General features: G+C 71.4%; 93 protein-coding genes and 1 pseudogene (2 of these 94 cut by a window edge). 50 read left to right on the top strand and 44 right to left on the bottom strand.

From position 1 onward, the window contains the following. On the bottom strand, nucleotides 1–9 hold the beginning of the coding sequence (locus ACIGA3_RS08650; RefSeq protein WP_030802793.1) for a DUF4236 domain-containing protein. 189 nt of this gene lie to the left of the window's left edge; the window shows 9 of its 198 coding nt (coding positions 1–9); it begins with the start codon at nucleotides 7–9; the stop codon falls past the left edge of the window. Between the two features lie 137 nt (nucleotides 10–146). On the opposite strand from ACIGA3_RS08650, the pseudogene ACIGA3_RS08645 reads away from it, so the two are divergent. Together ACIGA3_RS08645 and ACIGA3_RS08640 are read left to right on the top strand one after the other, a co-directional pair. After that, nucleotides 147–1,358: pseudogene (locus ACIGA3_RS08645) on the top strand (RHS repeat-associated core domain-containing protein); the annotation flags it as partial. A 1-nt stretch (nucleotide 1,359) separates the two neighbouring features. Continuing rightward, complete coding sequence (locus ACIGA3_RS08640; protein WP_399711857.1) at nucleotides 1,360–1,761, top strand: hypothetical protein; 402 nt, start codon at nucleotides 1,360–1,362, stop codon at nucleotides 1,759–1,761. Nucleotides 1,762–1,828: 67 nt separating this feature from the next. On the opposite strand, the gene ACIGA3_RS08635 is transcribed toward ACIGA3_RS08640, so the two are convergent. From ACIGA3_RS08635 to ACIGA3_RS08625, 3 genes are all read right to left on the bottom strand, one after another. Beyond that, entirely contained in the window at nucleotides 1,829–2,311 is a 483-nt protein-coding gene (locus tag ACIGA3_RS08635) for a hypothetical protein (RefSeq protein WP_399711855.1), read from the bottom strand. A 125-nt stretch (nucleotides 2,312–2,436) separates the two neighbouring features. After that, nucleotides 2,437–3,381, bottom strand: coding sequence for a GNAT family N-acetyltransferase (locus ACIGA3_RS08630; RefSeq protein ID WP_399711853.1), 945 nt, complete (start codon nucleotides 3,379–3,381; stop codon nucleotides 2,437–2,439). A 210-nt stretch (nucleotides 3,382–3,591) separates the two neighbouring features. Beyond that, nucleotides 3,592–4,347 carry a class I SAM-dependent methyltransferase gene (locus ACIGA3_RS08625; protein ID WP_399711851.1) on the bottom strand — a complete coding sequence of 252 codons (756 nt, stop codon included), beginning with the start codon at nucleotides 4,345–4,347 and terminating at the stop codon, nucleotides 3,592–3,594. A gap of 772 nt (nucleotides 4,348–5,119) precedes the next feature. Between ACIGA3_RS08625 and acnA the strand changes: the two genes are divergently transcribed. The 3 genes from acnA (at nucleotide 5,120) to ACIGA3_RS08610 (ending at nucleotide 11,971) form a co-directional block, all read left to right on the top strand. Next, nucleotides 5,120–7,837, top strand: coding sequence for an aconitate hydratase AcnA (gene acnA / locus ACIGA3_RS08620; RefSeq protein ID WP_399711849.1), 2,718 nt, complete (start codon nucleotides 5,120–5,122; stop codon nucleotides 7,835–7,837). Between the two features lie 351 nt (nucleotides 7,838–8,188). Next, nucleotides 8,189–11,455: a GH92 family glycosyl hydrolase gene (locus ACIGA3_RS08615; protein ID WP_399712525.1), complete on the top strand. Its 3,267-nt coding sequence runs from the start codon at nucleotides 8,189–8,191 to the stop codon at nucleotides 11,453–11,455. Nucleotides 11,456–11,545: 90 nt separating this feature from the next. After that, nucleotides 11,546–11,971, top strand: coding sequence for a DUF6003 family protein (locus tag ACIGA3_RS08610; RefSeq protein ID WP_399711847.1), 426 nt, complete (start codon nucleotides 11,546–11,548; stop codon nucleotides 11,969–11,971). A gap of 6 nt (nucleotides 11,972–11,977) precedes the next feature. On the opposite strand, the gene ACIGA3_RS08605 is transcribed toward ACIGA3_RS08610, so the two are convergent. From ACIGA3_RS08605 to ACIGA3_RS08590, 4 genes are all read right to left on the bottom strand, one after another. Then, the gene (locus tag ACIGA3_RS08605) at nucleotides 11,978–12,760 is read right to left on the bottom strand and encodes a phosphatase PAP2 family protein (RefSeq protein ID WP_399711845.1); all 783 of its coding nucleotides are present in this window, start codon (nucleotides 12,758–12,760) and stop codon (nucleotides 11,978–11,980) included. Continuing rightward, entirely contained in the window at nucleotides 12,760–13,713 is a 954-nt protein-coding gene (locus tag ACIGA3_RS08600; protein ID WP_399711843.1) for a YihY/virulence factor BrkB family protein, read from the bottom strand. The genes ACIGA3_RS08605 and ACIGA3_RS08600 overlap by 1 nt, the downstream gene beginning before the upstream one ends. Nucleotide 13,714: 1 nt before the next feature. Beyond that, on the bottom strand, nucleotides 13,715–15,427 hold the full coding sequence (locus ACIGA3_RS08595; protein WP_399711841.1) for a diacylglycerol kinase family protein: 1,713 nt from the start codon (nucleotides 15,425–15,427) through the stop codon (nucleotides 13,715–13,717). A 173-nt stretch (nucleotides 15,428–15,600) separates the two neighbouring features. Further along, nucleotides 15,601–19,404, bottom strand: a complete 3,804-nt coding sequence (locus ACIGA3_RS08590; RefSeq protein ID WP_399711840.1) for a GH92 family glycosyl hydrolase — start codon at nucleotides 19,402–19,404, stop codon at nucleotides 15,601–15,603. Between the two features lie 342 nt (nucleotides 19,405–19,746). Here ACIGA3_RS08590 and ngcE point away from each other — a divergent pair, with 342 nt between their 5' ends. The 9 genes from ngcE (at nucleotide 19,747) to ACIGA3_RS08545 (ending at nucleotide 31,959) form a co-directional block, all read left to right on the top strand. Next, nucleotides 19,747–21,192 carry an N-acetylglucosamine/diacetylchitobiose ABC transporter substrate-binding protein gene (ngcE, locus tag ACIGA3_RS08585; protein WP_399711838.1) on the top strand — a complete coding sequence of 482 codons (1,446 nt, stop codon included), beginning with the start codon at nucleotides 19,747–19,749 and terminating at the stop codon, nucleotides 21,190–21,192. 61 nt (nucleotides 21,193–21,253) lie between these two features. Next, nucleotides 21,254–22,180, top strand: coding sequence for a carbohydrate ABC transporter permease (locus ACIGA3_RS08580; RefSeq protein WP_399711836.1), 927 nt, complete (start codon nucleotides 21,254–21,256; stop codon nucleotides 22,178–22,180). A 5-nt stretch (nucleotides 22,181–22,185) separates the two neighbouring features. Next, on the top strand, nucleotides 22,186–23,100 hold the full coding sequence (locus ACIGA3_RS08575) for a carbohydrate ABC transporter permease (protein WP_399711834.1): 915 nt from the start codon (nucleotides 22,186–22,188) through the stop codon (nucleotides 23,098–23,100). A 350-nt stretch (nucleotides 23,101–23,450) separates the two neighbouring features. Next, the gene (locus tag ACIGA3_RS08570) at nucleotides 23,451–24,662 is read left to right on the top strand and encodes an ROK family transcriptional regulator (RefSeq protein WP_399711832.1); all 1,212 of its coding nucleotides are present in this window, start codon (nucleotides 23,451–23,453) and stop codon (nucleotides 24,660–24,662) included. A 133-nt stretch (nucleotides 24,663–24,795) separates the two neighbouring features. Further along, on the top strand, nucleotides 24,796–25,899 hold the full coding sequence (locus tag ACIGA3_RS08565) for a sugar ABC transporter substrate-binding protein (protein WP_399712522.1): 1,104 nt from the start codon (nucleotides 24,796–24,798) through the stop codon (nucleotides 25,897–25,899). Between the two features lie 182 nt (nucleotides 25,900–26,081). Continuing rightward, nucleotides 26,082–26,873, top strand: coding sequence for an ATP-binding cassette domain-containing protein (locus ACIGA3_RS08560; protein ID WP_399711830.1), 792 nt, complete (start codon nucleotides 26,082–26,084; stop codon nucleotides 26,871–26,873). Then, nucleotides 26,870–28,186, top strand: a complete 1,317-nt coding sequence (locus tag ACIGA3_RS08555; RefSeq protein WP_399711828.1) for a sugar ABC transporter permease — start codon at nucleotides 26,870–26,872, stop codon at nucleotides 28,184–28,186. Before ACIGA3_RS08560 ends, ACIGA3_RS08555 begins: the two co-directional genes overlap by 4 nt. 197 nt (nucleotides 28,187–28,383) lie before the next feature. Next, the gene (dxs, locus tag ACIGA3_RS08550) at nucleotides 28,384–30,312 is read left to right on the top strand and encodes a 1-deoxy-D-xylulose-5-phosphate synthase (RefSeq protein ID WP_399711826.1); all 1,929 of its coding nucleotides are present in this window, start codon (nucleotides 28,384–28,386) and stop codon (nucleotides 30,310–30,312) included. Nucleotides 30,313–30,459: 147 nt separating this feature from the next. Then, on the top strand, nucleotides 30,460–31,959 hold the full coding sequence (locus tag ACIGA3_RS08545; RefSeq protein WP_399711824.1) for an amino acid permease: 1,500 nt from the start codon (nucleotides 30,460–30,462) through the stop codon (nucleotides 31,957–31,959). 44 nt (nucleotides 31,960–32,003) lie between these two features. Here ACIGA3_RS08545 and ACIGA3_RS08540 read toward each other — a convergent pair whose 3' ends face one another. Then, nucleotides 32,004–32,396 carry an NTP pyrophosphohydrolase gene (locus ACIGA3_RS08540; protein ID WP_399711822.1) on the bottom strand — a complete coding sequence of 131 codons (393 nt, stop codon included), beginning with the start codon at nucleotides 32,394–32,396 and terminating at the stop codon, nucleotides 32,004–32,006. Between the two features lie 72 nt (nucleotides 32,397–32,468). Between ACIGA3_RS08540 and ACIGA3_RS08535 the strand changes: the two genes are divergently transcribed. Next, nucleotides 32,469–33,488 carry a hypothetical protein gene (locus ACIGA3_RS08535; protein ID WP_399711820.1) on the top strand — a complete coding sequence of 340 codons (1,020 nt, stop codon included), beginning with the start codon at nucleotides 32,469–32,471 and terminating at the stop codon, nucleotides 33,486–33,488. Nucleotides 33,489–33,516: 28 nt separating this feature from the next. Here the strand turns inward: ACIGA3_RS08535 and ACIGA3_RS08530 are convergent, their stop codons facing one another. Beyond that, a complete protein-coding gene (locus ACIGA3_RS08530) occupies nucleotides 33,517–34,608 on the bottom strand; it encodes an LCP family protein (RefSeq protein ID WP_399711818.1) in 1,092 nt (363 codons plus the stop codon). A gap of 417 nt (nucleotides 34,609–35,025) precedes the next feature. On the opposite strand from ACIGA3_RS08530, the gene ACIGA3_RS08525 reads away from it, so the two are divergent. Genes ACIGA3_RS08525 through ACIGA3_RS08505 form a run of 5 tightly spaced genes read left to right on the top strand, consistent with a single transcriptional unit; the run spans nucleotide 35,026 to nucleotide 44,180 of the window. Beyond that, nucleotides 35,026–36,657 (top strand): stealth family protein, encoded by a 1,632-nt coding sequence (locus ACIGA3_RS08525; protein WP_399712519.1) that lies wholly within the window; start codon nucleotides 35,026–35,028, stop codon nucleotides 36,655–36,657. A 15-nt stretch (nucleotides 36,658–36,672) separates the two neighbouring features. After that, nucleotides 36,673–38,313, top strand: a complete 1,641-nt coding sequence (locus ACIGA3_RS08520) for a sugar phosphotransferase (RefSeq protein ID WP_399711816.1) — start codon at nucleotides 36,673–36,675, stop codon at nucleotides 38,311–38,313. Then, complete coding sequence (locus ACIGA3_RS08515; protein ID WP_399711815.1) at nucleotides 38,310–40,073, top strand: stealth family protein; 1,764 nt, start codon at nucleotides 38,310–38,312, stop codon at nucleotides 40,071–40,073. The genes ACIGA3_RS08520 and ACIGA3_RS08515 overlap by 4 nt, the downstream gene beginning before the upstream one ends. Continuing rightward, entirely contained in the window at nucleotides 40,070–42,163 is a 2,094-nt protein-coding gene (locus ACIGA3_RS08510; protein ID WP_399711813.1) for a glycosyltransferase family 4 protein, read from the top strand. Before ACIGA3_RS08515 ends, ACIGA3_RS08510 begins: the two co-directional genes overlap by 4 nt. A gap of 49 nt (nucleotides 42,164–42,212) precedes the next feature. Then, on the top strand, nucleotides 42,213–44,180 hold the full coding sequence (locus ACIGA3_RS08505) for a PIG-L family deacetylase (protein WP_399711811.1): 1,968 nt from the start codon (nucleotides 42,213–42,215) through the stop codon (nucleotides 44,178–44,180). Nucleotides 44,181–44,248: 68 nt separating this feature from the next. Here the strand turns inward: ACIGA3_RS08505 and ACIGA3_RS08500 are convergent, their stop codons facing one another. The 5 genes from ACIGA3_RS08500 to ACIGA3_RS08480 all read right to left on the bottom strand — a co-directional run bounded on the left by ACIGA3_RS08500 (nucleotide 44,249) and on the right by ACIGA3_RS08480 (nucleotide 50,910). Further along, complete coding sequence (locus tag ACIGA3_RS08500) at nucleotides 44,249–46,378, bottom strand: 3-hydroxyacyl-CoA dehydrogenase NAD-binding domain-containing protein (protein WP_399711809.1); 2,130 nt, start codon at nucleotides 46,376–46,378, stop codon at nucleotides 44,249–44,251. Continuing rightward, entirely contained in the window at nucleotides 46,375–47,592 is a 1,218-nt protein-coding gene (locus tag ACIGA3_RS08495) for a thiolase family protein (protein WP_399711807.1), read from the bottom strand. Before ACIGA3_RS08495 ends, ACIGA3_RS08500 begins: the two co-directional genes overlap by 4 nt. Before the next feature lie 149 nt (nucleotides 47,593–47,741). Then, the gene (locus tag ACIGA3_RS08490) at nucleotides 47,742–49,028 is read right to left on the bottom strand and encodes an HRDC domain-containing protein (protein WP_399711805.1); all 1,287 of its coding nucleotides are present in this window, start codon (nucleotides 49,026–49,028) and stop codon (nucleotides 47,742–47,744) included. Between the two features lie 226 nt (nucleotides 49,029–49,254). Next, the gene (locus ACIGA3_RS08485; protein WP_381093589.1) at nucleotides 49,255–49,920 is read right to left on the bottom strand and encodes a LuxR C-terminal-related transcriptional regulator; all 666 of its coding nucleotides are present in this window, start codon (nucleotides 49,918–49,920) and stop codon (nucleotides 49,255–49,257) included. Nucleotides 49,921–50,226: 306 nt separating this feature from the next. Further along, nucleotides 50,227–50,910 carry a DUF3000 domain-containing protein gene (locus tag ACIGA3_RS08480; protein WP_399711803.1) on the bottom strand — a complete coding sequence of 228 codons (684 nt, stop codon included), beginning with the start codon at nucleotides 50,908–50,910 and terminating at the stop codon, nucleotides 50,227–50,229. A gap of 98 nt (nucleotides 50,911–51,008) precedes the next feature. Here ACIGA3_RS08480 and hemE point away from each other — a divergent pair, with 98 nt between their 5' ends. After that, a complete protein-coding gene (gene hemE / locus ACIGA3_RS08475) occupies nucleotides 51,009–52,076 on the top strand; it encodes a uroporphyrinogen decarboxylase (protein WP_399711801.1) in 1,068 nt (355 codons plus the stop codon). Between the two features lie 10 nt (nucleotides 52,077–52,086). Here the strand turns inward: hemE and ACIGA3_RS08470 are convergent, their stop codons facing one another. The 3 genes from ACIGA3_RS08470 to ACIGA3_RS08460 are packed head-to-tail and all read right to left on the bottom strand — an operon-like array spanning nucleotide 52,087 to nucleotide 55,341. Beyond that, nucleotides 52,087–52,911 (bottom strand): rhomboid family intramembrane serine protease, encoded by an 825-nt coding sequence (locus ACIGA3_RS08470; RefSeq protein ID WP_399711800.1) that lies wholly within the window; start codon nucleotides 52,909–52,911, stop codon nucleotides 52,087–52,089. A 50-nt stretch (nucleotides 52,912–52,961) separates the two neighbouring features. Then, the gene (locus tag ACIGA3_RS08465; protein WP_399711798.1) at nucleotides 52,962–54,359 is read right to left on the bottom strand and encodes an FAD-dependent oxidoreductase; all 1,398 of its coding nucleotides are present in this window, start codon (nucleotides 54,357–54,359) and stop codon (nucleotides 52,962–52,964) included. Nucleotides 54,360–54,396: 37 nt separating this feature from the next. Next, a complete protein-coding gene (locus tag ACIGA3_RS08460) occupies nucleotides 54,397–55,341 on the bottom strand; it encodes a DUF4349 domain-containing protein (RefSeq protein ID WP_399711796.1) in 945 nt (314 codons plus the stop codon). A 163-nt stretch (nucleotides 55,342–55,504) separates the two neighbouring features. On the opposite strand from ACIGA3_RS08460, the gene hemG reads away from it, so the two are divergent. Together hemG and hemQ are read left to right on the top strand one after the other, a co-directional pair. Continuing rightward, a complete protein-coding gene (hemG, locus tag ACIGA3_RS08455; RefSeq protein ID WP_399711794.1) occupies nucleotides 55,505–56,956 on the top strand; it encodes a protoporphyrinogen oxidase in 1,452 nt (483 codons plus the stop codon). Between the two features lie 5 nt (nucleotides 56,957–56,961). Continuing rightward, nucleotides 56,962–57,693 carry a hydrogen peroxide-dependent heme synthase gene (gene hemQ / locus ACIGA3_RS08450; RefSeq protein WP_393601430.1) on the top strand — a complete coding sequence of 244 codons (732 nt, stop codon included), beginning with the start codon at nucleotides 56,962–56,964 and terminating at the stop codon, nucleotides 57,691–57,693. A gap of 22 nt (nucleotides 57,694–57,715) precedes the next feature. Here the strand turns inward: hemQ and ACIGA3_RS08445 are convergent, their stop codons facing one another. The 10 genes from ACIGA3_RS08445 to zapE form a co-directional block, all read right to left on the bottom strand. Beyond that, on the bottom strand, nucleotides 57,716–59,347 hold the full coding sequence (locus ACIGA3_RS08445; RefSeq protein WP_399711791.1) for an alpha/beta hydrolase: 1,632 nt from the start codon (nucleotides 59,345–59,347) through the stop codon (nucleotides 57,716–57,718). Between the two features lie 117 nt (nucleotides 59,348–59,464). Beyond that, nucleotides 59,465–60,259: a TIGR04222 domain-containing membrane protein gene (locus ACIGA3_RS08440; RefSeq protein WP_399711789.1), complete on the bottom strand. Its 795-nt coding sequence runs from the start codon at nucleotides 60,257–60,259 to the stop codon at nucleotides 59,465–59,467. Between the two features lie 109 nt (nucleotides 60,260–60,368). Then, nucleotides 60,369–61,655, bottom strand: coding sequence for a DUF692 domain-containing protein (locus tag ACIGA3_RS08435; protein ID WP_399711787.1), 1,287 nt, complete (start codon nucleotides 61,653–61,655; stop codon nucleotides 60,369–60,371). Between the two features lie 97 nt (nucleotides 61,656–61,752). Continuing rightward, nucleotides 61,753–62,469 carry a peptidyl-tRNA hydrolase gene (locus ACIGA3_RS08430; RefSeq protein WP_399711785.1) on the bottom strand — a complete coding sequence of 239 codons (717 nt, stop codon included), beginning with the start codon at nucleotides 62,467–62,469 and terminating at the stop codon, nucleotides 61,753–61,755. Between the two features lie 44 nt (nucleotides 62,470–62,513). After that, nucleotides 62,514–63,368, bottom strand: a complete 855-nt coding sequence (locus ACIGA3_RS08425; protein ID WP_399711783.1) for a polysaccharide deacetylase family protein — start codon at nucleotides 63,366–63,368, stop codon at nucleotides 62,514–62,516. Between the two features lie 107 nt (nucleotides 63,369–63,475). Next, nucleotides 63,476–64,462 (bottom strand): slipin family protein, encoded by a 987-nt coding sequence (locus tag ACIGA3_RS08420; RefSeq protein ID WP_399711781.1) that lies wholly within the window; start codon nucleotides 64,460–64,462, stop codon nucleotides 63,476–63,478. Nucleotides 64,463–64,611: 149 nt separating this feature from the next. Further along, a complete protein-coding gene (locus ACIGA3_RS08415) occupies nucleotides 64,612–66,120 on the bottom strand; it encodes a SulP family inorganic anion transporter (RefSeq protein ID WP_399711779.1) in 1,509 nt (502 codons plus the stop codon). A gap of 8 nt (nucleotides 66,121–66,128) precedes the next feature. Further along, nucleotides 66,129–66,707 carry a carbonic anhydrase gene (locus ACIGA3_RS08410; protein ID WP_399711777.1) on the bottom strand — a complete coding sequence of 193 codons (579 nt, stop codon included), beginning with the start codon at nucleotides 66,705–66,707 and terminating at the stop codon, nucleotides 66,129–66,131. A 78-nt stretch (nucleotides 66,708–66,785) separates the two neighbouring features. Then, complete coding sequence (locus ACIGA3_RS08405; RefSeq protein ID WP_399711775.1) at nucleotides 66,786–67,184, bottom strand: hypothetical protein; 399 nt, start codon at nucleotides 67,182–67,184, stop codon at nucleotides 66,786–66,788. Between the two features lie 246 nt (nucleotides 67,185–67,430). After that, entirely contained in the window at nucleotides 67,431–68,525 is a 1,095-nt protein-coding gene (zapE, locus tag ACIGA3_RS08400) for a cell division protein ZapE (RefSeq protein WP_399712516.1), read from the bottom strand. A gap of 33 nt (nucleotides 68,526–68,558) precedes the next feature. On the opposite strand from zapE, the gene ACIGA3_RS08395 reads away from it, so the two are divergent. The 10 genes from ACIGA3_RS08395 (at nucleotide 68,559) to mgtA (ending at nucleotide 78,821) form a co-directional block, all read left to right on the top strand. Next, nucleotides 68,559–69,365, top strand: a complete 807-nt coding sequence (locus tag ACIGA3_RS08395) for a pyrimidine reductase family protein (RefSeq protein ID WP_399711773.1) — start codon at nucleotides 68,559–68,561, stop codon at nucleotides 69,363–69,365. Nucleotides 69,366–69,537: 172 nt separating this feature from the next. After that, nucleotides 69,538–69,993, top strand: coding sequence for an indole-3-glycerol phosphate synthase (locus ACIGA3_RS08390; protein ID WP_399711771.1), 456 nt, complete (start codon nucleotides 69,538–69,540; stop codon nucleotides 69,991–69,993). 180 nt (nucleotides 69,994–70,173) lie between these two features. Next, nucleotides 70,174–71,565 carry a UDP-N-acetylmuramate--L-alanine ligase gene (gene murC, locus ACIGA3_RS08385; RefSeq protein ID WP_399711770.1) on the top strand — a complete coding sequence of 464 codons (1,392 nt, stop codon included), beginning with the start codon at nucleotides 70,174–70,176 and terminating at the stop codon, nucleotides 71,563–71,565. Between the two features lie 15 nt (nucleotides 71,566–71,580). Next, nucleotides 71,581–71,988 carry a peptide-methionine (R)-S-oxide reductase MsrB gene (msrB, locus tag ACIGA3_RS08380; protein WP_399711768.1) on the top strand — a complete coding sequence of 136 codons (408 nt, stop codon included), beginning with the start codon at nucleotides 71,581–71,583 and terminating at the stop codon, nucleotides 71,986–71,988. 266 nt (nucleotides 71,989–72,254) lie between these two features. Continuing rightward, nucleotides 72,255–73,379, top strand: coding sequence for an ABC transporter ATP-binding protein (locus tag ACIGA3_RS08375; protein ID WP_399711766.1), 1,125 nt, complete (start codon nucleotides 72,255–72,257; stop codon nucleotides 73,377–73,379). Next, nucleotides 73,376–74,029, top strand: coding sequence for an ABC transporter permease (locus ACIGA3_RS08370; protein WP_399711764.1), 654 nt, complete (start codon nucleotides 73,376–73,378; stop codon nucleotides 74,027–74,029). The genes ACIGA3_RS08375 and ACIGA3_RS08370 overlap by 4 nt, the downstream gene beginning before the upstream one ends. Further along, the gene (locus ACIGA3_RS08365; protein ID WP_399711762.1) at nucleotides 74,026–74,694 is read left to right on the top strand and encodes an ABC transporter permease; all 669 of its coding nucleotides are present in this window, start codon (nucleotides 74,026–74,028) and stop codon (nucleotides 74,692–74,694) included. The genes ACIGA3_RS08370 and ACIGA3_RS08365 overlap by 4 nt, the downstream gene beginning before the upstream one ends. Before the next feature lie 109 nt (nucleotides 74,695–74,803). Then, nucleotides 74,804–75,763: an ABC transporter substrate-binding protein gene (locus ACIGA3_RS08360; RefSeq protein WP_399711760.1), complete on the top strand. Its 960-nt coding sequence runs from the start codon at nucleotides 74,804–74,806 to the stop codon at nucleotides 75,761–75,763. A 194-nt stretch (nucleotides 75,764–75,957) separates the two neighbouring features. Then, nucleotides 75,958–76,323: an ArsR/SmtB family transcription factor gene (locus ACIGA3_RS08355; protein WP_399711758.1), complete on the top strand. Its 366-nt coding sequence runs from the start codon at nucleotides 75,958–75,960 to the stop codon at nucleotides 76,321–76,323. A gap of 5 nt (nucleotides 76,324–76,328) precedes the next feature. Further along, nucleotides 76,329–78,821 (top strand): magnesium-translocating P-type ATPase, encoded by a 2,493-nt coding sequence (gene mgtA / locus ACIGA3_RS08350; RefSeq protein ID WP_399712514.1) that lies wholly within the window; start codon nucleotides 76,329–76,331, stop codon nucleotides 78,819–78,821. Here the strand turns inward: mgtA and ACIGA3_RS08345 are convergent. After that, the gene (locus tag ACIGA3_RS08345; RefSeq protein ID WP_399711756.1) at nucleotides 78,812–80,386 is read right to left on the bottom strand and encodes an LCP family protein; all 1,575 of its coding nucleotides are present in this window, start codon (nucleotides 80,384–80,386) and stop codon (nucleotides 78,812–78,814) included. The genes mgtA and ACIGA3_RS08345 overlap by 10 nt on opposite strands. A 123-nt stretch (nucleotides 80,387–80,509) precedes the next feature. Between ACIGA3_RS08345 and tatA the strand changes: the two genes are divergently transcribed. Continuing rightward, the gene (tatA, locus tag ACIGA3_RS08340) at nucleotides 80,510–80,713 is read left to right on the top strand and encodes a Sec-independent protein translocase subunit TatA (protein WP_399711754.1); all 204 of its coding nucleotides are present in this window, start codon (nucleotides 80,510–80,512) and stop codon (nucleotides 80,711–80,713) included. A gap of 168 nt (nucleotides 80,714–80,881) precedes the next feature. On the opposite strand, the gene ACIGA3_RS08335 is transcribed toward tatA, so the two are convergent. After that, nucleotides 80,882–81,295 (bottom strand): DUF6114 domain-containing protein, encoded by a 414-nt coding sequence (locus ACIGA3_RS08335; protein WP_399711752.1) that lies wholly within the window; start codon nucleotides 81,293–81,295, stop codon nucleotides 80,882–80,884. Between the two features lie 4 nt (nucleotides 81,296–81,299). Then, a complete protein-coding gene (locus ACIGA3_RS08330) occupies nucleotides 81,300–81,956 on the bottom strand; it encodes a DUF6230 family protein (RefSeq protein ID WP_399712512.1) in 657 nt (218 codons plus the stop codon). A 436-nt stretch (nucleotides 81,957–82,392) separates the two neighbouring features. On the opposite strand from ACIGA3_RS08330, the gene ACIGA3_RS08325 reads away from it, so the two are divergent. Beyond that, a complete protein-coding gene (locus ACIGA3_RS08325; protein WP_399711750.1) occupies nucleotides 82,393–83,040 on the top strand; it encodes a Tat pathway signal sequence domain protein in 648 nt (215 codons plus the stop codon). Between the two features lie 19 nt (nucleotides 83,041–83,059). On the opposite strand, the gene ACIGA3_RS08320 is transcribed toward ACIGA3_RS08325, so the two are convergent. Beyond that, nucleotides 83,060–84,013, bottom strand: a complete 954-nt coding sequence (locus ACIGA3_RS08320; protein WP_399711748.1) for a lytic polysaccharide monooxygenase — start codon at nucleotides 84,011–84,013, stop codon at nucleotides 83,060–83,062. Nucleotides 84,014–84,373: 360 nt separating this feature from the next. On the opposite strand from ACIGA3_RS08320, the gene ACIGA3_RS08315 reads away from it, so the two are divergent. After that, nucleotides 84,374–85,021 carry a ScbR family autoregulator-binding transcription factor gene (locus tag ACIGA3_RS08315; RefSeq protein WP_399711746.1) on the top strand — a complete coding sequence of 216 codons (648 nt, stop codon included), beginning with the start codon at nucleotides 84,374–84,376 and terminating at the stop codon, nucleotides 85,019–85,021. A gap of 21 nt (nucleotides 85,022–85,042) precedes the next feature. Next, complete coding sequence (locus ACIGA3_RS08310) at nucleotides 85,043–86,245, top strand: damage-control phosphatase ARMT1 family protein (protein ID WP_399711744.1); 1,203 nt, start codon at nucleotides 85,043–85,045, stop codon at nucleotides 86,243–86,245. Here ACIGA3_RS08310 and ACIGA3_RS08305 read toward each other — a convergent pair. Beyond that, a complete protein-coding gene (locus ACIGA3_RS08305; RefSeq protein WP_399711742.1) occupies nucleotides 86,222–87,325 on the bottom strand; it encodes a cytochrome P450 in 1,104 nt (367 codons plus the stop codon). The two genes, ACIGA3_RS08310 and ACIGA3_RS08305, sit on opposite strands and share 24 nt — an antisense overlap. 236 nt (nucleotides 87,326–87,561) lie before the next feature. Between ACIGA3_RS08305 and cyc2 the strand changes: the two genes are divergently transcribed. From cyc2 to ACIGA3_RS08290, 3 genes are all read left to right on the top strand, one after another. Beyond that, entirely contained in the window at nucleotides 87,562–89,721 is a 2,160-nt protein-coding gene (cyc2, locus tag ACIGA3_RS08300; RefSeq protein WP_399711740.1) for a germacradienol/geosmin synthase Cyc2, read from the top strand. A 175-nt stretch (nucleotides 89,722–89,896) separates the two neighbouring features. Continuing rightward, nucleotides 89,897–91,024, top strand: a complete 1,128-nt coding sequence (locus ACIGA3_RS08295; protein WP_399711738.1) for an aminopeptidase P family protein — start codon at nucleotides 89,897–89,899, stop codon at nucleotides 91,022–91,024. Nucleotides 91,025–91,079: 55 nt separating this feature from the next. Continuing rightward, nucleotides 91,080–91,991, top strand: a complete 912-nt coding sequence (locus ACIGA3_RS08290) for a phosphotransferase family protein (RefSeq protein WP_399711736.1) — start codon at nucleotides 91,080–91,082, stop codon at nucleotides 91,989–91,991. 21 nt (nucleotides 91,992–92,012) lie between these two features. Here ACIGA3_RS08290 and treZ read toward each other — a convergent pair whose 3' ends face one another. Next, nucleotides 92,013–93,761 (bottom strand): malto-oligosyltrehalose trehalohydrolase, encoded by a 1,749-nt coding sequence (gene treZ / locus ACIGA3_RS08285; protein ID WP_399711734.1) that lies wholly within the window; start codon nucleotides 93,759–93,761, stop codon nucleotides 92,013–92,015. A 173-nt stretch (nucleotides 93,762–93,934) separates the two neighbouring features. On the opposite strand from treZ, the gene ACIGA3_RS08280 reads away from it, so the two are divergent. Continuing rightward, on the top strand, nucleotides 93,935–94,486 hold the full coding sequence (locus ACIGA3_RS08280) for an FHA domain-containing protein (RefSeq protein WP_399711732.1): 552 nt from the start codon (nucleotides 93,935–93,937) through the stop codon (nucleotides 94,484–94,486). Nucleotides 94,487–94,584: 98 nt separating this feature from the next. Continuing rightward, on the top strand, nucleotides 94,585–94,998 hold the full coding sequence (locus ACIGA3_RS08275) for an SSI family serine proteinase inhibitor (protein ID WP_399711730.1): 414 nt from the start codon (nucleotides 94,585–94,587) through the stop codon (nucleotides 94,996–94,998). A gap of 57 nt (nucleotides 94,999–95,055) precedes the next feature. Here ACIGA3_RS08275 and treY read toward each other — a convergent pair whose 3' ends face one another. Together treY and glgX are read right to left on the bottom strand one after the other, a co-directional pair. Continuing rightward, a complete protein-coding gene (treY, locus tag ACIGA3_RS08270) occupies nucleotides 95,056–97,425 on the bottom strand; it encodes a malto-oligosyltrehalose synthase (protein WP_399711729.1) in 2,370 nt (789 codons plus the stop codon). 127 nt (nucleotides 97,426–97,552) lie between these two features. Beyond that, nucleotides 97,553–99,691, bottom strand: coding sequence for a glycogen debranching protein GlgX (gene glgX / locus ACIGA3_RS08265; RefSeq protein ID WP_399711727.1), 2,139 nt, complete (start codon nucleotides 99,689–99,691; stop codon nucleotides 97,553–97,555). 432 nt (nucleotides 99,692–100,123) lie between these two features. On the opposite strand from glgX, the gene ACIGA3_RS08260 reads away from it, so the two are divergent. Continuing rightward, the gene (locus ACIGA3_RS08260; protein WP_399711725.1) at nucleotides 100,124–101,365 is read left to right on the top strand and encodes an SAV2148 family HEPN domain-containing protein; all 1,242 of its coding nucleotides are present in this window, start codon (nucleotides 100,124–100,126) and stop codon (nucleotides 101,363–101,365) included. A gap of 95 nt (nucleotides 101,366–101,460) precedes the next feature. Beyond that, nucleotides 101,461–102,201, top strand: a complete 741-nt coding sequence (locus tag ACIGA3_RS08255; protein ID WP_399711723.1) for a 3'-5' exonuclease — start codon at nucleotides 101,461–101,463, stop codon at nucleotides 102,199–102,201. 16 nt (nucleotides 102,202–102,217) lie between these two features. Here ACIGA3_RS08255 and ACIGA3_RS08250 read toward each other — a convergent pair whose 3' ends face one another. Continuing rightward, a complete protein-coding gene (locus ACIGA3_RS08250; protein WP_399711721.1) occupies nucleotides 102,218–103,078 on the bottom strand; it encodes a phosphotransferase enzyme family protein in 861 nt (286 codons plus the stop codon). A 167-nt stretch (nucleotides 103,079–103,245) separates the two neighbouring features. Between ACIGA3_RS08250 and ACIGA3_RS08245 the strand changes: the two genes are divergently transcribed. The 6 genes from ACIGA3_RS08245 (at nucleotide 103,246) to ACIGA3_RS08220 (ending at nucleotide 108,758) form a co-directional block, all read left to right on the top strand. Further along, nucleotides 103,246–104,160, top strand: a complete 915-nt coding sequence (locus ACIGA3_RS08245) for a carbohydrate ABC transporter permease (RefSeq protein ID WP_399711719.1) — start codon at nucleotides 103,246–103,248, stop codon at nucleotides 104,158–104,160. Continuing rightward, complete coding sequence (locus ACIGA3_RS08240; RefSeq protein ID WP_399711717.1) at nucleotides 104,157–104,990, top strand: carbohydrate ABC transporter permease; 834 nt, start codon at nucleotides 104,157–104,159, stop codon at nucleotides 104,988–104,990. The genes ACIGA3_RS08245 and ACIGA3_RS08240 overlap by 4 nt, the downstream gene beginning before the upstream one ends. Continuing rightward, nucleotides 104,990–106,270 (top strand): ABC transporter substrate-binding protein, encoded by a 1,281-nt coding sequence (locus ACIGA3_RS08235; RefSeq protein WP_399711715.1) that lies wholly within the window; start codon nucleotides 104,990–104,992, stop codon nucleotides 106,268–106,270. The genes ACIGA3_RS08240 and ACIGA3_RS08235 overlap by 1 nt, the downstream gene beginning before the upstream one ends. 56 nt (nucleotides 106,271–106,326) lie before the next feature. After that, nucleotides 106,327–107,529: a macrolide-inactivating glycosyltransferase gene (gene mgt / locus ACIGA3_RS08230; RefSeq protein WP_399711713.1), complete on the top strand. Its 1,203-nt coding sequence runs from the start codon at nucleotides 106,327–106,329 to the stop codon at nucleotides 107,527–107,529. 204 nt (nucleotides 107,530–107,733) lie between these two features. Continuing rightward, on the top strand, nucleotides 107,734–108,279 hold the full coding sequence (locus tag ACIGA3_RS08225) for a DUF1697 domain-containing protein (RefSeq protein WP_399711711.1): 546 nt from the start codon (nucleotides 107,734–107,736) through the stop codon (nucleotides 108,277–108,279). A 176-nt stretch (nucleotides 108,280–108,455) separates the two neighbouring features. After that, nucleotides 108,456–108,758 carry a hypothetical protein gene (locus tag ACIGA3_RS08220; RefSeq protein ID WP_399711709.1) on the top strand — a complete coding sequence of 101 codons (303 nt, stop codon included), beginning with the start codon at nucleotides 108,456–108,458 and terminating at the stop codon, nucleotides 108,756–108,758. A gap of 7 nt (nucleotides 108,759–108,765) precedes the next feature. Here the strand turns inward: ACIGA3_RS08220 and ACIGA3_RS08215 are convergent, their stop codons facing one another. The 7 genes from ACIGA3_RS08215 to cysC form a co-directional block, all read right to left on the bottom strand. Then, nucleotides 108,766–109,506, bottom strand: coding sequence for a sirohydrochlorin chelatase (locus tag ACIGA3_RS08215; RefSeq protein ID WP_399711707.1), 741 nt, complete (start codon nucleotides 109,504–109,506; stop codon nucleotides 108,766–108,768). 6 nt (nucleotides 109,507–109,512) lie between these two features. Beyond that, nucleotides 109,513–110,397, bottom strand: a complete 885-nt coding sequence (locus tag ACIGA3_RS08210; RefSeq protein ID WP_399711705.1) for an ABC transporter permease — start codon at nucleotides 110,395–110,397, stop codon at nucleotides 109,513–109,515. Beyond that, nucleotides 110,384–111,163, bottom strand: coding sequence for an ABC transporter ATP-binding protein (locus tag ACIGA3_RS08205; protein WP_399711703.1), 780 nt, complete (start codon nucleotides 111,161–111,163; stop codon nucleotides 110,384–110,386). Before ACIGA3_RS08205 ends, ACIGA3_RS08210 begins: the two co-directional genes overlap by 14 nt. Nucleotides 111,164–111,200: 37 nt before the next feature. Then, the gene (locus ACIGA3_RS08200; RefSeq protein WP_399711701.1) at nucleotides 111,201–112,313 is read right to left on the bottom strand and encodes an aliphatic sulfonate ABC transporter substrate-binding protein; all 1,113 of its coding nucleotides are present in this window, start codon (nucleotides 112,311–112,313) and stop codon (nucleotides 111,201–111,203) included. A 256-nt stretch (nucleotides 112,314–112,569) separates the two neighbouring features. Further along, nucleotides 112,570–113,901 (bottom strand): sulfate adenylyltransferase subunit 1, encoded by a 1,332-nt coding sequence (locus ACIGA3_RS08195; protein WP_399711699.1) that lies wholly within the window; start codon nucleotides 113,899–113,901, stop codon nucleotides 112,570–112,572. A gap of 2 nt (nucleotides 113,902–113,903) precedes the next feature. Continuing rightward, the gene (gene cysD / locus ACIGA3_RS08190) at nucleotides 113,904–114,851 is read right to left on the bottom strand and encodes a sulfate adenylyltransferase subunit CysD (protein ID WP_399711697.1); all 948 of its coding nucleotides are present in this window, start codon (nucleotides 114,849–114,851) and stop codon (nucleotides 113,904–113,906) included. After that, nucleotides 114,848–115,343, bottom strand: partial view of an adenylyl-sulfate kinase gene (cysC, locus tag ACIGA3_RS08185; protein ID WP_399711695.1) — the 3' portion only. The gene runs 89 nt beyond the window's last position; the window shows 496 of its 585 coding nt (coding positions 90–585); its start codon lies beyond the right edge, outside the window; the stop codon is at nucleotides 114,848–114,850. The genes cysD and cysC overlap by 4 nt, the downstream gene beginning before the upstream one ends.

Genomic DNA, 115,343 nt, shown 5'->3' with positions numbered 1-115,343 from the left:
CAGGCCCATGGCTGTCTCCTCCGATTGTCGGCGCCTCTGAGGGGCGCTCAACTCGGATACCCCCGTTCGGGGAACTGATGGCCGACGGCCTGCGCGGGGCCGGCCGGGATCGCAGCCGCCGTGCACTGGTCGCGACCTGTGGCACGGCCCACCCGGGCGGCGAGGCGACGGGACCGCGCGCCTACACGGGCACCCGCATCACCCGGGCGGGCGCCATCCGCTACGAACGCGACGCCCTGGGCCGCACGGTCCTCCGCCAGAAGACCCGCCTCTCCCGTCGCCCGGACACCTGGCGCTACGAGTGGGACACCGAGGACCGCCTGACAGCGGTGACCACCCCGGACGGCACCCGCTGGCAGTACACCTACGACCCCCTGGGCCGCCGCACGGCGAAGCTCCGCATGGCGGGCGACAGGGTTGTGGAGCGCGTCGACTTCACCTGGGACGGCACGACCCTCTGCGAACAGACCACGACGTCCACCGAGTTGCCCCACCCGGTCACCCTCACCTGGGACCACCAGGGCCTCCACCCCGTCACCCAGACGGAACGCATCACCTCCGCCTCCGACACGGAAATCGACTCCCGCTTCTACGCCATCGTCACCGACCTGATCGGCACCCCGACAGAACTGGTCGACGAGCAGGGAGAAACGGCTTGGCGTACCCGCAGCACGCTGTGGGGAACGACGGCTTGGGCGGCGAACAGCACGGCGTACACGCCGTTGCGCTTCCCCGGCCAGTACTACGACCCCGAGACGGGTCTGCACTACAACTACTTCCGGGTTTATGACCCGGAGACGGCGCGGTATCTGAGCTCCGACCCTCTCGGCTTGCAGCCGGCGCCCAATCCGGACACCTACGTCGGGAACCCGCTCACGTGGAGCGATCCGCTCGGCCTCACGCCCTGTCCGGCGCGAGGCGGCATGGACTACATGAGCGACAACCGTATTCCGGCAGGCTCCCCGGTGACGCACGGCGAAACAGCTACGCTGGTCGGTGAGGACGGACCGAGCGTCAGGAATTTCAGGAATGTCCTTAACGAGGGTGAGCACGACGTGGTTGCTCATGGATCACGAGACGGGTTCTTGGAGACCCCCCACGGTCCGGTGAACGGTGGTCAGCTCGTGGATGCCATCCGTAATAACCCGAATTACAATGGCGGTCCACTCCGTCTCATGGCGTGCCACTCCGGAGCGGAAAGTTCGGGTATCGCGCAGCAGATGGCCCACGAAATGGCGGTCACCGTGAGGGCTTCCACGGACCGGGTCGGCACGAACCCGCTACTCGGTCCAGGACAGGTCGCACAGATCGACAACGGTGGGCATTGGCGGATATTCCACCCCGCCACCGGAGGATGAGATGAGACTGATCGGTTTTTACCAGGAAATGGACTCGGCGTATGCTGCGGGCTGGGGCGGCCCCATACCGCCGGCCGAGTCGGGTGCGGGAAAGTATCCCTCGGCGGATGTCGTCCGTTATCTCAAGGCCGGATACCCGATATTCGACGTCATGGAGTTGACCGTCGATGTGATCGGTGGCGCTTTCCGGGTTCCGGGTGGATCTTCCCTGCTTTCCGATGGAGAGTTCGTCTGGCGCGAGGACCTGGCGGCGTATGTGGAGAACTACCACATCGATCTGCCCCATGACTTCCTGGAGAAGGCCGGACGCCACCACTTCCAGATCCCCGCCGTGGAGGTGGATTCCCTGCTGCGGCTGTCCGTCGAGGCGAGCCGGGCGCTGGGGTTCGAGCCACGGTCGTGAGAACACCCCGCGATTTCCGGGACGGCTCGCCTGCGGAGAACAGCCGGCGGCCTTCCCCGGCCGCCGGTCACCCCTCCCGCCTGCGCTCTCTCCGGCGCTGCTTCCCGGGGAGGGTGTGCGCCAGTCCGCCCACTTCGCACAGCTCGTGGCCCTCGCCGGCCCGGCACCACCACACCGCCCGCTCGTCCGCCCCGACGCCCGAGTGCACCCCGGTGCGGTGCTCCGGGCACACCGGCCATACCTGCCACAGCACCGCTTGGACCGTCTCCTGGGCCGCCTCGGCGATGTCCGCGATGGGGTAGGGGTAGGTCGTGTATCCGTGCCAGCGGCCGTCGGGCAGGGCCGCGTGGTACTGGTCCGGGATGTCCTCGTCGTGAGCCGGGGTGCACAGCAGCCGCATCGGTCCGGCCTCCGGCAGGGTGGCCGCCAGGTCGCGGTTGACCGCCTCCAGTGCGGCCTCCAGGTCGGGGCGGCTGCCGGGCTCGAGCGGGCGGGTCGCCGACTCGGGGTCCTGACCCGGGTCGGCGAGGCGGTACGAGAAGTGGCTCATCCGGTGATCGTCCCAGCCGCCCGCCCCTGTGCGCCTCCCCATTCCGGGTGTGCTGTCTCCATCGATCTGAGGCAGCCCGGGCGTTTGCGGGAGCGCCGTCTCTGGAGCACCTGCCCGGTGGTCGATCAGCTCCAGGTCATATTGATCTCCCGCCCGAAATTGACGTAGCCGGCGCGTTGGAAGGCGTTCGCCATCGGGACGTTGCCCAGGTCTGTGGACGCGCGGATGCGGGGAACGTCCTGCTCGGCAAGGACGCGGGTGCCCTCGGCGAGGAGGTCGTCGATGTAGCCATTGCCGCGGTGTGTGGGCAGGACCGCGATGTAGGCGATGATCGCGTTGTAGCCGTTGTGGGCCGGGAGGACGAACCCCACTGGCTCTCCGTCGGGCAGCGTTGCGATCCGCCACCAGTCTCGCGGGCTTGTGTAGCGCGCGAGCTCGTCCTCGTGGTGCTTGAGGGCCGCTTCCTGGGCGGACATCCGGGTCAGGTCGTCACGGCCGTGTGCGTCCAGTGTCCCTTCCATGGCCGAGGCCATCAGCGCCACGAGTTCATCGGCACCGCGGATCGGCCGGAACGCGAGGCGCTCGGTGCGCTTCGGGACTGGCGATTCCGGATGCCACTCCAGGCGCAGCCGTTCGACGAAGAGCCGGGCACCGGTCCGTTCCAGTATCGTCATGCGGTTCTCGACGGTTTGTCTGGTCAGTGTGTTCTCACGCCAGTCCGGCGGGACGAGACGGCTGTACTCGGGGGGACACGATCCGTCCGGGAGGGTGGCGGCCATCGCGGTGTGCAGAAGCCGCACCCCGATGTCGCTGTGATCGGGATTCAGGGCGTTGTCGTCGACGTCGAGGATGTCCAGGATGAGGGGTGTGTCGTTGCCGGGCCGGCTCCACCAGGCAGCTCTGGCCAGTAGGCGGTCACCGCGCAGGGCGACCCACATCCATTCCGGGCGTCGGCGGCCAAGGGCAAGGTCGTCTGCCAGTTCCTCGTTGAGGACGTAGGGCATTTGGGAGAAGAGATCGAGTTCTTCGGGTCCGTTGATCGGACGTATGGTCAGGTCGTTCTGTTTCACGGTTCAGGCACGCTCCGGTGAAGGCGCCCGTCCGCTCCGGGGGCAGGCGCGGTTGAGTGATTCTCATCGAAGCTGGATCGTTCACGCCGCTGATCGACGAGAACTCCTCGTCCGAGGCGTTGCGTTGACCACTTGAGCCCGCACCGATGAGAGGGCGCATGCGTCCTGCGAGCAACCGCGCGGTCCGGCCGGGGACTGAGGGTCCGGTGTCTATACCTTGCTCGCGACCACCATGTAGTTCTCGGCCTCAAGATCGAACGTGCTCAGTTCCGTCTGGAGTCCGACCCGGTGCAGCTCGACTTCGAGTTCCTCGTACCGGTAGGGCCAACTGGATAGCAGTTCCGAGCGGACAAGAATCAACCCGGTCGCATCAACTTGCGCGATCGCAATCTCGATATGGTGCTCTTCCTCCCAGTGCGGCGCAATCTCCCAGCGGTAGACCACGACGGCATCGCGACCGTTCCGGCGGACGAGTTGGTCACTGATCTCCAGCCGGGAACCTCTGGCCCTCACGAGTTCCCAAGTGCGGGATTTGAGTACCAAGCGCCCGCCGGGGCGCAGAAGCCGTGACATCGACTCCAGAGCAGCGCGCCTGCCTGTCGCGCCCGTGGCATGGTGAAGCGAGTTGCCAACGCAGAACACCATGTCGAACGTGTTGTCCTGGAAATGGTCGGGCAACTCTTCCCAGTTCGCCCGTACGGCCCGGACTGATGCCCCGAACTCCTCAGACAACTCTGCAGTCCGACGAACCATCGCCTCGCTGGCGTCAGTTGCGACAACCTGCATGCCACGACCGGCGAGGCCGACCGCCAACTGTCCGGTTCCGCACGAACAGTCGAGGACGTGAGCGTTCGACGGCAGGAGATTGAGGACGTCGTCGTACGACGCGGCGAACTCGGCTGGAGGCAACTTCGCGTCCGAGATGAGCCATTCGTACACCTCGGCAAGCACGTCATAACCTGTCACAACCACTACCCCCGTCACGCGGCAGACTCACGGTAGGACGTCAGTCCATCAGCGGAGCAAGCCGGGCACCAATGGTTTTCGCAAGGATGGCTCTGACGGTGTTTGTGGGTTGTCAGTTGTCCGTCCGAGTGGATGTCACCGGCTGGTCAGCTGGGAAGTTGTTCGTGAGAAGTAGTGTCACTCGCGGGGTTGCGGTGGCAGGGTGAATGTGCTCAGTGGGTGGTCCGAAGTCTGGTCCGGCAGGTGTGCATGACCTGGTTGGCGGGGACCAAGCCGTCGCCTGCTCACCGAGCAGCGCGGCGAGATCAGGCGCGTGCCGCCGCTTCCCTTCCTCCTCGCGCCAGTGCAGCCAAAACGGCTGCGACGCAATCCTTTGTTCCACCGGAACCCGCGTACGGGCGGTACGTCCTCGAACCGGACACTCCAGTCGGAACCCAACGCGGTGCGACGACGCCGGCCGCTGTCGAAGAAGTCCAGGTCAAGGGCGCCCAGCACGGAATCGCCGTGCGCGCGTAACGGTTCCCCCACCGTCTCCCCGGACAGTCAGCCTTAAATGATCACTCAACCTTCGCTGCGAGGGATCACCGCCATCCGGGCATGACCATCCAGCCCCCATGTACTAGAGTTATCTCGACATCGAGATATCTGCCGAGGCGCACCGCGGCAGCCACCCCGGTAAGGGTTACCTAACTTAGCCTTACCTTAGCGGATCGGCCGGACCGGCGTGGCGGCAGGATGCGGTGGAACGCGCACATCAATGAAGGAGACTGTCGTGTCGGCGAACAGCTTCGACGCCCGCAGCACGCTGCAGGTGGGCGACGAGTCGTACGAGATCTTCCGGCTGGACAAGGTCGAGGGCTCGGCCCGCCTGCCGTACAGCCTGAAGGTCCTGCTGGAGAACCTGCTCCGCACGGAGGACGGCGCGAACATCACCGCCGACCACATCCGCGCCCTCAGCGGCTGGGACTCGCAGGCCCAGCCCAGCCAGGAGATCCAGTTCACGCCGGCCCGCGTGATCATGCAGGACTTCACCGGCGTCCCCTGTGTCGTGGACCTCGCCACGATGCGTGAGGCCGTGAAGGAGCTGGGCGGCGACCCGGCGAAGATCAACCCCCTCGCCCCCGCCGAGCTGGTCATCGACCACTCCGTGATCGCCGACAAGTTCGGCACCAACGACGCCTTCAAGCAGAACGTCGAGCTGGAGTACGGCCGCAACAAGGAGCGCTACCAGTTCCTGCGCTGGGGCCAGACCGCGTTCGACGAGTTCAAGGTCGTCCCCCCGGGCACCGGCATCGTCCACCAGGTGAACATCGAGCACCTGGCCCGTACCGTCATGGTCCGGGGTGGCCAGGCGTACCCCGACACCCTGGTCGGCACCGACTCCCACACCACCATGGTCAACGGCCTCGGTGTGCTGGGCTGGGGCGTCGGCGGCATCGAGGCCGAGGCCGCGATGCTCGGCCAGCCCGTCTCCATGCTGATCCCGCGCGTCGTCGGCTTCAAGCTCACCGGTGAGCTCAAGCCCGGCACCACCGCCACCGACCTCGTGCTCACCATCACCGAGATGCTGCGCAAGCACGGCGTCGTCGGCAAGTTCGTCGAGTTCTACGGCGAGGGTGTGGCGGCCACGAGCCTCGCCAACCGCGCCACCATCGGCAACATGTCGCCGGAGTTCGGCTCCACCGCCGCGATCTTCCCGATCGACGACGAGACCCTGAAGTACCTGCGCCTGACGGGCCGCGACGAGCAGCAGGTCGCGCTCGTCGAGGCGTACGCCAAGGAGCAGGGCCTCTGGCTCGACCCGGCCGCCGAGCCCGACTTCTCCGAGAAGCTGGAGCTCGACCTCTCCACCGTCGTCCCGTCGATCGCCGGCCCGAAGCGTCCGCAGGACCGCATCGTCCTCGCGAACGCCGCCGAGCAGTTCAAGTCGGACGTCCTCAACTACGTCGACGTCGTGGACGAGGCGGGCAAGGAGTCCTTCCCGGCCTCCGACTCCCCGGCCGTCGCCCCCAACGGCACCCCGTCGAACCCGGTCACCGTGACCGCCCCCGACGGCACGACCTACGAGCTGGACCACGGTGCGGTGACGGTCGCGGCCATCACCTCCTGCACCAACACGTCGAACCCGTACGTCATGGTCGCCGCCGCGCTCGTCGCGAAGAAGGCCGTGGAGAAGGGCCTGACCCGCAAGCCGTGGGTCAAGACCACCCTCGCCCCGGGCTCGAAGGTCGTCACCGACTACTTCGACAAGGCGGGCCTGACCCCGTACCTGGACAAGGTCGGCTTCAACCTCGTCGGCTACGGCTGCACCACCTGCATCGGCAACTCCGGCCCGCTGCCGGACGAGGTCTCCAAGGCGGTCAACGACCACGACCTCGCGGTCACCTCGGTGCTCTCCGGCAACCGCAACTTCGAGGGCCGGATCAACCCCGACGTCAAGATGAACTACCTGGCCTCCCCGCCGCTGGTCGTCGCGTACGCCCTCGCGGGTTCCATGAAGGTGGACATCACCAAGGACGCCCTCGGCATCGACCAGGACGGCAAGCCGGTCTTCCTGGCCGACATCTGGCCGACCGAGGCCGAGGTCAACGACGTCGTGGCGAACGCCATCGGCGAGGACATGTTCAACAAGTCCTACCAGGACGTCTTCGCGGGCGACGCCCAGTGGCAGGCGCTGCCGATCCCGACCGGCAACACCTTCGAGTGGGACGCCGAGTCCACCTACGTCCGCAAGCCCCCGTACTTCGAGGGCATGGGCATGGAGCCCGCCCCGGTCACCGACATCTCCGGTGCCCGTGTGCTGGCCAAGCTGGGCGACTCGGTCACCACCGACCACATCTCCCCGGCCGGTGCCATCAAGGCCGACACCCCGGCCGGCAAGTACCTCACCGAGCACGGTGTGGAGCGTCGTGACTTCAACTCCTACGGCTCGCGCCGTGGCAACCACGAGGTCATGATCCGCGGCACCTTCGCCAACATCCGCCTGCGCAACCAGATCGCGCCGGGCACCGAGGGCGGCTACACCCGCGACTTCACCGTCGAGGGCGCGCCGGTCTCCTTCATCTACGACGCCTCGCGCAACTACATCGACCAGGGCATCCCGCTGGTCGTGCTGGCGGGCAAGGAGTACGGCTCCGGCTCGTCCCGCGACTGGGCCGCCAAGGGCACCGCGCTGCTCGGCGTCAAGGCCGTCATCGCCGAGTCCTACGAGCGCATCCACCGCTCGAACCTCATCGGCATGGGCGTGCTGCCGCTCCAGTTCCCCGAGGGTGCCACCGCGGCCTCCCTCGGCCTGACCGGCGAGGAGACCTTCTCCTTCACCGGCGTCGAGGAGCTGAACAACGGCACCACCCCGCGCACGGTCAAGGTCACCACCGACACCGGCGTGGAGTTCGACGCGGTCGTCCGCATCGACACCCCCGGCGAGGCCGACTACTACCGCAACGGCGGCATCATGCAGTACGTGCTGCGCAACCTGATCCGTAAGTAAGTTCTGGCGCGACGCGGTTGAGGGCCGCACTCCCGGTGACGGGGGTGCGGCCCTTCGCCGTGCTCGGGGAGGTGAGCGCGGGGGTGCTCCGGGCGGGGCCGGGGGGACGGGGTGCCCGCCCGGAGCGGACAGGGGTCGTGCTCGGTGCTGAGCGGCTTGGCCTGCGGTGGGGCGCGACAACGTTGTCTAGTGGGTCCGTTCCTGACTCTACCGGTCCAACGGACAACGATGTCAAGGTACTTGGGCCATTGAGGTGGCCCTCTTCCCTGGGGCCGGGGGCGCGCGTTACTGTCCCTGCGGCTTGTGCGACCAGTGGTGCGCGACCCGTCCGCAAGGAGGAAGGGCCGCGTGATGCGTTTCCGTCCCATGTCCCTGCTGCTGGCCGCCGCGCTCGCGGTCGGCGGCGCCACCCCCGCCCTCGCGGCGGGCACCGCACCACCCGGCCTGGTCGACGACCCGACCCCGTACGTCGATCCGCTGATCGGCAGCAGCAACGGCGGCGACACCTACCCCGGTGCCGTGGTGCCCTTCGGCATGCTCTCCTGGAGCCCGGAGACCACCAGAGGCGACGCCACCCGCACCGCAGCTCCCGGCGGCTACCACCACGACGCCACCCGCGTCCGGGGCTTCAGCCTGACCCACATGTCCGGCACCGGCTGCGCGGGCGGCAGCGGGGACATCCCCTTCTTCCCCTACGCCGGTGCGGTCACCTCCTCCCCGGCGAGCGACACCAAGGACGCCGTCTACGCCTCCGACTTCAAGCACACGGACGAAACCGCCGAGCCCGGCCACTACAAGCTCGGCCTCGCCTCCGGAGTCACCGCCGACCTGACCGCGACCGCCCGCACCGGCTCGGCCCGCTTCTCCTACCCCGCCGACAAGCCCGCCTCGCTGCTGGTGCGCACGGCCAACTCCGAGGTGGGCTCGGAGGATTCGAAGGTCAGCATCGACCCCGGCACCCGTACCGTCTCCGGCTCCGTCACCTCCGGAAACTTCTGCGGCTACCTCGACCCGGAGGGCCAACGCTCGTACTACACCCTGTACTTCACCGCCCACTTCGACCGCGCCTTCAAGGCCACCGGCACCTGGCAGGACGACAAGCTGACCCCCGGCTCCACCAGCGCCTCCGGCGGAACCGGCGGCTTCTCCCACGGCGGCCGGCCCGTCGCGGGCAAGGGAGCCGGAGGATACGTCGAGTTCGCGCCCGGCGAGGGCCCGGTGAACGTCAAGGTCGGTATCTCCTACGTGAGTCAGGAGGCCGCCGAGGCCAACCTCCGTACGGAGAACGGCCCGCGCCGCTCCTTCGACGCCGTACGGGACGCCGCCCGCGCCGCCTGGCGGGAGCGGCTCGGCGCCGTCCGGGTCGGCGGCGGCACCGACGCCGAGCGCACCACCTTCTACACCGCGCTCTACCACGCCCTGTTCCACCCCAACGTGATCAGCGACGCCGACGGCCGCTACCGGGGCAGCGACGGCGAGGTGCACCGGGTGGGACGCGGCCACCGCGCCCAGTACGGCACCTTCTCCGGCTGGGACGTCTACCGCGACCAGGTCCAGCTGCTCACCCTGCTCGACCCGCGCACCGGCTCGGACATCGCCCAGTCGCTCTACGAACTCAGCCGGCAGAACGGCGGGGTCTGGGACCGCTGGCTGCACAACGCGGGCGGCACCCACGTCATGAACGGCGACCCCTCACCCAGTGCGCTCGCCGGTATCCACGCCTTCGGCGGCACCGGGTTCGACCTCAAGGGCGCCCTGAAGTCCCTGGTCGAGGCGGCCACCGTGCCCACGGACAAGGATCTGTCCCCGGCCGGCAAGCCGGTGCTGTCCGTCGGCCAGCGCCCCTCGCTCGACAAGTATGTGAAGCTGCACTACATGCCCAGCGTCTCCAACGCCTGGGGCGGTGCCGCCGAGACGCTGGAGATGTCCACCGCCGACTTCTCCCTCTCGCAACTCGCCCAGGCAGCGGGTGAGAAGAAGACCGAGAAGCAGTTCGCCGAGCGCGCCCAGTGGTGGCAGAACAACTTCAACATCGCGGCCGACTCCACCGGCGGCTACATCGCCAACCGCAAGGCGGACGGCAGTTGGGTCACCGGCTTCACCCCGGACACCGGCAACGGGTTCGTGGAGGGCAGCGCCGCCCAGTACACCTGGATGGTCCAGCACAACCCGGCCGGGCTGTTCGCCGCGCTGGGCGGCACCGACAAGGCGCTGGCCCGGCTGGACTCCTTCTTCCACACCGCCGACGGCAAGTGGGCGTTCACCGGCCAGGGTGGCGCCAAGTCCGAGATGGACAACGAGCCCTCGATCAACGTGCCTTACCTCTACGCGTACGCGGGCGCCCCGTACAGGACGCAGGACACCGTGCGCGCGGCGATGCGGCAGCTCTGGTCCACCGGGCCGGGCGGCATCCCCGGCAACGACGACCTGGGCGCGATGTCGGCCTGGTACGTCTTCTCGGCCATGGGCATGTACCCGCAGGTGCCCTCGCGGTCCGAACTGGTCCTGGCCTCACCGCTGTTCGAGCGGGTCGAGATCGACCGGCCGCAGGGCAACGACATCTCGATCCGGGCCGAGGGCGCGGCCGCCGACGCGCCGTACGTCCAGTCCCTGAAAGTCAACGGCCGTTCCAGTGACCGGGCTTGGCTGCCCGCCTCCTTCGTGCGGGACGGCGGCCGGCTCGACTACCGGCTGGGTACCACCCCGAACCGCGCCTGGGGCGCCCAGAACCCGCCGCCCTCCTTCCGGCAGGGCGAGCAGCCGTACCAGATCGGCGTCGGCCCGACCACGGCCACCCTCGCCCCCGGCGACAGCACCACGATCGACGTACGGGCCCTGTCGCTGAACGGCGGCACCGGACCCGAGGTCCGCTTCAAGGTGGAGACCCCCGCCGGAGTCACGGCCACGCCCGCCGAGGGCACGGTCACCGGCGGCGCCCAGCGGATCACCCTCACCGCGGCCGAGGACGCCACCCAGGGCTTCTACACCGCCAAGGTCACGGTGAACTCGGGCGACACCTCCTACGAGCAGCCCGTCTCCCTGACCGTCGCCGCCCCCGGCACCCTGCTGGCCGCCTACGACAACACCGGTGTCTCCGACGACACCGGCGACCACGACGAGGCGGACTACGACGGCGGCGGCTGGAGCTACTCCAAGCAGGCCCTCGCCGACGCCGGGCTCACTCCGGGCAAGCGGGCCACCACCGGCGACCTCGCCTTCACCTGGCCCGACTCACCCGCCGGCCGCCCGGACAACGCCTCCGCCCACGGCCAGAGCATCGAACTCGAGGAAGCGACAGCCGGGCTGGCCTTCATCGGCAGCGCCGTCAACGGCAATCAGTCGGCCAAGGCGACCATCACCTACACCGACGGCAGCACCGGCACGGCCGACCTCTCCTTCACCGACTGGACCGTCGGCGGCGGAGGCGGCACCGTGCAGTACGGCAACGAGGTCGTCGCCAAGGCCGCGTACCGCAATGTCGCGGGCGCCGACAAGGACCCGGTCGCCACCTACGTGTTCGCCACCAAGCCGTTCAGCGCGCCGGACGGCAAGAAGATCAAGAGCGTCAGGCTGCCGGACGACGGCGACCTGCACGTCTTCGGGCTCGCCACGGACTGACCCGGGCCGGTTCCGCCTCCTCGGCGTGGTGCGGCGGCAGTAGCATCGGCCTCCGCACCCAAACCGACACCGACAAGGCGGAACCGCCCGATGGCCGACGAGGCTTACCTCTTCCTGCTCCCCGACCGTCACCCGAGCCTCGGCGCGGCCATGGCCGCCGTCGCCCCGCTGGAATGCGACCAGACCCCGGCCGTGCGGGGCTGGCTCTCCGCCCACGATGTCGCCCCGTCCGCCGAGCAGTTGAGGATTCTGCCCGCCGGATCGGAGATCCTCATCCCCGAGGAGGCCGAGCGGCTGCCGATCCCGCTGACCGCCGAGGAGGAGGTCCGGGTCCAGCAGGAGTGCGCGCCCCAGTCGGTCACCGACATGGAGCGGGAGCTGCTGGACTTCCGGGACGCCACCCAGGGCTGGGAGACCCTGGTGCACCGGGCGCTGACCGCCGGAGTCCCGGCCCCGCGCATCGCCCGGCTGACCGGGCTCGACCCCCAGGAGATCGGCCGGCTGACCGGCGTGTGATGCGGCTCAGCGGGGGGCGGTGTCCGGCTCGGGGCTCGGGCCGGTGAGTTCGGGCTCCAGCCCCTCGACGACATGCGTGGGCCGTTGGCCCGTGTCGGACCGCCATGCCTCGAAGGCCCGGCTGGTCAGGACGACGACGGCCAGCCCGAGCAGCCATCCGCCGAGCACATCGCTGAACCAGTGCACGCCGAGCGCGACCCTGGTGAAGCCGACCCCGAGCACCGACAGCACCGCCACGGCCCAGCACACGACACGGGCGCGGCGCGGCACCAGGGGCAGCAGGACCAGCAGGAACACCGCGAACGAGGTGGTGGCGGTCATCGCGTGCCCGGACGGGAAGGAGTAGCCCGGCGCGTGCGCCACGGGGTCCTCCAGCGCGGGCCTCGCCCGCTCGACCACCGTCTTGACCCCGAGCCCGACCAGCCCCCCGGTCACCGCGGTCGCCGCCGCCCACGCGGCCAGCCGCCGGGCACCGCGCCACAGAAGCCAGCCGGTCAGCAGCGCCACGGCCACGCGCAGGGTGAGCGGGTCCCAGACGTAGTCGGAGAGCACGCGCAGGGTGCCCGTCCAGGCCGGGTGGTCCAGCGCGATCCGGTGCAGACCGTTCGCGGCGTCGTGGTCGAGGTCACGCAGCGGCCGCCAGCGGCCCTCCACCAGGACCAGCAGCAGCGCGAACGGCACCGCCGCGGCCGCGGCGACGGCGGCAGCGGCCAGCAGCCGGATGCCGAACCGGCGGTCGGCTCCGCGACGGCGGCCAGGGGCGCGCGAGGTCTTGGGTTTCGTAGGCATCAGACCCCCGGATCGGGTTGGATCGGTTCGGGCCGCCGCCCGCGCGCCGCCTCCAGCTGGGCGGCGAAGGAGAGCCCGAGGAACAGGGCGAGCGAGGTCAGGTAGGCCCACAGCAACAGGGACATGAAGGCGCTGAGCGGGCCGTAGACGGTGTCGAAGGAGCCGCTCAGGTCCAGGTACAGCGTGAGCACCCAGGTCAGGGTCATCCAGAGCACCAGGTAGACCGCCGCGCCGAAGGCCAGCCAGGTGTAGCCCGGCTGTTTGCGGCGCGGTGAGCGCCGGAAGATGGCGCTCGCGGAGATCAGGGCGAGCAGCAGACCGAAGGGCCAGCGCACGATGTTCCACGTCATCTGGGCGGTCGAGCCGAGCCCGTACACCGCACCCGCGGCCGAGGCCAGGTCGTCGCCCGCGACCATGACGACGAAGCCCAGGCCGAGCGGGAACCCCGCGCACAGCGCCATGACCAGCCCGCGCGAGTACTTGAGGTGGAAGGGCCGGTCGCGTTCGTTGCCGTAGATGCGGTTGGCGCCGCGCTCTATCTGGCACATCGCCGTGGTGACGTTGACGATCGAGAAGACCGCGCCGAACCAGAGGGCGACCTGGGCGCCGTCGCCCGCCTTGCGGCGGCTGCGGTCGAGCGCGTCGTCGACCACCTCCGCGCTGGGCCCCTCGGCGACCCGGTGGATCGTCAGTTCGGCCAGCCTGCCGATGTCCTCGGTGTGCAGGCTGGTGGAGAGGCCGACGAAGGCCAGGGCCAGCGGGATCACCGACAGCACCGTCTGGAGGGCGAGCGCGCGGGAGTGGCTGAACCCGTCGGCGTACCGGAAGCGGAGGAACGCATCGCGCAGCAGCGACCAGCCGCCGTAACGGCGCAGGGTCGACCACGCCTCGTCGGCGGAGAGTTCGTCCCCGCTCATGTCCCGGGTCTCCGGGACCTTGGTGGCGCTGCCCATGTCAGTGCTCCCGGTTCGGGACCAGCACGGTCAGCGCGCCCGGCACGACCTCCACGGAGAGCCTGCGTCCGGAGCCGACCGGGTCGCCGTCGATCTCGCGGGGCTCCGGGGCGTCGAAGGTGAACTCGGCCCGCCGGAAGGTGCGGAACTCCGGCTGCCCGTCGCCCTCTTGCACGTCCCGCTTCCGGCGCAGCAGCGCGCTCACGGTGCGCAGCCAGCCGCCGGCGCCCTGCGGGTCGAGGATCAGCAGGTCCAGCACACCGTCGTCGGGACGGGCGTCCGGGATCAGGCGCAGACCGCCCTGGAGGGCGCCGGTGTTGCCGACGAGCACCATGCGGGCCATACGGCGCAGGGGCTGCGCGCCGTCCAGGCGGACGCTCAGCCGCATCCGGGGGCCGCGCATGGCCTTCGGGGCGGCGAGGACGTACGCGGGCCAGCCCAGCATCGCCTTGGCGCGGTCGTGCTCCTCGGCGTACTTCATCATCGCGGCGTCCAGGCCGACGCCGGACATGACGGCGAAGTGGGTGGCGGGCAGGCCGTCGCCCTCGACCCGGGCGAGGTCGAGGACGCGGGGCGCGCCGCCGAGGGCCGCGTCGAGCGCCTCGGCCGGGGTGAGCGGGAGGCCGAGGTTGCGGGCGAGGAGGTTGCCGGTGCCGAAGGGCACGACGGCGAGCGGGACTCCGCTGCCGGCCAGGCGGTCGGCGGCCGCGCGGACGGTGCCGTCGCCGCCGCACACCACGACCAGCGCGGCGCCCTCGCCGAGGGCCCGGGCGGTCTGCCCGCCGCCGGGGTCGGCGGCCGTCGTCTCGATGAACACCGGTTCCCGGTGGCCGTGCTGGGCGAGCACTCGGCGCAGCTCGTCGCGTGCGTTCTCGTCGACCGTGGTGGGGTTGACGACCACCGCGACCCGGCCCGGCAGACGCTCCGCGCGGGCGGCCTCCGGGACGACGGGCAGCGCGGCGGGCGCCGACACACGGCCGTCGCGGAGCAGGGCGTGTCCCACGATCAACAGGGCCAGCCCGCCGTTGATCATGCCGCCCAGTACGTCGGTGGGGTGGTGCATACCGCGGTACAGGCGGGAGACGCCCACCACGACGGGCAGCAGGAGCAGCAGCGCGGCCAGTACGCGCCGCCAGGGGCCGCGTACGCGGGACAGCACGAGGACGGCGAGACCGCCGTAGATCGCGGTTGCCGCGCCGGTGTGGCCGGAGGTGTAGCTGGAGGTCGGCAGGGAGCCGTCGAGGCGGTGCACATCGGGGCGCTGGCGCTCCACCGCGATGGTCACGATCAGGAAGACCAGCGACTGGAGCGAGACCGCCAGCGCGAGGAACGACGCCTGGCGCCACAGCGGCAGCCGGGGTATCAGGATCAGCGCCAGGCAGGCCGCCAGTGTCACGCCGATGACGGTGCCCGTGTTGCCCAGCTCGGACCCGATCGAGGAGAGCGTGGTCAGGGTGGAGGTGCGCAGCCGCTCCAGGCCCCGGTTGACGCCGTCCTCGGCCGTCACCGGCCACACATGCCGGGCGGGGCCGGTGATCAGGAAGCCCAGGCCGATCATCAGGGCGGCCTGGCACACCGCCAGCGCCCCGATGGAGGCCGCCGCCCGCGTGGTACCGCGCGGCAGCTCACGGGGGCGCCCGGTGGGGGCCGTCCTGACGGGGCGGGGTCCGTCCTCGGGCAGACCCGCTGATCTCTCCGGTACGGCGGTCGGCATCGCTACTCCCTGGGTCTGAGCCTGTCGGCGGGGTCGGGCCGGACCGCGCGGGCCCGACCCACCGCACTCATGCCCCCTCATCGCCGGAGCAGACGACACGAGGACGGGGAGCAGCGGGCACGCTGAAGGGGCGGCCCACGAGGGACCGCCCCTTCACCGTCCAAGAGGAGCCGTCAGGCCAGCAGTTCCACCTCCGCCAGCGTCGACTCCCCGTCCAGCACCAGCCGGTACTTGGTGTACGAGCCCGGCGTGGCCACGCTGAACGCCCGCGTCTGGCGGTCCCAGGCGAAGGATTCACCGGAGCGCTTGTCCAGCGTCTGCCAGGTCGTGCCGTCCGTGGAGCCCTGGAGGGTCCACCCGGCCGGTGCCTTCGTACGGTCCGCCGACGAGGTCAGCGTGTACTGGACCGCCTTCGTGGCGTCACTGGTCGGCAGGTCCACCGAGGTGACCGCCGCGCTCGTCGCCGAGGTGTTGTCGAACAGCGCGCCGTCGCCCTTCAGGACGTCCGCGCGCGGGGTCGGCACCTTGTCGTCCTCGGTGACCGACACCGGAGCGGCATCCTTGCCCGAGCCCCATGACGAGGGCTTCGGCCCCATCGAGAAGTCCAGCACCCCGCCCTTGGACAGCAGGGAGTGGGGGAGCGAAGTGGAGTTCCAGGAGCGGCCGTTGAAGCGGACGCCCTGGATGTAGACATTGCGGTCGCTGTTGTCCGGGGCCTTGATGACCAGGTCCCGGCCGTTCTCCAGGTGGACGGTGGCCTTCTTGAACTGCGGTGAGCCGATGGCGTATTCACCGCTGCCCATGACCAGCGGGTAGAAGCCGAGCGAGGAGAAGAGGTACCAGGCCGACTGCTCGCCGTTGTCCTCGTCACCGTGGTAGCCCTGCCCGATCTCGCTGCCCGTGTAGAGGCGGGACAGCACCTCGCGCACGTTCTTCTGTGTCTTCCAGGGCTGGCCGGCCGCGTCGTACATGTAGTTCACATGGTGGGCGACCTGGTTGGAGTGGCCGTACTGGCCCATCCGGACGTCCCGCGCCTCGGTCATCTCGTGGATGACACCGCCGTAGGAGCCGGTGAACTCGGGGGAGGCCGTCTCCGGGGTGGCGAAGTACTCGTCCAGCTTGTCACCGAGAGCCTTGCGGCCGCCGTACAGGTTGGCCAGGCCCCGGCTGTCCTGCGGGGCGGTGAAGGCGTAGCCCCAGCCATTGGTCTCCGTGTAGTCGTAACCCCATACGCGCGGGTCGTACTTGGCGGAGTCCACGCGCCAGTTCCCCTTGGCGTCCTTGCCCTGGAAGAAGCCGGCCTTGGAGTCGAAGAGGTTGACGTAGTCGCGGGCCCGGTTGAGGAAGTACCGCGCCTCCTCCTGGTACCGCTTCTCGCCCGTCTTCTTGTACAGCGCCTCGCCCATCTTGGCGATGCCGTAGTCGTTGACGTAGCCCTCCATGGCCCAGGACAGGCCCTCGTGGGTGTCGCTGCCGGTGTAGCCGAGGAAGGGCGAGGTGGTCATGCCCTTGCGGCCGACACCCGAACTCGGCGGCACCACGGTCGCGTTCTTCACCGCCGCGTCGTACGCCGCCTTCGCGTCGAACTTCACGCCCTTGACGTAGGCGTCGGCGAACGCCACGTCCGAGGAGGTGCCGGTCATCAGGTCGGCGTAGCCGGGGGAGGACCAGCGGGAGGTCCAGCCGCCGTCCTTGTACTGCTGCACGAACCCGTCCACCATCTCGCCGGCCTGCGAGGGCGTGAAGAAGGAGTAGGCGGGCCAGGTGGTGCGGTAGGTGTCCCAGAAGCCGTTGTTGACGTACACCTTGCCGTCGACGATCTTGGCGCCGGTGTGCGTCGGGGTGTCCGGGTTCGGCATCGGGGAGAACGGCGAGGCGTACTGGTCCTTCTCCCCGACCTTCTCGAAGCCCGAGTTCGGGTACAGGTACAGCCGGTACATGCTGGAGTACAGCGTGGTCAGCTGCTCCGGGGTGGCGCCCTCCACCTCGACCTTGCCCAGGATCTTGTCCCAGGCCCGCTGGGCCCGCGCTTTCACGGTGTCGAAGGAGGTGCCGTCCGGGACCTCCTGGCGCAGATTGTCCTTCGCCTGGTCCACGCTGATCAGCGAGGTCGCCAGGCGCAGGGTGACCGTGCGGTCGGCGCCCGCGGCGAACCGCAGATAGCCCTTGACCCCGCTGGACGAGCCCTCGGTGACCGGCTTGTCGAAGGTGCCGTACACGAACAGCCGGGTCGCGCCCGTGGACAGCCCCGACTTCACGTCGGAGTAGCCGGTGACGATCCCGTGCTCCTTGTCCAGTGTCAGCCCCGCCTGCTCGGTGACGTTGTCGAACAGCACGCTCGCGTCGTCGCCGGGGTAGCTGAAGCGCAGCACGGCCGCGTGGTCGGTCGGGGTCATCTCGGCCTTCAGGCCGTTCTCGAACCTGACCCCGTAGTAGTACGGCCGGGCCGTCTCGTTCTCGTGGCGGAAGGCCAGCTCACGGGCCTCGCGGCCGGTGTCCGGGGTGCCCTTCGCGGCCGACGGCATCAGCTGGAAGGTCTGCCGGTCGCCCATCCACGGACTCGGCTCATGACTCGCGCTGAACGCCTGCACGGTCGGCAGGTTGTCGTCGTTGTTGGCCCGCGCGTACTCGTACAGCCAGCTCAGCGAGGACGCGTTCGTCACCGGGGTCCAGAAGTTGAACCCGTGCGGCATCGCGGTGGCCGGGAAGTTGTTGCCGCGCGAGAAGCTGCCGCTGGAGTTGGTGCCACGCGTGGTCAGCGCGTAGTCCGACAGATGCGCCTTGGGCCGCTCGGGGGCCACCCGCTTCAGCGCCACGTCGTCGACCCAGCCCCGGAACTTCGCCGGGCCCTTGGGGGAGTCGTACGCCACCAGGACGCGGTCGACGGTCTTGCCCGCCGCCACCGCACCGATCCGGGACGCCACGTCGTTCCACTGGTTGACGTACAGCCCCTTGGCCGCGCCCTGGCCCTGCGGGGTCAGCGGGAACCCGTGCTGGTCCGTCGCGCCGAGCGAGCTGAGGTAGGTGCCGTCCGTGAAGGCCAGGTCCACGCTGACGTTGGTGGCGTCGTAGTCCCGGTCGCCGTCGGCCATCGACGGGAAGAGGCGGTACGACAGCCGCGTGTCGCGGGCCACCTTCACATCGACGTCGAAGACCTTGTTGTACGAGTAGCCCCGGCCGTCCGCGGTGTGCCGCCCGGCGTAGCGCAGCGCGCGGGTGCCGGTGAAGCCCGCCCGCGCTTTCGCGGTGGGGGAGCCGCTCGGGCCCTTGTCGACGAGGGCCAGCATGTCCTGCGGCGCCGGTCCGTCACCGCCGCCGGTGGAGAACTGCACATCGGCCAGCTGGAGTGCGTCCGAGGCACCGTTGTTCTTCGTCACCTCCAGCCGGAAGTGCTGGTACTCGGCCGGCTCGTCGAGCTGGTACGACTTGGTCCCGAACCGGTCCGGGAAGGTCTCGCCGGTGCGGGTGTCGAGCGTTTTCCAGTCCTTGCCGTCGGCCGAGCCCTCCAGCCGCCAGTCCTTCGGGTCGCGCTCGGCGTGGTCGTTGGCCGAGGTGAGCGCGTAGGCGGCGAGTTTGACCGGTTGGTCCAGGTCGAACTCGACCCAGCCGGTGGGCGCGAACGTCAGCCATTTGCTACCGGGATCGACATCGGTGAGGTTCTCCTTCACCTCGCCCGCGCCCGTGTTCTCACCGCTCGCCCGCAGATCGGTGACGTGGTCGGTGACATTGCCCGGAATGCCGGTGCTGTAGCCGCCGTCCACGCCCGAGGAGCGCTTGGCGCCGCCCGGTCCGGTCTCGACGGTGTTCAGCCAGTCGGGCGCCGGATCGCCGGACTCGAACGAGGACGCGAACTCCGTGGCGGCGGCCGGGGCCCGGGCCGGCACGGCGACCGCCGCCCCCTGCGCGCCGACGCCCATGACAAAGGCGGTCGTGAGCACGACCGCCGGAGTCCATCTGTGCCGAGATCTCCGCTGCATCTACGGATTCCCCTCCCGCGCTTACTGCGGACAACGTTGTCAACTTGCTGCGCAGGAACCAGTAGGTGGTCAAGTGACCCGTGATGTCAAGGGTGTTGAGTGTGGCATTCAGGGGGTCATATCGGTGGTTCAGCCGGCAGGCCGTGCGGAGCCCGGCGATATTTCCACCAGGTCTCAACTCGGAAAAGACCGATGGCCGACCTTGCATTCGATCTTGCCCCATTGGCGGGAAGTGGACTATACCTGTCGGCGTTTCCTGCACGAGCCAGCACAACCCGACCGCGGTGCCGGGGGGAGATTCCGGTTCACCGCCTGAGTCCTGGAGAAGGCGAGGACTTGAGCATGGGGTCTACCGGACAGCGTGGCAGCGACGGCGTCGGCCGTCGCGATCTGATCAAGCGCACCGCGGTACTCGGCCTGGTGGCCGCCCCCGGAATGGGGCTGCTGTCGGCCTGCGCGAGCAGTGGCGGCGACGGACAGGACAAGGCGAAGGCGGGCAAGAAGACCGCGAAGAACCCGCTGGGCGTCAACGACAGCGCCCAGCTGGAATTCGTCCTCTTCGACGGCGGTTTCGGCAAGGAGTACGCCGAGGACGCGGTCAAGCTGTACGAGAAGGACTTCCCCAAGGCCAAGGTGAAGTTCTCCGCGACCCAGAAGATCCAGTCCACCCTGCAGCCCCGCTTCAACCAGGGCACCCCGCCGGACCTCATCGACAACTCCGGCGCCGAGCAGATGGACATGGGCGTCCTGGTCGGCAAGAAGCAGCTGGCCGACCTCACCCCGCTGCTGGACGCGCCGTCCTACGACGACCCGTCCAAGAAGGTCCGCGACACCCTGCGCCCCGGCATCGTGGAGATGGGCCAGTTCGACGGGGACCCGGTGTGGATCCTCAACTACGCGTACACCGTCTACGGCGTCTGGTACTCGCAGAAGGCGCTGGACGGGCTGGACGAGAAGTACCCCGAGACCTGGGACGAGATGCTCAAGGTCTGCGCCAAGGCCAAGAAGAAGGGCATCGCGGGCTGGACCTACGCGGGCAAGTACCCGTACTACCTGCCCTTCTCGCTCTACCCGATGATCGCCAAGGTCGGCGGCCGCGAGGTGCTGGACGCGATCGACAACCTGGAGCCGAACGCCTGGAAGCATCCGGCCGTCAAGGCGTGTTTCGAGGCGTACTACGAGCTGTTCAAGAAGGGCTACATCCTGCGCGGCACGCCCGGCCTGGACCACATCCAGTCCCAGACCGCCTGGGCCAAGGGCAAGGCGCTGTTCATCCCGAACGGCTCCTGGGTGGAGAACGAGTCGGCCAACGTCATCCCGGCCGACTTCGACCTGGCGGTCTCGGCGCCGACCGGACTCGACGGCTCCGACAAGCTGCCCTTCGGCACCATCTGGGCCTCCGGCGGTGAGCCCTTCGTGGTGCCGGCCAAGGCGGCCAACCCCGAGGGCGGCATGGAGCAGCTGCGCGTGATGCTCTCCGAGGCGTCCTCGCGGAACTTCACCTCCAAGGTGAAGTCGCTCTCCGCGCTCAACGGCGGCATCGACGGCATCGAGCTGACCCCCGGTCTGAAGGCGGGCGTCGCGGCGCTGGACAAGGCCGGGGACAACGTGGTGAACCCGCGCATCCCGGACTGGTACGTCCAGCTGGAGAAGGAGAAGATCGGCGTCGGCGGTCTCGGCGAGATGATGGCCGGCCGGCTCACCCCCGCCGAGGCGGTCAAGAAGATCCAGGGCTTCGCCGACGACGCCGCCAAGGACTCCTCCATCAAGCACTACAAGCACAAGTAACGCCCCCTCACGGGTTCGTCACCAGCGGCAGTACGTGTCCCAGGAACGGGGTCGTCCGGCAATGCAGCACGGCAAGTACGGGTTCATCACGGGGTTCCTCGCGGCCCCGCTCGGGCTCTACGCACTCTTTGTGATCTGGCCGTTCATCCAGTCCATCTACTACTCGTTCACGGACTGGACCGGCCTGAGCCCCGAATTCAGCATGGTCGGCGTCGACAACTACACCCGGATGCTGCACGACGACATCTTCTGGAAGTCGTTGACGCACAGCCTGCTCTTCGCGCTGCTGCTGCCGCTGGTGACGCTCGGCATGGCCCTGTTCTTCGCTTTCATGATCAATGTGGGCGGCCGGCACCGAAAGGGCGGACCGGTCGTCACCGGAGTGCGCGGCTCCGGTTTCTACAAGATCGTCTATTTCTTTCCGCAGGTGCTCTCGATCGCCATCGTGGCCCTGCTCTTCGCCTTCGCCTACAACCCGGACAGCGGCGCGATCAACTCGCTGCTGCGCGGCATCGGGCTCGACAGCCTCCAGCCGCTGTGGCTGGGCGATCCGGATCTCGCGCTGTGGTGCGTGATGGCGGTGCTGGTCTGGTCCACGACCGGTTTCTTCGTGGTGCTGTTCTCCGCGGGCATGGCCTCGATCCCGGCCGAACTGTACGAGGCGGCCCTGCTGGACGGGGCCGGCCGCGCCACCACCTTCTTCCGGGTCACCCTGCCGCTGCTGTGGGACACCGTGCAGTCCGGCTGGGTCTACATGGGCATCCTCGCGCTCGGCGCCGAGTCGTTCGCGGTCGTGCAGATCATGACGACCGGTCCGGGCGGCCCCGACTACTCGACCACGGTGCTGGTCCTGTACGTGTACCAGAAGGCGTTCCGGGACGGTCAGGCCGCCTACGCCACCACCATCGGCGTCGCCCTGCTGGTCGTCACGCTCGCGTTCGCCGCGATCGTGATGCGGCTGGGCCGCCGCGAGCGGCTGGAGTACTGAGCCCCATGACAACCACCGACGCTCCTGTCCCGCCGTCCGCGCCCGTCGTGAAGACCGACGCGGTCCCGCCCCGCCCCGGCCCCCGTCGCGGCACCCAGGGCACCGTCCTCAACGTCTTCTCCCACGGGGTGCTGGTCCTGTGGGCGTTCATGGTCGTGCTGCCGCTGCTATGGGCGGTGATGACCTCGTTCAAGGACGACAGCTCCATCTTCGGCTCGCCCTGGGCGCTGCCGGACAAGCTGCACTTCGACAACTGGTCCCGCGCCTGGACCCAGGCCAACATGAGCGACTACTTCCTCAACACCGTGCTGGTGGTGGGGGGTTCGCTGATCGGCACGCTGGTGCTCGGCTCGATGGCGGCCTATGTACTGGCCCGCTTCGACTTCCCGGGCAACCGCTTCATCTACTACCTGTTCGTCGGCGGCATGAGCTTCCCGATCATGCTCGCGCTGGTCCCGTTGTTCTATGTCGTGAACAACATGGGGCTGCTGAACACGATCCACGGACTGATCCTGGTCTACATCGCCTACTCGCTGCCGTTCACGGTCTTTTTCCTGACCGCTTTCTTCCGTACCCTGCCCACTTCGGTGGCGGAAGCGGCCTTCGTGGACGGCGCCTCGCACAGCCGGACCTTCTTCCAGATCATGCTGCCGATGGCCAAGCCCGGTCTGATCAGCGTGGGCATCTTCAACTTCCTCGGCCAGTGGAACCAGTACATGCTGCCGACGGTGCTGAACACCGACCCGGACAAGAAGGTGCTCACCCAGGGACTCGTCCAACTCGCCGTCAGTCAGGGCTACAAGGGCGACTGGTCCGGCCTCTTCGCGGGGCTGGTGATGGCGATGCTGCCGGTGCTGGCGGCGTACGTCGTCTTCCAGCGGCAGGTGGTGGCGGGGCTGACGGCGGGGGCGCTGAAGTAGCGCGGCCCACGCGTCCCGATTCTCCGACCGGCCCCGGTGTCTCCCACCGGGGTCGGCGCACGTCCGGACATCGGCGGTCACTTTGCGATCGTTACCGATCACCCCGCGCGAACCCCGTCGTCAGCCAGTGAAGCCACTCCTGGTCACGGCTCCGTCACGCGATGAAACCCACTCGGGGGAGGGATGGCGGAACGCGGCGAGTGACAGCGATTTCCGTCAAGGACTTGACTGCGGTTACCCCTTCAGCAGAGCTTGGAGTTCATAACTTGTAAGTGGCCCGGTTCCGCAGATGTGACCTGGGCCACGGGTGGCGATGGGGCCGCCCGCCGATGTCGGGAGTGGATGGGTCGATGGAGACTCCGGGGTCGCAGTCGTCGCTGCACCGAGCCAACCTGGAAAGAGTCGTACGGGCGGTGCGGCTGGCCGGGTCGCTCACACAGGCGGAGATCGCCCGCACGACCGGCCTGTCCGCCGCGACGGTCTCCAATATCGTGCGGGAGCTGAAGGATGGCGGAACCGTCGAGGTCACCCCCACCTCGGCCGGTGGCCGCAGGGCCCGCAGCGTGTCGCTGAGCGGGGACGCCGGGATAGTGATCGGCATCGACTTCGGCCACACCCACCTGCGCGTGGCGATCGGCAACCTGGCCCATCAGGTGCTCGCCGAGGAGTCCGAGCCGCTGGACGTGGACGCCTCCTCGACTCAAGGGTTCGACCGCGCCGAGGAGCTGATCGACCGGCTGATCGCCGCGACCGGCGTGGACCGGGGCAAGGTCGCGGGCGTCGGGCTCGGCGTACCGGGGCCCATCGACGTGGAGTCGGGCACCCTGGGGTCCACCTCGATCCTGCCCGGCTGGGGCGGCACCCGGCCCGCCGAGGAGCTGCGCGAACGGCTCGGCGTGCCCGTGCACGTGGACAACGACGCCAATCTGGGCGCCCTCGGCGAGCTGGTCTGGGGCAGCGGCAAGGGCGTCCGTGACCTGGCCTACATCAAGGTGGCCAGCGGGGTCGGGGCGGGCCTGGTGATCAACGGGCAGATCTACCGGGGGCCCGGCGGAACGGCCGGCGAGATCGGGCACATCACCATCGACGAGGCGGGCCCGGTGTGCCGCTGCGGCAACCGCGGCTGCCTGGAGACCTTCACGGCCGCGCGCTACGTCCTGCCGCTGCTCCAGCCGAGCCACGGCGGCTCCCTGACCATGGAGGGCGTCGTACGGCTCGCCAGGGACGGGGACCCCGGCTGCCGCCGGGTGATCGCCGATGTGGGCCGGCACATCGGCAGTGGCGTGGCCAACCTGTGCAACCTCCTGAACCCCAGCCGGGTCGTCCTGGGCGGTGATCTCGCCGAGGCCGGCGAGCTGGTGCTGGCCCCCATCAGGGAGTCCGTGGGACGCTATGCGATCCCCAGCGCGGGACGTCAACTGTCCGTGCTTCCAGGGGCACTTGGGGGTCGCGCCGAGGTGCTCGGGGCGCTCGCCCTGGCGCTGAGCGAAATGGGCGATTCGACCCTGCTCGACGGCTCCGCCACGGCCTCGCTGCCCGTGGTCGCTCCTGCCTTCACTTAGATAACGGATGGCACCGTTGCCATCTCGTTAAGGATTTACTTCTTGACGCCGAACGCGTGGCCGAGTTGACTTCCAGCCACCTCGGCCGCAACGACGCGGCCTCGTCAGGGAGGTTTCTGAAGTGAACACGCGTATGCGTCGTGCGGCCTTCGCCGTTGCTGCTGGTGCCATGGCCGTCTCGCTCGCCGCTTGCGGCAGTGCCAAGGAGTCCGGTGGCGGTGCCGCCAAGTCCGCGGACAGCAAGAAGAAGGGCGACGCGATCACGGTCGGCCTGCTTCTGCCGGAGAACCAGACCGCGCGTTACGAGAAGTTCGACCGTCCGCTGATCGAGAAGAAGGTCTCGGAGCTGACGAACGGCAAGGGCAAGGTCGTCTACGCCAACGCCAAGCAGGACGCGACCCAGCAGAACCAGCAGGTCGACACCATGATCACCAACAAGGTGGACGTCCTGATCATCGACGCGGTGGACGCCGCTGCGATCAAGAACTCGGTGCAGAAGGCCAAGGACGCCGGCATCCCGGTCGTGGCCTACGACCGCCTGGCGCAGGGCCCGATCGACGCCTACACCTCGTTCGACAACGAGACCGTCGGCAAGACGCAGGGCGAGGCCCTCCTGAAGGCCCTGGGCTCCAAGGCCAAGTCCGGCAAGATCGTCATGATGAACGGCTCCTCCACGGACCCGAACGCCGCGCAGTTCAAGAAGGGCGCGCACGACGTCCTCGACGGCAAGGTGAACGTCGGCAAGGAGTACGACACCAAGGAGTGGAAGCCGGAGAACGCCAACTCCAACATGGAGGGCGCCATCTCGGCCCTGGGCAAGAAGAACATCGTCGGCGTCTACTCCGCCAACGACGGCATGGCCGGCGGTATCATCACCGCCCTCAAGTCCGCGGGCATCGCCGACGTCCCGGTCACCGGCCAGGACGCCGAGCTCGCGGGTGTGCAGCGGATCGTCGCCGGTTCGCAGTTCATGAGCGTCTACAAGCCGTACGCCCCGGAGGCCGCCGCCGCCGCCGAGATGGCCGTCAACCTGGCGCAGGGCAAGTCGCTGGACTCCGTCGCCAAGGACAAGGTCGACAGCCCCACCACCAAGGCCGTCCCGTCGATCCTGGTCGCCGTCACCTCGCTGACCAAGGACAACATCAAGGACACCGTCATCAAGGACGGCGTCTACACGGTGGCCGACATCTGCACCGCCCAGTACAAGGCCGCCTGCGCCAAGGCCGGCCTGAAGTAACCGACGGACCCCTTCCCCCGCCGGCCGGACTCCCAAGGACTCCCGCCGGCCGGGCGTAAGGCCCGCTCAGGCTCCTCCGGTGCCCCGCGCATACACACAGCCCCGCAAGCTCGGCGCGGGGCGCCGGACGGAATTCCCCCAAACTTCTGCACAACCTCCCGCCGGGTCAGGCGGCGAAGGAGATGGTTCACGTGTCCGCTACGCCCGTGCTGGCGTTGCGCGGAGTCTCCAAGCGATTCGGTGCCGTCCAGGCGCTCACCGATGTCACGCTGGAGATCCACGCCGGTGAGGTGGTCGCCCTGGTGGGCGACAACGGTGCCGGAAAGTCCACGCTGGTCAAGACGATCGCCGGCGTGCACCCCATCGATGAGGGTGTCATCGAATGGGACGGCAAGACCGTGCAGGTCAACAAGCCGCACGACGCCCAGAACCTGGGCATCGCCACGGTGTACCAGGACCTCGCGCTGTGCGACAACATCGACGTCGTCGGCAACCTCTACCTGGGCCGGGAGATCCGCCGGGCGGGAATCCTGGACGAGGTCGAGATGGAGCGGCGCTCGCGTGAGCTGCTGGACCAGCTCTCGATCCGCATCCCCAGTGTCCGTATCCCGATCGCCTCGCTCTCCGGCGGTCAGCGCCAGGTCGTGGCCATCGCCCGGTCCATGCTCGGCGAGCCCAGGCTCGTGATCCTCGACGAGCCCACCGCCGCGCTCGGTGTCGAGCAGACCGCCCAGGTCCTCGACCTGGTCGAGCGGCTGCGGGAGCGCGGCCACGCCGTGATCCTCATCAGCCACAACATGGCCGACGTCAAGGCGGTCGCCGACAAGGTGGCCGTACTGCGCCTGGGCCGCAACAACGGCGTCTTCGAGGTCAAGTCGACCTCGCAGGAAGAGATCATCTCCGCCATCACCGGCGCCTCGGACAATGCCGTCACCCGTCGTGCGGCGCGCACCAATGGGGAGATCAAGAAGTGAGCATCGAAAAGACCTCCACGCCTCCGGGTGACGCCGCACCCAAGCCCTCCGCCGACGCCGCCGCGGTGAACCCGGAGGCCGCTCCCGGCGCCGGTGTCGCCGTCGACCCCCGGCTGCTCGTGCGTGAGCAGGGACTCGCGGGCTACGTGGGCGAGTTCAAGCGCAAGATGAAGGCCGGCGATCTGGGCTCGATGCCCGTCGTGATCGGACTGATCGTCATCTGGATCATCTTCCAGAGCCTGAACTCCAACTTCCTCACCGCGGGCAACCTCACCGACATCTCCGTCGCCATGGTCGGCACGGGCATGATCGCCGTCGGTATCGTGTTCGTCCTGCTGCTCGGCGAGATCGACCTCTCGGTCGGCTCCCTCTCCGGTGTCGCGGGCGCGACCTTCGCGGTCCTGAACATCACCAACGGCATGAACGAGGTGCTGGCCTTCGTGCTGGCGATCCTCACGGGCACCGTCGCCGGCGCCATCCAGGGCTTCTTCTTCGCCAAGATCGGCGTGCCGGCCTTCGCCGTCACCCTGGCGGGACTGCTGTTCTGGAACGGCCTCATGCTGAAGGTCCTGGGCGACAACGGCACGATCAACCTGAACAGCGACGGTCTGGTCGCCAACCTGACCAGCTACTACTTCTCCGACGTGGCCGCCGCCTACGGCCTGGCCGCCGTGGTGACGGTGCTGTTCTTCGTCAGCTCCTACTTCGGCAACAAGCGCCGTGACGCCGCCGGGGTGCCGTCGAAGCCGCTGAGCGAGATCGTCCTGCGCACCGTGCTGCTGGGCGTCCTCTCCTTCGCCGTGGCGATCGTCTTCAACCAGTACAAGGGTCTGCCGCTGGCGGTCGTGATCTTCGTCGCGGTCCTCTTCGTCACCGACTTCGTGCTGCGCCGCACGGCCTACGGCCGCAAGGTGTTCGCGCTCGGCGGCAGCGTCGAGGCGTCCCGCCGTGCCGGCATCAACGTGGACCTGATCCGTATCTCGGTGTTCGCCATCTCCGGCACCTTCGCGGCGCTGGGCGGTCTGTTCATCGCTTCCAAGATCGCCTCTGCCAACCAGGGCGCGGGCGCGGGTGACCTGCTGATGAACGCCATCGCGGCGGCCGTCATCGGCGGCGTGTCCCTGTTCGGCGGCCGCGGCCGCACCTGGAACGCGCTCCTCGGTGTGCTGGTCATCATCTCGATCCAGTACGGTCTGGCCCTCCAGGGCATCGACTCCCCGGTCCAGTACATGATCACCGGTGGTGTCCTGCTGGCGACCGTCGTCATCGACGCGGTCACCCGCAAGACCCAGAAGTCGGCCGGCCGCGCGTAAGCTCGGCAGGCACTGGGGGCCCGGCGCGACGGAGCGCCGGGCCCTTGCGTTTCCCCTGGCCACACCCCCGTCCCCAGGGGGTGGGGCCGTTCGCATGACCACGGGGGCGCCGCCCGGCCATCGGCCGCCGGAGCGGAACATTAGACTCATCAAGCCCGGCAACAGCTCGATCAGCTCATACTTGCAAGGAGGCACGGGTGCCGCTGCTGACCCGCATCACGGGACCGCGCGATCTGGACCGGCTCAGCCTGGAGGAGCTGAACCAGCTGGCGGAGGAGGTCCGGACCTTCCTCGTGGACGCCGTGTCCAAGACCGGCGGGCACCTCGGCCCGAACCTCGGTGTGGTGGAGCTGACCATCGCCCTGCACCGGGTCTTCCACTCGCCGGCCGACAAGGTCCTGTGGGACACCGGCCACCAGTCCTACGTGCACAAGCTCCTCACCGGGCGCCAGGACTTCTCCCGCCTGAAGATGAAGGGCGGCCTCTCCGGCTACCCGGCGCAAGGAGAGTCCGAGCACGACGTCATCGAGAACAGCCACGCCTCCACGGTGCTCGGCTGGGCCGACGGCATCGCCAAGGCCAACGAGCTGAAGAAGTCCGACGACCGCGTCGTGGCCGTCATCGGTGACGGCGCGCTGACCGGCGGCATGGCCTGGGAGGCGCTGAACAACATCGCCGAGGCCAAGGACCGCCCGCTGGTCATCGTCGTCAACGACAACGAGCGCTCCTACGCGCCCACCATCGGCGGCATGGCCAACCACCTGGCCACCCTGCGCACCAGCGACGGCTACGAGCGTTTCCTCGCCCGGACCAAGGACCTGCTGGACCGCACCCCGGTCGTCGGCCGCCCGCTCTACGACACCCTGCACGGCGCCAAGAAGGGCCTGAAGGACTTCATCGCCCCGCAGGGCATGTTCGAGGACCTCGGCCTGAAGTACGTCGGCCCGATCGACGGCCACGACATCGAGGCGCTGGAGTCGGCGCTGGTGCGCGCCAAGCGGTTCGGCGGCCCGGTCATCGTGCACTGCCTCACCGAGAAGGGCCGCGGCTACCAGCCCGCCCTCCAGGACGAGGCCGACCGCTTCCACGCCGTCGGCAAGATCCACCCCGACACCGGTCTGCCGATCGCCTCCTCCGGCGCCGACTGGACCTCCGTGTTCGGCGAGGAGATGGTGAAGCTCGGCGAGGAGCGCGAGGACATCGTCGCCATCACCGCGGCCATGCTCCAGCCGGTCGGCCTGGACAAGTTCGCCAAGCGCTTCCCCGAGCGGGTCTACGACGTCGGCATCGCCGAGCAGCACGGCGCCGTCTCCGCCGCCGGCCTCGCCCACGGCGGGGTGCACCCCGTCTTCGCGGTGTACGCCACCTTCCTCAACCGCGCCTTCGACCAGGTCCTGATGGACGTCGCCCTGCACAAGTGCGGTGTGACCTTCGTCCTCGACCGGGCCGGCATCACCGGCACCGACGGCGCCTCCCACAACGGCATGTGGGACATGTCCATCCTCCAGGTGGTGCCCGGCCTGCGCCTGGCCGCGCCGCGTGACGCCGACCAGGTCCGCGCCCAGCTCCGCGAGGCCGTCGCCGTCGAGGACGCGCCGACCGTGGTCCGCTTCTCCAAGGGCGCCGTCGGCCCCGCCGTACCGGCCGTGCGCCGGGTGGGCGGGATGGACGTGCTCCGCGAGCCGGGCACGGACACCCCCGACGTCCTGCTGGTCTCCGTGGGCGCGCTCGCCCCGATGTGCCTGGAGATCGCCACGCTGCTCGACAAGCAGGGCATCTCCACCACCGTGGTCGACCCCCGCTGGGTCAAGCCCGTCGACGAGGCGATGGCCCCGCTCGCCGAGCGGCACCGGGTCGTCGTCACCGTCGAGGACAACAGCCGCGTCGGCGGTGTCGGCTCCGCGATCGCCCAGGCGCTGCGCGACGCGGGGGTGGACGTGCCGCTGCGCGACTTCGGCATCCCGCCCCGCTTCCTCGACCACGCCTCGCGCGCCGAGGTCATGGCCGAGATCGGGCTGACCGCCCCCGACATCGCCCGCCAGGTCACCGGTCTGGTCGCCAAGATCGACGGCCGCTTCGGCCAGGGCGCCGACGCCATGGACTCGGTGGAGTCCGCGCGGGACTGACCACCCGATCGCCGTAGCCTCCGGGCCGGTTCCGCCGCCTCCTCAGGTGGCGGAACCGGCCCGCTTGCGTGAATCTGCCATTGCCGGGGCACACGCACCCCGTCCCTCTCGACCATGTCGAGGACGACAAGCGTGGGAGGTAGGCACGTGAGCACGCTCTTCCGTACGAAGAACGTCGAGCAGTCCATCCGGGACACCGAGGAACCGGAGCACTCGCTCAAGAAGTCCCTCTCCGCCCTCGACCTGACCGTGTTCGGTGTCGGTGTCGTCATCGGCACCGGCATCTTCGTGCTGACCGGCCAGGTGGCCAAGAACACCGCCGGTCCCGCGGTGGCCATCTCCTTCGCCGTCGCCGGTGTGGTCTGCGGCCTCGCCGCCCTCTGCTACGCCGAGTTCGCCTCGACGGTCCCGGTGGCCGGATCGGCGTACACCTTCTCCTACGCCTCGCTCGGTGAACTGCCCGCCTGGACCATCGGGTGGGACCTGGTGCTGGAGTTCGCGCTCGGCACGGCGGTGGTGGCGGTCGGCTGGTCCGGGTACATCCGGTCGCTGTTCGACAGTTGGGGCTGGCATCTGCCGGAGTACCTGTCCGGCCGGGACGGCACCAGCGGGTTCGGCTTCGACATCCTCGCCGCCGCGCTGGTGCTGCTGCTGACCTGCGTGCTGGTGGTCGGCATGAAGCTGTCCGCCCGGATCACGTCGGCCGTCGTCGCCATCAAGGTGGTCGTCGTCCTCATCGTGATCGTGGCGGGCGCCTTCTTCGTGACGGGCGACAACTACAAGCCGTTCATCCCGCCGGCCCAGCCACAGGAGGCGGGCGGGGACCTCGCGGCGCCGCTGATCCAGCTCATGTTCGGCTGGGCACCGGCCAACTTCGGGGTCATGGGCATCTTCACCGCCGCCTCGGTGGTGTTCTTCGCGTTCATCGGCTTCGACATCGTCGCCACCGCCGCCGAGGAGACCCGCAACCCGCAGCGGGACATGCCGCGCGGCATCCTCGGCTCGCTCCTCATCTGCACGGTGCTCTACGTGGCGGTGTCCCTCGTCGTCACCGGCATGCAGAAGTACACCGAGCTGTCGGTGGAGGCGCCGCTCGCGGACGCCTTCAAGTCGCTCGGGCACCCCTGGTACGCGGGCATCATCAGCTTCGGCGCCGCCGTCGGCCTGACCACGGTGTGCATGATCCTGCTGCTCGGCCAGACACGGGTGTTCTTCGCCATGAGCCGCGACGGACTGCTGCCCCGTTTCTTCTCCCGCGTCCACCCGCGCTTCCGCACCCCGCACCGGCCGACCATCCTGCTCGGCGTGATCATCGCCGTCATCGCGGGCTTCACCAGCCTCAGCGAGCTGGCCGAACTGGTCAACATCGGCACCCTGTTCGCCTTCATCGTGGTGGCGATCAGCGTGATCATCCTGCGCCGGAGCCGCCCCGACCTGCCCCGCGCCTTCCGTACCCCGTGGGTTCCGGTACTGCCGATCGTGTCGGTGTGCGCCTCGCTGTGGCTGATGCTCAATCTGCCCACCGAGACCTGGCTGCGGTTCGCCATCTGGATGGCGATCGGCTTCGTCGTCTACTTCCTCTACGGCCGCACGCACAGCCGCCTGGCCCGCGAGGAGCAGCCGGCGGAAACCCCGAAGGCACCCTGAGCCGGGAGCCGGTCCGCCCTACAGCCGGTCCGCCCTACGGTGCCTCAGCCGAGGGCCGTACGCGGACCGGCGACCTCGGCGCCCAGCTCGCCGACCCGGCGCCGCAGTTCGCGGTCGGCGGTCACCACCAGCCGGTCCCGCTCGGCCGACCCCGCGACCAGCTCCACGATCCAGTCGTCCCCGCTGCCCGGCGCGGACTCCACCCGCACCCCCGGCACGGACTCGACACCGCGCGCCGCGCCCTCCACCACCAGCACGATCTCCGCCGGGGCGGTCCTGCCCGGCAGACCGTCACTGGCCAGCCGGTCCCGCAGCCGCTCGGCGGCCCCCTTGCGGTCCTTCCACCAGCCATCGGGCCGGGAGCCCATCACATTGGCGCAGTCAACGATCGCCAGCAGGGGATCGTCCTGATCCGGAACACCGCGTACGTCGTCCATGCGCCCAGGGTCCCACGGGAGCCGCGCGGGGGCGCGGTCCGCGGCCTCGACCAGGCAGCTTATGGTGATCCGGTGAACGGAGACTGGCTCATACGCGGCCGCGACGGCCGGCTCGGTGTCTACCACCCCACGGACGACGGCGTCCTGTCCAGGGCGGAACACCGGCCGGGCGGCGGCTGGACCGCCCCGCGCAGGGTGGGCGGCGAACAGAAACTGCTTCCCGGCCTCGGAGTGGGCCAGGGCGCGGACGGCTATGCCCACCTCGTCTCCTGGCGCCCGGCGGCGAAGGGCGAGGCGGTCCTGACGCACTCCACCCACTACCGGCCCGACCTCGCCGCCCTGGACTGGGCCCCGATCGGCCACCCCAACCGCAAGGGCCCCCGGACCTCCGCCCCCGCGGTCGCGGTGGACGCCCAGGGCCGGGCCCATGTCTTCGTGGTCAACGGCGGCCAGGGCCTGAGCATGGCCGCCCAGCAGGAGAAGGGCGGCTGGGACCCCTGGCGGGACCTGAAGGGCTCCCGGGTCCAGGACGGCCTCGCGGCGCTGACGGGGGAGTCCGGCCTGGTCGAGGTGTACGGGGCGGTGCCCGGCGGCATCCTGCACTGGTCCCAGGAGAAGCCGGGCGCGGAGCCCGCCATCACGGAGTCGCTGGAGGCGCGGGTCAGGCCCGGCACCCTGTCCGCGCTCGCCACCTCCGCGCACAGTACGACGGTGTTCTACACCGACCCCGAGGGCCTGCTCTGCGCCTGGCGTCCCGGCTCCGCGCCCGTCGCGCTGCTGTACGCGGCCGGTCCCGGTCCGGTCAGCGCGGCGCGCTGCCGTCTCGACGGCCACGACTGCACGGTGCTCGCGCAGCGCGCGGCGAACGGCCGGGTCGCCATGGCCGCCTATCCCACGGAGGCGGAGTCGGCGGGCGCCTGGTGGGCCGAGTCGGGCCCGGTACTGTCCGAGGACGCGCGGGTCTTCCTCGTGGGCGGCGCGGACTCCGGCTGGCTGGCCGCGGCCGCGCTCTCCCCGTCGACCGGCCGGCTCGTCCTCACCCACCGCAAGGACGAGCCGGGGCTCGCGCTGGAGCCCTGGCGGGAGATCTGACCCGCACCTCCGGGCGACCGCGCCGTCCTTACGGGGTGGCGCCGCCGCGCGCGGGCGACTTCTTGGCGGAGTCGGGGACGACCCCGTCCGTGCGCAGGGCCTCCCAGAGCTGCTTGGCCTGGGGCTCGGCGGCCACGACCCGGTTGGGGTCCTGGGTGTCGTACCGCACCGGGAGCATGATCGTCTCCATGGTGGAGGTGTCGACACCGTTCATGCTGCGGCTGAACTCGGCGAGCTTGGTGAGGGAGGCGAGCCCGGAGTCGGTGGTGAGCGCGGTGGTGAGGTCGTCCGCCACGGAGTACGCCTTGGCCGGGCTGCCCATCAGGTCCTGCTGCTTGATCTCGCCGAGCAGGGCCATCAGGAACTTCTGCTGCATCCCGATCCGGCCCAGGTCGCTGCCGTCCCCTACGCCGTGCCGGGTGCGGACGAACTGGAGCGCCTGGGTGCCGTCGAGCCGGTGGGTGCCGGCGGCCAGGTCCAGCCCGCTGGAGGAGTCGTGGATGTCCCGGTCCACGGTGACCGGCACACCGCCTATCGCGTCGACGAGGCCCTTGAACCCGGCGAAGTCGATCTCCACGAAGTGGTCGAGCCGTACGCCCGACATCTTCTCGACCGTCTTGACCACACAGGCCGGACCGGCCGCCGAGTAGACCGAGTTGAACATGACGCGGTCGGCCGACGGCAGCTTCGTGCCGTCGCTCTTGGCGCACTCGGGGCGGGTGACGAGGGTGTCGCGCGGGATGCTGACGGCGACGGCCTTCTGACGCCCCTCGGGTATGTGGATCACCAGCGCGGTGTCCGAACGCGCCCCGGCCACATGCCCGGTCCCCGTCGCCGCGTTGGCGCCCGCGCGCGAGTCGGAGCCGAGGACCAGCACGTTCTGCCCGGAGGTGGGCAGCTTCGCGGGCCGGTCGTCGCCGAGGGACTGGTCGAGGTCGACGCCCTTGATGTTGCCGTCGAGCCGGCTGTACAGCGCGTAGGAGACACCGGCCGCGGCGACCGCGAGCACCAGGACACCACCGGCGATCCAGCGCAGACGCCGGCGGGGGCGTCGTCCGGTCGGCGGCGCCTGCTGCGGCCCCGTCTCGTGGTTGCCCGGACCCACCGGGGAGTGCGTCATGCTCGGTCCTCTCGCTTGTCGGCTCAGAGCCTTGTTCCATGAGTGGCCTGGGCGCGAGTGGGGGGAGAGGTTCGGGCCCGTGCGGCGCTTCGCGCCATGGTCGCCGAACTATAGACCGAATGTCAGATCGCATACGATGTGCGTCCACTGTCCAGCGTTCACCAGGACTTCACTTGGAGATCCGCTCTCCCGGCGTGTTTGTCTGACGATCCGTTCATTTGACAGTGATGTGAACATGCGGTGATGATTCGCAAAGCGCGTGAAGCTTAAAACATCATTGGCTCGGCCAGATGATTCACAGGCGCTCACCCGGCCGGGGGTCGGGAGTGAACGAGGGGGGTCGGCTGTGGTCTCGGGGGTCTCGGCCTGCAAGGAGACGGAGGCGTGACGGCGGTGTCCGAACACGCCGCCGCGCGGATGCCCGTCGATCCGCCGCGCCGTGGCGCCGTCGCACCGACGGCCCTCCTGGAGCGCGCCGCACGAGCCGCCGTCGAGGCGGCCGCGGCCACCGAGCCGGCCGCCACCGAACACGACGACGTCTATGTCATCCAGCGGATCACCCCGCTCGCGGCCCGCGAAGCCAACCGCGCGGCTCTCTCCCGGCTGCTCTCCATGGCCGGTGTCGACCACTTCGCCGTCCGGGGCAACGACGACCACGGCACCGTGCTCGCCGTCGCCGAGGACGCGCGGCCCCAGGTACTGGACGTGCTGCGGCGCGGTCTCGGGCAGTTCCCCGGCCGCTTGAGCGTGATCGACCCCGACGCGCCCCGCCCCGCCAAGCCGCTCTCCACGCGTGAGCCGGCCGCCTGGCGCGCGGTGCCCGGCGCCCGGGTCCTCCAGGTCAGCTGGACGCGCGCGGACCCCGACCGGCACCTGATACTGGGGCACGAGTACGGCTGCGCGATCGAGTTCTGGCGGCGCGAGGGCGACCGCCTGGTGGCTCCCCGCGCCAACCGCGTCGCCTGGAGCGTGCAGGCGGACGGCCCGGGCGTACGCGGTGCGGCCCGGCTGTTCAGCCGTTACATCTCGGACTGGACCCCTGCCGACGACGCGCCCCCGCTGGTCACCCGGCCCGAGTTCCTCGTCCCGTGCGCGGACGACATCGACTTCCCCGTGGACGCGGTCTACACCTGGGTGGACGGCAACGACCCGGCCTGGCAGCAGCGCAAGGCCGCGGCCAAGGGCGAGGTCTACCACGCCGAGTCGGCGAGCGACGCCCGCTTCATCAGCCGGGACGAACTGCGGTACTCGGTACGCTCGTTGCACATGTTCGCGCCCTGGGTGCGCAACATCTACGTGGTGACCGACGACCAGACCCCCGCCTGGCTGCGGGACGACCTGGCGGACGTGCCCGGACTACGGATCGCCACGCACCGCGAGATCTTCCGCGACCCGGCGGACCTGCCGGTGTTCAACTCGCATGCCATCGAGAGCCAGTTGCACCGCATCGAGGGCCTGGCCGAGCACTTTCTGTACTTCAACGACGACATGTTCATGGGCCGCCCGGTGGCGCCGCACGCCTTCTACACCCCGACCGGCGTCGCCCGCTACTTCCCCTCGCGCAACCGCATCCCGCAGGGCCCGGTCGTCCCCACGGACAGCCCGGTCGACGCGGCGTGCAAGAACAACCGCGCGCTGTTGAAGGAACGTTTCGGCAGAGTGATCACGCAGCCCATGGAACACATTCCGTACCCGATGCGCCGCTCGGCGATGGAGGAGGCGGAACGGGACTTCCCGGAAGCGTGGGCGCGTACCTCGGGGAGCAGATTCCGCGCGATGACGGACATCTCCCCGACATCGTCCTTCGTCCTCTACTACGCCGCCCTCACCGGCCGGGGACAGCCGGGATCGATGCCCTTCACCTACCTCCAGCTCTCGGTGCCCGATCTCGCCGACCGGCTCCAACGCCTGCTGGACGGCCGGGACAAGGACTCCTTCTGTCTCAACGACGCCTTCTCCACCCCCGAGGACATCGAGGCCCAGCAAGAACTGCTGGACGGATTCCTCAACGCCTACTTCCCCACCCCAAGCCCTTACGAACAACGATGAAGCGGAGTTCATGACGTGTCCGATCCGGCGTCCATGAACTCAGCGGTTCAGGTCTACAAGCGATTCGTACCCGATCCCGTCCGCGCCGCCGCGGCCACCACCCTGCCCGCCGGGGTGCGCCGCAAGATGAAGCGGAGTCTGGCCCAGACCCTGCGCCGTCGCGAGGCACGGCTGCACCAGCGCGCGCTGCGCCGGGTGCGCCGGGCCGGACTCGGCCGGTCCGAGCGCCGGACCGACGCGCCGGACGGCCGTGTCGGGCATGTGCACACGGGTCTCACCACCGACCTGGCCCGCCGGTTCGACCACGATCTGGTCACCCGCGCCCTGGACTCCGCCGGCATCTGCTGGTTCGCGGTCCCCGCGCTGGACGACCGCCGTATCTGCCTCGCCGTCGAGCAGCGCGACAAGGGAGCCGTGCGCCGCGTGCTCCGGGCCCTCCTGGAGGAGCACACCGGCTACGTCACCTCTGTCTCGCCCGCACAGCCCGACACCCCGGACGAGCCGGGCAGCCATGTGAAGGCGTGGAAGCACTACGCCAAGGCGCGGGTCATCCGGCTCGCCTGGCTGCGCACCGAGCCGACCGAGAACCTCTGGACCGGCGACGACCAGGGCATCGAGATCGAGTTCTGGACGCGCAACACCAACCTGCCCACCGAGCGGCTGATCGGCCCCCGGCCCAACCGTGTCCAGCGCGCCGTGCCCAGCGACGCCCCCGGAGTCGAGATCGGCCTCGACCGGCTGTGCGGCTACAGCGACGTCGACGGTGAACTCGAACCCACCGTCACCCTGGAGACCTTCGACGTCGTCCGGCTGGACGAGGTGGACTTCCCCGTCGACGCCGTCGTCCTCTTCGAGCACGCCACCCCCTGGGGCGAGGAACTGCTGCGCGCCGCGCTGCGCTCCCTCCACCAGTACGCGCCCTGGACCGATGTGATCCACGTCCTCGCGCAGGCGGCACCGCCCGCCTGGCTGAGCGACGCCGAAGGGCTCAACGTGGTCCGGGGCCGGCCCGGTGCCGATGCGCACCTGCACCGACTGCCGCAGCTCGCCCCGCACTTCCTGCTGCTGCGGCCCGGCGCGGTCATCGGCCGCCCGGTCCGGCCCTTCGACTACTTCATGCCCGGCGGCGCGGCCCGCCCCAGGCGCGGCCGCTGGACCGCCGAGGAGTCCACCGCGCCCTGGGCCCGAGCCGCGTTCTCGGCGACCGGCCGGGCCGTCGCGCACGGATACACGGGCGGCCCCCAGCCGCACCGCGTCGAGACCCTCTCCCGCCTCGCGGAGAAGGGCACCCTCCTTCCCGGGACGCCGGACGGACAGCGGGCGGCCACCGTGCCCGGCACCCATCCGCTGGACGGCGTCGCCCACCACTTCGGCCAGATCCACGCCCTCGCGGACCCCTCCGGCGAGGCGTCGGCCACGCTGCACGCGGCGCTGCCCGGCCTCCCCGTCCAGCTGCGGCGGCTGCTGGCCCGCCGGGACACCCAGCAGATCCAGCTGACCGGGCTCGGCACCGACGCGGCGCTGGCCGGCGGCGGCACCGAGGCCGTCGTCGACTTCCTGCACCGCTACTTCCCCGTACCCAGCCCCTTCGAACGCGGCCCCGAAGCTCCTTCGGTGCCCGCGGAGTCCTCCCGGAAGGCGGTCCGTCAGCGGTGAGCACGGCCAATCCCGAGGCGTCGGCGCCGCTCCAGGCGTACCGTGCCGTCGTCCCCGATGTGGTCAGACGCCGTGTCGCGCACAAGGTCCCGACGGGCCTGCGCGCGGCACTCAAGCGGCTGCTGCGCCGGCTGCACGCCCTGGGCTTCCTCACCCGGCGGCTCCGTGCCCTGCGTGCCCGGCGCCGCTGGCCCCAGCTCCGTACCTTCGAACGGGGGCCCGGACTCGCGGCGGTGCCCGGTAACCGGATCGCCGTGGTGCGGGCTGCCGTGTCCCCGCTCGAACTGCGCGAGGCCAACCTCGAACGCGTCGTGACCGCCCTGGAACAGGCGGACATCGACCACTTCGTGATCCGCGGCACCAGCGACCTCCGTTCCTGCGTCGCCGTGTCGGCGGCCGACCGCGAGCAGGTCGCCGGCCTCCTCGGCCGCTTCGGCGCCGAGGGGCCCGTCTACGCGCAGGCGCGCCGGGGCGAGTCCGCCGCCGGCCAGGCCGTGCTGTGCGGCTCGCGGCAGGCGGCGCGGCTGGCGCGGGAGGCGGACGTGCTGCGCGTCGGCACGGTCTGGAGCCACCCCGCCAAGACCCTCGTCCTGGGCCTGGAACACGGCTGCGACCTGGAGTTCTGGCAGCCCGGCGAAGACCGGCTCGTCGCCCCGCGCCCCAACCGGATCACCGAGGAGGTCGCGTTCGGCGAGCCCCTGGTCACCCTGCCCGCCAGCAGGCTGACCAGCTTCGCCGCGCCCCCCACCCGCCGCACCCGGTCGGTGCGCACCCTGGCGGCCGCCGCCGAACGCCTTCCCGAGGACGTGCGGTTCCCCATCGACGCCGTCTACACCTGGGTCGACGGCAGCGACCCGGCCTGGCTGCGCCGCCGAGCCGCACACGGGGACAAGGGCTACCACGCGGAGTCCGCCAACGCCGCCCGGTACATCAGCCGGGACGAGCTGCGCTACTCGCTGCGCGCGCTGGCACAGAACGCGCCCTGGATCAGGCGCGTCCACCTGGTGACGGACCAGCAGCGCCCGGCCTGGCTCGACGACACCCACCCCCGGATCACCGTGGTCGACCACTCCGAGATCTTCGACGACCCGGCCGCGCTGCCCACCTTCAACTCGCACGCGATCGAGAGCCGGCTGCACCACATCAAGGGCCTGTCCGAGCACTTCCTGTACTTCAACGACGACATGTTCCTCGGCCGCCCCGTCACCCCGCAGGACTTCTTCCTCTCCAACGGGATGAGCCGCATCTTCTTCTCCCCGTCCCAGGTCCCGCACTGGGGGAGCCCGTCCGTGGACCGCCCGGTGGACGCCGCCGGGAAGAACAACCGGCGGCTGCTGAGGGAACGATTCGGCACCGCCATCGTGCACAAGCTGCGGCACGCCCCGTACGCCCTGCGCCGCAGCGTGCTCCAGGAGATCGAGCGGGAGTACGCGACGGAGCACCGGCAGACCACGTACAGCCGGTTCCGCAGCGCGGCCGACCTCTCCATCCCGTCGTCGCTGTACCACTACCACGCGTATCTGACCGGGCGGGCCGTGCCCTCCCAGATCGCGTTCGCCTACCTCGACCTCGCCAAGCCCGAGATCCAGCGCCGGCTGGGCATCCTGCTGGCGCGCCGCGACCGGCAGGCGTTCTGCATCAACGACACCCTCTCCGACGGCCTCGACGTCGACCGTCAGACGGTCATGCTCCGGACGTTCCTGAACGCCTACTTCCCGGTGCCGAGTCCCTTCGAACGGAAGGAGGGCGAGGTCCGATGAAGATCTCCTTCCTGATCAACAACATCTACGGCATCGGCGGCACCAACCGCACCGTCATCAACCTCGCCGAGGCCCTGTCCGTCCAGCACGACGTGGAGATCGTCTCCGTCTTCCGGCGCACGACCGCCACCAAGTTCGAGATCTCGCCGCGCGTCACCGTGCGCGCCCTGGTCGACCTGCGCCCCGGCGGCCCCGACCGGGGCGCCCCCGGCAGCGACGAACCCAGCGAAGTGGTCCCGCGCCAGGAGGAGTTCTACGCCCAGTACAGCAAGTTCACCGATGCCCGCATCATCCGTGAACTGAGCCGGACCGCCGCGGACGTCGTGGTCGGCACCCGGCCCAGCCTCAACCTCTTCGTCGCCGCCCACACCCGCGACGGCGCCCTGCGCGTGGCCCAGGAGCACATGACCCACCTGGCCATCCCCCCGGCGGTCCGCGCCGAGATGGCCCGCGTCTACCCGAGGCTGGACGCGATCACCACGGTCACCGACGCCGACGCCCGCTCCTTCCAGGAGAACACCCCGATCCCCGGCATCCCGGTGACCGGCGTCCCCAACAGCGTGCCCAACCCGGCAGGCCGCCCCTCCGACTGCACCCGCAAGGTCGTCGTCAGCGCCGGACGCATGCACCACGTCAAGCGCTACGACTTGCTCATCAGCGCCTTCGCCGCGCTCGCCGACGACTTCCCCGACTGGCAGCTGCGCATCTACGGCGACGGCGGCGAGGCCGGCAAGCTGCGCGCCCAGATCACCGAACTCGGCCTCAACGGCCAGGTCCTGCTCATGGGCGGCTTCTCACCCATCGAGTCCGAGTGGGCCAAGGGCTCCATCGCCGCCGTCACCTCCAGCGCGGAGTCCTTCGGCATGACCCTGGTGGAGGCGATGCGCTGCGGGCTCCCCGTGGTCTCCACCGACTGCCCCGTGGGCCCGCGGGAGATCCTGCGCGACGGCGAGGACGGCTTCCTCGTGCCCAACGGACAGGCCCAGGGCGTCACGGCCGCGCTGCGCCGCCTCATGGCCGACCAGCAACTGCGCCGCACCATGGGTGCCACCGCCCTGCGCAACGCGGAGCGGTACGACCCCTCGGCCATCGCCGACCGCTACGTGGCGATCTTCGAGGACGCCGCCCGGCGCCGCGCCGACGCCGAGCGCGGCTACCGCCCGCCCGCCGCCCGCAAAGCCCGTACCGCGCCGCTCACCGTGCCGCCCACCACCCTCGGCGCCGCCACCGTCGACGTCACCGCCCCCGACGCCGGCTGGCTGCGCCTGCACTGCGAGGCGCCGGACGAGGGCCGCCGGCGCCACCAGTTCGTCCTGCGGCACCAGCCCTCCGACGACGACCGGCGTCCCGACCTGCCCCTGGACACCACGCGCATCGCACTGGACAACGGCGGCATCCGCTACACCGCCGTCGTCACCCCCGAGGCCATGGACGAACTCGGCGACGGACGCTGGCAGGTGACCATGCGGGCGCCCAGGGGCCCGGCCATCCGCATGAAGGCGGGCCTGCGCGACACCCGCGCCCTCATCGACGCCCGCGCCCGCCTCATGACCCGCCCGCCCGCGCGCCCCGTCATCTGGAACCTGCCCTACGCCCAGCCCAACGGACGGCTGATGCTGCGCACCGTCGTACGCGACCTGCACGCGGAGTGCACCCGGGTACGCGTCGGCGACGGACGCATCACCGTGGAGGGCGTGCTGTGCGGCGACGGACGCCTGGAGCCGGGTGCCCGGTTCGTCGTCAGCCGGCGCGGCCGGCACACGCAGAACGTCGCCGTGGCGGTCGAGGCGCGCGGCCCACGCCAGTTCCGGGCGGACGTGCCCCTGCGCGCCGTGGTGGACCACCGGCTGGACCGCTGGGAGGACTGGGACTGGTGGCTCCAGCCCGACCCCGCCGAGCGGCGCAAGGTGCGCGTCTGCCGTCTGCTGGAGGACTTCCCCGACGCAAAGGCCGCCCTCTCCTACTCGTCCCTGCCCCTGGTCGGCGACGAGCCCTCCGACTTCGCCGTCATCCACCCGGCCCGGCCGGTCTGGATACGCCCCTACTGCTCGGCCTCCGGAGCCATGGCGATGAACGTGGTGGACCGGTGAGTCCCCTCACCGCCCCGCCCGCACGACACGCGACCACCTTGGACACCACATGAGCCCGCAGCCCCGCTCCGTACTCCACGTCGTAGCCCACCAGGACGACGACCTGTACTTCATGAACCCCGACCTCCTGCGCTCGCTGGAGAACGGGGACCAGGTCACCACCGTGGTCCTCACGGCGGGCGAGGGCGACGGCGTCAACATCGACACCGGGGACGCCCGGCGGGCCGAGGCGATGCCGGACTTCACCGGCTACAGCACCGCGCGCGGCTGCGGACTGCGCTCGGCGTACGCCCTGATGGTGACGGGGGACCGGAACCGCCCCTGGCACCGCCACGCGGTGCCCCTGGCACCCGACTTCGTCGCCGAACGCTTCGTCCTGGACGGCCACGACCGGGTGTCCCTGTACTTCCTCCAGCTCCACGAAGGCGCGTCCACGGACCAGGAGACCCGCACCCGCATCGTCCACCTGTGGGACGGCCGCCTGCCCGCCCAGGCGACCCTCCCGGTGCACGGGAGCACGGCCGGCCAGGCGCAGCGGGTGACCCGGGAACAGGTGATCACCGCTCTGACCACCCTGCTCGACCACCTCCGGCCGACGACCGTGCGCACCCTGGACCCCGACCCGGAACACGACGGCGGCAACGCCGAGTTCGTCTGCTCCGACCACGAGGACCACACGGTGACCACCGAGTTCGTGCTCGCGGCCCTGGAGCGCTACCGCGAGGCGGGCCACGCCCCGGTCGTCGAGCACTACCGCGCCTACGCCAACCGGTTCTGGGGCGAGAACCTCGACTCGGCGTCGATCACCGAGAAGGGCGCCTACCTCGCCACCTACGCGGGCATCGACGCGCCCGACATCTGCCCGCAGGGCACGTGCGAGCGCTGCGGTGACCGGCAGCTGGGGCCCAACCCGTTCCGCAGCACGCACATGCGCAGCACCGCCTACCGCTACTCCCCGGCGACCAGCTGGCTGCGCCTCGGCCCCGGCGGCAGGCTCAACGCCTTCGCGGTCCTCGGCGGCAGGCTGGCGTTCTGGACCGAGACCGCCCCGGCGAGCGGGCAGTGGGCCGGGCCGTACGTCCTCGGCGAGGGCTGGGTGGCGCCCACGCTCGCGGTCGGCGGAGCGCCCGGCGGGCCGGCCGAGGTGGTGGCGCTGCGCCGGAGCCGGAGTGCGGACCGGGGAACCGTCGTGGACGCGGTACACACCGTGCAGCACGCCGACGGAAGCGGCTTCAACGGCTGGCGCAGCCTCGGCAACCCGGACGAGGCCCACCCGGACCCGCGCCGGCAGCGGGAGGCCGGGGTACCGTCGATCGCCGCGGACCAGGACGGGCGGCTGTACGTGTTCCTCCGCGACTTCGCCCAGGGCATCGGTATGCGCCGCCGCGAGACCAACGGCGAGTGGACGCCGTGGCAGTCCCTCGGCGGGCGCTTCCTCCAGGACGCGGGCACCGCGCTGACGACCGGGCGCGGGACCGTGGAACTCTACGTACCCGGCAAGCAGAAGGTCTGGCGCTGGTACCAGAGCGAGCCGGGCGGCGCTTTCCAGCTCGACGAGACCCTGCGCACCGGGCGTCCCGCGACGGGCGGGGTCACCGCGGTGGACTCCGGTGACGGACGCACCTGTCTGTACTACAGGGAGGCCGGGACCCAGCAGGTCATGGCCTACCGTCAGCACGCCGACGGCAGCTGGCCCGGTGCGGGCGCCGGGCTCGGCGGACACGGCGGCACCGGCGCCGTCGCCGCGCTCTGGGTGGCCGAACGCGGCGCCCGCGAGGCATGCCTGGCCCACCGGGGCAGCACGGGGCGACTGGTGCTCTCCCTGCCCGACCGGGACCGGGACGTCACGGGAACGCACTGGAACGAGTCCGGCGAGATGTTCACGCACGCCCCCGCCATGGCGCGCGACGCGTCCGGCGCGGTGGTCGTCGCCGTCGTCGGCACCGACGGCCGGCTGCACGTCCGGCGCCAGCTGTCGCCCGAACCGGGCAGCCCGATGGGCCCCTGGCTCGGCTGACCCGCGCCCCCGACACGCGAGGAGGGCCCCCGCGCCGAAGCGCGGGGGCCCTCCTTCGTCCGGGCAGGTTACGCGGGCACGCTCGCCACGCCCTGCTCCAGGAACCGCTTGCCGTTGACCCGCTCGGAGACACCCTCACGGTCCAGGTACGGCGTGATGCCGCCCAGGTGGAAGGGCCAGCCGGCGCCGGTGATCAGGCAGAGGTCGATGTCCTGGGCCTCGGCGACGACGCCCTCGTCCAGCATGAGGCCGATCTCCTGGGCCACCGCGTCCAGGACGCGGTCGCGGACCTGCTCCTCGGTCAGGACGGAGTCGCCCTGCTTGAGCAGCGCGGCGACCTCGGGGTCCAGCTCCGGCTTGCCGCTGTCGTAGACGTAGAAGCCGCGCTTGCCGGCCTCGACGACCGCCTTCAGGTTCGGGGAGACCGTGAAGCGGTCCGGGAAGGCCCGGTTGAGGGTCTCCGAGACGTGCAGGCCGATCGCCGGGCCGACCAGCTCCAGCAGCACCAGCGGGGACATCGGCAGGCCGAGCGGCTCGACGGCCTTCTCCGCGACCTCGACCGGGGTGCCCTCGTCGATGACGTTCTGGATCTCGCCCATGAAGCGGGTCAGGATGCGGTTGACGACGAACGCCGGGGCGTCCTTCACCAGCACCGCGGTCTTCTTCAGCTTCCTGGCCACACCGAACGCCGTCGCCAGCGAGGCGTCGTCGGTCTGCTCGCCGCGCACGATCTCCAGCAGCGGCAGGATCGCCACCGGGTTGAAGAAGTGGAAGCCGACGACCCGCTCGGGGTGCTTCAGCTTCGACGCCATCTCCGACACCGACAGCGAGGAGGTGTTGGTGGCGAGGATCGCGTGCGCCGGGGCGACCGCCTCGACCTCCGCGAACACCTTCTGCTTGACGCCCATCTCCTCGAACACGGCCTCAATGATGAAGTCGGCGTCCGCGAAGCCCTCGGCCTTGTCCAGGACACCGGTCACCAGCGCCTTGAGGCGGTTGGCCTTGTCCTGGTTGATACGTCCCTTGCCGAGCAGCTTCTCGATCTCGGCGTGGACGTAGCCCACACCCTTGTCGACGCGCTTCTGGTCGATGTCGGTCAGCACGACCGGCACCTCCAGGCGGCGCAGGAAGAGCAGCGCGAGCTGGGAGGCCATCAGACCGGCGCCGACGACGCCGACCTTGGTGACCGGACGCGCCAGCGCCTTGTCCGGCGCACCCGCCGGACGCTTGCCGCGCTTCTGCACCAGGTTGAACGCGTAGATGCCGGACCGCAGTTCGCCACCCATGATCAGGTCGGCGAGGGCCTGGTCCTCGGCGTCGAAGCCCTTCTGGAGGTCGCCGTCCTTGGCGCCCTCGATGATCTCCAGCGCGCGGTAGGCGGCCGGGGCCGCGCCGTGCACCTTGGAGTCCGCGACGAAGCGGCCCCCCGCGACGGCCTGGTCCCACGCCTCGCCCCGGTCGATCGCCGGACGCTCGACCGCGATGTCGCCCTTGAGGACCTGCGCGGTCCACAGCAGCGACTGCTCCAGGAAGTCGGCACCCTCGAACAGCGCGTCGGCGATGCCGAGTTCGAAGACCTGCTTGCCCTTGAGCTGGCGGTTCTGGTTGAGGCTGTTCTCGATGATGACCTGGACGGCCTTCTCGGCGCCGATCAGGTTCGGCAGCAGGGCGCAGCCGCCCCAGCCGGGTACCAGGCCGAGGAAGACCTCGGGCAGCGAGAACGCCGGGATCGCCTTGGAGACGGTCCGGTAGGAGCAGTGCAGGCCGACCTCGACGCCGCCGCCCATCGCCGCGCCGTTGTAGTAGGCGAAGGTGGGGACCGCGAGGCCGGAGAGGCGCTTGAAGACCTCGTGGCCGCCCTTGCCGATGGCGAGCGCGTCCTCGTGCCGCTTCAGCAGCTCGACGCCCTTGAGGTCGGCGCCGACCGCGAAGATGAACGGCTTGCCGGTGATGCCGACACCGACGAGACGGCCGGCCGCGGCCTCCTTCTCGACCTGGTCGATCGCGGCGTTCAGGTTCGCCAGCGAAGCGGGGCCGAAGGTGGTCGGCTTGGTGTGGTCGAAGCCGTTGTCCAGCGTGATCAGCGCGAACTTGCCCGCGTTGAAGGGCAGTTCGAAGTGCCGTACGTGTGCCTGGGTGACGACCTCGCCGGGGAACAGCTCGGCCGCACCCTTCAGCAGCTCGGTGGTGTTGCTCACTTGTCCCCCTCGAAGTTCGGGTTTTCCCAGATGACCGTCGCGCCCATGCCGAAGCCGACGCACATCGTCGTCAGGCCGTAGCGGACGTCCGGGTTCTCCTCGAACTGGCGGGCCAGCTGCGTCATCAGCCGGACGCCGGAGGAGGCCAGCGGGTGGCCGAACGCGATGGCGCCGCCGTACTGGTTGACGCGGCTGTCGTCGTCCGCGATGCCGTAGTGCTCCAGGAACGCGAGGACCTGGACGGCGAACGCCTCGTTGATCTCGAACAGGCCGATGTCGGAGATCGACAGGCCGGCCTGGGCGAGGGCCTTCTCGGTGGCGGGGATCGGGCCGTAGCCCATCACCTCGGGCTCGACGCCGGCGAAGGCGTAGGAGACCAGGCGCATCTTGACCGGCAGATCGTTCTCGCGGGCGAAGTCCTCGGACGCGATGATCGACGCGGTGGCACCGTCGTTCAGACCGGCCGCGTTGCCCGCGGTGACCCGGCCGTGCACACGGAACGGCGTCTTCAGACCGGCCAGGTTCTCCAGCGTGGTGCCGGGGCGCATCGGCTCGTCGGCGGTGACCAGGCCCCAGCCCGTCTCACCGGCCGCGTCGTCGGTGCGGCGCACCGAGATCGGCACCAGGTCCTGCTGGATCTTGCCGTCGGCGTACGCCTTGGCGGCCTTCTCCTGCGAGCGGACCGCGTACTCGTCGGCGCGCTGCTTGGTGATCGTGGGGTAGCGGTCGTGCAGGTTCTCGGCGGTCATGCCCATGAACAGCGCCGACTCGTCGACCAGCTTCTCGGAGACGAAGCGCGGGTTGGGGTCCACGCCCTCGCCCATCGGGTGACGGCCCATGTGCTCGACACCGCCCGCGATGGCCACGTCGTACGCGCCGAAGGCGACCGAGCCGGAGACCGCGGTCACGGCGGTCAGCGCGCCCGCGCACATACGGTCGATGGAGTAGCCGGGCACCGACTGCGGCAGGCCCGCGAGGATGCCCGCGGTGCGGCCGAGGGTCAGGCCCTGGTCGCCGATCTGGGTGGTCGCGGCGATGGCGACCTCGTCGATCTTCTTCGGGTCCAGACCGGGGTTGCGGCGCAGCAGCTCCCGGATCGCCTTCACGACGAGGTCGTCGGCGCGGGTCTCGTGATAGATGCCCTTCGGGCCCGCCTTGCCGAACGGGGTGCGGACGCCGTCGACGAAGACGACGTCCTTGACGGTACGAGGCACGATGGCTCTCCTCCAGGGTGCGGGACGCTGAGCGCTTGCTTAAGCCCCATGCTACTTATGAGTAACGTAGCTGCACAGTCCCACCCCGGCTAGCGGTGAACGTCACACCGGGTCCCGGCCGACCGGACGGATCTTGGCGCGAAATCGCCCTACTCCGGCTTGGCCGACAGCACCGCGACCAGCACCGGTGCCACCTGCTCCACCTGCCACGCGCGGGCGCCGAACCCGGCGAGCGCGGCGGCCACGGTCCGCTCGTCGGCGGGAGCCGGCGGCTCCCAGCAGATCCGGCGCACCGTGTCGGGGGAGATCAGGTTCTCCTGCGGCATCTCGAGCCGCTCGGCCAGCGCCGACACCCCGGCGCGGGCGGCCGACAGCCGGGCCGCGGCGGCCGGGTCCTTGTCGGACCAGGCGCGGGGCGGCGGCGGCCCCGTCATCTGCTGGCCCTGCTGCGGCAGCGCCGACTCCGGCAGCGCCTTCGCCCGGTCCACCGCCGCCTGCCACTGCTCCAGCTGACGACGGCCCGTGCGGTGCCCGAAGCCGTTCAGCGCGGCCAGCGCGTGCACGTTGGCCGGCACCGCGAGCGCCGCCTCCACGATCGCCGCGTCGCCGAGCACCTTGCCGGGCGAGACGTCCCGGCGCTGCGCGATCCGGTCCCGCGCCTCCCACAGCTCCTTGACGACGGCCAGCTGCCGGCGCCTGCGCACCTTGTGCATCCCGGAGGTACGGCGCCACGGGTCCTTGCGGGGCTCGGCGGGCGGCGCGGCCGCGATCGCGGCGAACTCCTCCAGCGCCCACTCCAGCTTGCCCTGCCGCTCCAGCTCTTTCTCCAGGGCGTCGCGCAGGTCGATCAGCAGCTCCACGTCGAGAGCCGCGTAACGCAGCCACGGCTCGGGCAGCGGGCGGGTGGACCAGTCGACGGCGGAGTGGCCCTTCTCCAGCACGAAGCCGAGCACGTTCTCCACCATCGCGCCGAGTCCGACGCGGGGGAATCCGGCGAGCCGTCCGGCCAGCTCGGTGTCGAACAGGCTGGTGGGCACCATGCCTATCTCGCGCAGGCAGGGCAGGTCCTGGGTGGCGGCGTGCAGCACCCACTCGACACCGGACAGCGCGTCGCCGAGGCCGGAGAGGTCGGGGCAGGCGACGGGGTCGATCAGGGCGGAGCCCGCGCCCTCGCGGCGCAGCTGCACCAGATAGGCCCGCTGGCCGTACCGGTAACCGGAAGCGCGTTCGGCGTCGACGGCGACGGGGCCGGTGCCGGCGGCGAACGCGGCGATGGCCTCGGCGAGCGCCGCCGCGTCCGCGATGACCGGCGGAATCCCCTCGCGGGGTTCGAGCAGGGGGGTCGGCGCCGCCGCCTCAGCAGGTCCCGCGTCCGGGGGCGTGCCCCCGGTGATGCGCCGGGAACTGTCTGCTGCGGTCTCTTGGGCGTCCGTCACATGCCAAGGGTATCCGCATGCCCGCGCCTCTGGCCTGCACGTTCGACCGACATCCCCACTGACCGGCCAAAACGCGCCGCGCGCGGGCGCACACCGCGCGGCGTACGGCGCACCCGGCACGGCGCACACGCCGGTGCCCGTCGGCGGAACGTTCCGCCGACGGGCACCGGGAGGAGGCAGTGGGTCGGAGAGGGAGCGGGGAGACGGGGCGGGGAGGGGGAGTGGGCTAGTGGATGATGCCGGTGCGCAGGGCCACCGCGACCATGCCGGCGCGGTCGCCCGTGCCGAGCTTGCGGGCGATACGCGCCAGGTGGCTCTTGACGGTCAGGGCGGACAGGCCCATGGAGACGCCGATCGCCTTGTTCGACTGGCCCTCCGCGACGAGGCGGAGCACCTCGACCTCGCGGCCGGACAGTTCGCGGTAGCCGCCGGGGTGGCTCGGGGTGCCCGGCGGACGACGGTGCCCCATACGGGCCGCGGCGGAGCCGATGGGGGCGGCGCCGGGGCGGGTGGGCAGGCCGATGTTGGTACGGGTACCGGTGACGACGTAGCCCTTCACGCCCCCGGCGAGGGCGTTGCGGACGGCGCCGATGTCATCGGCGGCGGACAGGGCCAGCCCGTTGGGCCAGCCCGCGGCGCGGGTCTCGGACAGCAGGGTGAGCCCGGAGCCGTCGGGCAGGTGGACGTCTGCGACACAGATGTCGCGGGGGTTGCCGATGCGGGGACGAGCCTCCGCGACGGACGAGGCCTCGATCACGTCGCGCACACCGAGCGCCCACAGATGGCGGGTCACGGTGGAACGGACGCGGGGGTCGGCCACGACCACCATGGCGGTCGGCTTGTTCGGGCGGTAGGCGACCAGGCTTGCGGGCTGCTCGAGGAGAACGGACACCAGGCCTCCTGGGTGGGGGGACGGGGGCCGGCTTGTGGGGAAGAAGCCGGGAGGAACCGTGCTTTCAAGGTCACAGTCGTCTTCGGCAGCAAACCCGTCCGCCTTTAGAGAATGATCACGATCTAGTGAGTCACAATCTGTGCAATTCGGACACGCGATCGATCATCCGAAGATCGAATCGGCTCCGGGGTGATGCGATTCGAGTACGGAAAGTGGCCGTATCGACAAAGTGATGGTTCGGGAAGTGATCACAAAGCAGCGCCCCGCCGATCCGGCGGGGCGCTGAGAAGATGATCTGTTCGCGGGCTACCGCGACTGCGGACCCCTGCGCTGCGGCAGGGTCACCACCGAGGCGTCGCCCGGCCCGGCCGGGGGCAGTCCGCCGACCTGGGCCAGCAGATCGCACCACGACGCCAGGTGCGCCGCGGTGTCCGGCACGCCCCCGAGTCCCTCCAGGGGCGTCCAGGAGGCGCGGATCTCGATCTGCGAGGCGGGCGGCCGCTCCGACAGGCCGCCGAAGTAGTGGGAACTGGCACGGGTGACCGTGCCGCTCGGCTCCCCATAGGTGAGCCCGCGCGACTGGAGCGCCCCGGTCAGCCAGGACCAGCACACCTCCGGCAGCAGCGGATCGGCGGCCATCTCGGCCTCCAGCTCCGCCCGCACCAGCGTCACCAGCCGGAACGTCCCGCGCCAGGCGTCGTGCCCGGCCGGGTCGTGCAGCAGCACCAGCCGTCCGTCGGCCAGCTCCTGCTCGCCCTCGGTCACCACCGCCTCAAGCGCGTGCGCGTAGGGCGCGAGCCGCTGCGGGGCGGGCGTCGGCTCCACCTCCACCTGCGGCCGCAGCCGCGCGCTCCGCAGCGCCTCCACCGCGCTGCTGAAGGCAGGGGGAACCCCTGGCACCCCGGACCCCTCTCTCTCCTCCGTCTGCGTGTCCTTCACGTCGTCCATTCCGCCGGCGCCGTCCGACGATCGTCCCTGAGCCGCAGCCATGCGGGGAAGAGTAAGGGGAAGCGGGCCTTCGCGCAGGGCATGACACCCCCCGAGGGCGACGGCACTTCTCTTCCACGGGCCGTGGGAGACTTGCCGACGTGAGTGCCAACGCGATCCCCACGGGCCAGCAGCCAGAAGCGACGTACGACAGCGCCTTCCTCAAGGCGTGCAGGCGCGAGCCCGTGCCGCACACCCCGGTCTGGTTCATGCGTCAGGCCGGCCGGTCCCTGCCGGAGTACCGCAAGGTGCGCGAGGGCATTCCGATGCTGGAGTCCTGCACGCGGCCCGAGCTGGTCACCGAGATCACGCTCCAGCCGGTGCGCCGTCACGACGTGGACGCGGCGGTCTTCTACAGCGACATCGTGGTCCCGCTCAAGGCGATCGGCGTCGACCTCGACATCAAGCCCGGCGTCGGCCCGGTCGTCGCCGAGCCGGTGCGCACCCGCGCCGACCTCGCCCGGCTGCGCGACCTCACCCCCGAGGACGTGTCCTACGTCACCGAGGCGATCGGCATGCTCACCCGCGAGCTGGGGTCCACCCCGCTGATCGGTTTCGCGGGCGCCCCCTTCACCCTCGCCAGCTACCTGGTCGAGGGCGGCCCCTCGCGCACGTACGAGAACGCCAAGGCGATGATGTACGGCGACCCCGAGCTGTGGGCCGACCTGCTCGACCGCCTCGCGGACATCACGGCCGCGTTCCTGAAGGTGCAGATCGAGGCCGGTGCCTCGGCGGTGCAGCTCTTCGACTCCTGGGCGGGCGCGCTGGCCCCCGCCGACTACCGCGCCTCGGTGATGCCCGCCTCCGCGAAGGTCTTCGACGCCGTCGCGGGCTACGGCGTCCCGCGCATCCACTTCGGCGTCGGCACCGGCGAACTGCTGAAGCTCATGGGCGACGCGGGCGCGGACGTGGTCGGCGTCGACTGGCGGGTCCCGCTGGACGAGGCCGCGCGCCGGGTCGGCCCCGGCAAGGCGCTCCAGGGCAACCTCGACCCGACGGTCCTGTTCACCGACCGGAAGACGGTCGAGACCAAGGCGCAGGAGGTGCTGGACGCGGCCGCCGCTCTGGAGGGCCACGTCTTCAACCTCGGCCACGGCGTCATGCCCAACATCGACCCGGACGCCCTGACCCACCTGGTCGACTACGTCCACACGGCGAGCACCCGCTGACCGGGACCGCTCACCACGCCTGACGGTGCCGCGCCCGCCTGCCGAACAGCAGGCGGCCCGGCTCCGGCGGGGGCGGGGTGCCCGCCTTGAGCGGCCAGGCCAGCAGCATCCCGGCCACGAAGCCGACGACATGCGCCGCGTAGGCCACCGTCCCGGCCTGGGCCTCGACGCCGCGCCCGGAGGAGTACACGGCCTGAAGGCCGAACCAGAAGCCCAGCACCACCCAGGCGGGCAGCCGTAGCGGCAGGAAGACCAGGAACGGGACCAGCACCCACACCCTGGCCTTCGGATACAGCACCAGATAGGCGCCGAGCACTCCCGCGATCGCCCCCGAGGCGCCGATCAGCGGATCGCCGGAGCCGGCGTTCAGCAGGGCGAAGCCGTAGCTCGCCGCGTAGCCGCAGACGACGTAGAAGAGCGCGAAGCGGACGTGGCCCATGCGGTCCTCGACGTTGTTGCCGAAGATCAGCAGGAACAGCAGGTTGCCCAGCAGATGCAGCCAGCCGCCGTGCAGGAACATCGCCGTGAACACCGACAGCACCGGCGACTTGTCGTAACCCGGCGGCCCCATCACACACCCCGGTCCGGCCGGCCCCGTCCCCACCTGCCCGGTCGGCACCAGCCGGGGCAGCGAGCCGTGGATCATCTCCTTCGGGATCGCCGCGTACTGATCCATGAAGGCATGCAGATGACACAGCTGCGCCACATGACTCTCCCCGACCGCCCCGGCGGCACCGGGGGTGGCGAGGAAGACGAGCACGCTGGCGGCGATGAGCGCGTACGTCACATAGGGGGTGCGGCGCGCGGGATTGACGTCATGGACGGGTATGACCACACAGGAACAGTGCCCCCGTTCGCGCCCGCCAGTCCGGCGCGGGGCCGCAGCTACCGGCTCGCGCGTACCTTTGTCACCGCCTTGCGCGCCGCTACCAGGACCGGGTCCCAGACCGGGGAGAAGGGCGGGGCGTAGCCGAGGTCGAGGGCAGTCATCTGTTCCACCGTCATGGCGGCGGTCAGGGCCACGGCCGCGATGTCGACACGTTTGCCCGCGCCCTCGCCGCCGACGATCTGGACGCCGAGCAGTCTGCCGGTGTTGCGTTCGGCGAGCATCTTGACCGTCATGGGGGCGGCGTCGGGGTAGTAGCCGGCGCGGCTGGTCGACTCGATGGTGACCGACTCGTACTGGAGGCCGGCCCGGCTGGCGTCCTTCTCGCGCAGGCCGGTGCGGGCGATCTCCAGCTCGCAGACCTTGCTGACCGCTGTGCCGACGACGCCGGGGAAGGTGGCGTAACCGCCCCCGACGTTGGTGCCGATGACCTGGCCGTGCTTGTTGGCGTGGGTGCCCAGCGGGATGTACTGCTCCTGCCCGGAGACCAGGTTCAGCACCTCCACGCAGTCGCCGCCCGCCCAGATGTTCTCGTGCCCGCGCACCCGCATGGCGAGGTCGGTGAGGAGTCCGCCGTGTGTGCCCAGCGGCAGGCCCGCCGCGCGGGCGAGGTCGGTCACGGGCTCCACTCCGATGCCCATGACGACCACGTCGGCCGGGTACTCCGCGTCCCGCGTGGTCACCGCGCGGACCCGGCCGTCCTCGCCGGTCCGCAGGCCGGTCACCTCGGTGTCGTCCACCATCGTGATGCCCATGCCCTCCATGGCCCGCCGCACCAGACGGCCCATGTCCGGATCGAGCGTCGCCATGGGCTCCGCGCCCCGGTTGACCACCGTCACCTCGAAGCCCCGGCGGAGCAGCGCCTCCGCCATCTCCACGCCGATGTAGCCCGCGCCGACGACCACCGCCCGCCGGCCCTCCGTACGGGCCAGCGTGTCGATCAGTGCCTGGCCGTCGTCCAGGGTCTGCACCCCGTGCACCCCGGCCGCGTCCGCCCCCGGCATGTCCGGCCGGATCGGCCGCGCCCCGGTGGCGATGACCAGCTTGTCGTACGAGGTCCAGGACTCGGTGCCGGACTCCAGGTCATGGGTGCGCACCCGCCGCCCCGCCACGTCGATCTCCGTCACCTCGGTGCGCAGCCGGAGGTCGATGTCCCGCTCCCGGTGCTCCTCGGGGGTACGCGCGATCAGCTGATCGCGGTCCTCGACGGCGCCGCCCACCCAGTACGGGATGCCGCACGCCGAGTACGAGGTGAAGTGGCCGCGCTCGAACGCCACGATCTCCAGCTCGTCCGGTTTCCGCAGCCGGCGCGCCTGCGACGCCGCGGCCATCCCCGCGGCGTCGCCACCGATCACGACCAGCCGTTTTGTCCCGCCCCGTGTCTCACGCTTGTCCATACGAACACGCTACGGGGCCCGCCGGGCTGACGCCGCGTCAGCTCTTGTCGCCGGAGACCGGCGCGCCGCTCTCCGGCACCGGACGCGCCTGCGGCAGCGAGCCGGAGGCAGTCGCCGGCACCGGGTGCGTCCGGCGCGGGAGCCGGGGGCGGACCACCCGGCGCCACAGGAACACCAGCAGCGCGAGCAGCGCCGCGAACGGCAGCACCGCGCCCACGACCAGCGCGATCCAGCGCAGCATCGTCAGGAAGGCGTGCCAGCCGCCCGACAGCGCGTCCAGGAAGCCGGGCGTGTCGTCACCGGCGCCCGGATGCGCGCCCCGCCCGGCCAGGGACAGGGTGATGGTCGCCAGGCCCGTGCGGTCCTTCAGCGACGCCTGCTGGGCCAGCAGCGCCTCCAGGTCGGCCTCGCGGCTGCTCAGCTCGCCCTCGAGCGCGACGACGTCGGTCAGCTTCTCCGCCCGGTCCATCAGTTCCCGGACGCGGGCGACGCTGGCCCGCTGCGACTTGATCCGGCTGTCCACGTCCACCACCTGGTCGGTGACGTCCTGCGCCCGCGCCGTGCGCCGCAGCAGCTTGCCGGTGCCCTGGAGCGAGCCGAGGACCTCCTCGTACCGCTCCGAGGGAACCCGCAGGACGACACGGGTCCGCTCGCTGCCGTCGTCGTCCCGGTCGGTGCTCTCCTCGCCGACGTAGCCGCCCGCGTCCTCGGTGACCTGGCGGGCCCTGGCCAGGGCGCCGGGCACGTTCCGCACCTCCACCTCCAGGGAGGCGGTGCGGATGACGCTCGGCGCGAGCCGGGGCGAGCGGCGGCCGGACTTGGCGTCCTCGGCCGCGCCGCCGCCCGCCCCGGGAGCGGCGGTCGGGGCGTCGGCGGTCGACGCCTTGGAGTCGCCGCTGCCCGATTCACTGCACCCGGCGAGCGCGAGCGAGGCGGCGAGCAGAACCCCCGCCAGAACCCGGACCTGACGCGTTGTACGCATGAGCGGTACCCCCCGATGAGTTGCGACGCTGTCCCTCCTTAGACGGCCCGGCCTGCGGGAACGGCCGCGGTTTCCGGTCCCGATGCGGTCACGGTCCGGTGACGTACCGGGCACCGGGACGGCCCGCGCGGTCCGGGAGAGGCGGTCTGAGAGAGTGGGGAACATGAGCGCAACGGGTACGGGCACGGGCCATGTCGTCGTCATCGGAGCCGGTGTCGCCGGACTGGCCGCCGCCCACCGGGCGCTGGCCCGCGGCGCGCGGGTGACGGTGCTGGAGGCCGCCGGCCGGGTCGGCGGCAAACTGCTGCCCGGCGAGATCGCGGGCCTGAGGGTCGACCTCGGCGCCGAGTCGATGCTCGCCCGCCGCCCCGAGGCCGTGGGCCTGGCCCGCGAGGTGGGCCTCGGCGACCGCCTCCAGCCGCCCGCCACCGCGACCGCGTCGATCTGGACCCGCGACGCCCTGCGCCCCATGCCCAAGGGCCATGTGATGGGCGTACCCGGCACCGCCGCCGCCCTGTCCGGCCTGCTCTCCGCCGAGGGCCTGGCCCGTATCGAGCGCGACGCCGAACTGCCGCCCACCGAGGTCGGCGACGACGTGGCGGTCGGCGAGTACGTCGCCGGCCGCATGGGCCGCGAGGTCGTCGACCGGCTGGTCGAACCCCTGCTCGGCGGGGTGTACGCGGGCGACGCCTACCGCCTCTCGCTGCGCTCGGCCGTCCCCCAGCTCTACCAGGCAGCCCGCACCCACGACACCCTCACCGCCGCCGTCCAGGCCCTCCAGGCCAAGGCCGCCGAGGCCGGGCAGACCGGTCCGGTCTTCCTCGGCATCGAGGGCGGCGTCGGCACCCTCCCGCTCGCCGTCGCCGAGTCGGTACGGGCGCGCGGCGGCGAGATCCTCACCGGCACCCCGGTCAGCGAGCTGCGCCGGGACGGAGCCGGCTGGCGCGTCACGGCCGGGGACCGGGCGCTGCGCGCGGACGCGGTCGTGGTCGCCGTACCCGCCCCCGCCGCGGCCGGTCTGCTGCGCGCCGAGGCACCGGCGGCCGCCACGGAGCTGGCCGCCGTGGAGTACGCCTCCATGGCCCTGATCACCCTCGCCTACCGCCGCGCCGACGCCACCCTGCCCGAGGGCAGCGGCTTCCTGGTGCCGCCGGTGGACGGCCGCACCATCAAGGCCGCGACCTTCGCCTCCCAGAAGTGGGGCTGGGTCGGCGGGGAGGACCCGGACCTCCTCGTGGTGCGCACCTCGGTCGGCCGGCACCACGAGACCGAGATCCTCCAGCGCGACGACGCCGGCCTCACGGCGATCGCCCGGCACGACCTGCGCGCCGCGACCGGCCTGGACGCCGAGCCCGTCGCCACCCGCGTCACCCGCTGGACCGACGGGCTGCCCCAGTACCCGGTCGGCCACCACGCGCGCGTGGCCCGCGTCCGCGAGCACATCGCCAAGCTGCCCGGCCTCGCCGTCTGCGGCGCCCAGTACGACGGTGTGGGCATCCCGGCCTGCGTCGCCAGTGCCTATGCGGCCGTCGACCAGCTGGGTGGCGACCTCGCCGGTGTGCGCCAACTGACGGCCAACCCGGTGCAGAGCCTGCACGGCGGAGCGGGAGAATAGGGGGCATGAGTGACGACGCCCCCACCACCGAGCCCGGCCGCATCCCCAACAAGGGCAAGCTGGCCAAGGACCTCAACGAGGTCATCCGCTACACCCTGTGGTCCGTCTTCAAGCTGAAGGACGTGCTGCCGGAGGACCGCGCGGGTTACGCCGACGAGGTCCAGGAGCTGTTCGACCAGCTCGCCGCGAAGGACGTCACGGTCCGCGGCACCTACGACGTGTCCGGCCTGCGCGCCGACGCCGACCTGATGATCTGGTGGCACGCCGAGACCGCCGACCAGCTCCAGGAGGCGTACAACCTCTTCCGCCGCACGAAGCTGGGCCGCGCCCTGGAGCCGGTGTGGTCGAACATGGCGCTGCATCGCCCGGCCGAGTTCAACCGCTCGCACATCCCGGCGTTCCTCGCCGACGAGACGCCCCGCAACTACGTGAGCGTCTACCCCTTCGTGCGCTCCTACGAGTGGTACCTGCTGGCCGACGAGGACCGCCGCCGCATGCTCGCCGACCACGGCAAGATGGCCCGCGGCTTCCCGGACGTGCGCGCCAACACGGTCGCCTCCTTCTCGCTCGGCGACTACGAGTGGCTGCTCGCCTTCGAGGCCGACGAGCTGTACCGCATCGTCGACCTCATGCGTCACCTGCGCGCCTCCGAGGCCCGCATGCACGTCCGCGAAGAGGTGCCGTTCTACACCGGCCGCCGCAAGTCCGTGGCCGAACTGGTCGCCGGGCTGGCCTGAGCCGAACGGGTCGCCGGGTCGCCTAGGCGCCCTTGCCCTTGAGGGTGTCCCGCTGCGGGGTGCCGCGTCCGGCCGGCTCGGCGGGGCGCGGCTCCGGGCGCGGGGCGCAGGCGGCGCGGCGGCCGGGCAGGCGGCCTTCGAGCAGGTAGGCGTCCAGGTGGGCGTTGACGCACTTGTTGGGGCCGCCGCCGATGCCGTGCGTGCCCGCGTCCCGCTCGGTGACCAGTGTGGAGCCGGCCAGCCGCCGGTTCAGCTCCAGCGCCCCGTCGTACGGTGTGGCCGCGTCCCGCTCGGCGGCGAGGATCAGCACCGGCGGCGTCTCGCCGGGTCCGGTGCGCACGTCGAGCGGCTGCTGCCGGGGCGCGGACCAGTAGGCGCAGGGCAGGTTCATCCAGGCGTTGTCCCAGGTCTCGAAGGGCGCGGTGCGGGCGAGGCGGGTGTTGTCGCGGTCCCACACTCTGAAGTCGGTCGGCCAGGGCGCGTCGTTGCACTCGACGGCCGCGTACACCGCGCTGCCGTTCTCCGCCTCGGCGGCCGTCTCCGGGCTGGGCGCGGCCAGCCGGACCAGGGGCCCCGCGTCGCCCTTCAGATAGGCGGCGAGGGCGGCGGCCCGGCTCGGCCAGTAGTCGTCGTAGTACCCGGCCATCAGGAACGTGTTCTGGAGCTGGCCCGGACCGACCTTGCCGTCCGCGGGGTGCGCCTGAAGCTTGTCGCTCGCGGTGTCGTAGGAGTGCTGGACGGCGGCCGGGGTCGCGCCGAGGCCGTACACGCCGTCGTGGCGGGCCACCCAGGTGCGGAAGTCCGCCCAGCGGTCCTCGAACGCGGCCGACTGGTCCAGGTTCTCGCGGTACCAGACCTTCGCCGGGTCCGGGTCCACCGCCGAGTCCAGCACCATCCGCCGCACATGACCGGGGAAGAGGGTGGCGTACAGCGCGCCCACGTAGGTGCCGTACGAGCCGCCCATGAAGGTCAGCCGGGACTCGCCGAGCGCGGCCCGCAGCACGTCCAGGTCGCGGGCGTTGTTGAGCGAGTTGTAGAACCTCAGCCCGCTGCCCGACCGTTCGGCGCAGCCGCGCGCGTACGCCTTCGCCCGCGCGATCCGCTCCCGCTTGTACGCCTCCGTCGGGTGGACCGGGGCGAGCGAGGGCGCCTTGAAGAACTCCTCCGGCTTCTCGCAGGACAGCGGGGCCGAGGGCGCGACTCCGCGCGGGGCGTAGCCGACGAGGTCGTAGGCGGACGCGATCCGCTTCCATTCGGGCACCACGCCGATCATCGGGAAGTTCAGGCTGGAGGCGCCGGGGCCGCCGGGGTTGTAGACGAGGGCGCCCTGCCGGGGAACCTTCCGCTTGCTGTTGGCCGGGTCGCGCTGGGTGGCCGGCATCCGGCTGACGGCCAGCTCGATGTGCTTGCCGCCGGGGCGGGCGTAATCGAGCGGGACGCGTACGGTGGCGCAGCGCATTCCGGCCGGGGCTTCGTCGGGGCAGGCGCCGAAGCCGAGGCCGGCCGCTCGCGCCCGGGCGGCGGCGACAGCGGCGCCGCGTGACTCGGCCGCGCCCGGTGTGCCGGGGGTGCCGGGGGTGCCGCCCGCCGGGGTCACGGCGAGGCCGGTCAGCAGCAAGGAACCGGCGGCCGAGTACAGGGCGGCAGCTCTCATCGGGTATCCCTTCGGTGCGCGGCGGCGATGGCACGGCTGCCATGGCCCGGCGGCGACAGAAGGGATGTTTCGGAAGGGGCGTCGGGGAAGGCAAGCACCGGCACGCGTGTGTCGGCGTCAGTGCTCCCTGTGCGCCCCCGGCGCATCGCGGTGGGTGAACGCGGCCCGCAGTTCGGGCTCGTTCAGGGCGCGCACGCCCCGTATGGCGAGCCGGGTGAGGAAGGAGCCCTCGTCGCCGTCCGCGGCCGGACGCCGGGCCACTTCTCCGAGGAGCCGCTGCCCGGCGGGGGAGGCCCAGCGCGGGTAGGGGTGCACCTCGACGCGGGCGATGGCCAGACAGCTCAGGGTGAGGACGAGGGGCAGCGCGAACCACAGGGCGATCTGGAAGCGCGGCAGGTCCACCGGGACCGGCATGAGCAGCGCCGTAACGCCCAGCGCGAGCACGGCCACGGCGGCGGCGCGCACCTGGCGCACCCCGGCGGCCACGGTCGTCCCCGTGTCGAAGGGGACCGCGAGGCCGGCGCCCACCAGCTTGTCGGCGAGCCGCTGCACGGCCTCCGCACCGGCCGCGGCCGCCCGTACGGGGGCGATCCGGGACTGTCCCTGAGGGCCGATCGCGCCGATGACGGACCGCTCCATCTCGTCCCGCCCGCGCGGGTCCACCACGGTGGCCCAGCCGGTGTGCGCGAGCAGCAGGCGGCGCTGCCGGGCCATCCGGACCATGGCGAGGTCGGCGACGCGGGAGGGGCCGCCGGACAGGAACGCCGTCTCGTACAGCGTCAGATCACGGTCATGGCCGCTCGCCCGCGCCGCGCGGTCCGCGGCGGCCGCGCGGACGGCGGCCAGGCACAGCCGGGTGCAGGCGATGGCGGCGAAGGCCCAGGCCGGAAGCAGGAGGAGGACCCAGAACATGAGCTGTTTCTATGTCAACGGCCCCTGAAAAACCATGGCTTGTTCAGTATCCGGACAGAGCGTTGCCGGTATGTGACGTTCCGTTTTTCCCGCAGGTCAGTGAGCGCGGTCAGCGCCGCCCCGGCCGTACCCGTCTGGCCAGCCGGGCGGCCGGACCGGGCGGGCGGGGTGCCGGGCCCGCGCGATCGAGCCACCACTCCCGCAGCCTCCTGCGCGCCCGCGCGTCCGCGGGGTGGCCCGTCTTGAGGAGCTGGGCGGCGAACTCCAGCGCGTCCTGCCGGTATCCGCCGCGCATCGGCCGGGTGCGCGCGTAGCCGAGGAACGCCTCCCGGTACCCGGCGCCGAGGATCACCGGCAGTTCGGGCGCCACCTTGGCCACCACGTCCGCCCGCTTCGCCGCGAGCGACCGCGCCTGCACCCCCATCCGCCCCCGGTCGAACCCCTCGGGCAGCGGCGTCCGCGCCACCAGCGCCGACAGCACGGCGGTCTGCGCGACGGCCACTCGCTGCCGCGCCTCGGCGGAGGCGTCCGGCGGGGCGGGGGCGGTCGTGCCGGCCATGGCCCGCGGGGTCCCGCAGCCTTTCCGCACCGCCTCCCCGATGGCCGCCAACTCCGTGTGCAGCTCGGCCGGTTCGGGGAAGTTCTCGTCCCGTTCCAGCAGCACACCGGGCGGTGCGACGCGGGATGCCAGGTCGGTCAGGATGTCCAGCACCTCAGGCGGTACGGGGTGCGCGTGACTGTCGTGCCAGACGCCGTCCCGCTCGAAGCCGCCCGCGACATGCACGTAGGCCAGCGCCTCCAGCGGGAGCCGGTCCAGCGCCTCGGCGGGGTCCTCGCCCCGGTTGACGTGGTTGGTGTGCAGGTTGGCCACGTCGATGAGCAGCCGTACGCCGGTCCGCTCGGCCAGCTCGGCCAGGAACTCGCCCTCGCTCAGCTCCTCGTGAGGCCAGGAGAACAGCGCGGCGATGTTCTCCAGCGCCAGCGGCACCGGCAGCGCCTCCTGCGCGATGCGCACGTTCTCGCACAGCACGTCGAGCGCGTCCCGGGTGCGCGGTACGGGCAGCAGGTGGCCCGCCTCCAGTGGCGGCGACGCGGTGAGCGGGCCGCCCGCGCGGACGAACGCGATGTGCTCGGTGACCAGCGGCGCCCCCAGCGCCTCGGCCCGCTCGGCCAGCGCCCGCAGCCGGGCCTCGTCCGGCCGGTCCGCGCCGCCGAGGCCGAGGGAGACACCGTGCGGGATCACCGTCACCCCGCGCTCCAGCAGCCGCAGCAGCGGCTCCGGGAGATGGCCGGGGCAGACGTTCTCCGCCACGACCTCCACCCAGTCGATCCCCGGCATGCCCGCCACCGCGTCCGCGATCTCCGGCCGCCACCCGATCCCCGTCCCCAGCCGCATCCCCGTCCCCCTCCTTCGGTTGCCGGGGGTATGGCCCCGACGGGGGCACGTGAACCGCTGGGGCGGCGGGTTCAGAGCAATATTTGAGGTTCGCCGGTCAGTGGAGCGCCGGGTGGTCGGCGACCACCGTGGCGGAGCCCGGGGCGATCTCGGTGAAGCCCGCGTCGCGGACCAACGGCAGTCCGCCGGTGGTGAGTTCGCGCCAGTGGGCGGGGGTGGCGGTGCGGACGGTGAGGGGGAAGTCCGCGGCGTGCCAGGCTTCGCGGGCCGCGTCCGACAGGGCCCACCAGGCGAGCTGGGCGCCGTGGCCGACCTGGGCCATCTCCTTGCCGGCCGACATCTTCAGGTCCGGGTTCAGCCAGAGCACGGGGGCGGTGCGGTCGGGGTCGGCGGGGAGTTCGGGGTCGTCCAGTTCGGTGCCGGAGACCTGGAGCTTGGCCAGCTCCTTGGGCCAGCCGTCCAGCGGGATCGGCGGGAAGACCCGTACCTCGGCCGAGGCGCCGGTCACCGTGATGCCGGGCAGCTCCTCCGCGCGGCGCCACTCCGCGCCCCGCGCCCGCCGGACCACCTTGCGGATGCGGGCGTCCTCCCAGTCCCGTACCGCCTCGGCCCACTCGCCGTCGCCGCGCGCCCGCTCGTCCCCGAGCAGGACGAGCACGGCGCGTGCGGCGGTCTCCAGCGCGTCGGTACGGGCGGGCGGCGCGCTCTTCTCGATCCGTACGACGAGGGGCAGTACGAACTGCGGGGCCTCGTCGCGCGGGGTGGGCTCGGTCTGGAAGGGGCTGTCGCCGGGGGCGGCTGAAACATGGCTCACGTCGGCCAACCCTACGAGCACCCCGGTCCGGCCCGGTACGCCGGTCAGCGCGGGGTGCCGGACTCCCGGATCAGCTCCGAGACCTTCACGAACCGGTAGCCCTGCTTGCGCAGCTCCGGCACCACCGAGCGGACGACCCTCTCGGTCGTCGGGGCGGCGCTGCGGGTGCAGTGCATGACGACCACCGAACCGGGCTTCACCCCGTCCAGCACCTGGCGCACGACCGCGTCGGCGTCCGTGGCGAAGGCGTCGCCGCTGATCACGTCCCACTGCACGGCGGTGACACCCGCGCCGCTGATCGCGCGCAGCGCGTCACGGTCGTAGCAGCCGCCGGGGAACCGGAAGTACGGCATCGGGTTCGGTACGCCCGCCTTGCGCAGGGAGGCGTACGTGCGCTGGACCTCCGTCAGCTTGCCGTCCGGGGCGACGGTCGGCAGGCCGTAGCAGTCGCCGGTGAACGCGTAGTGGCTGTAGGAGTGGTTGGCCACCTCGAACCGGGCGTCGTGCCCGAGGGAGCGGGCCTGGTCCGGGTACTCCTCGGCCCAGCGGCCGGTCATGAAGACGGTCGCCGGGACCTTCAGCGTGCGCAGGGCGCCGATGAGACCGGGGTTGTCGAAGCGCTCACCGGCGGCGGCGCGGGGCCCCTCGTCGGCGGTCATGTCGGCGTCGAAGGTCAGCGCGACGGTCTTGCCCCGGTCGCGCGGGCCGTGCTCGAACACGGGGGTGAGGCCGCCCGGACCCGCCGCCATGGTGGGCGTGCCGGCCGGGGACGGGGAGACGGAGGCATGGGGCTCGGCGTGGGCCGGGCGTACGGGCTTGGCGGGGTCCGCGGTACCGCAGGCGGCGAGAGCCGCGCCCATGGCGCAGACGGCGGTGATACGGCGTACGAGTGCAATCACCGTATGAAAATAGGACCGCCAAGCTGGTCATATGTTCATCCACCCACCGACGCGGCGAGACGGTCACCCGCGCGGCGGTCCGGTCCGGCAGCCGCTTTTGCCGCTCTTTACGGTTGCTCGGGCCGCCCCTCCGCATGGGTGACCCGCTCCTGGGGCTGGTCGAGGACGGCGCCCAGATCCGGTGGGCCGGTCAGGGCGTCCAGGTAGGGGGACGCCGGCTCCTGGGCCGGTGCGATCTCCGGTACGGGCTCCTCGGGTGTCTCCGGCTGCTCGGGCTTCTCGTGTGTCTCCGGCTGCTCGGGCCTCTCGGGCTTGCGGTCCGTGGGCTGTCCGTCGCGGGCGCCCCGTTCCAGGAAGTGGAGCAGTTCCACCGGGATGGGCAGGACCAGGGTCGAGTTCTTCTCGGCCGACACCGCCATCACGGTCTGGAGCAGGCGCAGTTGCAGTGCCGTCGGGGTGTCCGCCATCTGCTGCGCGGCCTGGGCGAGCTTCTTCGACGCCTGGTACTCGGCGTCCGCGTTGATGATCCGGGCCCGGCGCTCCCGGTCGGCCTCGGCCTGGCGGGCCATCGACCGCTTCATGGTGTCCGGCAGGGAGACGTCCTTGATCTCCACCCGGTCGATCTGGACGCCCCAGCCCACGGCCGGGCTGTCGATCATCAGCTCCAGGCCCTCGTTGAGCTTCTCCCGGTTGGACAGCAGATCGTCCAGATCGCTCTTTCCGATGATCGACCTGAGCGAGGTCTGCGCCATCTGCGAGACGGCGAACCGGTAGTCCTCCACCCGCACCAGCGCGTCAGTCGGCTCGACCACCCGGAAGTACACCACCGCGTCCACCCGCACGGTGACGTTGTCCCGCGTGATGCCCTCCTGGGCCGGGATCGGCAGCGTGACGATCTGCATGTTCATTTTGTGCAGCCGGTCCACGAACGGGATGATCAGCGTCAGTCCGGGCGGCCGGGGCTCACCCGAGATCCGCCCCAGCCGGAACAGGATTCCCCGTTCGTACTGCTTGATGACGCGCATGGCCGCGGCCAGGCAGATGAGGCCGAGCCCACCGGCCACCGCTATGAGCGTGATCACGAGCTCCAACATGGTCGCCCCCCTCACCGAGAGGTCCGATTTGCTCCCTTACTCAACAGTACGTCCTGTATGTGAGCTGAAGCTACGGCCTGTACATGAGGACGGGGCCGGGGCCACGGGATCGCACCCGTCGCCCCGGCCCCGTCAGCGGCCGTGGTGGATCAGCCCGCCGGGGTCTCGGCGTGCTCGTCCCGCTTGACCGGAGTGGTCAGCCGCACCGGCTCCGTACCGGCCGCGCTGTGCCGCTCGGCCCAGTTCTCCAGGGCGGTGCGGCAGGCGTGGTCCAGGTGCAGCAGCCCCGAGAGGTCCAGCCGCACCGGACGGTCCTTGGGCAGCGCCTCCAGGCCGTCCAGTATTTTCGGCAGCCGCAGGAAGGTCGCGTTGCCCGAGAGGTAGGCGTCGACCGGGCCCGCGCCCTTGTCTATGACGGTGACCTTGATGTGCGACGCCTCCCAGGCGGTCTTGACGATCGCCAGCGCCAGCCCGATGAGCACGCCCTCGAACATGCCGACCGCCACGATGGACACCGCCGTCACGGCCAGCACCAGCGCCTCGCCCCGCTGCTCGCGCCACAGCCCCGCCAGCGCCCGGACCGGCACCAGCTTGGCCCCCGAGTAGATCAGGATGCCCGCCAGCGACGGGAGCGGGATATGGGCGAGGACGCCCGGCAGCAGCGCCGCGAACAGCAGCAGCCAGACACCGTGCAGCACCCGGGACGCCTTGGTCCGCGCGCCCGCCTGCACATTGGCCGCGCTGCGCACGATCACCGCCGTCATCGGCAGCGCGCCGAGCAGTCCGCACACCGTGTTGCCGACGCCCTGGGCGGTCAGCTCGCGGTCGTACTCGGTGCGCGGCCCGTCGTGCAGCCGGTCCACGGCCGCCGCGCTGAACAGCGACTCGGCGGACGCGATCAGGGTGAACGCGATGATCGTGCCGAGCACCGCGAGATCGGCGAACTCGGCGAAGGCGCTCAGCGGCGGCGGCTGGACCGCGCCCAGCAGTCCCTGCACCTCCACCATCGCCACCGGCATGCTGAACACCAGCGCCGCCAGCGTGGCGAGCCCCACCGCGGCCAGCGGTCCGGGCACCGTACGCACCTTCGCCGGGAGGTGCTTCCACAGCACCATGACAACGATGGTGCCCGCGCACAGCGCCAGCGAGGCGAGCGCCCTGCCGTCGCCGAACGCGCCGGCGAGACCGCGCGGCAGACCGAGCATCTTGTCCAGCCCGGCGTCCGGAGCCTTGGCCGCCATGGCCGGATACAGCTGGCCGGCCACCAGGACCAGACCGATTCCGGCCAGCATGCCCTCCACGACCGCCAGCGATATGGCCCGGAAGTACCGCCCGAGCCGCAGCACGCCCATCGCGACCTGGAGCAGACCGGTGGCGAGCACGATCGCGCCCAGCACCGGCAGCCCGAACTCCTTGACCGCCTCGAAGACGAGCACGGTCAGCCCGGCCGCCGGACCGGACACCTGGAGGCTGCTGCCGCGCATCACCCCGGTGACCAGACCGCCCACGATGCCGGTGACGAGCCCCAGTTCGGCCGGGACCCCGGAGGCGACGGCCACACCCACGCACAGCGGGAGCGCGACCAGGAAGACGACGAGGGAAGCGGTGAAGTCCTGCCGCGGATACGGAACGCGCGATATGCGATCGTGCCTGGTCATCGGCGCGCTCACAGGGCTTCGAAGGTGTCGGTGTCGGGCCGGTGCGTACGCACGGCCCCGGTGTGCACCTCGTAGTACCAGGCGTGCAGGGCGAGCGTGCCCTCCGCCGTCCTGCGCTCGACGCAGGGGTACGAGCGCAGGCGCAGCAGCTGGGTCAGGGCGTGGCACTGCACGCCCTCGGCGACCTCCGGGTCCTCGGCGGCGCCGGCCGGGCGCGGGGCGGCGTGCGCCAGCCAGTCGCGCACGGCGGGTACGGCGGTGAGGTCGTCGCCGCGCACCAGCGCGCCGACCGCGCCGCAGTGCGAATGACCGCAGACGACGATGTCGCGGACGCCGAGCACCTCGACGGCGTACTCGATGGTCGCGGCCTCGCTGGTGGGGTGCCGCGAGGTGTGGGGCGGGACGATGTTTCCCGCGGTGCGCAGCTCGAACAGCTCGCCGGGGCGGGCGCCCGTGATCAGGGCCGGGACGACCCGTGAGTCGGAGCAGGTGATGAACAGGACCTGGGGGGACTGGCCTTCGGCGAGGCGGGCGAACTCCTCAGGGCGCCGGCCGAACGTGCGGGCGTAGTCGATGAGGGGCTGCATGATGTCTGGACTCCTCCTGGCGCGCCTCGATGGCGCGTCGGGCTTGCACGACTGTGGTGGGGGGAGCGAGCCCGCCCCTCAGCAGCGGAAGACCTGAAGGGCTGCCGGGGAATGGGCTCCGGAGGATCTCGTGACATGGGCGTCCGGGAAGCCGGAACGCGAGGGCGGCGCGGGCTCGGCCGGCCGCCGGGATATGAGGGGGCGCTCCAGCGCCGGGGTGGGCGCGGTGCCGCGCTGGCGGTGCCGGTCGGCATGGGTGGCGACGGGCGGCGTCTTGGGGCGGCGGGGTTCGCGAACGGTGTCCGCTCCCTCGCCCGCCGACTGGGCGACGAGGGCTGTGCCCGGCGCGTCGTTGGCCCCGGCCTCACCGAGCGTATGCGCGGTTGCGAAGGGTCCGGAGGGTGCGAAGAGCTGGAGGGAGAGCAGTGCGACAGCGAACAGGGCGAGCACCGCGCCAAGCGTCCTGCCTCGGGACATGCGCACCCCCCTGCGGAAATCCGCGTCTCTTGTACGCGCCAAGCATTGGTCAATGGATGGTCAAGAAACACGTTAACCCGGCGAGATGCTTTGCAGGGTTAACAGCGGGTTACGTGTGCCAGGAAGCGTGAAAAATGCGGGTCAAGTGGCTGGAATCAGCCCTTGACCCGCATAAGTTGATGAGATACCAGAAACAGGGAAGCCGGTCGGTTTATCCGACGGTCACTCAGTGGCTCGCTCGCTCAGTCACTCGGCGACGAGGCCCTTCGCGTCGCGCGCCAGCGCGGTGAGCCGGGAGATCGCGCGGAAGTACTTCTTGCGGTAACCGCCGTTCAGCATCTCCTCGCTGAACAGCTGGTCGAAGGGCAGCCCCGAGGCCAGTACCGGGACCTCGCGGTCGTAGAGCCGGTCCGCCAGCACCACCAGCCGCAGCGCCGTCGACTGGTCCGGCACCGGCCGTACATCGGTGAGGCACACCGCGCGCAGCTCGTCGGTCAGCGCGCCGTACCGGCTCGGGTGCACCCTGGCCAGGTGCTCCAGCAGCTGCGGGAAGGCGTCCAGCGAGGCGCCCTCGGCGCGGTACGCCGCCTTCGTCACCTGCTCGTCGGAGTAGGGCGCCGGAGCCTCGGGCAGACCGCGATGGCGGTAGTCCTCGCCGTCGATGCGCAGGGCGCGGAAGTGGGCGGACAGGCCCTGGATCTCGCGCAGGAAGTCGGCCGCCGCGAACCGGCCCTCGCCCAGCTTGCCGGGCAGCGTGTTGGAGGTGGCGGCCAGCGCCACGCCCGCCTCGACCAGCTTGCCGAGCAGGCTGGAGACCAGCACGGTGTCACCGGGGTCGTCCAGCTCGAACTCGTCGATGCACAGCAGGGCATGGCCGGACAGGGTCCGCACCGTCTGCTGGAAGCCGAGGGCGCCCACCAGGTTGGTCAGCTCCACGAAGGTGCCGAACGCCTTGCGGGAGGGCTCGGCGGGGGTGGCGTGCCAGAGCGAGGCGAGCAGGTGGGTCTTGCCGACGCCGTAACCGCCGTCGAGGTAGACGCCGCGCGGGCCGGCCGGGGCCTTGGCCTTCGCCCGGCCGAAGCCGAACAGGCCCCGCCTGGCCTCGGTCCGCGCCTGGCCGAGCCCCGTCGCGAAGCCCTCCAGTACGCCCACGGCGTCGGTCTGGCTGGGCTGGTTCGGGTCCGGGATGTAGGTGGCGAAGCGCACCGAGTCGAAGCGGGGCGGCGGCACCATCTCGGCGACCAGACGGTCGGCCGGGACGTGCGGCTCGCGCGCGCACAGGGACAGCGGGCCCGCTTCGGTCAGCGGGCTGGAGCCGGAGGCTGCGGTGGAGGACACGATTACCCATGCTAATCGCCATGTCACACTGCACGAATGCGACGCCTGTTCCCTGTGACCGACGAAACAGCAGCTCGGGCCGTTGACCAGGAGGGTGCGGCGCCGGACGGGGCCGGTGAGTGGAGTCTCGCCGAACTGGCCGCCGCCTACGCCTATCCCACCTCCGACGACGGCGGGCCGCGCACCTGGCTGCGGGCCAACATGGTCTCGACCCTCGACGGCGCCGCCCAGCACGACGGCCGCTCCCAGCCCATCTCCGGCCCCGCCGACATGCGCATCTTCGGCACGCTGCGGGCCCTCGCGGATGTCGTCCTGGTCGGTGCGGAAACGGTTCGGCAGGAGGGATACCGGCCGGCTCGCGCACGGGCCGAGTTCGCGCGGGCGCGGGAGAAGGCCGGGCAGGGTCCGGCCGCGGCCGTCGCCGTCGTCTCCGGCAGTCTCGACCTGGACTTCTCGCTTCCGCTGTACACCTCGCCGCTGGTCCCGACGGTCGTCCTCACCGGTGCGGACGCCCCCGTGGACCGAGTGGCCGCCGCCGAGCGGGCCGGGGCGCGGGTGATCGTCGCGGGGGAGGGGCGGCGGGTCGACCCCGTACGCGCCGTGCGGGCGCTGGCCGGACTCGGGTACACCCGGCAGCTCACCGAGGGCGGACCGCGGCTGCTGGGGCAGTTGGTGGCCGCCGGGGTGCTGGACGAGCTGTGTCTGACGCTGTCGCCCATGCTCACGGCGGGCGACGCGCAGCGCATCGCGGGTGGTCCGGGCGTGTCCGTGCCGCGCCGGTTCGCGCTGGCGTCCCTGCTGGAGGAGGACGGATTTCTGTTCGGGCGGTACCGCCGTCCCTGAAACAGCGGAATCTACCGTTCCGTTTAGCTTCCGGGGGGCACACTTAGTCCCGGCACTCCCCGTGCGGTAACGGGGCAGGATGGTTTCCGCAGGGCTTTTCGGGCCAACGGAGGACTGAGGGTCACGAGGGCCCTCGAAGGAGAAGAGGCGGCTGGTGTTCACAAGCGTTCTGATGATCGAGAAAGCCCTGACGTCGGCCGACGTGGAATTCGTCACGACCTTGCACGGCGACGAGCCGGTCTTCTTCCATGTGCTGCTCCAGCCGCGCGGCGATCAGGCGGACCGCCTGCTGCGGGCCATCGACGACATCGCGCTCGGCGAACTGGACGAGGCCGTCCACGAGGGTGATACGCCCGAGGGTTCGGACGCCCGGAGCGTGGCGGAGAAGGCCCTGGAGGTCTCCCTGCGCGCACTGCGCGCCGCCGGGAGCCAGGCCGAGGGAAGACTCGTGGAGAACCACCCGCTGGACGCGCTCAAGGCGCTGGTCGGCGAGGTGCACGCCGACGAGGTGATCGTGCTGACCGACCCGCACTACGTGGAGGAGTTCTTCCACCGCGACTGGGCCTCCCGCGCCCGCCACAAGGTGGGTGTACCGGTACTGAAGCTGTTCTCCCACAGCAAGGCGTAGCCCTGCGGGGCTTCGGCGGCCGGTCCGACACCGGGTACGCGGGTGGGGTACCCGGTGCCCCACCCACCTATCCGGTGCCCGCGGCTGCGCCCGGCGCGCCCCCGGCCGGGGTGCGGGGGCGCGGGGATCTGCGCATAGGGTGGGCATCCTCTGGCTCGCTCGTATCTGGGAGAAGAACGCATGGCACCCGGCCTTCCTATCGCCATGGACCGACCGCACTTCATCGGCATCGGGGGCGCCGGGATGTCGGGGATCGCGAAGATCCTCGCCCAGCGTGGCGCGCGGGTGGCGGGCAGTGATGCCAAGGAGTCCGCGACCGCCGAGGCGCTGCGGGCCCATGGCGCCACCGTGCACATCGGGCACGCGGCCGGGCACCTCGCCGACGACGCCAGCTGTGTCGTCGTCTCCTCCGCGATCCGGCAGGACAACCCCGAGCTGGCCCGCGCCGCCGAGCTGGGCATCCCGGTGGTGCACCGCTCCGACGCGCTCGCCGCGCTGATGGAGGGCCTGCGGCCGATCGCCGTCGCCGGTACGCACGGCAAGACCACCACCACCTCGATGCTCGCCGTCTCCCTCACCGAGCTGGGCGCCCGCCCGTCGTACGCCATCGGCGGCGACCTGGACGCGCCCGGCTCCAACGCCCTGCACGGCGAGGGCGAGATCTTCGTGGCCGAGGCGGACGAAAGCGACCGCAGCTTCCACAAGTACGCCCCCGAGGTCGCCATCGTCCTCAACGTCGAGCTGGACCACCACGCCAACTACGCCTCGATGGACGAGATCTACGAGTCCTTCGAGACCTTCGCCGGGAAGATCGTCCCCGGCGGCACCCTGGTGATCTCCGCCGACCACGAGGGCGCCCGCGAGCTGACCCGCCGGGTGTCCGGGGTGAGGACCGTGACCTACGGCGAGGCCGAGGACGCCGACGTACGCGTCCTGGAGATCGTGCCCGAGGGGCTGAAGAGCCAGGTCACCGTCCTCATGGACGGCCGAGAGCTGACCTTCGCCGTCTCCGTCCCCGGCCGCCACTACGCGCTCAACGCCGTCGCCGCGCTCGCCGCCGGCGCCGCCCTCGGCATCCCCGCCGACGAGCTGGCCCCCGCCCTCGCCGCGTACACCGGCGTCAAGCGGCGCCTCCAGCTCAAGGGCGAGGAGGCGGGCGTCCAGGTGATCGACTCCTACGCCCACCACCCCACCGAGATGACCGCCGACCTGGAGGCCATGCGCGGCGCCGCCGGGGACGACCGCCGCATCCTCGTCGTCTTCCAGCCGCACCTGTTCTCCCGCACCCAGGAGCTGGGCAAGGAGATGGGCCAGGCGCTCGCCCTCGCCGACGCCTCCGTGGTGCTCGACATCTACCCGGCCCGCGAGGACCCGATCCCCGGCATCACCAGCGCGCTGATCATCGAGGCCGCCCGCGCGGCCGGTGCCGACGTCACCGCCGTGCACGACAAGGCGGACATCCCCGAGGTCGTCGCGGGAATGGCGGGGCCCGGTGATCTCGTTCTCACCATGGGCGCGGGCGACGTCACCGACCTGGGCCCGCTGATCCTGGACCGCCTGTCGCAGAAGTAGAAGGGGCTGATCCTCATGGCGTACGACGTCGAGAAGCCGGACGAGCAGTGGCGGGCGGAGCTGAGCCCGGCCGAGTACACGGTGCTGCGCCAGGCGGGCACCGAACCGGCCTTCACCGGTGAGTACACGGACACCAAGACCGAGGGCGTCTACTCCTGCCGGGCCTGCGGTGCCGACCTGTTCACCTCCGGCACCAAGTTCGCCTCGCACTGCGGCTGGCCGTCCTTCTTCGACCCGAAGGACACCGACGCGGTCGAGCTGATCCAGGACCGTTCGCACGGGATGGTCCGCACCGAGGTCCGCTGCGCCAACTGCGGCTCCCACCTCGGGCACGTCTTCGAGGGCGAGGGCTACCCCACGCCCACCGACCAGCGGTACTGCATCAACAGCATCTCGCTGCGCCTCACGCCGGAAGAGGGCTGACACCGCTCCCGACGAGGGTCGAGGCACCCCACGATTCCCACCCATCCACCTCCGGCGGGTGGGAATCGTCACATAATCGGTGGAGTGGGATGGCTGTGTCTGGGTAGCAGCCATCCGATTCATGGGACCGTCCGGCCGTGGCACGACCACGGATGCGTGCGCCCGCACCCGGTCCGGTCGCCCTTTCGCGCCCTCCGGGTGCCGTGGCCCGTGCCGTCTAGACTCGGCCGGCACGATCTCCTGCCAACCGAAGGGCGCGCGGCGTTTTGATACGGATAGATTCAGTCACCAAGCGATACCCGGACGGCACGGTCGCGGTCGACCGGCTGTCGCTCGACATACCGGACCGCGCGATCACCGTCCTCGTCGGCCCCTCCGGCTGCGGCAAGACGACCACCCTGCGGATGATCAACCGGATGGTGGACCCCAGTGAGGGCAGCATCCTCCTCGACGGCGCCGACATCCGGCAGCAACCCGTCAACTCCCTGCGCCGTTCCATGGGTTACGTCATCCAGAACGCCGGGCTCTTCCAGCACCGCACCATCCTGGACAACATCACCACCGTGCCCCGCCTCCTCGGCTGGAGCAAGGGCAAGGCGCGGGAGCGCGCGGCCGAGCTGATGGAGCGGGTCGGGCTGGACAGCTCGCTCGCCAAGCGTTACCCGTACCAGCTCTCCGGTGGCCAGCAGCAGCGCGTCGGCGTGGCACGGGCGCTCGCAGCCGACCCGCCGGTCCTGCTCATGGACGAGCCGTTCTCCGCCGTCGACCCGGTGGTCCGCAAGGGGCTCCAGGACGAACTGCTCCGCATCCAGGACGAGTTGGGCAAGACCATCGTCTTCGTCACTCATGACATCGACGAGGCCGTGAAGCTCGGCACCATGGTCGCCGTGCTGCGCACCGGCGGACACCTCGCGCAGTTCGCCCCGCCCTCCGAACTGCTCACCGCGCCCGCCGACCCCTTCGTGGAGGACTTCCTCGGCGCCGACCGGGGCATCCGCCGCCTGTCCTTCTTCCCGTCCGACGCGCTGGAGCTGGACACCGAGCCGGTCGTTCCCGTCGACGCCGACGCCACACAGCTCACCCCGCGCGGCAGCGCGCCGTACCTGCTCGTCACCGACGCCGACGGCCGCCCGCTCGGCTGGGGCGAGCCGGCCGCGCTCACCGCCGGTGCCATCGACCCCGCCCGGCTCCTGCCGCACGGAAGGCCGTTCCGGCCCGGCAAGGACTCGCTGCGCACCGCCCTCGACGGGGCCGTGCTCTCGCCGACCGGCTGGGCCGTGGCCGTCGACGGCGAGGGACGCGCGGTCGGCGTGGTCTCGCAGGCGACCATCGGTGAGGCCATCCGCACCGCGCACACCGAGGACCGTCCGGAGGTGACGGCGGCCGGATGAACGGCTTCTTCGACCTCCCCAGTGACCTCCAGCACAGCTACTTCGGTCTGATCGGCCTGCACCTGCGCGAAGCGCTGCTGCCGGTGCTCGCCGGACTCCTGCTGTCGCTGCCCGTCGCCCAGCTCTGCGCCCGCTTCCGCTGGCTGTACCCGCCGGTCCTCGGTATCACCACCGTGCTCTACGCCATCCCGTCGCTGGCGTTCTTCGTCATCCTCATCGACTACACCGGCCAGAGCGAGCTGACGGTGATGATCCCGCTCGCCGTGTACAGCCTGGTCGTGCTCGTCCCCGCCATCGTGGACGGCGTCCGTTCGGTCCCCCCGGAGACCCTGGCCGCCGCCGAGGCGATGGGGCTCGGAGCCGTACGGCGTTATCTCCAGGTGCAGTTGCCCATCGCGGTGCCCGCCATCATCGCGGGCCTCAGGGTCGCCACCGTGTCCAGCATCTCGCTGGTCAGCGTCGGCATGCTCATCGGCAACCAGGGCGCGCTCGGCAACATGCTGAACGACGCCAACCTCTACCACCGGCCCGAACTCGCGGTGAACTCCGTAGTGACCACCGCCCTGTTGGCGATCCTCGTCGACGCGGCGCTGGTGCTCGCCCGCACCCTGCTGACCCCGTGGATGCCGAAGAAGGGTGCCGCCCGGTGAACGTCCTGGACTTCGCGCACTCCTTCTTCGCCGACTCCGCCCGCTGGCGCGGCTACGACGGCATCCCCACCCGCCTGCTGGAGCACGTGGGTTACTCCCTGGAGGCCCTCGCCCTCGCCGCGCTCATCGCGCTGCCCGTGGGGCTGATCGCCGGGCACCTGAGGCGCGGCGGCAACGCCCTGTCGATGGTCGCCACGGCCGGCCGGGCACTGCCCAGCTTCGGTCTGCTGGTGCTGCTGTTCATCTGGTTCGGCTTCGGCACGCTGCCCGTGATGGTGCCGCTCGTCGTGCTCGCCGTACCGCCGATCCTCGTCACCACCTACGAGGCGATCCAGACCGTCGACCCGTCCCCGGTGGACGCGGCGCGCGGGATGGGCATGACCGAGCCGCGCATCCTGTTCCAGGTCGAACTCCCGGTCGCGCTCCCGGTGATCCTCGGCGGACTGCGCACCGCGGCCGTCCAGATCGTCTCCACGGCGACCATCGCCGCGTATGTCAGCTTCGGCGGGCTCGGCCGGTACATCATCGACGGGCTCTACCAGAAGGACTACGAGAAGGTCGTCGGCGGCGCCAGCCTGGTCGCCGGACTCGCCCTGGTGACCCTCCTGCTGTTCTGGGCGCTGTCGAAGCTCACCGTCTCGCCGGGGGTGCGGCGCAGTGGCTGACGCGTTCCCCGACGAGTTCACATCGCTGACACAAACGGGCGCGTATCGAGGCCAATCGGTGACCTCCGTTCCCTTGACTGACAAATCACGAGCTGGCTTGGATCTACAGGTGACTTACAACAACCGCATCAGCAAGTCCATCCGGGGGAACCGAGGGGCGGCGCTGGTCGCCCTCGCGGCGGCGACGACGCTGCTTGCGGGCTGTGGCTCCTCCGGCGGCAACTCCGACAACCCCCTGACCGGAGGCGAGGCGAGCGGTGACACCGTCGTCGTCGGCTCCAACAACTTCGCCGAGAGCATCCTGCTCGCCGACATCTACGGCGAGGCCCTCAAGGCCAAGGGCATCAAGGTCAAGTACCAGCCCAACATCGGCAGCCGCGAGACCACCTACGGTCTGCTGAAGAACGGCTCCGTGACGCTGCTGCCCGAGTACAACGGCGCGCTGCTGGCCTACCTCGACCAGAAGGCGGCCCCGAAGTCGACCGAGGAGACCACCAAGGCCATCGAGGCCAAGCTGGACTCCAAGCTGACCCTGCTGAAGCCCTCGCCGGCCGAGGACAAGGACTCGGTCACGATCAACGCGGCCACCGCCAAGAAGTACAACCTGACCGCCAAGTCCTCGATCGGCGACCTCAAGGGCATCGCCAAGGACCTGGTCATCGGCGGCTCACCGGAGTTCCAGACCCGCCACCAGGGCCTGAGCGGCCTGAAGCAGCTGTACGGGCTGGAGTTCAAGTCCTTCAAGTCCCTGGACGCGGGCGGCCCGCTCACCCAGTCGGCGCTGAAGAAGAACTCCGTGCAGGCCGCCGACCTCTTCACCACCGACCCGGTGATCGCCAAGGAGAAGTTCGTCGTCCTGAGCGACCCGAAGAACCTCTTCGGCTTCCAGAACGTCCAGCCCCTCGTGCGCAAGAACGCGGTGCCGCAGAAGGGCGTGGACGCGCTCGACGCGGTCTCCGCCAAGCTGGACACCAAGACCCTGCTCGACCTGGACACCCAGGTGCAGGTCCAGCACAAGGACCCGCTGGACGTGGCCAAGGAGTGGCTGAAGACCAACGGCCTCGGCTGACCTGGCCCGCACCTCGCACCTCTCGCACCCCGCCACCCGGACCGCCCGGCCGACGCACCCCGTCGCCGGGCGGTCCGGCGTTCTGGGGCCCGGGGGCCCGGGCCGGCGGCGGACCGGGTGGCCTGCTCGGGGCGCCTAGACTGACTGGCCGGACAGAGACCGGACACGGCCGAGACCCGGCGAGGAGGAGAGCAGTGGCGACAGGGCCCGGCACCGGCCACCAGGACCCCTCCCCGCAGGTCCTCACCGAGGCGGCCGCCGCCTTCGGACTGCTCGCCTCCCCGGCGCGGCTGCACCTCGTATGGGCGCTCGCCCAGGGCGAGAGCGATGTCACCGGGCTCGCCGAACGGGTCGGCGGCGCGCTGCCCGCCGTCAGCCAGCACCTCACCAAGCTCAAACTCGCCGGACTGGTCCGCTCCCGCCGCGAGGGCCGCCGCCAGGTTTATTTCGTCGACGCCGACGAACAGGCCGCGCTCGTGGACGTCGTCCGTCTCCTCGTCGGCCGTCTCACCGAACAGACCACTCCCACCGTCCCGGTCCGCCGCCTGCGCGGGCTGTGACCGAAGTGCCGGACACCTCGCTGCGACTGCTGCGGCGCCTGGACACCGGCCCGCGCGGACTGACCGACACCGAGGCCGGCGCCCGGTCGGCCGAGTACGGGGAGAACACCCCGGCCGCCGCGCCGCCCGCGCCGTCCTGGCCGCGCCGGTGTGTACGGGCCCTGCGGGACCCGTTCACCGCCGTACTGCTCACCCTCGGCCTGGTCTCCGCGTTCGTCGCCTCCTGGGGCACCGCCGCCGTGATCCTCGCCCTGGTCGCCGTCAGCTGCGCGCTGCGCGCCGCCGGGGAACGCCGCGCCGACCGCTCCCTGGCCGCGCTGCGCGGCCTGGTCACCGGCACCGCCACCGTGCTGCGCCGCGCCGACCGGGCCGACGAGCCGCGCGCCCGCGAGGTCCCGGTCGCGGACCTGGTGCCCGGTGACATCGTCCGGCTCGGCCCCGGCGACCTCGTGCCGGCGGACGTACGGCTGCTGCGCGCCCAGGGGCTGACCGTCCGGCAGGACACGCTCACCGGTGAGTCCGCGCCCGTCGCCAAGCAGCCCGTCGACGCGCCGCGACGGTTCGCCGAGTCCCATCTGTGCTTCCAGGGCAGCCACGTCGTCTCGGGCAGCGCGACCGCCGTGGTGGTGGCGACCGGGTCGCGCACCCGGTTCGCCGCCGCCCAGGGAGTCCCCGTCCGGCGCGGTCCGAGCGCCTTCGACCGGTCCGTGCACGGCATCTCCTGGGTGCTGGTCCGGTTCATGCTGCTCACCCCGCCGCTCGTCCTCATGGCGAGCGCCGCCCTGCACGGACGGGTTCTGGAGACGCTGCCGTTCGCCGTCGCGGTGGCCGTGGGACTCACCCCCGAGATGCTCCCGGTGATCGTCACCACCTGTCTGGCACGCGGCGCGTCCCGGCTGGCCGACGCCCACCGGGTCGTCGTACGGCGGCTGCCCGCGCTGCACGACCTCGGCGCGGTCGATGTGCTGTGCCTGGACAAGACCGGCACCCTCACCCGGGACCGGCCCGTCCTCGCGGCCGCGCTCGGACCGGACGGCCGGGACGACCCCGAGGTGCTGCGCTGGGCCGCCGTCGCCGCCTGGTGGGGCCTCACCCTGTCCGAACTCCCCGCCCCGGACGCCCTGGACGAGGCGCTGCTCACCGCCGCCGGACCGGTCGGCGAGGAGTACGACGGGGTCGCCGCGCTCCCCTTCGACCCCGCCCACCGGCTGGCCACCGCCGTGGTCACCGGCCCCCTCGGCCGGCATGTGCTGATCACCAAGGGCGCCGCCGAGGACGTACTCGACCGCTGCGAGCTGACCGACGCCGAACGCCACCGACTGCTCGCGCTCGCCGCACGGCAGGCGGAGTCCGGGCTCCGCGTCCTCGCCGTCGCCACCGCCGAACTCCCCGCCCGCACCCGGCCCTACCGACCTGAAGACGCCCGCGGCCTCACCTTCCGCGGCCTGCTCGCCTTCCGCGACGACCTGGCCCCCGGCGCCGCCGACGCCCTGCGGACCCTGACCGGGCTCGGGATCGAGGTCCGCGTCCTGACCGGCGACCACCCCGCCACCGCGGTCCGCGCCTGCCGGGACCTGGGGCTGACGGTGGGGGAGGTGCGCACGGGCGGTGCTTTGGACCCGGCCGGGACACCGGGTGGTGTCACCGTCGTGGCCCGGTGCACCGCCGAGGACAAGGCGCGCGTCGTGGCCCGCCTGCGGGAGGCCGGGCACACGGTCGGGTTCCTCGGGGACGGCGTCAACGACGTGCCCGCGATGCTCGCCGCCGACGTGGGCGTCGCACCGCGCGGTGCCGTCGCCGTGGCCCGGGAGAGCGCGGACGTGGTGCTCGGGGAGAAGGACCTCGGCGCCCTCGGGCACGCCGTGCTCGCCGGACGGCACAGCAGCGCCAACATCGCCTCCTACCTGCGCGTCACGCTCTCCTCCAACCTCGGCAACGTGCTCGCCATGCTCGCCGTCGGACTGCTGCTGCCGTTCCTGCCGATGCTTCCCGCCCAGGTCCTCGCGCAGAACCTCTGCTTCGACGCCTCCCAGCTCGCCTTCGCCGACGACCGCCCCGACCCCGGGGCGCTGCGCCGGCCGACCCGGCTGCGGCCACCCGCCCTCCTGCGCTTCCTCACCGGCTTCGGCCTGCTCAACGCGGTCGCGGACCTCGCCACCTTCGCCGTGCTCACGCTCGCCCCGCACGGCGGTGCCGCCCTGGACGACCAGGCGCTGTTCCACTCGGCCTGGTTCACCGAGAACCTGCTCACCCAGGCGCTGGCGATGCTGCTGCTGCGCTCGGGACGGCATCTCGCCGGCCCCCGCCCCAGCCCGGTCGGCTGGGCCTCGGCCGCGCTGGCCGGTGCCGGACTGCTGCTGCCCGCCACCCCGCTCGGCGCGGTCCTCGGTCTGACCGCCCTGTCCGCCGACCGCTATGTGCTGCTGGCCGCCGTCCTCGTGCCGTACGCGCTCGCGCTGACCGTGGCGCGGGTGCGCCACGACCGGCGTCAGCCGTAGGTGAGGTTCGCGCAGGGGTTGTCGTCCGCCGAACGCGCCCCGTTGGCCACCTCGCTGGGTACCGAGGCCGACGTCGAGGACGGCGTCGGGTCCGTCGCGTACGCCTGGCCGAGGACCACGTTGATGCGGGGCGCGCCGATCTGCTCCAGCTGGGCGCCGGGGAACACCTTGGCCACGGTCCGGGCGCGGTCCGCCATGCCGGGGCCGTACTGGACGACGGTCGCCAGGTGGTTCTGGGAGAGCGCGGTGGCCGTGCCGGTGACGGTGAAGCCGTCCGCGGTGAGCGCGGCCGAGCCCTTCGCGGCGAGCCCGGTCACCGTGGTGCCGTTGTAGACCGCCACGGAGATGCCCTTGCCGGAGACCGGCGCGGGCGAATGCGTGGCCGGGCCGGGCTTCTTCTTCGCGTGGCCCTTCCCGCCGCTGGCATCCGCGCCGTCGATCGTACGGTCCGCCCTCAGCGCGGCCCACAGCTCACCGGCGTCCGGCTCCACGACCGCCACCCGTGGACCCGCGTACCGCCAGGGCACGGTGACGAACTTGGTGTTGTGCAGGTCGACGTTCTTCAGCGACATGGCGAACGACAGCAGCTTGTCGGCGCTGCCCAGCCCCGGGTCGACGGTCATCGACCTGGTCGCCGCGTCGGCCAGCGGCAGCAGCTTGGTCGGGGTGAACCCCTTGTCCTTGACCTCCTTCAGCAGGCTGCCCACGAACGCCTGCTGCCGTTTGATCCGGCCTATGTCGGAGCCGTCACCGATGCCGTGCCTCAGGCGGACGTAGTCCAGCGCCTGCCGGCCCGCGACGGTCTGCTCGCCCTGCTGGAACAGCAGCGTGCCCCGGGTGGTCCGGTTGGGGTTCAGGTCGTTCTGGTAGACGTCGTTGGGCAGGCACACCTTCACCCCGCCGACGACCTGGGTGAGCGCGGCGAAGCCCTTGAAGTCCACGACCACCGTGTGGTCCACCCGCAGCCCCGTCAGCTGCTCCACCGTGTTCTGGGTGCAGGCCGGGTTGCCCTTGTCGGTCTCACCGACGGAGAAGGCCGCGTTGAACATGGTGTTCGGCTGGGTCTGGGTCCAGCCGCCGGTGGGCAGTTTGCAGGGCGGGATCGTCACCAGGGTGTCGCGCGGTATGGACACGGCGAGGGCGTGCTTGTGGTCGGCGTATATGTGCAGCAGCAGCGTGGTGTCGGAGCGGCCGATGACGTTCTTGTCACCGCCGCCCAGCGCCGCGTTGCCGTCGGTGCGCGCGTCCGAGCCGATCACCAGGACGTTCTCACCCTTGGACGAGCCTGCCGGTCGGTTGTCGGAGAGGCCGCCCGCGTCGAAGGTCTGGATGTTGCCGTTGAGCTTCAGATACACCCAGCCCGCGCCGGCGCCGCCTAGGACCACCAGCGACAGGCAGACGAGGAGTGCCACCCGTGCCCTGCGCGCACGGCGGCGCCGCCGGTCCCGCGCGCCGGACCGGGTACCGCGGCCCGCGTCGCCGGGACCGCTCTCGCCCTCCGGGGTGCCCCGCCCGCCGCCGCGTCGCCGCGACGGTGCCGTTCCCCGGCTGCTCGTGATGCTCATCGGCCGCCCTCTTGTGTCTCTCCCTGGGTTGTACAGTTGCGCAATGTAGCAATCATCGCTGGGCGGACCGGAGGCGCGGGAGCCCCTGGCCGTCAGGAACCCGTGAGAACAGGGAGGGCGGCCATGCTCCGCAACGGACTGGAACCCTGGCATCTGCTGGTCGTGGCGATCGTCTTCATCGTGCTGTTCGGCTCCAGGAAGCTGCCGGACACCGCCCGCTCGCTGGGCAGGTCCCTGCGCATTCTCAAGAGCGAGGCGAAGGCGATGAAGGACGAGAGCGGAACTCCCGCCACTGCCACCCCGGTCGACGCACGCGTCTCCCCCTGACTTCGCGCCCCCCTTCTCTCGCGTTCTCTCACGGCACGGATCGCGGGCGCCCGAGCGGTGCCCGCTGTCCGGTGAACTCGGCACGCCGGGGGAGAAGTTCCCGTATCACCTGAAAGAGGGAGAACCCGGTGGCAGGGGTGCCGCCGGGTTCTCGCGCAGGGCCGCGGCTCAGGCGCGAACCCGCTCCCTGCGTCGCTGCCGTCGGGACACGCGTGCCTCCTGGTCGGGCAGCCAGCCGAAGGTGAGGCAGCTGCCGACGACGCCGAGGAGCAGGCCGATGAAGAAGCCGCCCAGGTTGGACGTGAGCCAGGTGCCCAGGGTGGCCAGGACGCCGGTGAGCGAGTAGAACAGCCGCTGGGCCGGGTTGAAGAGGACGAGCAGTCCGAGCAGCACCATCAGGGTGGGCAGCAGATAGCCCGCCAGCCCCTGCATGCCGATGTGCATGACGACCTTCAGCGACGCCTTCTCGGTGAGCAGGATCTCGGCCCCGCCCAGCGCGAGCAGCAGCCCGCCCCAGAACGGCCGGCGCCCCCGCCAGTCCCGGAAGGCCGCCCGCGCTCCCCGGCGCACACGCTCCGGCATCGGCTCAGCAGCCCGAGTCGCTGAAGCCCAGCTTCAGACCGGGCAGCTTGAACACGGCCGCAGTGGTCGCGTAGTTGGTCTGGCGCAGGTTGGCGATGTGCACGGTGTCGGCCTGCTGGGAGAAGACACCGATCGGGCCCTTGGCGTTGGCCTTGTCCAGGGTGCTGGCGTCGTTGCCGATCTCGATGTTGTCGAAGGAGGCGTCACCCGACAGCTCGGTGGAGTCGGTGGTCAGATCGGTCGCCGTCACCTTCTTCTCGCCCTGGCCCGCCTTGATCAGCAGGTTGGTGCCGCCCAGGTCGACGCTCTGGCAGAGCTTGGTGAGGGTGGCGCTCTTGATAGCGGAGGTGATGACGAGGACCTGCCCGCCGGTGTCACCCGCGTTCGGGCTGCCGTCCGCCATGTTGTCCAGCCCGCCGAACTGCTCGAAGCCGGTGCCGTTCAGCTCGGTCGCGGTGACCGTGAACGGCATGCCGGAGATGGCGAACTGCACACCCAGCGCGCCCTCGGCGGTCAGGATCGCCAGACCCGCGGCGACCAGGGTGGCGGGGATCGCCAGTACGGCGGCCCGGCGGTACCGGACGCGCCCGCGCCGTTCGCCGCCGGCCGGGCCGGGCTCGGGGGTGGGGTCGGTGGACGAGAGGTCCGGGGACGAGGCCATGTCTGCTCCCATGGGCGTAGATCCATGCGGTTTCAGGTGGCGCGTTGTCCTGGCGCGGACAAGGGCGGCCGCGTGGGCCCCCTCGCTGCTCCCGGTGGACGCGAGGGCTCTGGCCGGTTACGCGACGGTAGCCTGCTCGGAAGTTACCGCCGGTTACATTGAAGGGTCAAGGGAGTTGTGAAAAGTAGGTGCCGGCCCTGCGCAGACGGTTGCCGCCGACCTCAACTCCCTTGCCACGTATTGACGTTGGCGGCACATCCGGTCTACAACTCTGCCTGATCTCCTCGGGACCGTGGCGCCGGGCCCGACGAACGGCACGCGCCGTTTCCCGGCATCTCCGGGCGGCCGTCCCGTATGCGCAAACCCGGGACGAATCCCGCATCGCATCCCGGCGCACCCTGCTCTCCGTCCCCCACCTCGGAAGAGAGGCACCCGCATGCGCACCCTTCTCGCTCTCGCCGGAACCGTCACCGCGCTCACCGTGGCCGCGGCCGTCCCCGCCGCTGCCGACGCAAGCGCCGTACTGACCACGGGCGGTGTCGGCGGCACCGCCGTCGCCGTCGGCGACACCCTCACCGCGCCGCTCGCCACCGGCACCTCCGCCACCCTGTACTCCAGCGCGACCGGCACCAGCGGAGTCAGCTGCACGGCATCCCAGTTCACGGCCCAGGTCACCGGCAACCCGGCCGCGCCGGGCGCCGCCACCGAGTCGGTCACCGGCCACACCTTCGACAGCTCCAGCTGTACCAGCAACGTCACCGGTGTCCTCGGCGTCAGTGGCATCACCGTCGACCACCTGCCCTACACCGCGTCGGTCGCCTCCGACGGCACCCTCTCCGTCGCCCCGGCGAGCGGCTCGACCATCCAGACCACGGTCAAGCTGCGCACCCTGCTCGGCTCGATCAACTGCGTGTACCAGGCGCCGAGTCTGACCGGGAAGGCGGACAACGCCGACAACAGCATCACCTTCACCAACCAGCAGTTCGCGAAGGTGTCCGGCTCGTCACTGTGCTTCGCCAGTGGCTACTTCACCGCCAAGTACGCCCCGGTGACCGACGCGGGCGCGCCGGTGTTCGTCAACTGACCTGTTTTTCAGACCTCGTTCAGCGTCGGCGCAGGCGCGGGACGAGGGCGACGGCCGCGGTGACCACCAGCACCGCGGCCGCACCGCCCGCCAGCAACGGAGCCGAGGGACCCGACTTCGCGCGGGTCGCCTCGGCCACCGGCTTGCCGTCGTCCGGCACGGCGGCGTACGAAGGGTCCTTGCGCGGTACGGGACTTGAGGCCCCGGCCGAGGGGTGGGCGGACGCCGGGTGCGAGGAATGCGCGGAGGGTGACGCGGCCGGTGCCTTCGAGGCCGGCTTCCTGGCGGGCGCGGGTCGCGTGGTGCTCCCGCCGCCGCCCGAGGCCGCGCTCCTGCTCGTGAGCACCACGTCGGAACACGAGTAGTAGGTGTCCGGCGTGCTGGTGTTCTGCCAGATCGTGTACAGCATCTGACGCCCCGTCCGGTCTGTGGGCAGCGTCGCCCCAAGGTGGTACGCCCCGTTGCTCAGCGGCGGGTTCTTGATCTCGGCGAACGGGCGCTCCGGCAGGTCGGACCACTTCAGCGGCTTCGCCGGGTCGTAGCCGGACTTGGTCAAGTACAGCCGGAACGTGCCCTCGTGGGCGATCGTGGAGGCGTACGTCAGCGTCATCCGGCTGCCTGGAGTCAGCCGGGTGGAGGGCCAGTCGGTGCGGGTCAGGTCGAGACCGCGGTAGGCGGACAGGTTCCCGCTGCACAGCTTGCCGTCCGGAATCACCTGCCGGTCACGGCCGTTGACGCCGGGCACCCGCAGGTTGTCCCACGCGGTGAAGGGGGCGCCGTTCGCCGCGATCGCGGCCCGGCAGGCGGCCGACCCGTTGGCGCTGCCGCCCTGGGGAGAGCAGGCGTAGACCCGGCTGACCGGGTCGGTGGGGGCGCCGTGCGCCTGGGCGGTCCCCGCCGTCCACGGCAGCAGCAGGAGCGGGGTCGCGGCGGCGGCCGCCAGAGTGCTCAGGCGGGCGGTCATCCGAGTCATCCGGGACGTCTCCTCGGCGGGGCGGTGAAAGGGTTCGCGGTCCCCAATACGGGCCACGACGCCGGGGTGTTCACGCCCCGGACGAGACGAGGAAGTCAATTCACAGACCGCGTCGGCTGTTTCTGAAGCACCCTTCACCGCCCATGGATCTTCGCGTAAGCGACGCAGTGCCCCCGGAAGCCCTCGGAACCGGATAAAAGCGGAAGGCCCAGTTCACCCCGGTAGAGCAGGGGAGGAAGTGTGGAAGAGCACGGAATCTCGGTGCGTCCCGCGTGACTCCCGTTGCCGCTCGGTGAGTTATCGTATGCGAGGGGTCAAAACAAACCGCGTGTCCCGTTCGTGCAGGAGAGGGGTCGGCCGATGGCGAGGCAGCTGCGCGCTGAACAGACCCGGACGACGATCATCACGGCCGCGGCCGACCTGTTCGACCGGCAAGGGTACGAATCCACCAGTCTGAGTGACATCGTCGGACATGCGAACGTCACCAAGGGCGCCCTGTACTTCCACTTCGCCGCCAAGGAGGACCTGGCCCACGCCATCCTCGAACTCCAGTCGGCGGCCGCCCGGCAGATGGTGGCCGAGGTCGAGAACCGGGGCTGCTCCTCACTGGAGGCGCTGATGCGCGCCACGTTCGCCCTCGCCCGCCTCGCCGTGCACGACCCGGTGCCCCGCGCCGGACTCCGCCTGGTCACCACCAACCTGTCCATGCGGCCACCGCTGCGGCATCCCTTCACCGAGTGGCTGGAGTTCACCTCCCGCAAGCTCAACGGCGCGGTCCGGGACTGCGATGTGCACGCCGATCTGGACGCCGGGATCGTCGCCCACTCCCTGGTCTGTTTCTTCGTCGGCACCCGCGTCGCCGGGCGCACCCTGGAACCGCCCGCCCGGCTGCCCCGCAGGGTCGCCGAGATGTGGTACCTCATGCTCCGCAGCCTGGTCCCGGTGCACCGCCGCCCCCGCTATCTGGCCCTCGCGGCGCAACTGGAGCGGGAGACCAGGATCGGCTGACCTGCGCGGTACGGTGACGACATGTCCGACGCCGCCCCCACCGCGCCCGTCATCCGCGCCGACGAACCCGGCTCCTTCGCGCACAGCACGCTGGCCGAACGGCACCCCGCTATCATCCGCCAGGTCCGCGACGCCCTCCCCTACGAGCCCGCACAGCGGCGCGCGCTGGACGCCCTGCTGAAGAACTGCACCGAGGGCGTCATCGAACCCCTCCCCGCCGACGCCCCCGACCGCGAGCGCTGGCAGAGCTGGGGACTGGACACCTACGCGGGCCAGTCCTGGTTCGACGTGCCGTGGCTGTGGTCCGAGAGCTACTTCTACCGTCGGCTGCTCGGTGCCGTCGGCTACTTCGGTCCCGGCGCCTGGCGCGGCATCGACCCGTTCCGCCCGTCCAAGACCGGCGAACTCGACTCCGCCGAGACCGACGACGAGCTGTCCGCGCTCGACGAACTGAAGAACCGTCCGGCCGACGAGCGCGACCGGGCCCTGCTGAGCGGCTCCCTCTGGGGCAACCGCGCCGACCTCAGCTTCCAGTTGTCCTCGGAGGGCGGCCAGGACCGCGAGGCGGCCCCCGGACTGGTCGCCGACGACAGCGACCTCTTCTGGTCGCTGCTCCCGCCCGACGGCACCGGCACCCTCTGCCTGGTCGCGGACAACGCCGGCCGCGAACTCGTCCCCGATCTGCTGCTCATCGCCCAGCTCCTCACCGAGCCCCGCATCGGCCGGGCGGTCCTGCACGTCAAGCCGGACCCGTACTACGTCTCCGACGCCACCACCGCCGATGTGATCGACGCGCTGCGCCGCCTGCGCTCGGCCAAGGGCCTGCCGGGGGAGTACGGCGACACGCTCTGGTCGGCCATGGGCGACGGCCGTCTCACCATTCGCGCCCACCCCTTCTCCTGCTCGCCGCTGCCCTACGCCGACATGCCGGACGACCTGCGCGCCGACTTCGCCGCGGCCACCCTCACCGTGTTCAAGGGCGACCTCAACTACCGCCGCCTGGTGGGCGACCGGTACTGGCCGCCCACCACGCCCTTCGACGAGGTGACCGCCTGCTTCCCCGGCCCGGTGGCCGCGCTGCGCACCCTCAAGTCCGAGGTCATCACCGGGCTCTCCCCGTCCACCGAAGCCAAGCTGGTCAAGGCGGAGGGGCAGAAGTGGCTCACCGGCGGCACCCATGCCCTGATCCAGGTCAACCCGTCACACGGCCCGGACGGGCAGTGACACGACCCCGTTGGTGACGCCGGAGCCGGACGGCAGCACCGGCCCGGCGAGCCGCAGGGCCGGCAGGGCGCGCAGTACCTCCTCGTAGAGGACGCGCAGTTGCAGCCGGGCGAAGTCCGCGCCCAGACACAGGTGCGGGCCCGCGCCGAGGGACAGGTGAGGGTTGGGCGTGCGGGCCAGGTCCAGCCGGTCGGGGGCGGCGAAGACCTGGCCGTCACGGTTGGCGGCCGCGTGGAAGACGACGACCGTGTCACCGCGCCGGACGCGGTGGCCGGACAGCTCGGTGTCCGTGGCGGCGGTGCGGCGCGTGGTCAGCAGGGGCGGGTGCCACCGGAGCAACTCCTCCACCACGACGTCGAGTTGTTCTGCCCCCTCGCGCAGCTTCCGGTACGCCTCGGGGTGCTCGGCCAGGGCCAGCAGGCCGCCCGCCGCCGCGTCGCGCATGGGGGCGAGGCCGGTGGTCAGGAGGAGCGGGACGAGCATCTCCAGCTCGATGGAGGTGAGTCGCGCGTTGTGGGCGAGCACCGTCGTGATGTCGTCGTCCGGGTAGCGGCGCCGGTGGACGATGAGCTGGCGGGCGTAGCCGGTCATGTCCTCCGGGGCGTGCGGCCCGGTCCACCGGGGCAGCCGGCGCCGGTCCGCGGGCGGCATGCCCAGCAGGTCGGCCAGGTTGAGCGAGGTGTACGGGTCGGACACGGCGGCGGCGAGGTCGAGGACGCCGTCTGCCGAGCGGGCCGTGTCCAGCGCCCGCGCGAGCAGTGCGCGGGCGCGCCCGCGGGCGGTTGTTGTGAAGCGTTCGACACGCTCGGGGGTGAGGGCGCGGGCCGCGTGGTCTCTGAGGCGGGTGTGCTGGGGCGGGTCCTGCCGGGACAGCATCCGTCTCGGTGACGGGAGTTCGGCGGGGCCGCTGAGGGAGGAGTACGTCGCCGGGTCCTGGAGTACGTGGAGGACGTCGGCGTGCCGGGTCACCGCCCAGAAGCCGGGACCTGGCGGCCGGTCCGCCGTGCCGGGCTCGTCCTGCCAGGCCACCGGGCCGGGTGCGTGCGGTAATCGGTGCCGGGGAGGCGGGGAGGGGATCATGGCCCATACCGTGGCCCCGGCCCGGGGGGCGGGCAAGGGGAGGGACGGCCTCCGGTGGCGGGCTGGCCGGATGTCGACGGCAGGGCCGGAAAACGGGCCCCGGGCAGGGGTGTGGCTGTGACGGTCAACGCCACACAGAGCGGTGCGAGTTCCCGGTTTCGGTGCCGGTTCACGCGATGGTGTGATCATCCCGGTCGCGACGGATGACCCATTTGCCCGGTGGGTAGTGCCCCGCCATGACGCAGCCGTTCGAACTCCCGCACTTCTACATGCCGTATCCCGCGCGGCTCAACCCGCATCTCGACGAAGCCCGGGCCCACTCCACCGAGTGGGCGCGCGAGATGGGCATGCTGGAAGGCTCCGGGGTCTGGGACCAGGCCGACCTGGAGGCACACGACTACGGCCTGCTGTGCGCCTACACCCACCCCGACTGCGACGGGCCGGCGCTCTCGCTGATCACCGACTGGTACGTGTGGGTGTTCTTCTTCGACGACCACTTCCTCGACATGTTCAAGCGCACCCAGGACCGGGCGGCCGGCAAGGCGCACCTGGACCGGCTGCCGCTGTTCATGCCGCTCGACCCCGCCACCCCCGTCCCCGAGCCGGAGAACCCGGTCGAGGCGGGCCTCGCCGATCTGTGGGCACGTACGGTCCCCGCGATGTCCGCGGACTGGCGGCGCCGGTTCGCCGTGGCGACCGAGCACCTGCTCAACGAGTCGATGTGGGAGCTGTCCAACATCAACGAGGGGCGGATCGCCAACCCGGTCGAGTACATCGAGATGCGCCGCAAGGTGGGCGGCGCGCCCTGGTCGGCGGGGCTCGTGGAGTACGCGACCGCCGAGGTGCCCGCCGCGGTCGCGGAGTCCCGGCCGCTCCGGGTGCTGATGGAGACCTTCTCCGACGGCGTCCATCTGCGCAACGACCTGTTCTCCTACCAGCGGGAGGTGGAGGAGGAGGGCGAGAACAGCAACGGCGTGCTGGTGCTGGAGAAGTTCTTCGGCTGCACCACCCAGGAGGCCGCCGAGACCGTCAACGACGTCCTCACCTCACGGCTGCACCAGTTCGAGCACACCGCGCTCACCGAGGTACCCGCCGCCGCGCTGGAGAACGGCCTGCGGCCGGACGAAGTCGCGGCGGTTGCCGCCTACACCAAGGGACTTCAGGACTGGCAGTCCGGCGGCCACGAGTGGCATCTGCGCTCCAGCCGGTACATGAACCAGGGGGCGCGCTCGGAGACCCCCTGGCAGGTGCCGAGCGGCCCCGGCACCTCGGCCGCCGACATCCGCGCCCTGCTGGCCTCGGCCGGCGCCGAACGCCTGCGCGCGTACACGCATGTGCCGTACCAGAAGGTCGGCCCGTCGCTGCTGCCTGACTTCCACATGCCGTTCCCGCTGGAGCTGAGCCCGCACGTCGACTCCTCCCGCCGGAACCTCGTCACGTGGTGCCACGACATGGGCATCCTGAGCGAGGGTGTCTGGGACGAGGACAAGCTCGCCGCGTACGACCTGGCGTTGTGCTCCGCCGGACTCGACCCCGACGCCACGCCCGAGGCCCTCGACCTGAGCGCGCGGTGGCTCGCCTGGGGGACGTACGGCGACGACTACTACCCCCTCGTCTACGGCCACCGCCGCGACCTGGCCGCCGCCCGCCTGACCACGGCCCGGCTCTCCCAGTGCATGTCCGTGGACGGCGAACCGGCCGTGGTCCCCGCCAACGCCATGGAACGCGGGCTCATCGACCTGTGGACGCGGACCACCGCGGCGATGAGCGTCGAGCAGCGGCACACCCTGAAGGCCGCCGTCGACGTGATGACCGAGAGCTGGGTGTGGGAGCTGTCCAACCAGCTCCAGCAGCGCGTCCCCGACCCGGTCGACTATCTGGAGATGCGCCGCGCCACCTTCGGCTCCGACCTCACCCTGAGCATGTGCCGGATGGGCCAGGGCCCGGCCATCCCGCCCGAGGTGTACCGCAGCGGCCCGGTGAGCTCCCTGGAGAACGCGGCCATCGACTACGCCTGCCTGCTCAACGACGTCTTCTCGTACCAGAAGGAGATCGAGTACGAGGGCGAGATTCACAACGCGATCCTCGTCGTACAGAACTTCTTCGGCATCGACTACCCGGCCGCGCTCGCCGTCGTCCACGACCTGATGACCCAGCGCATGCAGCAGTTCGAGCACGTGGTCGCGCATGAACTGCCCGTTCTGTACGACGACTTCCAGCTGTCCGAAGAGGCGCGTGCGGCGATGGGCAACTATGTCCTCGACCTCCAGAACTGGCTCGCCGGCATCCTCAACTGGCACCGAGAGGTGGACCGTTACAAGGCGGAGTGGCTGGGCAGCCGTGCACACGGCTTCGTACCCGGCCAGGCGCCGGCCCGGCTCCAGCTGATCGGCTGAGCAGGGACGGCATGCCCCCGTCGGCCACCGGAATCCCGGTGGTCGGCGTATGCCCCGCGCGCCATGATGGCCTCATGCCGACCGTCCGCTCCCAGCCCCGCCGGGCAGCCCCGCGTGGCCCGCAGCCGGTCGGCTCCAGGTTCGCTCGCCAGCACGATCACGCCCGGAGGCCCGGATGACCGGCAGTACGCCCGCGATCTTCACCGCCGACGACTACCGCGCCCGCATGGCGCGCGCGGCCGACGCGGCCGCCGACGCGGGGCTCGCGGGGCTGCTGGTGGCGCCGGGGCCGGATCTGGTCTGGCTCACCGGGTACACGCCTCCGGCCGTCACCGAGCGGCTCACGCTGCTCGTGCTCGTCCCCGGCCGCGAGCCCGTTCTCGTGGTGCCCGCGCTGGAGGCCCCCGACGCCGAGCGGGCGGTGGGCGCGCCCGCGCTCACGCTGCGGAAGTGGACCGACGGCCAGGACCCCTACGCCCTCACCGCCGGCCTCCTGGACCCCAAGGGCGGCGTCGGCGTCAGCGACAACGCCTGGGCGCTGCACCTGCTCGCCCTCCAGCGCGCCCTGCCGGACCTCTCCTGCGCCGCGCTCACCGACGCCCTGCCCATGCTGCGCGCCGTCAAGGACCCCGCCGAACTGGAACTCCTGGCCGCCGCCGGAGCCGCGGCCGACGCGGCCTTCGAGGAGATCCGCCGGCTGCCCTTCGCCGGGCGCCGCGAGGACGAGGTGGGCCGCGACCTCGCCGGGCTGCTGCGCCGCTTCGGGCACTCGCAGGTCGACTTCACCATCGTCGGCTCCGGCCCCAACGGCGCCAACCCGCACCACGAGGTCGGGGACCGGGTCATCCAGCGCGGCGACATGGTCGTCCTCGACTTCGGCGGCCTCAAGGACGGCTACGGCTCCGACACCACGCGCACGGTCCACGTGGGCGAGCCGACCGAGGAGGAGCGCCGGGTCCACGACGTGGTGCGAGCCGCGCAGGAGGCCGGGTTCCGGGCCGTGCGTCCGGGCGCCACCTGCCAGGACGTCGACCGCGCCGCCCGCGCGGTGATCGAGGACGCGGGGTACGGGCCGTACTTCATCCACCGCACCGGGCACGGCATCGGCGTCACCACGCACGAGCCGCCGTACATGATCGAGGGCGAGGAACAGCCGCTCGTGCCCGGCATGTGCTTCTCCGTCGAACCCGGCATCTACCTGCCCGGCCGGTTCGGGGTACGGATCGAGGACATCGTGACGGTGACGGAGGACGGCGGACGCCGCCTGAACGACACCACCCGTGAGATGGTCGTGGTGGACTGACGAGACCTGTGCGGAGACTTCCGCGACGACCCTCCGGAACGGCGAGACACGACCCATGACCCGGCCACCGACCCCCACCCCGGACACCGTGCGCGCACTGGTCCGCTCGCTGCTCAGGAGCGGTACGGCGGAGGGGGTTCAGGTGCGGCCCGTCGTGGAGGGGCGGCCGTACACCTGGTGGGTCGGCTCCCGGCATGTGCTGCGCCTCGCCCCCGACCGCGAGGCGTCCGCGCGGCTGCGGCGGGAGGCGCGGCTGCGGGATCTGGTGCGGCCGCATCTGCCCGTCGCCGTCCCGGCCGGTGTCGCGTACGGCGACTGGACGCCCGGTCTCGCCTGCACGCTCGACGCCCGGCTGCCCGGTGATTTCGGCGGCGGGCACGAGGTGTCCGCGCTCGGGGAGGCCGATCTCGCCGGGCTGCTCACCGGACTCCGCGCGGTCCCGGTACGGCAGGCCGAGACGCTCGGTGTGCCGCGCGTGGCGGCGCGGTCCCTGGGGGCGCTGCGCCGTATCGCCGCGCACGCGGCCGAACGGCTCGCCGCCGCCGACGAGTTCGACGCGGGGCAGCTGCGCCAGCTCACGCCGTCCGGGGCCGCGCAGCTCGCCGCGCAGGCCGGCTCGGTCGTCCTGACCCACCACCGGCTCACCGGCGAGCACGTGATGATCAGCGCCGACGGCCGGGTCCGCGCCGTCCTCGACTGGACCGGCGCGTCCCTGGGCGACCCGGCCGAGGACATCGCCGCCCTCGCCACGTCGGTCGGCGCCCCCGCCGCCGTCCGCGCCGCCACCCTCGCCGGCTACGGCCCCCGCCCCTGCCTGCGCGGCCTCTGGCTCGCCCGCTGCGACACGGTGATCGCCCTGACCGAGCACCTCGATACGCCGGCCGCGCTGCCGCTGCGGGCCGCGTTGCTCAGGGCGTGGGAGCCGATCATGCTGGAGCGGGTCACCGAGCTGAAGGACGGGGAATAGCCCCCCAGCCCGGCGTCGGCCCTACGGCTGCGACAGCACCACGCAGGACTCCCCGGGCACCTGAAGCATCCCGTCCGGCCCGGGCGGCTCCACCGACTCGTCCCACGCGGCCAGGATTTCCAGGTGGCCCGTGCCCAGGGGGATGGCGGCCGGTTCCTTGCCCAGGTTGACCGCGACGCGGATGTCGCCCCGGCGGAAGGCCAGCCAGTGGGCGGATTCGTCGTAGGCGACCTTGGTGTCGGCGAGGTCGGGGACCGTCAGGTCGGGGCGCTCGTGGCGCAGCGCGATGAGGCGGCGGTACCAGGCGAGGACGCGGGAGTGAGGGTCGCGGTCAGGTTCCGACCAGTCCAGGCAGGAGCGGTCGCGGGTGGCCGGGTCCTGGGGGTCGGGGACGTCCTCCTCGGCCCAGCCGTGAGCCGCGAACTCCCGCCGCCTGCCCCGCCGTACGGCCTCGGCCAGCTCGGGGTCCGTGTGGTCGGTGAAGTACTGCCAGGGGGTGCCCGCCCCCCACTCCTCGCCCATGAACAGCATCGGGGTGAGCGGCGAGGTGAGGGTGAGCGTGGCCGCGCAGGCCAGCAGGCCGGGGGAGAGGGTGGCGGCGAGGCGGTCGCCCTGGGCGCGGTTGCCGATCTGGTCGTGGGTCTGGCTGTAGCCCAGCAGCCGGTGCCCGCTCAGCCGGGCGCGGTCCAGCGGGCGGCCGTGGGCCCGGCCCCGGAAGCTGGAGTACGTGCCGTCGTGGAAGTACCCGCCGGTGAGGGTCTTGGCGAGCGCGGCGAGCGGAGCGCGGGCGAAGTCGGCGTAGTAGCCCTGGGACTCGCCGGTCAGGGCGGTGTGCAGGGCGTGGTGGAAGTCGTCGTTCCACTGGGCGTGCAGGCCGAGGCCGTGCTCCGTGCGCGGGGTGATCATCCGGGGGTCGTTGAGGTCGGACTCCGCGATCAGGAACAGCGGGCGGCCCACCTCGTCGCCCAGGGCGTCCACGGCCGCCGACAGCTCCTCCAGGAAGTGCAGGGCGCGGTCGTCGTACAGGGCGTGCACCGCGTCCAGCCGGAGTCCGTCCAGCCGGTAGTCCCGCAGCCAGGCCAGGGCGCTGTCCCGGAAATAGGCGCGCACCTCGTCCGAGCCCGGCGCGTCCAGGTTCACCGCGGCGCCCCACGGGGTCTGGTGGGTTTCCGTGAAGTACGGTCCGAAGGCGGGGAGTTGGTTGCCGGAGGGGCCCAGGTGGTTGTGGACCACGTCCAGGACGACACCGAGGCCCAGTTCATGCGCCCGGTCCACGAACCGCTTCAGCGCCTTGGGCCCCCCGTACGGCTCGTGCACCGCCCACGGCGCCACCCCGTCGTACCCCCAGCCGTGCCGCCCGGGGAACGGGCACAGCGGCATCAACTCGACGTGCGTGACGCCCAGTTCCTTGAGATGGCCCAGCCGCTCGGCGGCCGCGTCCAGCGTGCCCTCGGGGGTGTACGTGCCCACGTGCAGCTCGTACAGCACCGCCCCCGGCAGCCCGCGCCCCGGCCAGTCCGCACGCCACTCGTACCGGGCCTGGTCCACGACCGCGCTCAGCCCCTCCGGGCCGTCCGGGAGGCGGCGCGAGCGCGGGTCGGGCAGGACGGGGCCGTCGTCCAGCGCGAAGCCGTAGCGCGTGCCGTCCTCCGCGTCCGCCTCCGCCGTCCACCAGCCCGCCCGCTGCGGATCGCGTTCCATCGCGTGCGTGGCGCCCTCGCACTGGAGCGCGACCCGGTCTGACTGTGGTGCCCACACCTCGAACTTCACGGACGGTTCCCCTTCGTCTGCTCACCGTGATGTAGCCAGTCCATCGTGCCGCGAATTCGATCAATCCGCTTTCGAATCCGGGCTTTCCGGCCGGGTGTCGTGGAAGTGGACGCGCAGGGGCGCCGGTTGTCTCTTCTGGACACCTCGGGGTGCGCTGCCCGACAATCACGAACGTGACGTCGTCCTTCGAATTCCCCGTGTATCCCGTACGGGTCTCCGACGCGGAACGAGACAAGGCGCTGCGGGTGCTGCGGGACGGCGTCGCCATGGGCCGGCTGTCGCACGACACGTTCGTGCACCGTATGGAACTGGCGCTCGCCGCGCGCAGTCCCCGCGAACTCGCCGTGCTCACCGCCGATCTACGGGACGGCAACCGGCTGAGCCGCGCCCTGTTCGGCACCGTGGAGGCCGTGTCGGGCTTCAGTGTGCGGCTGCGCCGGGCCTGGCGCGCCGAGCGGCTGCCCAAGCTGCTGCTGCCCCACCCGACCCACGGCCACCCGCTGCGCATCGGCCGCGACCCGGCCAGCGGGCTCCGCCTCAACCACGACACCGTCTCCCGCGTGCACGCCGAACTCCGCTACCAGGGCGGCATGTGGGTGCTGAGGGACCTCGGCTCCACCAACGGCACCACCGTCAACGGGCGCCGTGTGCTGGGTGCCGTGGCGGTGCGCGAGGGGGACCTCGTCGGCTTCGGCAGGGTCTCCTACCGGCTCGCGGCCGACTGACGGGCCGAACCCGAACTGGTGTGCTGTGGCCGACGTCTTGGCTGCCGTTCGGGTGAGGCGGGCTGGCGCGGCCCGGCCGTCGTGCCGATGCACCGGGCATGAACCGTCTGACACGCACGGCGGCGCTCGCCGCCGCCCTCATGGCCACCTGTCTGCTCGCTCCCGGCACCACGGCCCACGCGGCGTCCGGTGGCGCGGCCGGCGCCGACTGGCTCTCCCTCACCGTCACCCGCCCCGGTACCACCGGCGGCGGCACCCGCGCCGCCCTGCTGCTCTGCGACCCGCCACAGGGCCATCCGAAGGCCGCCGAGGCATGTGCCGAACTAGGCGCAGTGGACGGCGACTTCGGCCGCCTGGGCGACAGCGGCACCATCTGCTCGCTGATCTACGCACCGGTCACCGCGCACGCCCACGGCCGCTGGAACGACCGACGAATCGACCACGAGCGGACGTACGCCAACGAGTGCGAGCTGCGCGCCGGGACGGGCGCCGTGTTCGCCCTGGACGGCTGACCGCCGGCCGGGTGGCGCCCCTCTGCCACCCGGCCCGCCCCGCCCCGTCGCGCTCGCTCAGTCCTCGTCGCCCTCTTCGTCCACCCGCTCCAGCAGCCCCACCGGCAGCACGGAGAAGAGGTCCTCCGCGCGCACCTCGCCGGTGAACTCGCGCTCCGGAGCGAGAGTGTCCCGCCAGCGGCCGGGCGGCAGCGCGAGATGGGTGTCGTGCCAGCCGCCCGCCTCGGCGAGGTGGACGGAGAGGCGGGTCACCGCCGTGATCACGTCGCCGGAGCGGGAGAAGGCGAGCACATGCTCGGCCGCCGGACCCTCCGCCAGGAGCGGGGCGTACGTCCCCGCCGTGCCGAAGACTTCCGGACGGCGCGCCCGGAGCTGGAGCGCGGCCCTGGTCAGCGCCTCCTTCTCGCCCGGCGCGGCCGGCGGGAAGGGGACCGGGCGGCGGTTGTCGGGGTCCACCAGCGCCCGGTACTCGCTCTCCGTGCCCTGGTACACGTCCGGCACGCCCGGCATCGTCAGGTGGACCAGCGCGGTGCCCAGCACGTTGGCCCGGATGTGCGGCTCCAGCGCCTTGCGGAAGGCGGCCACCCGCTCACCGGGCGGCCCGCAGGGCCCGGCGGCGACGAACGCGGTCACCGCGTCCTCGTACGGCGGTTCCTGCTCGGTCCAGCTGGTGTACATGCCGGCCTCGCGGACGTGCTTCAGCAGTGCCTCGCGGACCCGCTCCTCCTCGGCCGGGCCGAGCCCGAAGACCGTCTGCCAGGCGGCCCAGGCCAGTTGGCCGTCGGGGACCACCTCGGGGGCCCGGCTCACCTCGGCGAGCAGCTTGGCCCAGCGGCCGGGGCACTCGGTGAGCACGTTCAGGGCGGCTCGAACGTCCGCGCTGCGCTTGGTGTCGTGCGTGGTGACCACCGTGCCGGTGTCCGGCCAGTAGCGGGCCAGCCGGGCGCAGTAGGCGTGGAACTCCGCGGGGGAGACACCTGCTCTGCCCGGATTGCCGCCGACCTCGGTCGCCGACAGCAGCGGGACGTAGCGGTAGAACGCCGTGTCCTCCACCGACTTGGCCCGCAGCGCGGAGGCGGTCTGCGCGAACCGGGCGCGGAACTCGGTCAGTTCGGGCACGGTCCCGTCGTCCGGGCCGATCAGCAGCCCGCGCACCAGGTCGACCGCGTCGGCCTCCTCCGGTACCGCGAACGCCTGCCGGGCCTGTGCCGCGGCCTCCTCGGTGACGACGGCGGCGGCGTCCGTTGAGGTGTACGACCGGTAGACCGGCATCCGGACCAGCAGCTCCTCCAGGGCTGTGCGCAGCGCCCAGGGCGCGCGGTCGCGCAGTGCCAGGTCCGGGGAGGCGGCGCACAGCCGGACCGCCGACCGGGTGAGCCGGTCGGCCTCTGCGGCCAGTTCATGGGTGAGCACCTTGTACGCGGCCCGGCGCACCGTGGCGTCCCAGTCACCGCCCCGGTCGAGCTGCGGAGCCGCGAACGCCCGGTAATGCGCGTCGAGTTCGGCGGCGCCGGCCGGACCGGTGAACACGCCGTCGATGCGGCGCAGGGCGTCGTAGCCGGTGGTGCCGGCGACGGGCCAGGAGTCGGGCAGCTGCTCCTCGCCGGCGAGGATCTTCTCCACCACCGTCCAGCGGCCCCCCGTCGCCTCGTCCAGCCGGGCCAGATAGGCGTCCGGGTCGGCGAGACCGTCCGGGTGGTCGATGCGCAGGCCGTCGATCACGTCCTCAGCCAGCAGCTGAAGGATCTTGCCGTGGGTGGCGTCGAAGACCTCGGGGTCCTCCACCCGCACCCCGATCAGCTCCGAAATGCTGAAGAAGCGCCGGTAGTTCAGCTCGGTTCGGGCCAGCCGCCACCACACCGGGCGGTACCACTGGGCGTCCAGCAGCTCGGGCAGCGGCAGGCCCTCGGTGCCGGAGCGCAGCGGGAAGAGATGGTCGTGATAGCGCAGCATTTCGCCATCGACCACCAGATGCTCCCGCTCGGCGCCGATGGGCCCGCCGAGCACCGGCAGCAGCACCTGGCCGCCGCGCGAGGCCCAGTCGATGTCGAACCAGCGCGCGTACGGCGACTCGGGACCCTCGCGGAGCACCTCCCACAGGGCGCGGTTGTACCGGGGGGTCATCGCCATGTGGTTCGGCACGAGGTCCACCACCAGGCCGAGCCCGTGCTCCCGCGCGGTGCGCGACAGCGCCCTGAGTCCGTCCTCGCCGCCCAGCTCCCCGCGCACGCGCGCGTGGTCCACGACGTCGTAGCCGTGGGTGGAGCCGGGGACGGCCTCCAGGACAGGGGACAGATGCAGATGCGAGACGCCCAGCGACGCCAGATAGGGCACGGCCGCCTCGGCGGCGGCGAAGGGGAACGAGGGCTGGAGCTGTAGGCGGTAGGTGGCCGTGGGCACCCCTGGTCCGGGTCGCACTGAAGTCATGCAGAGCTACGTACCCCGCCTGCCGCTCTTCGTGTCATCCACCGGGGCATCCGGCCCATGTGAACCGGATGTCCCAAGAGCCCCGGCCGGGGGACGGGGCACCTTCCGTGTCCCCGGCCCGGGCGCGCTACGCCGGGCGCTGGAGCACGGTCAGGCTGCGGTCCGGCAGGGTGAGGTGCTCGCCGGCCGCCACCTTCGGACCCGTGCCCGGCGGCACCCCCTCCGGCCGGGCGGTGTCCACGACCACCTGCCACTGCCTGCCGTGGTCCACCGGCACCAGGAAGTCCAGCGTCTCGTGCGAGGCGTTGAACATCAGCAGGAACGAGTCGTCCGCGATCCGTTCCCCGCGCGGGCCGGGCTCGGAGATCGCGTTGCCGTTCAGGAACACGGCCAGCGCCGAGGCGGGCGCCGAGTCCCAGTCCGCCTGGGCCATCTGCTCGCCCTCGGGGGTGAACCAGGCGACGTCCGACAGCTCGTCCTGGGTCCCCTCCACCGGGCGCCCGTGCAGGAAGCGGCGGCGCCGGAACACCGGGTGCTCGCTGCGCAGCCCCACCATCGCCCGGGTGAACTCCAGCAGTTCGGCCCGCTCGTCCCCGCCGGCCTCCACGGCCTCCTCCAGTTCGGGCCAGTCCACCCAGGACAGTTCGTTGTCCTGGCAGTAGGCGTTGTTGTTGCCGCGCTGGGTGCGGGCGAACTCGTCGCCGTGGCTGATCATCGGCACGCCCTGGGACAGCATCAGCGTGGCGATGAAGTTGCGCATCTGCCGGGCGCGCAGCTCGCGTACGGCCGGGTCGTCGGTGTCGCCCTCCACCCCGCAGTTCCAGGACCGGTTGTGGCTCTCGCCGTCCCGGTTCTCCTCGCCGTTGGCCTGGTTGTGCTTGTCGTTGTACGAGACGAGGTCGTTCAGGGTGAAGCCGTCGTGGCAGGTGACGAAGTTGATCGAGGCCAGCGGGCGGCGCCCGTCGTCCTGGTAGAGGTCGGAGGAGCCGGTGAGCCGGGACGCGAACTCCGCGATCGCGCGCGGCTCCCCGCGCCACAAGTCCCTTACGGTGTCCCGGTACTTGCCGTTCCACTCGGTCCACAACGGCGGGAAGTTGCCCACCTGGTAGCCGCCCTCGCCGACGTCCCACGGCTCCGCGATCAGCTTCACCTGCGAGACCACCGGGTCCTGCTGGACCAGGTCGAAGAAGGACGAGAGCCGGTCCACCTCGTGGAACTGCCGGGCCAGCGTGGCCGCGAGGTCGAAGCGGAAACCGTCGACATGCATCTCGGTCACCCAGTACCGCAGCGAGTCCATGATCATCTGAAGGACGTGCGGCGAGCGCATCAGCAGGCTGTTGCCGGTGCCCGTGGTGTCCATGTAGTAGCGCGGGTCGTCGGTGAGGCGGTAGTACGACGCGTTGTCGATGCCCTTGAACGACAGGGTCGGGCCCAGGTGGTTGCCCTCGGCGGTGTGGTTGTAGACCACATCGAGGATGACCTCGATCCCGGCCTCGTGCAGCGCCCGCACCGCCGACTTGAACTCCAGCACCTGCTGGCCCCGGTCGCCCCAGGAGGCGTAGGCGTTGTGCGGGGCGAAGAAGCCGATGGTGTTGTAGCCCCAGTAGTTGTTCAGGCCCATGTCGACCAGGCGGTGGTCGTTGACGAACTGGTGGACCGGCATCAGCTCCAGCGCCGTCACCCCGAGCCGGGTCAGATGCTCGATGACCGCCGGGTGGGCGAGCCCGGCGTAGGTGCCGCGCAGTTCCTCCGGCAGCCCCGGATGGCGCATGGTCAGGCCCTTCACATGGGCCTCGTAGATCACGGTGCGGTGGTAGTCGGTGCGCGGCGGGCGGTCGTCGCCCCAGTCGAAGTAGGGGTTGATCACCACCGAGCTCATGCTGTGCGGCGCGGAGTCCAGGTCGTTGCGCCGGTCGGGGGCGTCGAAGTGGTAGCCGTACACCTCCTCGCCCCACTGGACGGACCCGCTGACCGCCTTCGCGTACGGGTCGAGCAGCAGCTTCGCCGAGTTGCAGCGCAGCCCCCGCTCGGGCGCGTACGGACCGTGCACCCGGAACCCGTACCGCTGTCCCGGCATCACGCCGGGCAGATACGCGTGCCGGACGAACGCGTCGCTCTCGCGCAGTTCCACCGCCGTCTCGGAGCCGTCGTCGTGCAGCAGACACAGCTCCACTCGGTCCGCGGCCTCGGTGAAGACCGCGAAATTGGTACCGGCGCCGTCATAGGTGGCACCGAGGGGATACGCCTCTCCAGGCCAGACCTGCATGCACTCGACTCTTCCAGGTGCGGGGCCCCGGTGGGGGCGCGTTGGCGGCGAGTCTCCCCGAAAGTGAGGGCACCTGACGTCTACCGCCCTCCGCTGCCGGCCGACCCGTGGTCACGGATGACCTCTACCCGCACCCGAAGGAGGGAAGCCGCCGCCGGCCCGGCGAGCCGGACTTGATCCCCGCCGGGCGGGGTGCTCAGGGCAGGGGCCACCGGCGTACGGGCCGCTCACCAGCGGTGCGCCCGGGCGAGCGCGGTTCGCGCCGCTATGACTCCGCTCACTCCGTCCGCTCCCGAGCGCCCGGAACGGCCACTGACGGCAGGGAAGTTGAGAAACCGACCTGTCCATCCGGCTGCACCGCCGACCGCTCGCGGAGTACCCTTCCTTGATCGTTGGGACGGGGAAGGTCCGGGGGACGGAAGGCGGTGCAGGGTGGGCTCGGGAGGGCTGGAGCTGCCCCCTGGTGGCGAGGGTCACGAGGGGAGCGGTTCCACGGAGGTCCCGCCCGGCGCGGTGTCCCTGGCGCGTCCGATGGGCGCGGGGTCGATCGGACCGGAACTGGACTGGGACGCGGGCGCCTGGCTGGAGGTGCGCACCCGGGCCCAGCGGGCGGGCCGCGCCTACATCTGGCTCAACCTCGTCGAACAGCGGCTCCGCGCCGTCGTGGCCGCCGTGCTGCGCCCCGTCTACGAACCCGTGCACGGCGACGACTGGGTGGTGGCCGCCGCCGGCCCGGCCGGGCAGGAGTGGGTTCAGCGGGCCGTCGCGGTGCGCGAAGTCAGCCGCCGCAAGGGCTACTTGCTCGACCCGGCCGACGACAACGTGCTGAGTTTCCTGACGTTGCCCCAGCTGCGCGAGCTGATGGTGCAGCACTGGCCGTGTTTCGAGCCGTACTTCGACGAGCGCCGGGACCTCGAACTCGCCCTGGACGAGCTGGAGGTGACCCGCAATGTCGTCTCCCGCAACCGCGCCCTGTCCGAGGCGGTGCTGAACCAGGCCGAGCGCGCGTCCGCGCGGCTGCTGGAGCTGCTCGGCGCGGCCGGTGACGTGCCCTCGGCGGCCCGTCTCCCGGTCGACGCCGTCGAGGACCTGGTCGGCGACCGGTACGCGGACGTGGTCGCCGTGCACTCCGACCGGGTACGGCTGATGGGCCAGTTCCCGGCCGAGGACCTGTTCGGGGGCGCCCGCCGGCTGGACGCCATCGGCATCGGGCTCAACCTGCTGGTGCAGAACTTCTCCGGCCGTCGCCTGGTCCGCCTCGCGGAGTCCGGCTGCCGGGTCCGGCTGCTCTTCCTCAACCCGGCCTCCAGCGCGGTCAAGCGCCGTGAGCGCGAACTCGGCATGAAACGCGGTGAGTTGGCCCGCTCGGTCGAGATGAACATCCTGCACATGCGCCGGGTGCGCTCCCGGCTGCGCGACCCCGGCGCCTTCGAGATCCAGGTGTATGACGAGACACCGCGCTTCACCGCCTACCTGGTGGACGGTGACGGCGCCGACGGCATCGGCGTGGTGCAGTCCTATCTGCGCGGGGCGCGCGGCATGGAGTCGCCGGTGCTGGTGCTGCGGGGCGGCAGCCGCGTGGTCAAGCCGGACCAGGCAGGAGAAACCGGACTCTTCCCCACCTATCGGGAGGAGTTCGAGGCGGCCTGGGCGGATTCGCGGCCGGTGTCCTAAAGGCCGGTCGGCTGCGGGCGCCCGGGGCGTTGTCAGTGCCCCGTGTCATGGTGGAGGCCACTGGGGGAACGCACCACCAAGAAGGGGGGCCACCCATGGGCTGGCACCGGGAGCCGCTGATCGGCTTCGACCTGGAGACGACCGGGACCGATCCGCAGCAGTCGCGCATCGTCACGGGCGCGGTGATAGAGGTCAGGGCCGGCGTGCCCATGGGGCGCCGGGAGTGGCTGGCCGATCCGGGCGTGGAGATACCCGCCGAGGCGGTCGCCGTGCACGGCATCAGCAACGAACGCGCCACGGCCGAGGGCCGCCCGGCCGATCAGGTGGCCGACGCCATGGCCGACGTACTGGTCTCCGCCTGGGAGACGGGCATGCCGGTCGTCGCTTACAACGCCGCCTTCGACCTCACCCTGCTCTCCGCCGAGCTGCGCCGCCATGACTTGCCCTCGCTCGCCGAGCGGCTGGGCGGGCGTGCCCCGGCCCCGGTCGTCGACCCGTACACCATCGACCGCCGGGTCGACCGGTACCGCCGGGGCAAGCGGAACCTGGAGGCGGTCTGCGCGGAGTACGGGGTGGTGCTCGACGCCGCCCACGACGCCTCGGCCGACGCCCTGGCCGCCGCCCGGCTCGCCACCGCGATAGCCGAGCGGTACCCGAAGATAGCCGGGCTGGGCACGGCGGAGCTGCACCGCTGCCAGATCGAGTGGTACGCCGAATGGGCCGCGGACTTCGAGGCGTTCCTGCGGCGCAAGGGCGATCCGGACGCGGTGATCGACCGTGTCTGGCCGCTGCGCGAGCTGACGGACGTCGCCGTGCCGACGGGTGGCACCCCCTAGTCCGGTCCGGCCGGGTTCAGAACGGGTACCAGCGCACCGACTCGTCCCCGTTCCTGAGGGACGTCACCCGGCGTTCGAACTCGGTGCGTGCCTTCGGGTTGGTCGGGGCGTGCTGGGCGACCCAGGCGCAGCTGGCCGTTTCGCGGGCGCCGCGCAGCACCGAGCAGCCGTCCCACTCGCGGACGTCCCAGCCGTAGGCCGAGGTGAAGGCGTCGTACGCGTCGGCGGGCAGGCCGTAGCGGTCGCGGGAGAGGGCCATCACCACGAGGTCGTGCTCGCGCAGGTCGGCGGAGAAGGTCTCCAGGTCCACCAGGACCGGGCCGTCCGGGCCGATGTGCACATTGCGGGGCAGCGCGTCCCCGTGGATCGGCCCCGGCGCCAGACGGGGCGTCAGCGCGGCGGCCGCCGAGGCGAAGCCGTCGCGACGGGCGCGCAGATAGGCCGCGTCCTCGGGGTCGATCGCGTCGCCCGCGAGCCGCAGCCAGCGCTCCACCCCGCCCAGCAGCTCACGGGGCGGCAGTGGCACCGGCGGCGCGGGCAGGGCGTGCACGAGCCGCAGCAGCCCTGCCAGGTCGCGGGGTTCGGCGGGACGTACGGCGTCGGGCAGCCGGTGCCACACGGTCACCGGATGGCCGTCCACCAGCAGCGGTTCGGGCTCGGCCGCGCGCACCGCGGGCACCCCGGACTCGGCCAGCCAGTCGGCCACGGCCAGCTCGCGGCGGGCGCGGTCGAGCAGCTCGGCGTCCCGGCCCACCTTGACCACCAGGTCCCCGGCGGCGAACACGGCGTTCTCGCCGAGGGTGAGGAGGCGGGCGTCCGCCGCCGGGGGCAGCACCTTCGCCTGGGCCAGTACCGCCCGCGCCCGTGCCTCGTCCATCGTCCGCCTCCGCGCCCAGTTTTCGTGCCGCATGCCGTGCCGAGCGGCCCCGCTCCCGGCCAGTCTCGCATTCGCACAGGTCGGACGGTGTGTGCGGTCCCTTGACGGGGCGCGCTGCGTTCACGACCATGAACACGCCAACCGAGCCACGCAAAGGGGCTGATTCCATGACATCGCCGGTCGAAGTGCGGCGCCCGCCCGCCCGCACCGGCGGCCGCGACCACGCCGTCTGGTTCCTGGTGCTGCCCGCCCTGATCCCGATCCTCGTGCTCAGCGTGGGCCCGCTGCTGTACGGCATCCTGCTGTCCTTCACCGACGCCCAGTCCGGCCGCACCGCGCCGACCCGCTGGATCGGCGCGCTGAACTTCCAGGACCTGCTGCACGACACGCTGTTCTGGGAGTCGTTCCGGATCGGCCTGGTGTGGGCGGTCGGGGTGACCGTGCCCCAGTTCCTGCTGGCGCTCGGGCTCGCCCTGCTGCTCAACCAGGAGCTCCGGCTGCGCTGGCTCGCCCGTGCCCTCGCCATCGTCCCCTGGGCGATGCCCGAGGTCGTCGTCGGCATCATGTGGCGCCTGGTCTACAACCCGGACGCGGGCATCCTCAACGAGACGCTGCGCGATCTCGGTCTGGGCGACGGGCGTGACTGGCTGAGCGGGCTGGCCACCGCGCTGCCCGCCGTCATCGTCGTCGGCGTCTGGGCCGGTATGCCACAGACCACGGTCGCCCTGCTCGCCGGGCTCCAGAACACCCCGCGCGAACTGCACGAGGCGGCCGCCGTGGACGGCGCCGGCGCCTGGCGGAGGTTCCGCACGGTCACCTGGCCCGCGCTCAGACCCGTGGCCCTCTCCATCACCGCGCTCAACCTGATCTGGAACTTCAACTCCTTCGCCCTGGTGTACGTGCTCACCAGCGGCGGACCCGGCGGAAAGACCCGGCTGCCCATGCTGTTCGCCTACGAAGAGGCTTTCCGCTACGGCCAGTTCGGCTACGCGGCCGCGATGGGCTGCGTGATGGTCGCCGTCATCTCCATCGTGCTCGCGGTGTTCCTCGCGGGACGGCTGAAGGGAGGCGAGGACGCGTGAGGACCCGGCCCGCGGCCCGCGCGGGGCAGTACGCCGCCCTGCTGGCCTATCTGATCTTCCTGGCGTTCCCGTTCCTGTGGCTGCTGTCCACCGCGTTCAAGCCACCACGCGAACTCGGCAGCCTCCACCCCACCTGGATTCCGCGCCACCCCACCCTCGCCAACTTCCGGCAGGCGTTCGACGAGCAGCCCCTGCTGCACGCCGCCCTCAACTCCCTGCTCGCGGCGCTCGGCGCGGCCGTCGTCGCCGTACTGATCGCCACGCCGATGGCGTACGTCATGGCCCGGCACCGCACCCGGCTCGCGCGGGCGGCGAGCGGCTGGGTGGTGGTCAGCCAGGCGTTCCCGTTCGTGCTGATCATCATCCCGCTGTTCCTGGTGCTGAAGCAGCTGCGGCTGATCGACTCCCTGGCCGGGCTGACGCTGGTCTACGTGGTGTGGTCGCTGCCGTTCGCGCTGTGGATGCTCGTCGGCTACGTCCGGGCGGTCCCCGTGGAACTGGAGGAGGCGGCCGCCGTCGACGGGGCGGGCCGGCTGCGGACCCTCGTCTCGGTGACCGCGCCGCTGCTCGCGCCGGGCATAGCGGCCACCGCGCTGTTCGCGTTCGTCACGGCGTGGAACGAGTTCTTCTTCGCGCTCGTCCTGCTCAAGAGCCCCGGCAACCAGACCCTGCCGGTCGTCCTCACCCATTTCATCGGCGCGGAGGGCGTCGCCGACCTCGGCCCGCTGGCCGCGGCCGCGTTCCTCGCCACCCTGCCCTCCCTCGTGGTGTTCGCCCTCCTCCAGCGGCGGATCACCGGGGGCCTGATCGCCGGAGCGGTGAAGAGCTGATGCGGACCAGGATCACCATGGCGGTCGCCGCCCTCCTGCTGCTCCTCGCGGGCTGCTCCTCGGGCGGCCACGAGGACGGCGGCCCCATCACCCTGCGCTTCCAGTCCCTGGCCTGGCAGCAGGAGTCGGTCGCCGCCAACAAGGAACTGGTACGGGAGTGGAACGCCGCCCACCCGGACGTCAAGGTCGAGTACGTGCAGGGCAACTGGGACGGGGTGCACGACCAGTTGCTCACCTCCTTCGAGGGCGGTGAGGCCCCCGACGTCATCCACGACGCCTCCGACGACCTCGCCGACTTCGCCTACGGCGGCGACCTCGCCGACCTGACCGGCCTGCTGCCCGCCCGGCTCAAGTCCGAAATTCCGGAGCGCAGTTGGCAGGCCACCACCTTCGGCAAGGGTGTCTACGGCGTGCCCTTCCTCCAGGAACCCCGCGTGCTCATCGCCAACTCCGTCTGGCTGCGGAAGGCCGGGATACGCATCCCGACGCCCGAACACCCATGGAGCTGGGCCGAGTTCCGCAAGATCACCGGGGAACTCAGCGGCGACGGCAAGTACGGCGTGGCCTGGCCGCTGAAGGAGCCCGTGTCCGTCACCCTCAACCTCGGGCTCTCGGCGGGCGGCACCCTCTTCCAGCGGGGGAGCGACGGCAAGGTGAGCGTGCGGTTCGGGGCCGGTGACGCCGTCGTACCGCGCACCGTGCACGACCAGGTCGCCCGTGACCGCAGCGCGCCCGCCTCGACGCTCGGCAGCGGCGGCTCGGACACGCTGCCCGGCTTCTTCGGCGGGCGGTACGCGATGGTCCCGCTCGGCTTCTCCTACCGCCAGCAGATCGAGCAGCAGGCGCCGAAGGGCTTCGAGTGGGAGGTGCTGCCCGCCCCGGCCGGCGCCGACGGGCTCACCCAGGGCGTCAGCCCGCAGACCCTCTCCATCGCCCAGGACTGCCCGCACAAGAAGGAGGCCGCCCAGTTCATCGACTTCCTGCTGCGGCCGAAGAACATGGTCCGGCTCGCCCTCGGCGACTGGATGCTGCCCACCGGCACCCAGGCCCTCGCCGACCCCGCCCTGCACACCACCGAGCACGGCTGGGCCACCGGTACCGCCCTGGCCGCCCACCTCCGCCCGGCGCCCGCCCAGTCGGTGCGCGGCTACCCGGAATGGAAGGACAAGATCGCCACCCCGGCCTTCCAGGAGTACTACAGCGGCGCCATCGGGCTCGGTGAGCTGCGCAAGAGGCTGGAGAAGGACGGCAACCTGGTCCTCGCCCGCTACCAGCGCTGAGCGGGCGGGCGAAATTCGATGGAGCGGGCCACCCGGCCGGGCCTAGCCTCGGGAGCATGACCCCCCAGCGCCCAGCCCACATCGCCATGTTCTCCATCGCCCAGCACGGCCATGTGAACCCCAGCCTGGAGGTGATCAGGGAGCTCGTCGCACGCGGCCACCGCGTCACCTACGCCGTCCCTCCGCTCTTCGCCGAGAAGGTCGCCGCCACGGGCGCCGTGCCCGTGCCCTACACCTCCACCCTGCCCGGCCCCGACGCAGATCCCTCGGCGTGGGGGACCACGCTGCTGGACAACGTCGAGCCCTTCCTCGCCGACGCGATCCAGGCACTGCCCCAGCTCATCGAGGCGTACGACGGCGACGAACCCGACCTGGTCCTGCACGACATCGCCTCCTACCCGGCCCGCGTCCTGGCCCACCGGTGGGGCGTCCCCGCGGTCTCCCTCTCCCCGAACCTCGTCGCCTGGGAGGGCTACGAGGAGGAGGTCGGGGAGCCCATGTGGGCGGAGCCGCTGAAGACCGAGCGCGGTCAGGCTTACTACGCCCGGTTCGCGGGATGGCTCGCGGAGAACGGCATCACCCGGCACCCGGACCCGTTCACCGGCCGCCCCGCCCGCTCCCTGGTCCTCATCCCCAAGGCGCTGCAGCCCAACGCCGACCGGGTCGACGAGCGCGTGTACAGCTTCGTCGGCGCCTGCCAGGGCGACCGCACCGACCAGGGCGACTGGCAGCGGCCGGACGGTGCCGAGAAGGTGGTCCTCGTCTCCCTCGGCTCGGCCTTCACCAAGCAGCCCGCCTTCTACGCCGAGTGCGTACGGGCCTTCGGTGAGCTGCCCGGCTGGCATCTCGTCCTCCAGATCGGACGGCACGTGGACCCGGCCGAACTCGGTGAACTGCCCGGCAACGTCGAAGTGCACTCGTGGGTACCGCAGTTGGCCGTACTTCGGCAGGCCGATCTGTTCGTCACCCATGCGGGCGCGGGCGGCAGCCAGGAGGGGATGGCCACCGCCACGCCGATGATCGCCGTCCCCCAGGCCGCCGACCAGTTCGGCAACGCCGAGATGCTTCAGGCGCTCGGTGTGGCCCGGACCCTGCTGACCGAGGACGCCACCGCCGACCGTCTCCGCGAGACCGCCCTCGCCCTGGCCGACGACCCCGAGGTGGCCCGTCGGCTGAAGGAGATCCAGGCCGGCATGGTGCGGGAAGGGGGCACGACGCGCGCCGCCGACCTGATCGAGGCCGAGCTGCCCGGACGCTGAAGCCGACGGGACTCGTGCGGTGTCCGATCCGATGACAAAGATCCACTGTGCGGTGGAGAAACGTTGTTGAACCAGTCACAAGATCGTGGAGGAGTTGATCCGGGCCCGCTCGATCCGCCAGAGTTTCCCGCAACCGGCGTACCGTCCGGTACGGCCGTCGTGCCCGCCCCCACGGGGCACGACGGCCGTTCTATCGTGGGCGGAATGACGACGACGTACGCGGCGCTGCTGCGCGGGATCAATGTGGGCGGCAACAAGAAGCTCCCGATGGCCGACCTGCGAACTCTCCTCACCGAGCTGGGCCATGGCGACGTGCGCACTCATCTCCAGAGCGGGCAAGCCGTGTTCACCGCCTCGCAGGGCGACGAGGTCCATCTCGCCGGGGAGTTGAGCACGGCCATCGAGAAGCGGTTCGGCTTCTCGGTCGAAGTCATCGTGCGGGACCACGCCTATCTGGCGGCCGTCGCGGACGCCTGCCCGTTCCCCGCCGACGAGCTGGAGGCGAAGCAGCTGCACGTCACCTACTTCTCCGCGCCGGTGGACGCCGAGCGCTTCGCCGGGATCGACACCGCCGCCCGCCTCCCCGAGGAGTTCCGCCTCGGCGACCGCTGTCTGTACCTCTACGCCCCCGACGGACTCGGCCGCTCCAAGCTCGGTGAGGAACTGGGCCGCCCGCGCATCACCAAGGGCCTGATCGCCACCACCCGGAACTGGAACACCGTGCGCAAACTGGTGGAGCTGACCGGCTGAAGAAGCCCCTTAGTCGACAACCAGTAAATGTCAACCCCCTTTCACTCCAAAGAGGTTGATTGCTGGTGCCGCCGGCCGCTTCGTGGGTAACGTCGCCGTCCGAGCCGACCCGGCACGCTTCCCTCGCCGCAGCCCGGCCCCCGTAAGGCCCCCGGATCAGGAGTGAGGATCAGAACGTGAACACGTACAACCACCCCGGCAGCACCTCCGGCCGCCCGGTACCCGGCGGCGACGGAACCGACCTGGAGACCCTGATCCAGCTCGCCGACGGACTCGTCGCCGCACTGCACGCCGAGTACCCGGTGCTCCTCGCCCACGGTGAGATCATCGTGGCCGAGCTGGCCCTCGCGGCCGACGACGGCTTCCCGCCCAACCGCGGCCGCATCCGGCACCAGCTGGACGACCTCTGCATCGGCGCCGCCGCCGGTACCGGCACCCTCGAGTACACCCGGCGTCTGACCACCGCGCTCAAGCTGTAGGGGGTGCTCAGGCGCCGACGGCCACCGGGACCGACCGCAGTGCCTCGGCGTACCGGTCGAGCAGCACCCGCGCCACCTCGGGCGCCGGGCCCAGCACCCCGGCGAGGACGTCCGCCTCGGCCGCACCCCGCGCGATCCGGTCCGGCAGGAAGCCCGGCGCCAGTACGTAGGGTGCGACGGCCACCCGCTCGCACCCCCGCGCCCGCAGCTCCCGTACGGCGTCCTCGGTGCGCGGGAGCTGGGCGGAGGCGAACGCGGGCCGCACGGCGCACCAACCTGTGCGCCACCACTCCCGCGCGATGTCAGCGATCACCGCGATCGCCTCCGCGTCGGAGGACCCCGCCGAGGCCAGCACGACCCCGGTCGAGGACTTGTCGGCGGGGCTCAGCCCCGCCTCGTACAGGCGTCGCTCCAGCGCCGAGACCAGCAGGGGCGACGGGCCGAGCACCTCCGCCTGCCGGATACGCATCCCGCGCGGTGCCTCCCGCAGCACCGCCGGGATGTCGGCCTTGGCGTGGAAGGCGCGGGTCAGCAGCAGCGGCTGCGCCACCACCTCCCGCACCCCGTCGGCCGCGAGGGACGTGAGGACTCCGCGCACCGAGGGCACGTTGAAGTCGAGGAAACCGGTCACCACCCGCAGGTCCGGCCCCATGGACCGGACCCGCGACACCAGGGCGTGCACGGTCGCGGCATGCCGGGGGTCACGGCTGCCGTGGGCGACGACGAGGAGAACGGGCTTGTGGTGCATGGGAGTTCAGCTCTTCACCAGCAGGCCCCGGCTGCGCAGCACCCACCGCTCCAGCGGACTGAAGATCAGCAGGTCGACCGCGATGCCGACGAACAGGATCAGCAGGATGGCCTCGAACACCATCGCCATGTCGAGGGCGTTGCGGCCGTTCTCCAGCAACTGGCCGAGGCCGACGCCCAGATCGGGGAAGGACGCGATGATCTCCGCCGCCATCAGCGAGCGCCAGGAGAACGCCCAGCCCTGCTTCATCCCGGCCACATAGCCGGGCAGGGCGGCGGGCAGCGTGATGTGCCAGACCCCGCGCAGCCCGCCCGCGCCCATGGTGCGGCCCGCCCGCAGGAACAGCGGCGGCACCTGGTCGATGCCGGACACCAGGCCGTTGGCGATGGAGGGCACCGCGCCGAGCAGGATCACCGCGTACATCATCGAGTTGTTCAGGCCCAGCCAGATCACCGCCGGCGGCACCCAGGCCACCGAGGGCAGCGACTGGAGTCCGGACAGGATCGGGCCGATGGCCGCGCGCACGAACTTGACCCGCGCCACCAGCAGCCCCAGCGGGGTGCCGATGAGCAGCGCCAGGCCGAAGCCGAGCAGGCCGCGCGAGACGCTGGTCCAGATGTAGCCGAGGAGCTTGCCCTCCAGCCAGTCCCGCTGGACCGCGTCCCACACCGCCCTCGGCGCGGGCAGCTTGGTGGGATCGGACACGACCCCGAAGGACACCAGGGCCTGCCAGACCAGCAGCACCACCAGCACCGCGGTGACCGGCGGCACGACCTTGGTGATCAGGGTCTGCCCGAACGACGCGCGTGCGCCGGGCGGGGTCTCCAGGGCGTCGAGGCCCGCCTCCACGCTCCCGGTGTCGGGAGCCGACTTCGTCTCAGTGCTGGCCATGGCGGCGGATCTCCCCACGCAGTGCCTCGGTGATCTCCAGGGACAGTTCCGCCACGGGGGCGTCCTCGATGCGGCGCGGCTGCGGGATGTCCACCGTCCACTCGTGCGCCACCTTCCCCGGCCGGGAGGACAGCAGCACGACCCGCTGGGCCAGCCGGACCGCCTCGCGCACGTTGTGCGTCACGAACAGCACCGACAGCCCGGTTTCCGTCCAGACGCGGGTCAGCTCGTCGTGCAGCACGTCCCGGGTGATGGCGTCCAGCGCCGCGAACGGCTCGTCCATCAGCAGCAGTCCGCTCTCCTGCGCCAGCGCGCGCGCCAGCGCCACCCGCTGCCGCATACCGCCGGAGAGTTCGTGCACCCGCTTGCCGTACGCGCCCTTCAGCCGGACCAGTTCGAGCAGCGAGTCGGCCTTGTCGCGGCGGTCGGCCTTGGGCACGCCCCGCAGCCGCAGGGCGAGTTCGATGTTCTTGCCCGCGGTCAGCCACGGGAAGAGGGCGTGCTCCTGGAACATCAGGGCCGGGCGGCCGTCGGTGTCGATGGACCCGGCGCTGGGCCGGTCCAGGCCCGCCACCAGGTTCAGCAGGGTCGACTTGCCGCAGCCCGAGGCCCCCAGGAGGGTGACGAACTCGCCGGGCGCGACATCGAGGCTGATGTCGTCCAGCACGAGCTGCGCTCCGCCCGGACCCGGATAGGACTTCGAGACGTGGTCGAGACGGGCGGCGTACTCGACCGCCGGGCCGGCCTCGGCGAGGGTGGTGGCCATGGTCGTCACCTCCTGGGGACTCATCGGTTCGCGTCGCTCAGCTGGTGCCGAGCCCGGCGGCATCGACCTTGGGAGCGCCCTCGGCGCCGAGGACCTTGTTGAGCAGGGTCAGGTCGTAGATGCCCTTGAGGTCGGGCTTCGCCAGCAGGCCCGCCTTGACCGCGTGGTCGGCCTCGGTGTTCAGGGTCGCGGCCAGCGGGTCGTCGGTGGTCTGGATCGACTTCCACGCCGGGTCCAGGACGGCCGGGGGCAGCGCCTTGCCGGAGTCGGCCTCCAGCTGCTTGTTCGCCGACTCCTTCGCCGCGTCCGGATTGGCCTTGATCCACTTGTTGGTGCGCACCGAGGCCCGCAGGACCGCCTCGACGGCCTTCGGGTGCTCCTTGAGGAACTTCTGCGACACGATCACGTTGGTGATCACGAACTTCTTGTCCGGCCACAGGTCGGACTCGTCCAGCAGCACCTTGCCGCCCTCGGCGACCAGCTTGGACGCGGTCGGCTCCGGCACCCAGGCGCCGTCCACGGAACCGGCCTTGAAGGCGTCCGGGGTCACCTTGTTGTCGCTGCGGACGACCGTGACGTCACCCTTGCCGCTCTGCGCGTCGACCTTCCAGCCCTGCTCCGCCGCCCAGTTGAGGAAGGCGACGTCCTGGGTGTTGCCGAGCTGCGGCGTGGCGATCCGCTTGCCCTTGACGTCCTTGACCGACTTGATCTTCTTGGGGTTCACGACCAGCTTCACCCCACCGGACGCCGAACCGCCGATGATCTTCAGGCTGCGGCCGCCGGACTTGGTGTAGCCGTTGATCGCGGGGGAGGGGCCGATCCAGCCGATGTCGATGGAACCGGAGTTGAGCGCCTCGATCTCGGAAGGCCCGGCGTTGAAGGTGGCGTAGTCGGCCTTGGTGGCGCCCAGTTCCTTCTGGAACAGGCCCTGCTGGCGGCCGACCAGCGCGGTGGCGTGGGTGAGGTTGCCGAAGTAGCCGATCTTGACGGAGTCCAGGCCGTCGATCTTCTTGGCCCCGGAGGCGACCTTCTGATTGGCGGCGTCGTCCTTGGCCTCGGACCCGTAACCGCAGGCCGCGAGGGCCAGCAGGGGGAGTACGGCGAGGACGGTGAGACCGCGGCGCGGCAGCGGCGAACGGGTGGCAGGCACGGGAGGCGTTTCCTCTCGTCGGCCCGGCGGTCACGGCTTCGGGGCCGTGGCCGGGAGGTCGATGGGTCTTCGTCGTCGCAACCGGGACGTCGTCGGGTGGGAGGAGGGGGTTACGTGGGGGAGCAGGGCGCGCGAGCGGTGCGCGTACGTCAGCGCGCACATCGCGCGACCCCGCCCTGCCCGGAGCCGAGCGCGCCGCTGCCGATGCGGCCGCCCTCCTTGGCGAACGTCGAGAACACCTCGGTGCGTTGCATGGTCAGAAGTCCCACCCGTCGTCGTCGGCGTCCGTCACCGGCTCGGGCGCGGCGAAGGACTCGCCGACCATGCCCGCGGTGAGGGTGGTGCCGTCGCTGGGGTCGATCAGGATGAAGGAGCCGGTGCGGCGCGAGTCGGCGTAGGAGTCGACCGGCAGCGGCTCGGCGGTACGGATCTTCACCCGGCCGATGTCGTTGGCGGCGAGCGTCCCCGGATGCGGGTGCAGGGACAGGTCGGCCAGGGTGAGCCGGGACGGGATGTCCTTGACGATCGCCTTGACCGTGCGCGTGCCGTGCTTGAGCAGCACCCGGTGGCCGACGCTCAGCGGCTGGTCCGCGACATGGCAGACGGTCGCCTCCACGTCCTGGGTGGTCGCGGGCGCGTCCTTGCTCGGCACGATCAGGTCGCCGCGCGAGACGTCCACGTCGTCCGCCAGCAGCACGGTCACCGACTGCGTGGTCCACGCCACGTCCACCGGCTCGCCCAGCAGGTCGATCCCGGCGATGCGGCTGGTGCGGCCGGACGGCAGCACCGTGACCTCCTCGCCCACCCGGAAGGTGCCGGCCGCGATCTGTCCGGCGTACCCCCGGTAGTCGGGGAGTTCGGCGGTCTGCGGGCGGATCACGTACTGCACCGGCAGCCGGGCGTGGCAGTGCGCCAGGTCATGGCTGACCGGCACCGTCTCCAGGTGCTCCAGCACGGTCGGGCCGCCGTACCAGTCCATCCGGGCGGAGGCGTCGACCACGTTGTCCCCGGCCAGCGCCGAGATCGGGATCGCGGTGACCTCGGGGACGCCCAGCTCGGTCGCGTACGCCGTGAACTCCTCGGCGATGGCCGCGAAGACGCGCTCCTCGTAGCCGACCAGGTCCATCTTGTTCACCGCGAGCACCACGTGCGGCACGCGCAGCAGGGCGGCGATGGCCGCGTGGCGGCGGGTCTGCTCGACCACGCCGTTGCGGGCGTCGACCAGGACGACCGTCAGCTCGGCGGTGGAGGCGCCGGTGACCATGTTCCGGGTGTACTGCACATGGCCCGGGGTGTCGGCCAGGATGAAGCGGCGGCGCGGGGTGGCGAAGTAGCGGTAGGCCACGTCGATGGTGATGCCCTGCTCCCGCTCGGCCCGCAGGCCGTCGGTGAGCAGCGCGAGGTCGGGTGTCTCCTGGCCCCGGCTCGCGGACGCCCGCTCCACGGCCTCCAGCTGGTCCACCAGGACCGACTTGGAGTCGTGCAGCAGCCGTCCGACCAGGGTGGACTTGCCGTCGTCGACGGAGCCCGCGGTGGCGAACCGGAGCAGGGTGGTGGCCGAAAGCGCCTCGGCGGTGATCGTGCTCATGGTCAGAAGTACCCCTCGCGCTTGCGGTCTTCCATCGCGGCCTCGGAGAGCTTGTCGTCGGCGCGGGTCGCGCCCCGCTCGGTCAGCCGGGACGCGGCGATCTCGGTGATGACAGCCTCCAGCGTGGTCGCGTCGGAGTCGACGGCGCCCGTGCAGGACATGTCGCCGACCGTGCGGTACCGCACCAGACGGGTCTGGACCGGCTCGGTCTCCTTCGGGCCGCCCCACTCGCCGGCCGTCAGCCACATGCCGCTGCGGGAGAAGACCTCGCGCTCGTGCGCGAAGTAGATCTCCGGCAGCTCGATGCCCTCGCGGGCGATGTACTGCCACACGTCCAGCTCGGTCCAGTTGGACAGCGGGAACACCCGGACGTGTTCGCCGGGCGCGTGGCGGCCGTTGTACAGGTTCCACAGCTCCGGGCGCTGGCGGCGCGGGTCCCACTGGGAGAACTCGTCGCGCAGCGAGAACACCCGCTCCTTCGCGCGGGCCTTCTCCTCGTCACGCCGCCCGCCGCCGAACACCGCGTCGAACCGCTCGCTCTGGATCTTCTCCGTCAGCGGCAGCGTCTGGAGCGGATTACGGGTGCCGTCGGGACGTTCCTTGAGCACACCCCGGTCGATGTAGTCCTGTACGGAGGCCACATGGAGGCGCAGCCCATGTGCGGCCACCACACGGTCCCGGTACTCCAGCACCTCGGGGAAGTTGTGTCCCGTGTCCACATGGAGCAGCGTGAAGGGCACAGCCGCCGGCGCGAATGCCTTCAGCGCCAGATGCAGCATGACGATGGAGTCCTTGCCCCCGGAGAACAGGATCACCGGGTTCTCGAACTCGCCCGCCACCTCGCGGAAGATGTGCACCGCCTCGGACTCCAGCGCGTCCAGGTGGGAGAGGGCGTACGGGCTGTCCGTGCCCTCGCCGTCACCCGTGACCTTGGCGACGGTCGTCGTCATGCCAGTCCCCTCTCGCCGAGCAGGGCGTGCACCGCGGCCGCCGACCGCGCGACGCTCTGCCCCTGCGTCTCGATCCTGAGGTCCGGCGCCGCGGGCTCCTCGTACGGGTCGTCCACACCGGTGAGCCCGGTCAGCTCACCCGCGGCCTGCCGGGCGTACAGCCCCTTCACGTCCCGTTCGCCGCACACCTCGACCGGGGTCGCCACATGGACCTCCAGGTACGGGGTGCCGGTCGCCGCGTGCCGCTTGCGCACCGCCTCGCGGCTGTCCGCGTAGGGCGCGATCACCGGGACCAGCGTCAGCACGCCGTTGCGGGCCAGGAGTTCGGCCACGAAGCCGATGCGCTGGACGTTGGTGTGCCGGTCCTCGCGGGCGAAGCCGAGGCCGGCCGAGAGGAACTCGCGGATCTCGTCGCCGTCGAGCACCTCGACGCGCCGCCCCTCGGCGCGCAGCCGGCCGGCCAGTTCGGTGGCGATGGTGGTCTTGCCGGCG

Origin of the sequence: Streptomyces sp. NPDC085596, assembly GCF_044541565.1 — a bacterium.
Taxonomy (GTDB): Bacteria; Actinomycetota; Actinomycetes; order Streptomycetales; family Streptomycetaceae; genus Streptomyces.
This window is presented reverse-complemented; position numbering and strand designations above follow the sequence as displayed.

Excerpts from the sequence above, each read along its gene's own strand:
- ACIGA3_RS08640 (WP_399711857.1), top strand. The coding sequence starts at position 1,360 with ATGAGACTGATCGGTTTTTACCAGGAAATGGACTCGGCGTATGCTGCG.
- ACIGA3_RS08635 (WP_399711855.1), bottom strand. The coding sequence starts at position 2,311 with ATGAGCCACTTCTCGTACCGCCTCGCCGACCCGGGTCAGGACCCCGAG.
- ACIGA3_RS08615 (WP_399712525.1), top strand. The coding sequence starts at position 8,189 with ATGCGTTTCCGTCCCATGTCCCTGCTGCTGGCCGCCGCGCTCGCGGTC.
- ACIGA3_RS08610 (WP_399711847.1), top strand. The coding sequence starts at position 11,546 with ATGGCCGACGAGGCTTACCTCTTCCTGCTCCCCGACCGTCACCCGAGC.
- ACIGA3_RS08605 (WP_399711845.1), bottom strand. The coding sequence starts at position 12,760 with ATGCCTACGAAACCCAAGACCTCGCGCGCCCCTGGCCGCCGTCGCGGA.
- ACIGA3_RS08600 (WP_399711843.1), bottom strand. The coding sequence starts at position 13,713 with ATGGGCAGCGCCACCAAGGTCCCGGAGACCCGGGACATGAGCGGGGAC.
- ACIGA3_RS08595 (WP_399711841.1), bottom strand. The coding sequence starts at position 15,427 with ATGCCGACCGCCGTACCGGAGAGATCAGCGGGTCTGCCCGAGGACGGA.
- ACIGA3_RS08590 (WP_399711840.1), bottom strand. The coding sequence starts at position 19,404 with ATGCAGCGGAGATCTCGGCACAGATGGACTCCGGCGGTCGTGCTCACG.
- ngcE (WP_399711838.1), top strand. The coding sequence starts at position 19,747 with ATGGGGTCTACCGGACAGCGTGGCAGCGACGGCGTCGGCCGTCGCGAT.
- ACIGA3_RS08580 (WP_399711836.1), top strand. The coding sequence starts at position 21,254 with ATGCAGCACGGCAAGTACGGGTTCATCACGGGGTTCCTCGCGGCCCCG.
- ACIGA3_RS08575 (WP_399711834.1), top strand. The coding sequence starts at position 22,186 with ATGACAACCACCGACGCTCCTGTCCCGCCGTCCGCGCCCGTCGTGAAG.
- ACIGA3_RS08570 (WP_399711832.1), top strand. The coding sequence starts at position 23,451 with ATGGAGACTCCGGGGTCGCAGTCGTCGCTGCACCGAGCCAACCTGGAA.
- ACIGA3_RS08565 (WP_399712522.1), top strand. The coding sequence starts at position 24,796 with ATGCGTCGTGCGGCCTTCGCCGTTGCTGCTGGTGCCATGGCCGTCTCG.
- ACIGA3_RS08560 (WP_399711830.1), top strand. The coding sequence starts at position 26,082 with ATGGTTCACGTGTCCGCTACGCCCGTGCTGGCGTTGCGCGGAGTCTCC.
- ACIGA3_RS08540 (WP_399711822.1), bottom strand. The coding sequence starts at position 32,396 with ATGGACGACGTACGCGGTGTTCCGGATCAGGACGATCCCCTGCTGGCG.
- ACIGA3_RS08530 (WP_399711818.1), bottom strand. The coding sequence starts at position 34,608 with ATGACGCACTCCCCGGTGGGTCCGGGCAACCACGAGACGGGGCCGCAG.
- ACIGA3_RS08525 (WP_399712519.1), top strand. The coding sequence starts at position 35,026 with ATGCCCGTCGATCCGCCGCGCCGTGGCGCCGTCGCACCGACGGCCCTC.
- ACIGA3_RS08510 (WP_399711813.1), top strand. The coding sequence starts at position 40,070 with ATGAAGATCTCCTTCCTGATCAACAACATCTACGGCATCGGCGGCACC.
- ACIGA3_RS08505 (WP_399711811.1), top strand. The coding sequence starts at position 42,213 with ATGAGCCCGCAGCCCCGCTCCGTACTCCACGTCGTAGCCCACCAGGAC.
- ACIGA3_RS08480 (WP_399711803.1), bottom strand. The coding sequence starts at position 50,910 with ATGGCTGCGGCTCAGGGACGATCGTCGGACGGCGCCGGCGGAATGGAC.
- ACIGA3_RS08465 (WP_399711798.1), bottom strand. The coding sequence starts at position 54,359 with ATGGACAAGCGTGAGACACGGGGCGGGACAAAACGGCTGGTCGTGATC.
- ACIGA3_RS08460 (WP_399711796.1), bottom strand. The coding sequence starts at position 55,341 with ATGCGTACAACGCGTCAGGTCCGGGTTCTGGCGGGGGTTCTGCTCGCC.
- hemG (WP_399711794.1), top strand. The coding sequence starts at position 55,505 with ATGAGCGCAACGGGTACGGGCACGGGCCATGTCGTCGTCATCGGAGCC.
- hemQ (WP_393601430.1), top strand. The coding sequence starts at position 56,962 with ATGAGTGACGACGCCCCCACCACCGAGCCCGGCCGCATCCCCAACAAG.
- ACIGA3_RS08445 (WP_399711791.1), bottom strand. The coding sequence starts at position 59,347 with ATGAGAGCTGCCGCCCTGTACTCGGCCGCCGGTTCCTTGCTGCTGACC.
- ACIGA3_RS08440 (WP_399711789.1), bottom strand. The coding sequence starts at position 60,259 with ATGTTCTGGGTCCTCCTCCTGCTTCCGGCCTGGGCCTTCGCCGCCATC.
- ACIGA3_RS08435 (WP_399711787.1), bottom strand. The coding sequence starts at position 61,655 with ATGCGGCTGGGGACGGGGATCGGGTGGCGGCCGGAGATCGCGGACGCG.
- ACIGA3_RS08420 (WP_399711781.1), bottom strand. The coding sequence starts at position 64,462 with ATGTTGGAGCTCGTGATCACGCTCATAGCGGTGGCCGGTGGGCTCGGC.
- ACIGA3_RS08415 (WP_399711779.1), bottom strand. The coding sequence starts at position 66,120 with ATGACCAGGCACGATCGCATATCGCGCGTTCCGTATCCGCGGCAGGAC.
- ACIGA3_RS08410 (WP_399711777.1), bottom strand. The coding sequence starts at position 66,707 with ATGCAGCCCCTCATCGACTACGCCCGCACGTTCGGCCGGCGCCCTGAG.
- ACIGA3_RS08405 (WP_399711775.1), bottom strand. The coding sequence starts at position 67,184 with ATGTCCCGAGGCAGGACGCTTGGCGCGGTGCTCGCCCTGTTCGCTGTC.
- ACIGA3_RS08395 (WP_399711773.1), top strand. The coding sequence starts at position 68,559 with ATGCGACGCCTGTTCCCTGTGACCGACGAAACAGCAGCTCGGGCCGTT.
- ACIGA3_RS08390 (WP_399711771.1), top strand. The coding sequence starts at position 69,538 with ATGATCGAGAAAGCCCTGACGTCGGCCGACGTGGAATTCGTCACGACC.
- murC (WP_399711770.1), top strand. The coding sequence starts at position 70,174 with ATGGCACCCGGCCTTCCTATCGCCATGGACCGACCGCACTTCATCGGC.
- msrB (WP_399711768.1), top strand. The coding sequence starts at position 71,581 with ATGGCGTACGACGTCGAGAAGCCGGACGAGCAGTGGCGGGCGGAGCTG.
- ACIGA3_RS08370 (WP_399711764.1), top strand. The coding sequence starts at position 73,376 with ATGAACGGCTTCTTCGACCTCCCCAGTGACCTCCAGCACAGCTACTTC.
- ACIGA3_RS08345 (WP_399711756.1), bottom strand. The coding sequence starts at position 80,386 with ATGAGCATCACGAGCAGCCGGGGAACGGCACCGTCGCGGCGACGCGGC.
- tatA (WP_399711754.1), top strand. The coding sequence starts at position 80,510 with ATGCTCCGCAACGGACTGGAACCCTGGCATCTGCTGGTCGTGGCGATC.
- ACIGA3_RS08335 (WP_399711752.1), bottom strand. The coding sequence starts at position 81,295 with ATGCCGGAGCGTGTGCGCCGGGGAGCGCGGGCGGCCTTCCGGGACTGG.
- ACIGA3_RS08330 (WP_399712512.1), bottom strand. The coding sequence starts at position 81,956 with ATGGCCTCGTCCCCGGACCTCTCGTCCACCGACCCCACCCCCGAGCCC.
- ACIGA3_RS08325 (WP_399711750.1), top strand. The coding sequence starts at position 82,393 with ATGCGCACCCTTCTCGCTCTCGCCGGAACCGTCACCGCGCTCACCGTG.
- ACIGA3_RS08320 (WP_399711748.1), bottom strand. The coding sequence starts at position 84,013 with ATGACTCGGATGACCGCCCGCCTGAGCACTCTGGCGGCCGCCGCCGCG.
- ACIGA3_RS08315 (WP_399711746.1), top strand. The coding sequence starts at position 84,374 with ATGGCGAGGCAGCTGCGCGCTGAACAGACCCGGACGACGATCATCACG.
- ACIGA3_RS08310 (WP_399711744.1), top strand. The coding sequence starts at position 85,043 with ATGTCCGACGCCGCCCCCACCGCGCCCGTCATCCGCGCCGACGAACCC.
- ACIGA3_RS08305 (WP_399711742.1), bottom strand. The coding sequence starts at position 87,325 with ATGATCCCCTCCCCGCCTCCCCGGCACCGATTACCGCACGCACCCGGC.
- cyc2 (WP_399711740.1), top strand. The coding sequence starts at position 87,562 with ATGACGCAGCCGTTCGAACTCCCGCACTTCTACATGCCGTATCCCGCG.
- ACIGA3_RS08295 (WP_399711738.1), top strand. The coding sequence starts at position 89,897 with ATGACCGGCAGTACGCCCGCGATCTTCACCGCCGACGACTACCGCGCC.
- ACIGA3_RS08290 (WP_399711736.1), top strand. The coding sequence starts at position 91,080 with ATGACCCGGCCACCGACCCCCACCCCGGACACCGTGCGCGCACTGGTC.
- ACIGA3_RS08275 (WP_399711730.1), top strand. The coding sequence starts at position 94,585 with ATGAACCGTCTGACACGCACGGCGGCGCTCGCCGCCGCCCTCATGGCC.
- treY (WP_399711729.1), bottom strand. The coding sequence starts at position 97,425 with ATGACTTCAGTGCGACCCGGACCAGGGGTGCCCACGGCCACCTACCGC.
- glgX (WP_399711727.1), bottom strand. The coding sequence starts at position 99,691 with ATGCAGGTCTGGCCTGGAGAGGCGTATCCCCTCGGTGCCACCTATGAC.
- ACIGA3_RS08255 (WP_399711723.1), top strand. The coding sequence starts at position 101,461 with ATGGGCTGGCACCGGGAGCCGCTGATCGGCTTCGACCTGGAGACGACC.
- ACIGA3_RS08250 (WP_399711721.1), bottom strand. The coding sequence starts at position 103,078 with ATGGACGAGGCACGGGCGCGGGCGGTACTGGCCCAGGCGAAGGTGCTG.
- ACIGA3_RS08245 (WP_399711719.1), top strand. The coding sequence starts at position 103,246 with ATGACATCGCCGGTCGAAGTGCGGCGCCCGCCCGCCCGCACCGGCGGC.
- ACIGA3_RS08235 (WP_399711715.1), top strand. The coding sequence starts at position 104,990 with ATGCGGACCAGGATCACCATGGCGGTCGCCGCCCTCCTGCTGCTCCTC.
- mgt (WP_399711713.1), top strand. The coding sequence starts at position 106,327 with ATGACCCCCCAGCGCCCAGCCCACATCGCCATGTTCTCCATCGCCCAG.
- ACIGA3_RS08225 (WP_399711711.1), top strand. The coding sequence starts at position 107,734 with ATGACGACGACGTACGCGGCGCTGCTGCGCGGGATCAATGTGGGCGGC.
- ACIGA3_RS08215 (WP_399711707.1), bottom strand. The coding sequence starts at position 109,506 with ATGCACCACAAGCCCGTTCTCCTCGTCGTCGCCCACGGCAGCCGTGAC.
- ACIGA3_RS08210 (WP_399711705.1), bottom strand. The coding sequence starts at position 110,397 with ATGGCCAGCACTGAGACGAAGTCGGCTCCCGACACCGGGAGCGTGGAG.
- ACIGA3_RS08205 (WP_399711703.1), bottom strand. The coding sequence starts at position 111,163 with ATGGCCACCACCCTCGCCGAGGCCGGCCCGGCGGTCGAGTACGCCGCC.
- ACIGA3_RS08195 (WP_399711699.1), bottom strand. The coding sequence starts at position 113,901 with ATGAGCACGATCACCGCCGAGGCGCTTTCGGCCACCACCCTGCTCCGG.
- cysD (WP_399711697.1), bottom strand. The coding sequence starts at position 114,851 with ATGACGACGACCGTCGCCAAGGTCACGGGTGACGGCGAGGGCACGGAC.